This window comes from uncultured Pontibacter sp. (assembly GCF_947502515.1).
GTDB lineage: Bacteria > Bacteroidota > Bacteroidia > Cytophagales > Hymenobacteraceae > Pontibacter.
In genome coordinates, this window is sequence record NZ_CANNAI010000001.1 from 1 (window position 1) to 115343 (window position 115343).

Sequence of the window (115343 nt, forward strand, 5' to 3'; positions counted from 1 at the left end):
GTATGCGAGACCCGCTTGTACAGTGGTGTGAGAGGCGCACCCCGTCAGCTAACGCTGACGGGGCCGTCTACTCGATTGGGAGATGAAATTTTGTATCAACTTCTAATCTTTAAATCTCCACAATCTACGAATTCCGTCCTCGTTGGAAGTTACTAAAGAATCTTTGTCAGCTTTTATTACCCTTGTTTTAAAAAAGGGAACATTATCATCAAAGTATATCAGAGTATCATTTCTGAATTCGTATTTTAAGTATTCAAATGTGTCTACAAACAATATCGAGTCTTCTTCAATATTAAAGCTGGCATTTTCAGATTCTCCTGAAGTCCATATACCTTTTATATCTTCGTTAGTGAATAAAGACTGTGCACCTGAGTGCTGTGATTCAACTGCTGGAGAAGATGTGTTAGCTTGATGTTGGATAACAGATTCTTGTTCGGTCTCTTTTACACTACAGCTTATCAAAAGCAACACAAAGAAGATCGTGTATATTTTCTTCATTTATTAATTCTTATACCTCCCAACTTCTAGCTAAACGGAATAGACATACGGTTATTTGTCGATTTCGACAGACAACCGTAACCGGATTACCGAATATATTATATAATAATTAAGAGCTATACCCTTATCCATTGGCATGGCTAAAGGTATAGCTCTTAAAATTTGGTACTGCTTACAAAGCTGCAATACAGGAAATCTCCACATTCACATCTTTAGGCAGGCGGCTCACCTCTACCGTCTCACGGGCAGGCGGGTTAGAGCTGAAGTAGCTGCCGTATACCTCGTTTATTTTGGCGAAGTTGCCCAGGTCTTTTACGAAGATGGAGCACTTAAGCACATTGTCGAAGCCCATGCCGGCCTCCTGCAGAATGGCGGATAGGTTTTTCATCACCTGGTGCGTTTCCTCCTCAATAGTGCCGCTTACTAGCTCGCCGCTTTGCGGGTCTAATGGGATTTGGCCCGAAACGTACATGATCCCGTTGTGAAGTGTGGCTTGGCTGTAAGGCCCAATGGCGGCTGGCGCATTGGCCGACTTGATAATGGTATGGTTCATAGTCCGATTAGTTTTAATGTGTATCTTTACCCATCAAAAGTACAGAAATATGCACATACTTGTTTTGTCTGGCGATGAAATGGCCGCTGAGTTTAAACAGAAATTTCCGGAAGGAGCCAACGGCAATACCTATACCTTTCTGCATAGCCGTCACCTGACCGATGATCAGCTCAAGCCTGGCGATGTTGTTTTTGACTTCCTGCTGCATAAAGAACCGGAGCGCCTGAGCGATTATGGCCCAGATCAAATCGTGTTCTGCCAGGCCGTGACGAAGCAGTTGGCTTCGCTGGTGCGTGAATCAGGTTTAGAAAGGATCTGCACCTTATTCGGTTTCAATGGACTGCCAACTCTCTTTAACCGTCCGGTGCTGGAGGTAAGCCTATATGAGCAAAAGGATGCCGAGAAACTGAAACAGGTATGCGAACAACTTGGCACGGAGTATCAGTTAGTAGAAGACCGTGCAGGTATGGCCACACCGCGCATCCTGTGCATGATCATTAACGAAGCCTGCTATACCTTGCAGGAAGGCACTGCCTCTATTCAGGATATCGATTTGGGTATGAAACTGGGTACCAACTATCCGCACGGACCTTTTGAATGGGCGAATGCGATAGGTATAGATAATGTATACCAAGTGTTGGAGGCGATGTACGAAGACACCAGAGAAGAGCGCTACAAGATTTGCCCGCTGCTCAAGACAAAGTATTTGAGAGGAGAGAAGTTTAGTTTCTAAGATAGTTCATCATAAAGCAAAAGGGCCAGCAACTGATTAGTCGCTGGCCCTTTTTTATAACTATTAATCGATTACTCTACTGTCACAGACTTCGCCAAGTTACGAGGCTGGTCTACATTGCAACCGCGCATTACCGCGATGTGGTAAGACAGTAATTGCAGCGGAATAACCGACAGCAACGGCACCAGGTGCTCGCTCGTCTCTGGAATCTCGATCACGTGATCCGCCATGGCAGGTATAGTCGTGTCACCTTCGGTTACAACAGCGATGATCTTACCTTTGCGGGCCTTCACCTCCTGTATGTTCGATACGATCTTCTCATAAGAGCTGTCCTTGGTAGCGATTACTACCACCGGCATCTGCTCATCGATCAAGGCGATAGGACCGTGCTTCATCTCAGCGGCAGGGTAGCCTTCGGCATGGATGTAAGAGATTTCTTTCAGCTTCAGGGCGCCTTCCAGTGCAACCGGGAAGTTATAGCCGCGACCCAGGTATAGGAAGTTTGTAGCGTCTTTGTACTGCTCCGAAATCTTGATGATCTGGTCGTTTAGCTCCAGTGCTTTCTCTACTTTGGCCGGAATGCTCTCCAGCTCCACCATCAACTGATGCAGTTTGGTTGTTTCCAGCGTGCCACGCTTGCTGCCAATGATCATGGCAATCAGCGAAAGCACCGTTACCTGTGCGGTAAAGGCCTTTGTAGAAGCAACACCGATCTCAGGACCAGCGTGGGTATAAGCACCCGCATCCGTAGCACGGGCGATAGAAGAACCTACCACGTTGCAGATACCGAATATTGTAGCACCTTTTGACTTGGCCAGCTCCAGTGCGGCCAGTGTGTCAGCTGTTTCGCCAGACTGTGAAATAGCTACTACAATGTCACGCTCGCTGATAATTGGGTTGCGGTAACGAAATTCTGAAGCATACTCTACCTCCACAGGTATGCGAGCAAGGTCTTCGATCAGGTACTCGGCCACCAGACCGGCATGCCAAGACGTGCCGCAAGCCACGATCAGGATACGGTCTGCATTCACAAATTTGTTCTCAAACTCACGGATGCCACCCATCATCAGGTGATTGCTCTCTGCGATCATACGACCACGCATGCTGTCCAGGATAGAGCGAGGTTGCTCAAATATCTCCTTCAGCATGAAGTGCGGGTAGCCGCCTTTCTCAATCGACTCCAGGGCCATTTCAAGGCGCTGAACGTATGGTGTTTGCACCACGTCCTCTTTGGTACGGATCTCCAACTCACCGTTTTTGATCACGACCAGTTCGTAGTCGTTCACATACACCACATCGTTGGTATACTCAATAATTGGAGTAGCGTCAGAAGCAAGGAAGTACTCGCCTTCGCCTATACCTACTACCAATGGACTACCCTTACGGGCAGCGATAAGTTGGTTCTGGTCTTCCTTAGAGAGCACCACAATAGCATAAGCTCCTACTACTTCGTGCAGCGCCAGGCGCACCGCCTCTGCCAGTGAGCAGTTGCTGTTTTGCTTGATGTCTTCAATTAAGTTGATGAAAACCTCCGAATCCGTTTCGGACTGGAAGGTATGGCCTTTTTGGATCAGGAGCTGCTTCAGGGAAGCGTAGTTCTCGATGATGCCGTTGTGGATGATGGCAATGTTCTTGGAGCTAGAGTAGTGTGGGTGTGCATTGACATCGTTTGGCTCACCGTGGGTAGCCCAACGAGTATGGCCCATGCCGATGCTGCCGTGCACATCTTTATCTGCAATAAACTCCTCAAGGTCGCTTACCTTGCCTTTTCTTTTGAAGACGTTCAGTCCTCCGTTCATCAGGGCTATGCCTGCGCTGTCATAGCCTCTGTATTCAAGTCGTTTCAAGCCCTTAAGGACAATAGGGCAAGCATCTCTATGCCCTACGTACGCTACAATTCCGCACATATAGTATTAAGTTTCAGTAAAAAAAATAAAGGTACCTGCAAAGGTACCTTTTTCTTTATAATGTATAAAGTATCTGCTTAATATTTGCGCGATACTATTGTAGCTTCGAATAGTATATCAGGAGCCTTACTGGGTTTGCTTCATTGTTTGTCACAATGGCACGGTAAGGACGCGTTTCCGGACGAATAGTTACGGTTCCGTCTGACTGCGAAGCAGCCGAGACAGCGCCCAGCATCAGTCCGTTGTTTTGCTTCAGGCCCATCATCACACCCTGCAGGTAACTGGTCACATTCAGGGTATAATAATCTACGCCATTCTTGCGGCTACTAGCCACCAAAGCTGGCACTCGGGTATCCAGTGGATTGACACCATCCTGCTGCACTGCACGTACAGTACCTGTTATGTCTCGCAAAAACTGGTTTGCATTGTTGGTTTCATACAAAGCCAATTGAGGCGGTCTCGGCAGGTTGTTCTCCGAAGAAGCCGCTTTAACAGGTATGATCAGCTCGGCCCGGTTGATGATCAATGTGCCTGGGATATCCTTGAATTTTTCCAGGTGAGGGATCGTGATCTTACTAAGCAGTTGCGTGCCCGCCTGTATATAAGAATCTCCGCCTGTTTCGCTGGCAGGTACAAAGTCCCCATTCGACTGCAGCTCAGCAACGGCAGTGCCTGTGCGGTCAGATGATATCTGGGTAAAGTAATTGCCTGCGCCCAACAAAAAGTTATGCTGTCTGGCAGTGCCTTCGGCTGTGGTATAGTGCAGTGTCAGGCTCGTGTTAGTGCTACCCAGTGTCAGACCTACTATGCTTGCATTCTCGCCTTCAGGCACTGTCAATGCAAGGCCTTTGAAAAAGTTAGAGAAACCGGCCTGGTCTGCTAAACCCGCCTGGCCTGACTGGGCCATAAACTCGTTTGCCAACTCGCTACTCAGTTTTATCTTCAGCAGTCTCGTCTTCTTTGTCGTCACATTCTCCGCCCTTTCTGTATCTATGCGAGGCAGAAAAGCTTTCGAACCAACAGGGTTAGAGTCGTAAGCAAAAGGAGTGTTGGTGAAGTAAGAGGTTCTCTCGTCAAATGCACCTGTCACACGATGCACATTTACCTGCATCGTCTTCAGGGTGTCCGCATACTTAAACGAATAGTCAAGTGTAAGCACCAGCGAGTCTGCTCTGGCACCTGCGCCGAAGTTTAAGCCGGCACCGTTGATTGCCACCTCCGTGATTGTGCTGGCACGCACCTTACCCAGCACCGGATCCACATACTGGCCTAGCAAAGGCGGCTGTGAGCGGAACGAAAGGATCGAGTCCCCCTGAAACACAGTTCCGGTCCGGATGGTAAGGGTATCAGTAAACTCGGTACCTATCAGGTTTTCGTCCTGTAGTTCGAGTCCGATGTCTTTTGGGTCTTCGCAGGCTGTAAGAGCGGCAAATGAAAAGAAGAATAAGAGTAATCTCCTAACGGCTGAGTTCATTATATAGGTTGAAGTATGAATCACACAGGTTGTCGTCGGCACTGATGGTATTGATGTTCTTGTTTGTCTCAACAAATTCATTGAACAGGGCGCTGATGTTTTCGCCGAAGTTCTCATTTGTCTTGATCACAGAGTCAGCGTACTCCATGCCAACCTTGATAAAGCTGTCCAGGTCCGCTTCCTGCAAAGAGACCAGCATGCTGTCATCGATATCAAGCATTTTTACTTTCTCGAGCAGGTCGCCGTTAAACTTGTGCTTGTACTCGTGGTTGTAAACCGTAAAGATAGACTTCGAATCCTTAAAGATCGGGTCTTTCTTATAAGTAGTTTTCAGGTACATTGGAATCAGACCGGTCATCCAGTCGTTGCAATGTACGATATCCGGCTGCCAGCCCAGTTTCTTCACTGTTTCGAGTACACCCTTGCAGAAGAAGATGGCACGCTCGTCATTGTCCTGGTGGAAGTTGTTGTTCTTATCCACAAAAACGGACTTGCGCTGGAAATAGTCTTCGTTATCGATAAAATATACCTGCAGCTTGGCATTTGGGATAGAGGCTACCTTAATAACAAGCGGCTTTTCGTCATCACCCACGGCGATGTTGATGCCTGACAGGCGAACTACCTCATGCAAACGGTTTTTACGCTCGTTTATTATACCGAACTTGGGTACAAAGATGCGGATCTCCATACCTCTCTCCTGCATACTCTGCGGTAGCGTGTTCAGAAATTCTGCTACTTTAGTGGTTTGAAGGAAAGGAAGGATTTCGGTGGCGGCGTACAGGATTCGCAATTTAGACATGAGTATGTAATTAAAATTTAATAAGCAACAGTAATGGGACGTGCAAAATTAGTATTTTTTATTCTAATTTTCAATTTAATGTTCTATAACCTACTTTTGACGGCTTTCAGCAATTGCATCATTTATACCTATTAATATGGAAGTTATAGAGCAGGTGGCAGCCCTTAAGGCCATTGTGGCAGCGCTGCGTTGCGGCGGCAAGCGCATTGGTTTTGTGCCTACCATGGGCGCCCTGCACGAAGGGCACCTGCAGCTGTTGCGCGCCTCGGCCCGCGAGAATGACGTGACGATCTGTAGTGTGTTTGTGAATCCGACTCAATTCAATAACGCCTCTGATTATAAGCTATACCCCCGCACACTCGAGCAGGACATCAGCCTGCTGCAAAGCGTTGGCTGCGACTACCTGTTCGCCCCCAGTGCGGAGGAGATATATCCACAACAGTCTGTGCTGCAGTTTAGTTTCGGACTGCTCGAAGCGGTGATGGAGGGCGCACATCGCCCGGGGCATTTCAACGGAGTGGCGACTGTGGTGAGCAAACTTTTCCATATCGTGCAGCCACACAAGGCCTATTTTGGGCAAAAGGATTTGCAGCAGGTGGCCATTGTGCGCCAGCTGGTGCACGCCCTGAGCTTTGACCTGGAGCTGGTGTGCTATCCGACCGTGCGCGAAGCCGACGGACTGGCCATGTCCTCACGCAACAAGCGCCTGAGCGACACCCAACGCCAACAGGCACCGCAGCTTTACAAAGCATTGCAAATGGCCGCAGCCAATCTGAAGCAGAAGCCAGTGGCAGTCATCAGGGGCGAGGTGGCACAACAGCTGCAGCAGGTAGAAGAGCTCGAGCTGGAGTACTTCGAAATAGTGGACAGTCTTACCCTGCAGCCGCTCCAGGACATAAGCGGTCAAGAAGAAGTGGCGCTTTGCATTGCCGCTTTTGTGGGGGAGGTGCGGCTGATCGACAACATGCTCGTGAATCTAAAGGAGGGCTGATTTGTTCGGGATTGTAAAGGCTTAAGAAGATGCTGAGACGCTGGTAGTTTATCTGCAGCTAAATGCATAACTTTGCGGCCTATTACAAAAATAAACCATGTATATTGAGGTTTTAAAATCCAAAATTCACCGTTGCCGGGTTACACAGGCTGAGTTGCACTATGTGGGAAGCATCACCATTGATGAAGACCTGATGGATGCCGCCAACGTGGTGGAGAATGAGAAAGTACAGATCGTCAACATCAACAACGGAGAGCGCTTCGAGACTTATGTAATTAAGGGTGAGCGTGGTACCGGCACGGTGTGTCTGAACGGTCCGGCCGCTCGCAAAGTGCAGGTAGGTGACATCGTGATCGTGATCTCTTACTGCTCCATCAAGTTCGAAGACGCAAAGAACCACCAGCCGACGCTCGTGTTCCCGGATCAGCACAACCGACTGGTGTAACGCCATTGCATGAGAAAACTGCTCTCTTTACTGAAGTACAGCCTGCTTCTGGGGCTTTCTGCATTTCTGATGTGGTATGCCCTTAAAGAGCTTGACTTCGAAAAACTATGGGCAGAGTTGCAGAATATCAGTTATGGGTGGCTGGTGCTGTCAGTCCTGATGGGCATCGCAGCTTACCTGAGCCGGGCATACCGCTGGCACATGCAAATACGGCCGACAGGCTATACCCCTTCTTTTAAGAACACCTACAATGCCATGATGGTAGGTTACCTGGCTAACCTCGTGCTGCCCCGCATGGGAGAGGTAGTGCGCTGCAGCATGCTCCGTCGCAGCAATGGCATCCCTGTCAATACAGCCTTTGGCACAGTCATCGCAGAGCGCATCATCGACATGGTCATGCTGCTTCTGTTTCTGGGGCTCACCTTTATGCTGGAGGTAAACCGCCTCCGCGATTTTCTTTTTGGTCTTTTCACAGATAAGTACGCCAGCCTGGAGCAAAGCTTCGGGTCGCTATACCTGCTGGTTGTGCTGTTAATGGTAGTTGGCGCCGTGTTTCTGGTGCTGGGGTTGCTATACCTGAACAAGCTGCGTCAGAACGCCTTTTTCAAAAAAGCGGTGACCTTCGTGCGTGGGATGCTGCAGGGCGTGTTCAGCATCACTAAAATTGAAAACCAGGCCGCCTTCTGGGGGCATACCCTCTTTGTATGGGCCATGTACTATGGCATGAGCCTTGTCGTGTTCTATGCTATACCTGCCACGTCCGGCCTGACGCCAGTAGCCGGCCTATCGGTGCTCGTGATCGGTACTTTAGGTATGGCGGCGCCTGTGCAGGGGGGAGTAGGGGTGTACCACCTGCTGGTGCAGACTGTGCTACTGCTCTACGGTATACCCAAAGAGGCTGGGATGGCCTACGCCTTAGTGGCCCATACTTCGCAAACGCTTTTGGTAGTTGCCATGGGAGTGTTTAGCTTTATAGCAGGAATGTTGCATAAGCCTGCCGCAGTGGAAGAGCACACGCAGGCAAACCCACCTATACATGAATTCGAAAGATAAAATCCTATCCTTGCCTGACCTGCAGGAGCTTGTGCAGGCATGGCGCAGTGAGGGACAGCAGATCGTTTTTACCAACGGCTGCTTCGATATCCTGCACCTCGGCCACGTCGACTACCTCGAAAAAGCACGACAACTTGGCGATAAATTGGTACTTGGCCTTAACACAGATGCGTCAATAAGCCGTATAAAAGGTCCGAGCCGCCCACTTCAGGACGAAATGTCACGTGCACGCGTCATGGCATCCCTTTTGTTTGTGGATGCCGTAGTATTCTTCGATGAAGATACACCGCTCGAACTGATCAAGGCTGTGCAGCCGGACATACTGGTGAAGGGCGATGATTACATCATCGAAAATATTGTGGGGCAGGATGTCGTTACAGCACGTGGGGGCGAGGTGAAAACCGTGCCGCTCGTGAAAGGCTACTCCACCACAAACATTGTTAGAAAAATAGAAAACCAACAAAGTTCATAAAGTTAAAATAGACCAATGGGAATATATGTGATTGTTATTCTCTTCATGGGCCTCAGCATGTGGGTAAGCTGGAGACTGAAGAGCAAGTTTAAGAAGTACTCCGAAATTCCGTTGCAGTCGGGCTACACCGGCCGTGAGATTGCCGAGATGATGCTGGCCGATAACGGCATTCATGATGTAAAAGTAATATCGGTAGCTGGCCGCCTGACGGACCACTACAACCCAGCTGACAAGACCGTAAACCTGAGCGAGTATGTGTACGAGGCACGCAGCGCGGCTGCTGCAGCTGTGGCAGCGCACGAATGCGGCCACGCCGTGCAGCACGCCAGAGCGTATAGCTTCCTGAAGTTCCGCTCGGCCATGGTGCCGGCGCTGAGCATCGCCTCACGCTACATGCAGTGGATCATCCTGATCGGTATTTTCATGCTGCAGACTACTCCTGTGCCGTTGGCTATTGGTGTGGCGCTGTTTGGCTTGACCACCATTTTCAGTTTTGTAACACTGCCTGTTGAGTTTGATGCGAGTAAGCGGGCGCTGGCCTGGATTAGCTCCAACAATATTGTAACACAGCAGGAGCTGGCCATGTCGAAGGACGCGCTGAAGTGGGCTGCCATGACTTATGTGGTCGCAGCGCTTGGCTCTTTGGCTACACTGCTTTACTATGTGTCACTGCTTATGGGCCGTCGGGACTAAGCTGATCATGATGCAACTTCGATAGCAGACAACACGCCATCCGTTCTTTCAGAGCGGATGGCGTTTCTGTTTTATTGCACTGAATTTATCCACTGCCTAACAAATATTAGTTAGGAGAGTTATACAAATATTACCAAATTTCATAGTTTTGTACTATAATCCATTAATTACAGTCCTTTTATATATAAAAGCATGAATTTTCAATTAACTGAAGAACATTTGGCAGTGCAGGCTGCCGCCCGTGAGTTTGCACAAGCAGAGTTACTGCCCGGTGTAATTGAGCGCGATGAGCACCAGAAGTTCCCGGCTGAGCAGATCAAGAAAATGGGAGAGCTTGGCTTCCTGGGTATGATGGTTGATCCGAAGTACAACGGTGGTGGTATGGATACCATCTCTTATGTGTTGGCTATGGAAGAGATCTCTAAAGTGGATGCTTCTGCTTCCGTAGTGATGTCGGTGAACAACTCACTTGTATGCTGGGGCCTTGAGAAATATGGTAACGAAGAGCAAAAGCAGAAATACCTGACGAAGCTTGCTACTGGCGAGATCATAGGCGCTTTCTGCCTTTCTGAGCCAGAGGCTGGTTCTGACGCCACGTCACAGCGCACCACCGCTGAAGACAAAGGCGACTATTACCTGCTGAATGGTACTAAAAACTGGATCACAAACGGCAGCACAGCCTCCGTATACCTGGTGATTGCCCAGACAGATCCTGAGAAGAAGCACCGTGGTATCAACGCATTTATTGTTGAGCGTGGCATGGAAGGTTTCCAGATTGGTCCGAAAGAGAACAAGCTGGGTATCCGTGGCTCTGATACACACTCTTTGATGTTCACTGACGTAAAAGTACCTAAGGAGAACCGCATCGGTGAAGACGGCTTCGGCTTTAAGTTTGCGATGTCTACACTGGCAGGCGGCCGTATAGGTATAGCTGCACAGGCGTTAGGTATAGCCTCTGGCGCATACGAGCTAGCAGTGAAGTACTCTAAGGAGCGTAAGGCATTTGGTGTGGAGATTGCGAAGCACCAGGCAATCCAGTTCAAACTGGCTGACATGGCTACGAACATCGAAGCTGCCCGCATGCTGTGTTTGAAGGCCGCTTACCACAAAGACACGCATCAGGATTATGGCATGTCCGGTGCAATGGCGAAGCTTTTCGCTTCTAAAGTAGCCATGGACACAACGGTAGAAGCAGTGCAAGTACATGGCGGTTACGGTTTCGTGAAAGAGTACCATGTAGAGCGTTTGATGCGCGATGCCAAAATCACACAAATCTACGAAGGCACTTCTGAGATCCAGAAAATAGTAATTTCAAGAGAATTGTTAAAGTAATTTGGCACTTAAACCTTTGTTATTGTGTTATTTAGGCTAAGGATAGGGTTTATTGAATTAAAATTAAATATTTAAAATATTTTGAATTTTATAAAGATTAGCCTAGCTTTAGGACAAAATAAAAGGGTTTATAGTATAAAAGTTAGTTGGTAACACACATGGAAGATTACAATAAGATTATTGAGTCGCTTGGGGTGCGGTTCATTAAAGCGAAAAATCTGGTGTTGCAGCAGCCGTTCTCGGTACGCAACTACTACGACGTAGGCAACAACCTGATTCTGCTTCATAAAGGTACAATTTTCTTTGGTGAGGAGGAACAGATGGTAGAAGAGGGCGAACTGCTCTTTATACCGGGTGGACGTAGCACAAAGGTAACCTATGGTTCCGGCGATGGCAGATCCATTACAAACGATGACCTGATCACCAACAGAGAGAAGTTCTTTAAGAGCAACAACGACCTCGACCTGATCGGCGACGCGGAAGAGAGCCACAGCTATGTGAGCTTCGAAGCGAAAGTGTTCGATTCAGTTAACTTCTTTGCATCACTTGACCTGCCTGCCTTCCTGATCTCAGGAAACAACAAGCTGGCTAACCTGGTGATCAAGGTAGTGGAAGAAAGCATGCAGGACCTGCCAGGCAAGGAGCGTCTGATCAGCATCTACACCGAGAACATCGTGGTAGAGATCGTGCGTCACATCCTGCGCAACAAGATGTTTGTGGAGCAGCTTGCTACGAACAGCACCTACTTCAAAGACCCTCGCCTCATCGACCTGTTCAACTACATCAAGGAGAACCTGGGCGGCGACTTGTCTAACAAAGTGCTTTCTAACGTGGCCAACGTATCTGAAGATTATGTAGGCCAGTATTTCAAAATGCTGACAGGCATTAACCCTCAGGATTACATTGAGTACCAGCGCATGGAGCGTGCTGTGTTCCTGCTTCGCACGACGAAGAAGAGCATTCGCGAAATCGGTAAGGATGTGGGCTACAAAGATACAGCTTACTTCTGCCGTCGCTTCAAGATGATGTTTGGTATACCTGCCGGTAAGATGCGCCGTCGCGAATCAGCGATGAACATCTAAGGCTAGATTATAAGAAGCAATAGTGTGAGAAACCTCGGCCAAAAAGCCGGGGTTTTTTTCTATGTGGTTACCTACCACAATGACGTCGGCGCCAGCCTCCAGTGCTGCTTTTGCCTTAGCTGCCGTGTTGATGCCTCCGCCTACAATAACAGGTACATCCACTGACTGACGCACTGCCTTAATCATGTCTGCGCTGATGGGTTGCATAGCGCCGCTGCCTCCGTCGAGGTAGATGTAGCGTAGGCCCAGCAACTCGCCGGCCATGGCAGTGCAGGCGGCAATAGCTGGCTTATCATAAGGTATAGGTGTGGTGCCACTCATGTAAGAAGCAGTGGTTTGACGGCCAGTGTCTACGAGCATGTAGCCGGTTGGGTATACCTGTAGCTCGCTGGCTTTGAGAATGGGAGCCGAAAGCACATGCTGGCCGATCAAAAAGTCTGGGTTGCGACCGGAAATAAGAGACAGTAGCAAAATGCCGTCGGCCTGTTTGTCGATGTGCAGGCTGTTGCTCGGGAAGAGAATAACAGGTATAGAACTGTTCTCTTTGATAAGTTTGATGATGGCGGCCTGGTTATCGGTGGTGATGAGGCTGCCGCCTACAAAGAAAAAATCTACCTGGTGGGTTTCGCTCAGAGAGAGCAGGTTCAGGCAGGAAGCTTCGTCCAGGTTATCGGGGTCGATCAGGACGGCAAAGTGCTTTCTGCCTGGCTCATGCTGCTGTCTGTTACAAAGGTTGTTGAATGGCATCCTCTTCTGGAATGGTATAAGCAATGGTTTCTACTTCAGTCACCTCAATGGGTGCTGCTGCAATATCGCTATTTTTAGAAACAGTGCTTAAGTATTCCTCCACCTTTTTAGTAAGGTATACAAGGAGCAGGGCCATAACCTGTTGGCTGATCACCTGCATCAGTTCAGAGTTCACAAAGCTTTTAGATACGCCGGTTTGTTGCTGCGGTGTATGTGGCATGCGCTCTGATGACAAGGTATAGTCGTCCTCTTGTTCATGTACAAAGGAGTTGTAACCCGCCACATCTGCATTTCTTGCGGTGTAGCTATCCTCCTGGTCGTACGCATACTTGTTGAAGCCAAGCGCATCCGTCTCCTTGCTGTGGGACTTTGAACTCTTTAGAGCCTTCTTGTTCTTCAGCTTTTTAATTTTTTTTTTACCGCCGCTGAACATACTCTTCAGCAGGAGCCCTGCTACCAGCACACCGCCTGCAATGGCGACTTTTTTGCCCATCTGCTGGCCCTGTGTCTTTATCTGATCCACATCACCCATAAGCGCGTTTTTGTATTCTTCTTTTTGACGCTCCAGAAGTTCACGCTCGTTATCGAACAGGGGGTTGTTAGTCTCGCTCATACTTGTTTCTCTCTTTTGTCTGTTTTGTATATCGTATTATCAAAGGCTTTGTCAGCCATACCTTGAAACACTTTCTTGTCGAGACCAACAAGCAGCACCACCAGCACGATCACATAGAATAGTGCGATAATGCCGAAGCCCCAGAAAGAGCTGTCAAGCAGGTGGTTGAGCAGAAGGCCCAGAAAGATGCTAACAAAAAGGAAGCTCATCAGGCCAAAAAAGGCCAGCAAGGCACCATGTACCGCGCTTACAAAAGCAGCTTTTAGCTTTTCCTGTATTTCCAGACGTATAATGTCTATGCGGGTATCAATATACCCCATTAAGTTATCAATGAGGTTATTACTTTTCTCTCTTGTGCCGTTGTCATTCATAGTGCCCAGCTTTTTTAGTGCTTTTTCTGTATACGCTATTAGATTAAAAAATTTGCGGAAGATATAACCAGTTAAAGTTGTAGTACGGAATTTGCTGTATCTTGTCCGTGTTTACTTAACTTAAGTATCACTTTTTTGTTACATTAGTCTCTTTGGAGCATAACCTATATAGCACATTAGGCGTGAGTCCTACGGCCTCGGCGCAGGAGATCAAGTTGGCTTACAAGCGGCTGGCTTTGAAGTATCATCCTGACCGTAACCCAGGCGATGCGCGAGCGGAGGAATTGTTCAAGGTCGTTAACGCTGCTTATCAGACCCTGTCCGATCCCCAAAAGCGCGTGCGCTATGATTTGCGTCTGCAGTACCTGCGCGAACAGCGGCAGGCCATACGGCAGCATCAGCCACACCATAATCCCCGCTACCGGCAAACCCGGCCACCGGCCCCGGTTTCAGAGCGTCACTACCAAAATATACCTCGGCGTGAGGGTCGCCGCTTTGTGCGCAAGGACCTGTACATCACACTCGGATTTTTCGCTTTCATGTTCGTATTCAGCGTGCTGCTGAAGTCTACCATGGACTATATCACAGGCGAAGACAGGTATAAGACCGCACTCAGCTACATTGAACACGGCAAGTATAGCAGTGCCCACAGTTTGCTCACCGATGCAATCTATTTTCGGCCAAAGCACTCTGACGCCTATCTCACAAGAGCGAGTATCTCGATGAACGTGTATGAGAATTACCGCTCGGCTGTGGAGGACCTGAATCAGGTGATTGCTTTGCAGGACAGACCTTCTGGAGAAGTGTTTATGTTGCGGGGCAAGTGCCTGGCCAAGTTGGAGAAGTACCAGGAGGCCGAAAGGGATTTTGGTATAGCGCTCACGCTTGACAGCACACTGCACACCGCACAGTTAGACAGGGGAGAGGTGCGACTGTTTTACCTGCAGAAATTTGAGCCTGCCATAGCCGATTTTACCAGCTTTCTGCGTCATACATCCAAAGGTGAGTCCTGGGCAAATGCCTTGACCTTCCGGGGCTTCGGGTACTACAAAACAGGTGAATACGCCGCCTCGGAGGCAGACTACCGGCAGGTGCTGCAAGCTGATAACGCCAATGGCCGGGTATATTACCTGCTCGGCCGCACGGAGCTCGAACAGGCACAGCCTGACTCTGCCTGTGCTCACTTCAGAGAAGCTTACCGTCTGGGCTACTCAGCTGCGGTGCTGGAGTTGCGGGCCAACTGTCGCTAAAAGTATTTGAGCAAGCGCTTCTGCATGCGATCACTGTCCCAAGACTGAGCACCCAGGTAAATTTCCTTCACATCGCCGCTCGGGTTCAGCACATAAGTAGTAGGGTATACTGTCAGTTGCTGGTTAGCAAGTGGGGTATTGGCCTTGAGGTAAGTGAAGCTATAAGGCTGGCGGCTTCTGAATTTCAGGATTTTCTCCAACTCCTCGTCCGATATCGTAACGACGGCTATCTTATCAGGGTGTAGCTGTTGCAGGCGATCCATGGCGGGCATCTCCTCGATGCAGGGCTTGCACCAGGTAGCCCACACATTTAGCACGACTACTCTTCCTTTATACTTGTCAATGGAGATGGGCTCGCCCTGCAGGCTTGTAAGTTGAAGTGCCTGCCAGTTCACATGTTGCGGAACCGTTTGGTTGAGCATATAAAAGGCAAACACGGCAATAACGCCCGCTACGGCAAAACCAACGGCATAAGCAGTCCAGAATATTTTTCGTCGGGTCATATGCTAAAACTGTATGTTTTGGATGAAAAACATATAGATAAGAGCCAATACAAGCACAGTACCGATACCGGCAGCCATGCCCGCAAAAATAGCGCTCCAGAAAATTCTTTTCATGATGGCAATAAGTGTTGTAACAGCTAAGGTACTAAAATGCAGGAAGAATTATAACCTGAAAATAATTTAGACAACCAGCGGCTTATTATGAAGTATAGTAGGGCAGCAGAAAGGAGAAGGGTATAAAAACAAAAAACCCTTACCGGTTAGGGTAAGGGTTTAAGCTGGTGGTGATGATTGGAATCGAACCAACGACACATGGATTTTCAGTCCATTGCTCTACCAACTGAGCTACATCACCAGCTCCATTGTGCCCCCCTCTTCCGAAAGGGTATGCAAAAGTAGTAACCAAAATCGAAGACGCAAACTTTCCGGCAAAAATATTTTAAAAAAGTGGCCTTGTATACGTTTATTCTCACTATTCTGCTATCTTTATCTACGAATTGGTATGTATAACGAATAATTCACCGTGATTCAACTCGAGAACATTATCTTCCTGATTGTAGCAGGCCTGGGCATTGGCCTGTTTGTGTGGCAGATCCGCAAGATTCGCAAGAACATTCTGATGGGCCGTGACGTCGATCTGACGGATAACCCATCGGAGCGTATCAACAAAACCTTACTGGTAGCCTTCGGGCAGCAGAAGATGTTCAAGCGTATGCTACCGGCCGTGCTGCACCTGTTCGTGTATGTGGGCTTTCTGGTGATCAACATTGAGGTGATCGAGATCCTGATCGATGGAGTGTTTGCCACGCACCGCGTACTGGCTTTCCTCGGACCTGTTTACAGCGCCTTGATGTTCATTAATGAAATACTGGCTGCGCTGGTGATCATCGCCTGCGTGATCTTCCTCTGGAGACGTAACGTGACTAAGGTGCCGCGCCTGGCAAGTGGTGTAGAGATGCGCGCTTGGCCAAAGCTGGATGCAAACTTTATCCTGATTACCGAGATCGTGCTGATGTTTGCCTTGTTTGCCTTCAACATTGCTGGTTTGAAGCTGGTACAGATGGAAGGCGGCGAAGTGGCAGGCAGCTACCCGGTCAGCCAAATGTTCGTGAATATCTTTGGCGACAACCCGACCAGCCTGCACATCATTGAGCGCGTAGGCTGGTGGTTCCATATCATCGGTATTCTGGCCTTCATGAACTACCTGCCGAGCTCGAAGCACTTCCATATCATCATGGCCTTCCCGAACGTGTATTACTCTAAGCTACTGCCGAAGGGTAAGTTCACGACAAACCCGGCCATCACGCATGAGATCAAAGCCATGCTGGATCCAAGCTACCAGCCGCCAGCGCCGGAAATGGACGCTGAAGGTAACCCGATCGTGCAGCGCTTCGGTGCCAAAGATGTGGAAGACCTGACCTGGAAACAGCTGATGGATTCCTATACCTGTACCGAGTGCGGTCGCTGTACCTCTGTGTGCCCGGCCAACATCACAGGCAAGCTCCTGTCGCCACGTAAGATCGTGATGGACACCCGCGACCGCATGGAGGAGAAAGGGGAGCATCCGGCCATCTTTGCACCGAATCATTACAAAGAGTTGGGTGTGGAGCGTGTGCAAACAACTGACGAAAAAACCTTGCTGCGGGGTTACATTACACCGGAGGAATTGTGGGCGTGTACTACTTGCAACGCCTGTGTGGAGTCCTGCCCTGTGAACATCGACCAGTTGTCTACGATCATGGACCTGCGCCGCTACCTGGTGCTCGAAGAGTCTGCAGCACCAGCCTCGGTAAACGCCATGTTCACCAACATTGAAAACAACGGCGCACCATGGGCCTTCTCGCCGTCCGACCGCTTCAACTGGGCGGAGGACCTGTATGTGCCGAGTAAAAATTAATAAAGTAGCATTAGCTACACTTTACAAGCCCTAGAATTACCTTACCAGATGGAAGAGAATAAAAGACTAGTGAAAGTGCCAACCATGGCGGAAATGGCAGCGAACGGAGAGGAGCCAGAAGTGCTGTTTTGGGTTGGCTGTGCCGGGTCGTTTGACGACCGATACAAGCGTGTAACCCGTTCCTTTGTGCAGATACTTGAGCATGTGGGCGTGAAATATGCCGTGCTGGGCACAGAAGAAAGCTGCACCGGCGAGCCTGCCAAGCGTGCTGGTAATGAGTTTCTGTTCCAGATGCAGGCCATTACCAACATCGAAGTGCTGAATGCCTATAACATCAAGAAGATCGTGACGGCCTGTCCGCACTGCTTCAATACGCTTAAGAATGAATACCCGGACCTGGGCGGTAACTACGAAGTAATTCACCACTCCACGTTCCTGCAGCAGCTCATCAATGAGGGCAAAGTAAAGGTGCAAGGCGGTGAGGCCTTCAAAGGGCAGCGTATCACGTTCCACGACTCCTGCTACCTGGGCCGCGCCAACGACATCTACGAAGCTCCGCGCGACGTGCTGGCCGCTCTGGATGCCGACCTGGTAGAGATGAAGCGCAGCCGCGCCAACGGACTTTGCTGTGGTGCCGGTGGTGCCCAGATGTTCAAAGAGCCAGAGCCAGGCAACAAAGACATCAACATCGAACGTACGGAAGAAGCATTGGCCACATTGGGTACCGGCAGTGGCGTGATCGCAACAGCCTGCCCGTTCTGCATGGTGATGATGAGCGACGGCGTGAAGAACAAGGAGCAGGAAGAAAGCGTAAAAGTTTTTGACATCGCCGAGCTGATCGCACAAGCGGAGGGGTTGAGTAAGTAATACCTGATTGTTGATTGATAATTGCTGCTTATTGTTTACTCCCGGATTAACTCCGGTATAGCTGTTTTGCTAAGTAGTAAGGTTAAAACAGGTATAGCTTTCTTAGTGTTTAAATCGTCAGCGAACTACTCTTTAAGAGATCAATCAACAATCAACAATTCAACAATTAAGAAATGTACATTCCTTTTGACCAATTGCCACCGCATGCCCGGCTCTGGATCTACCAGGCTGACAGGGCTTTGACGGCGGCTGAACAGGAAGAAATAAAACCAATGCTGGAGCGTTTTGCTACTGACTGGAGTAGTCATGGCAAGGGGCTGCAGGCATCGGCCAGCTTATTGCACGACCGCTTTTTGGTGCTGGCCAACAACGAAACTGTTACTTCAGCCAGTGGCTGTTCTATTGATAAGTCTGTGGCCTTTGTGCGGGAACTGGAGCAGCACTTCGGTGTTTCGTTTTTCGACCGTACCCGACTGGCTTTTTTGAAGGACGGAGAGATGCAGGTGGTGGGTATGAACGAGTTAAAAAATAAAGTGGCAGCCGGCGAAATTGACGGACAGACCTTATATTTTGATACATTGGTAAATAATTACGGAGAGTTGCAGGATGCCTGGCCCCGGCCAGCGCAGCAGAGTTGGCTTTCCAGGTATTTTTAGATCCGCTAATCCAAAACCTACCCTCATGCAGCAGACGCTATCGACCAAGTCAGTGGCCCATTACCTGAAGTTTACAGCAGCCATTCTGCTGCTGGCAGTGGTGCTTAGCTCCTGTGGGGCGGGCATGTACCTCAGCAAGGCCGACAAGCGCTTCGGAGAAGAGCAGTATGAGCGGGCCATCGAGTACTACAAGCAGGCGCTGAAAGGGGCGAATAATGTTGGCGAGATCAACTACCGCATAGCCGAGTCATACCGCCTATCTAACCGCCTGGCGGAGGCTGAGACTTACTACAAAGCTGCACTTGACAACAACTACCGCAAGGAGGAAGGATTTTTCTACTACGGTATGGCGCTGAAAGCCAATGGCAAATACGAAGCCGCTTTAGGTCAGATGCAGGATTACGCCCGCATCGGCAGCAAGCAGGAACTTAAAACCCTAGCTCTGCGTGAAGTAGAGACTTTGAGCCAGCTGAGCGGTATCCTCAAGAAGAACACCGGTTTCGAGATCTATAACCTGGAAGCGCTCAATACAGAAGGCTCTGACTTTGCACCTTCTGTGCGCGGCAACGAACTTGTTTTCTCGTCTACACGCGGACCGGGCAAAACCTACTTGGGTAACGGCGAAGGTTTCATCAATCTATACGCTACTACACTGGATGCCGACTCAGCCAACCTGGGAGCTGCCGTGCGCAAACTGGAAGGTATAAACACCGACGACCTGCACGAGGCACTGGCTACCTTTGCTGACGAGGGCAACACGATGGTATTTGCACGTGGCAACGAGGGCACTAAGAAAGGCCGCCGCAACGTGGACCTGTTTATCTCGTTCTACCGCTCCAACGCCTGGACCGAGCCGAAATTGCTCAGCATAAGTGACCCGCGCGCCTGGGATTCTTCTCCGGCTTTCGCCCCTGATGGCAGAACACTTTACTTCTCGTCTGACCGCCGTGGCGGACTGGGAGGGAATGACATTTACAAAACTACTATTGACGACAATGGCCGCTTCTCGGCACCTGAGAACCTGGGGCCGGACATCAACACTCCGGGCAACGAAAGCTACGTGTATGTAGGGCCTGACGGCACCCTCTACATTGCCTCTGATGGTCTGCCAGGTTTGGGTGGGCTCGATGTGTTTAAAATAGAAGAGGGCAAGCCTGTAAACATGGGCATACCGGTAAACTCGAGTGGTGACGATTTTGGTATCTTCTTCCAGGATGCCTTTTCTGGTTATATCTCCTCGAACCGCGAAGGCGGCAAAGGCGGCGATGACATCTACGCCATTGCCCGTTCGGCACGCAAGCTGGTGAACTTCTTTGTAGATGGAACAGTGTACCAGCGTCGCGAGAAAGACAAGCAACAGGCGGTAGTGCCGAATATACCAGTGGTGTTGCAGGATAACCGTGGACAGAAAATAGCGGAAACCACTGCCGATGAAGAGGGTAAGTTCTCCTTTGCGCTTGATAGTGCCTCTACTTACTCGCTGCTGGCCGAAAAAGCCGGTTTCTTCGCGGCCCGCCAGCGTGTGAGCACTGTGGGTAAAATGCCGCCGCAGAACCAGCTGCCAAACGAAGTAAACGAGGTACGCCTCACCGCTGACCTGCTGCTGACGGAGATTGTGAAAGAGAAAGCCATCGTGCTCGAGAATATTTTCTACGACTTCGATAAAGCTGACATCAGACCAGACGCTGCTGAGGAGCTGGACAAGCTAGTGCAGATACTCGAAGACAATCCGCGCATCTCCATCGAGTTGAGCTCGCACACGGATTCGCGTGGTAATGACGCTTACAACGAGGATCTATCCCAGCGACGTGCCCAGTCTGCCGTGAACTACATCATCTCGAAAGGTATAGACAAGTCGCGCATCACAGCCCGTGGTTATGGCGAGAGCCGCCCGGTAGTGCGCAATGCCAAGACAGAAGACGAGCACCAGCGCAACCGTCGCACCGAGTTTAAAGTAGTGCGTATTCAAGAATAACAGGTATAAGGTATAGTGCTATACCTTACAGATAAAAAGAACCGGCGATTATAGCTTAATGCTATAATCGCCGGTTCTTTTTATCTGTGTTAGAACTAACGGAAGGTATACTTCATTCCAACCCCGATATTGCTGACCTGACTCCTATTGTTATACTGTGGTGCATGAAGCCCGGTGCTGAAAAGTTGGGTTCGATAGTCCACTGAAAGGGCTATTGGCAGCTTTTTGAATTGGTACTCTATACCGACCGTGCCAAAAGCAATTGGACTAGTATAGGTTCTATCTACTCGGGCATAAGGTGTACTTGTATGTCGCAGCACACCAGCTCCTACACCTGCATAGGGCCGGAAGCGGTCTGAGAAAGCCAATTTCGGTTGCCAGACATAGCTGAGGGAAGCCAGATAATCACGAGAACTAGAAGGTAACATGACATAGGCCTCAAAGGCCGATTGGTCGGTAACAAAGTATTTGGCAGTTATGCCAAAGTCTGAATAGATTGCGCCTGCTACGGTGTAACGAAATCCGACAGCTGCTTTATAAGGTGCTGAAGCCTGTGGCTTTGCATTAGGCAAATCCTGCGTCTGAGCAGTTAGTAGGCTGCAAGCGCCGAGTAGGGTAAGCATTGTTTTCTTAATCATGCGTGAAGTTTTTGAGATGATAGATTCGGAAAGATGAAGAGACAAAGAGCTCGGAGCTATACCTAGCGGAAAGTATATTTCAAGCCTATACCTAAATTACTGGCCCTATAGTGGTTTACATAGGCAGGCGTTGAGCGCCCGTAGCGCAGAAAGGTGGATCGGTAATCGAGTGAGATAGCCAAGGGTAATTTTTTGAAAGCGTATTCAGCGCCGAAAGAAAAGACCCCTACAGGGTTGGTGTAAGAGGAGGGGCCGTCGAAATACATTGGTGCAGGGTTTTTGGTGTGGAGCAAGCCAACGCCTACACCGGCATAAGGCCTAAGTCGACTGGATGTAGTGAGCTTAGGCTGCCAGACATAGCTAATCGAGGAAAGAAACTGGCGAGCCTCAGGATTCAGGTCAGAATAAGCTTCCAGGGCAGCCTGTTCCCGTATAAAATACTTCGCTGTGATGCCCAACGCTAAGCCCGCTGGGCCGGTTGCATAACGCATCCCAACAGCAAGTTTATAAGGAGCCGATACATACGGCTTAACGTGCAACGAGTCCTGCTGCGCCTGTGCTGCACCAGCAAGGCACAAGCTGAAGGGTAAAATCAAGAGTATCTTTTTCATAAGTTTTAAGTTTGTTTATATAGAGGAGTCAATATATTCTGGAATGGTTGCAAGGTATAGCGTCTGTTTTCTTTGATGGACTATAGCGCATACCTGTTGTGTAAGGCTTGACGAGGAACTCAATCTTCCAGTATTTTGCCGCAACAACCTTTTTTAAAGCACTGCTTTTGCCGTATATACAAAGGCCTTTTCTTACATTTGTAAGAGCAAGTAAGACCAAGCACTATGGAAAATAGATACCTCCGGCGTGGCGTGTCCGCCTCTAAGGAAGACGTACACAACGCCATCAAGAACATCGACAAAGGGCTTTTCCCGAAAGCATTCTGCAAGATCATCCCCGACATCCTCACCGGCGATCAGGAGTACTGCGCCATCATGCATGCTGATGGTGCGGGTACTAAGTCGGCCCTAGCCTACATGTACTGGAAAGAGACCGGCGACCTGAGCGTATGGAAAGGTATAGCACAGGACGCCGTGGTAATGAATACCGACGACCTGCTGTGCGTGGGTGCCACCGATAACATCCTGCTTTCTTCCACCATCGGCCGCAACAAAAATCTTATACCTGGCGAAGTGATTGGTGCTATCATCAATGGCACTGAAGAAGTGCTGCAGATGCTCCGCGACAACGGTATCGGCATCTATAGCACCGGCGGTGAAACAGCCGACGTTGGCGACCTGGTGCGCACCATCATTGTAGACAGCACGGTGACCGCCCGCATGCGTCGCGACGAGGTAATTTCGAACGACAACATACAAGCTGGTGACGTGATCGTGGGCTTTGCCTCGCATGGGCAGGCCACGTATGAAACGGAGTATAACGGCGGCATGGGCAGCAACGGCCTTACCTCCGCCCGCCACGATGTGTTCCATTCTTATCTCTCGGCCTCTTACCCGGAGAGCTATGACCCGGAACTGCCAAAGGACCTGGTATACTCTGGCAACTACCGCCTCACCGATGTAGAGCCAGAAACAGGTATGGAAGTAGGCAAGCTGGTACTTTCGCCAACGCGTACCTATGCGCCTATCGTGAAAGCCATACTGGAGCAGCACCGTCCGCACATACACGGCATGGTGCACTGCAGCGGTGGTGCCCAGACCAAAGTGCTGCACTTCACCGACAAGGTGCATATCATCAAAGACAACCTCTTCCCGGTGCCGCCGCTGTTCCGTATCATTCAGGAGCAGAGCCACACCGACTGGAAAGAGATGTACAAGGTCTTCAACATGGGCCACCGCCTCGAGATCTACCTGCCGGAACAACACGCCCAAAGCCTGATCGATATCTCCAAGTCATTCGGCGTGGAAGCGCAGATTGTAGGTCGTGTTGAAGCCAGCGAGCGAAATGAACTCACCATTAAGAGCGACAAGGGAACATTTTATTACGAAGGGTAGAAAATCAGATAAGCTTTATAAAGAGAAACCACAGGTGTAGCGCCTGTGGTTTTCTGTTTTATAAGGGCAAAGATTAGCTTTTCTTTAAATAGGCTAAAATAAAATTTGGAGATAGACTAATTTGTTTAAAATATAGTTATATATTAAGAATATGATTCTTGCGCTATACCTATATGAAAACATGCTTTACTCTTCCATGGATCTGCTTACTTACCCCTTTCTTTGCCTTTGCCAACATCGAGGATACAGCTAAAGTCAAGTATGACAGACTCTATGCAGGTATAAGTTTTAGCACGGTATCGCATCACATCTATTACAAAGATTCGAAAGCCCAGGATATTATCAGTTCTGGCTACTTTGCTCCGCTTTCTTTATACCTGGGCTACAATTTCGGCAGGAACATGCGGGTACAAGCAGGTTTGGCTTATGGTGGCAGCTCAGAAAAATTCAGCTGGACACCTGACAATAAAGTGTTCCACACAGCCTCCTCTCGCACAAATGTTGTCGCACTGCCCGTAACGCTACAGCATGTCATGTTCAAAGCTTTTAGGCGGTTCCCGGTGTATGCTACCGGTACACTGATGCCTGCCTACGGTATATCGCAGACAGAATATTCTCAGTCAGAGAACGGTGGCACAGCTGAGATAAGTAATATTACAGAGAAAGGAATCAACACTTTTGTGACGGCAGGGATAGGAATTAATTATAAAATAAGTCCGCGCCTTTACGGGCAGGTAGAGTATCATGCCCTAAAGCATAACCTGACTGGCAGAAACTCTTTCTTTCACGATTGGGATCAGGGATTTACAGGGCTTTTGCACTTTTATAAGTCAGTAGGTATAGGTTTGAATTATAAACTTGGTATGGAATAAACATCAACTTCTGATGAAAGCATGCTTCACCTTATTAGCACTATACCTGACTCTTCCATTTCCGGCCATAGCCAGTGAAGGGGATACAGCCAAAGCGCGCGAAAGCAGATTTTACACAGGTATGGGACTCACCACCATCACCTATCATATCTATTACAAAAATCCGACAGTACAATATGGCTCGACAGGCTACTTCACGCCGGTTTTCTTGAATGTGGGTTATAAGGCGAGCCGTACGGTAAGGCTCCAAAGTGGTATAGCTTATGGAGGTAGTAAAAGCGATGTACACTGGTCGCTGAATGATCATGATGATGATACCTTGCAGATTCGAGCAGATACACGTACCCATGTGCTAGCGGTGCCTGTTACTATACAGGTAGATTTATTCAGGCGCTACACCCGGATTCCCTTCTACGGTACGGTTTCCGCTATAACAGCCTTTGGGAGAACAAATGGAAGTGTAACCGAGATCTTGCATGGCGTACCAACAACAGAGCATGTGCAGGACAAGGGAATCAATATTTTCCTGATGGCTGGTTTAGGCGTTAACTACAAAATCAGCAAACGCTTCAGGGGTTATACCGAACTGTTCCTTTTTAAGAAAAACCTGATCGGCGACAACTCTTTTGATTATGACTGGGAAGCCTATTCTCCTTGGGGACGTCGCCTTTTCAGATCGTTCGCTTTTGGGGTAAATTATCAGTTGTAGTCAAGGAGTGGGCTTTGTCAATAACCACAGGTATATCACCAGTGGTTTTGTTTGAGATATAACCATGGTCTATCCTGTGTTAAAATTCTTGGAGGTAATTTTTATTGAGTTGGATTTTACTATATATTGTACCGATTATATGAAACTCAAAACCTCTTTATGAAAACAAAATCTTTGACCTCTCCCAGTCGGTGTGGGGTTCTAAGCCGGCCACTCTTTTCGTTTATCTTATCTCTTATAATAGCACTTCCTGTTTTTGGGCAAAGCTCTGAAGGTGAGACCTCAGCATCTAAATCCTTCATAGGAGTTGGATTGAGTACCACGGGTTATTACTTAATCGGCAAGCCAAAGTATGAGTATATAGCGGGAGTTACTCCATTCTTAACCATACATTATGGATATACCTTAAGCAGGAGAGCGACCCTACAAGCTGGGGTAGGGTATGGTGCGAATGCATCAACATTGTCCACCACAAGGTATGTTTCGGCTGATGAGATTTACGAAGTGCAGAAAACCCAAAATATGAAGGCACTGGTTGTTCCCGTCACATTAAAGTTTACACCTTTTAACCCTCACAGGAAGTTACAGCTTTATGCCAATGCGACTCTTGCTCCAACTTTTGGTCGCATTAAAGCAAGCGCTACTGAGAGTATTGAGGGAAATTCATCAGAACTATATAATGAAGAAACATCGGCGTTTAATGTAGTGGCAACAGGTGGCCTAACATTAAATTATAAGATGAGCTCCCGGCTTGATGGTTTTGTGGATGGAATGATATTCTATAAAAATCTTCATACCCGAGGAACATTACATAATCAAAGACCTATGTCAGTAGGTATAGGCCTAAACTATAAACTCAAGTAGTCGCATTAGAACATCTAGAAAAAAACCACAGGCACGACACCTGTGGTTTTTTCTTATACCTAGACCTGCATTCAACAAATCCCCGCAGACAAACCTCACCCCGCTTTAGTTCCACAAACTGGCACAATAATTGGCTTGGCGAAAGTATACGCTAAAACCTATAAGCCATGAAAAAGCTTCTACTTCCGCTTCTGTTTGTGCTGCTGGCGCTGCCGGCTTTCGCACAACCCACCGTCGTGACGTTTACCACCCACCGGGGCGAACTTTTCCAGATGGCACTGGACGGGCGCGTGATTAACCGTACGGCTTCCAACTTTGTGCGCATTACGCACCTGCGGCCCGGCAACCATTATGTGGAGTTCAGGATAAGAGGCCGTCATGGCATTTATAGAACAGGTATAAACGTGCTGGCCCGCGCTGGTTTCGAAACAAACTATGCCGTGCGGGTGTCTGGCCGAAAAGTCAGTCTGCGTGTAATCAGCGAAATACCACTGGGTCCGCCGCCCGTAGTGGTCGTGCCACCGCCACCGCGCTATCCCGATCGATATGAACCTGTGCCGCCACGCTACGAGCCGGTACCACCCCGCTACGAAGAGCCTGCTGGTGCCTGCCGAAACCTGCTGGATCGCTATGATGTGGACCGGTTGATCGACGCCATGAAAGGGCGCGACTTCGAGAGCACCCGCCTCACCATCGCCCGCGAGGCTGTGCGCAACGGCAGCATCCTGTCAGAGGACCTGCGCAATGTGCTGTTAGCTTTTGAGTTTGAGAGCACCCGTCTGGAGTTTGCTAAGTTCGCCTACGACAATGTGTGCGACAAAGAGCGCTTCTACTACATCTACGACATCTTCAAGTTCGACCACCATGTGCGGGAACTGGAGGAGTATACCAGCCGGAGAAGGTGAAGCAAGTTTAGGAGTTAGCGATTTTAAGAGTTAGAGAGTTTAAAGTTTATGCGTGTTGTGAGAGCAGTGTGGGCAATGCCTACGCTGCTCTTTTTCTGTTAAGGTATAGCTAGGGCAAAACAAGTGACACACTTACTGAATGTATAGCAGAGATTCTCAATTTAGGACAAACGAAAACGCGAGTTTGCGAGCGAAGCTTTCAGAGGGGTTTTCATAATGGCAGGTATAGCCAAAGCCAGATTAGCTTTTGAGCTGCTGTGGGAGATAACCGAAGTGCTTTTTAAATGCCGATGTGAAGTGCGCAGCATATTTATACCCCAGCATAGTCGCAATATCCCCAATCTTAAGGTCGCCTTGCAAGATCAGCTGCTTCGCCTGCTCCATTCTATAGTCATTCAGGTACCCGAATACAGTAGTGCCAAACACCTGCTTGAAGTGTTTTTTGAGGTAATACTCGTTAGTGCCCACCAAGTGCGCCAGCTCTACCAGCGAGTGTGGATTTTCGAGGTTCTGCAGCAGAATGTCGCGGGCATGGTACATCTTTTCTACATCCGCTTCCTTCATTTTCAACTGTGCCGGAGTAGTACCCACCTGATCACACTGCTCCAGTTGCAGCATCAGCAGCTCTACAACTTTCGCTTCTAAGAACATGCGTTTATAGTGACCAGCGTAAGGGCAGTTGATCAATTCGTAAAGCAGTGTTCTAACTCTGGGGGTAATAGAGAGGTTCGTCTGGCATAGCTTTCCGGGGCTGAGGGCTGTGAGGCACTCGCGCAGCTGCAATGCGGCAGGGGAACTGTCTTTGAGGTAACGCAACAGGAAAACTTTGGAGAGGTTAATAATAATGACCTCTAACTCCTTTTCCGGTGCTATCTTTTTCTGCACAGGCCTGTCACCGAAGTAAAGCAGGTTGTGCTGCTGATGATCAAAGCGGGCAAAGATCCTGTTGTCGTTCAGGGAAGTAACGGCACAGCGGCAGCGCAGCGAAAAGTGCATCTGCACAAAGTCCTGGCAGTTTTGATAGGTGAGTACCTTTATACCTTTCAGTTCGCATTGGGTATAGCCGAAATAGATATCCTCAAAGTAAAATTCACGAAGCTGGCCGTTCCCTTCGCAACAGCTTCTATTAGAGAAAGCCTGCTCCTTTTCTATCAGAGTATCATCGGCACCACTAAATAGGGCATGATAGTAAGCCGCGTGCTCAGGTCCGGAAGTGCTTAAATCTTGCTCCATAATTTTCCCTTATATGATATAAGAATTCCCCCACTTGTAAGCGGAAGTGCTCGGCAGGTTATACTTTTGCGCAAGTTAAATTTATTTAGACTATTTCTAAATAGCAAACATCAAAATATTACGGCTGAACCGGAAGAAAGAAAAAGATCTTTCGCAGAGCCTGTAACAAAACGTTAACCTCAGCACAATAAGACATGTTAAGAAATTTACTGCTATGTATGCTCTTGCTAGCGACCACCATGGGAGCCAATGCCCAAGAGCTTCAGGTACTCGGGCAGGTAGTAGAACAAACCACAGGCACTGCGCTGCCAGGCGTGACAGTACGCGTAAAAGACACGAACCAGGCCACTACAACAAATAGTGAAGGCGAGTTTAAACTGAAGGCCGCCGAAGGGCAGGTGCTCGTGTTCTCATACATTGGCTTTGCTTCCCGTGAGCTGCCTGTGAACGGTGACGCGGGTTCGATGCAGGTGCAACTTCAGTCTGGCAACACCCAACTATCGGAGGTAGTGGTAACAGGTGCCCTGGGTATAAAGCGGCCCGCCCGTGAACTGGGCACGGCCAGTGCGCAAGTTAACTCCGCCGAACTGAACCAGGGCAAGATCGTGAACCCGATACTTGGATTGGCCAGTAAGGTGTCTGGTCTTCGCATCAACATGTTCGACAGCAAAGTAGACCCGGATGTGCAGGTGAACCTGCGCGGTATACGTTCCCACACCGGTAATAACGCACCGCTTTATGTTGTAGATGGTGTGCCTATACCTGACATCAACCGTCTGAACCCGAACGATATCGAGAGCATCAACGTGCTGAAGGGTGCAAACGCAGCCGCCGTGTACGGTTCCGATGGGGTGAATGGTGTACTGATGATCACCACTAAGAAGGGGCGTGCAGGCATGCAGCGCATCAACTTCTCCAATACCACCACTTTTGAGAAGATCTCCCGCCTGCCGGAGCAGCAGACAGAGTTCGGTCAGGGCCTGAACGGCATCTACGACCCACTGCAGTACCAGTCATGGGGGCCTCGTTTCGACGGGGAGATGCGACCAGTAGGACCCGTGCTGCCAGACGGTAGCCAGTGGCAACTGCCTTACAGCGCCAATTCGGATGGCAGAAAGGCCTTCTTCAACACCGGCACTACAACGCAGAACGACCTGTCCTTTTCTGGTGGCGACGACCGATCCACCTATTACTTCTCGCTGCAGGATGTACTGGTTAAAGGCATTATCGAAGGAGATAAGAACAGACGCTCAGGCGCCCGCTTTAACGGATCGCGCTCGTTCGGCAAGCTGAGCACCAGCTATAATGTTAACTATGTGTTCAACAAGAGCGACGTGACGCAGAGTGAACCATGGTCAACGGTATATCGCTTGCCGGCGAGCCTGCCTTTTGCCGACCTGAAGGACTGGGAAAACAACCTGTTTGTGAATCCGAACTACTGGTTCAGCACCAACCAGCCCAATCCGTTCTTCAATGCTGCCAACCAGCGTACTGTAAACGAGCAGCAGACCCTGACCGGAAACATCGAGCTCAACTACGAGATCGCTCCCTGGATCAACGCCATTTACCGTTTGGGCCTTTACAACCGCAACAACGATATCCGCACTACGGTGGGCAAGTTTACTTACACCACCCCGGGCCGCACAAACATACCGGGCAGCGTGAATGATGCTTCCCAGACGTTCAGAAGAATTAACAGCGATTTCATTCTTGACATGCACAAAGACTTCGGCAAGTTCAGCACTCGCTTGCTGTTGGGCAACAACGTGCGCACCGACGACAGCAAAGCCGTCAACCTGAGCGCCTCGGCGCTGGTAGTGCCTGGCCTGTTCAACCAGGACAACCGCTTAGGACAGCTTGGAGGCAAGTCCAGCATCAGCCAGAGAAGACAAGTGGCAGCCTTCGGAGAGTTTACGGCCGGCTACAACAACTACCTGTTCCTGACCTTTACAGGACGCCAGGAAGCTGTGTCGGTTTTGAGTCCTGAAAACCGCAGCTATTTCTACCCAGGTGTGAGCTCGTCATTCGTGTTCAGCGATGCGATCTCTTCCCTGAAAAACAACAACACCTTCTCATACGGCAAGGTATACGCTTCTTACAACAAGACCGGCAACGTAGTGGTAGACCCATACCAGCTGCAGAATGTGTATGCGCAAAGCAACGGTTTTCCTTACGGTAACCTGCCGGGCTTTAGCTTAGGTACCTCTGATGCCAACCCGAACCTAAAGCCGGAGTTTGTGACCTCCTTCGAGGTAGGTACGCAGCTGAGCTTCTTCCAGAACCGCCTGAACCTGGAAGCTGCCTATGTGGATGCTAAAACAACAGACGGTACCATTTTAGCTGATATTTCTGCCGGATCGGGCTTCACTTCAGCTTGGGTGAACGCCTTCAAGGCAAGCAACAAGATCATTGAGCTCAACCTAAACGGAGATGTGATTCAGCGCGACCACCTGGTGTGGAACGTGGGCGCTAACCTGACGCATATTAAGAGTGAAGTGCAGGAGATTTACGGCGGCATCGATCAGCTGTTCCACTTCCGTCAGAACTACCTGATTGTGGGCAAGCCATACAACAGCTACCTGTTCACTGATTACAAGCGTGATCCACAGGGAAGAGTGATCGTGGATCCGACCACAGGAAACCCAGTGAGTGGCTCAGAGCTTTACTACGGCGGCACCGGTACACCACCTTATCAGATCGGCCTCAATACCAACCTGCAGTACAAAAGCTTCCAGCTGGGTGCGCAGTTCGACTGGCGTATGGGTGCCGTGGTATACACCGAGGCTGCCGCCCGCATGATATCAGACGGTACCAGCCCACTCACCACACAGTATGGCCGCGAACCATTCGTGATTCCGAACTCTGTGATTGAGACCTCGCCGGGCGTGTTCACACCAAACACTGAGATTCAGACCAAAGGTGACCGCAACTACTGGGCAAACCACTATGCGACGGTGCAGTCGAACTATGCCGTAAGTGCCGACTTCTTTAAAATGAGAGAGTTGAGCCTGAGCTATACCTTGCCAATTAACTGGCTGGACGGTCAGAACCTGGTGAAAGAAGCAATGATCGGTTTTGTGGGTCGCAACCTGTTCTCTATCTGGGCAAAAGACAACATCTACAACGATCCGGAGTTTGTCTACGCCGGCGGAAGCAGCGAAGGCTACATGAGCTGGCGACACCTGCCACCGGCCAGATCATTCGGCTTCAATGTAAATGTGGTATTCTAAAATAACATCATCCTTCATACTTAGTGATATGAAAAAAGTATTATCTCTACTCCTGATAGCATTGGCAGGTACAAGCTTCACCGCCTGCGATAGCTTCCTGGATACGAATGTGAACCCCAATGCGCCGGTCGACGTGCCGGTAGAGCAGAAGCTGCCTAATGCACTTGTGAAGACAGTAAACCTCGAGACAGGTGCCCTGAACCAGTTAGGCGCCGTGTGGGTGGGCTACTGGGCCAAAGCTACTGACGGACCCAGCAACACTTCTTTGTTCAGGCTAGAGGAAACCTATGGTGTGGAAGCCATGTCGTTTGACCGCGATGGTCGTCCGATCTGGGAAGACAGCTACACCACGCTGGTGAACTACAAAGACATCGAAAACAGCGCAGCGGCCACTGGCGATCTGGCCTATGTAGGTATAGCGAAGATCATGCAAGGCTGGCATTTTATGCGCCTTGTGGATCTCTACAACAATGTGCCGTTCTCTGACGCACTGCAGGGCAGCACCAACGTGACGCCTAAGTACGAAGAAGGGCAGGTGGTTTATGATGGAGCCATCAACCTGATCACAGCAGGTATACAGGATATAAAAGCAGCAACGGCTTTGTCTAAAAAGCCGGTTACCGACGACGTTATCTTCAAAGGCAACCTGACACTTTGGGTGAAGTTTGCCAATACGATCAAGCTAAGAGCCCTGCTTCGTCAGTCTGAAGCCGGTAGAGAAGGCTACATTAACGATGAACTGGCCAAGATCAGGCAGGAGGGAAGCGGCTTCCTAGGCGTCGGCGAGAGTGCGCTGGTGAACCCCGGCTACCAGATCACGGCAGGTATGCAGAACCCTTTCTGGGACGCTTACTACAGAAACCAGGCCGGAGCCCTTACGACAGGCTACAATACCCTGCGCCCAACAGCCTACCTGGTGCAGCAGTACAAAGAGCGCAACGACCCGCGTTTGCCGAAACTCTACCGCAGCGTAGCAGGCGACTATGTAGGAGTGCCGCTGGGAGCAACCAGTGCCGACTTTACCATGGCGAAGACCTCCGCTTTGCTGGGGCCAAACGAAAACGGAAACCAGCCAGCGGGTTTGCTGAAGAGCGCCCAGCAGCCGTCTGTGCTTCTGTCTTCTTTTGAGAGCTTGTTCCTGCAGGCCGAAGCGGCCGAGAGAGGGTGGCTGACCGGTGCGCAGATGCTCTATGAAGAAGCCATCAAAGAGTCTTTCAAGTACATGAATGTGCCTGCCTCCGAATTTACTGTTTACAATGCGCAGCCATCTGTTAACTTTGCTTTGGCATCGAATAAAATAGAGCGCATCATGGAGCAGAAGTGGCTGGCACTGAACAGTATCAGCAGCATCGAAACCTGGAACGATTACAGAAGGCTGAATTACCTGAGCCGGTTGCCGCAGTCGTTGCAGAGCCCGTCAGCTGACACGGATTTCAGGCCGCGCAGATTGACCTACCGCCAGTCGGAGGTATACACCAACAGTGAGGAAATAGCGAAGCAGGGCGCCATCGATCCTTTCCGCTCAAGAGTGTTTTGGAATAAGTAAGTAGATTGAAAATAGAATTAGTACCTACCCTCCTTCGCTCCAGAAGCGGAGGAGGTTTTTAGCTAAACTCTCATCATGAAAAAGAATCAACAACCATCGACCTGGCAAAAGGTGCGCAAGCTGTTCAATGACCTCCACCTGTGGATGGGTATAGCGAGCGGTATTATTCTATTTGTAGTCTGCTTAAGCGGCACGATCTATACCTTCAGCACAGAGATACAGGAAATGCTGGAGCCCGAAAAATTTACGGTACAGGCAGCGGAAGGCGCAACGCCCCTAGCCGCTGAAGCGATCATTGCAAAAGTGGCTGCCGAAACAGGCGGGAAGGTAAGCGCTATTACCATACCTGCCGATGCCAGCCGTAGCTATACCTTGAATGTGAAGAAAGAGGAAAAGAAAGAAGGCGAAGGCAGAGGTCGTGGTGAAGGAAAAGGTGGGGATAAAGCCAAAAGCGATAAAGCTGCCGAAGGCAAAAAGGGCCCTGAAGGCGCTGTAGCGAAAGGCGGTCCTGCTGGTGGCGGACCCGGTGGCAAGGGTGGACCCGGAGGCGGGCGTGGTACCAACTACTTAGTAAACCCCTATACTGGTGCGGTGCTGGGCACAACTGACGGTCCTGCCTCAGAGTTTTTCATGTCGATGTTCCGCCTGCACCGCTGGTTGCTACTCGACACTGAAGTTGGTCGTCCGATCGTAGGCTGGGCAACGGTTATCTTCACGCTGATCATCATCAGCGGTCTGGTGATCTGGTTCCCACAGAAAGTGAAGAACTGGCGTCAGGGGCTTAAGATCAAGTGGAGTGGCAACTGGAAGCGCATCAACCATGACCTGCACAACTCGCTTGGTTTCTACTCATCTTTCCTGCTATTGATCATGTCTCTCACAGGCCTTACCTGGTCATTTGAGTGGTACAAAGAAGGCTTCTTCAAAGTATTGGGTGTAGAGCAGCCGAAAGACCGCAAAGAGGAGCCACTCTTCTCAAAAGTGCCAGCTGACCTGTCGCAGGCTGCTACCCTGACGATTACGGATTACATAAAGTCCGCCGATCAGGTGCTGCCTTACGAAGGCGACTACCGCATTTCGTTGTCAACTGACTCAGCCGCTACAGTTTCGGTTAGCAAGAACAAAGTAGGTTTCTTCGCACCGGCGGCGTCAGACAGACTGCAGCTTGACCAGTACAGCGGCGAAGTGCTCAAGGCCGATGTATTTGCGGACAAAGCCTTCAACGAAAAGATCACATCGTCTATCAAGCCACTGCATGTAGGCAACGTATACGGTACCTTCTCGAAGATCCTCTACTTCATCGCTTGCCTGGTTGCTACCAGTTTGCCTGTAACCGGCACGATCATCTGGATCAACAAACTGCGCAAGAAGTCGAAGCGTGGCACTGTGCCTGTTGCGAAGAGAGCAGCGGCCTAGTAAAGGATTAGCTTTGAGGATATATTTCCCTGTCATTTCGAACGCTAGTGAGAAATCTGAGTTATGTAATGGTTTCCAGGCTATTCCAGATTTCTCATTGCATTCGAAATGACAATGGGTGTTACTACTTCATTCTTAGCCTAAAAACAAAAGAAGGCTTCTCCGTTTGGGAGAAGCCTTCTTTTGTTTTGGTTGCTATACCTTAGCGTAATCTATCTACAGAGCGAACCAGGTCCTCGTCCTTCTTAATGAAGCGGTTGGCTAGGGCATTGAGGAGCAGCGCCAGCACCGGCATGTAGAAGCCAGCTTCGTAGTTGCCTTCGTTACCAGAAACCATAACGTTGCCTACGTAGTTGGCATAGTAAAATGACGTACCAAACAGCGCCACCAGCACCAGCGTGTTGATCAGGCCGAACTTCATCTGGGTGATGCGGCTCTTGTACTGGAAGATCTCATAAAGCGCTACACCTGCCGCCACGATGGCCAATATACCAATAGCGATTGTGCTCGTACCAGTCTGTGCACCGGCTTGCACGGCTTCACCTTGCTCGTTCACTGACTGGAAAAACAGGTTCCAGGCGGTCAATACTACTTCTTCGCCAGATACGGCATCTACTTTAGACCAGAGCGGCAAAAACAGCAAAGAGATCATGGCAATCACGATGAGCGCCAGAAATACGGTTTGAATTCTTTGTATCATAAAGGGGTTAATTTAACTTGCAAAGAGATGCAAAATTAGACAAAGACCTGTAAAACAAAAATTGATGAGCACAGCTTATATAATTGATATAGTCAGAACACCCGTTGGCAAGTTTACCGGAGCACTCAGCAGCGTGCGTCCCGATGACATGGCTGCCTTTATTCTGAAGGAGTTAATGGCCCGCAATCCGCAGGTGGACCCGAGCCTGATTGAGGACGTGGTGATGGGCGCAGCTAACCAGGCCGGCGAAGACAACCGCAACGTGGCCCGCATGGCGCTTCTGTTAGCAGGCCTTCCGGCTGAGATTGGCGGCGTGACCGTGAACCGTCTTTGCGCTTCAGGGTTGCAGTCCATCATGGATGCAAGCCGTGCCATTAAGAGTGGCGACGGTGCTGTATACCTGGCGGGCGGCGTTGAAAGCATGACCCGTGCCCCTTTTGTAATGGCCAAAGCCGAGACTGCCTTCGCCCGCACTCCTGAAATTTATGACACGACTATTGGCTGGCGCTTTGTGAATAACCAGCTTTCTTCATTGCACTACCCTTACAGTATGGGCGAAACGGCCGAGAATGTGGCCGAGCGTTACGGTGTTTCACGTGAAGCGCAGGATGAGTTTGCCCACAGCTCGCAGCTCAAGTATAAGGCCGCAGCTGAGGCCGGCAAGTTTAAAGACGAGATCATTCCTATACCTGTTCCACAGCGCAAAGGCGATCCGATTATCTTCGACACCGACGAGCACCCGCGTCTTTCTTCCGTGGAGAAATTAGGCACACTGGGCGCAGCCTTCAAAAAAGGTGGCACCGTTACGGCGGGCAACGCATCAGGTATAAACGACGGGGCGGCTGCTTCGCTGGTCGTGAGTGAGGAGATGGTGAAACGCTTCAACCTGAAGCCAATGGCACGCATTGTATCAGCGGCAGTGGCAGGGGTAGAGCCTGCTTACATGGGCATGGGTCCTGTGCCCGCTACTCAAAAAGCGCTGAAAAGAGCCGGACTTACCATCAACGATATCGGCTTAGCCGAGATAAACGAGGCTTTTGCGGCACAAGCTATACCTTGCGTGCAGGAGCTGGGCATTAATCCGGACATCGTGAACGTGAACGGCGGCTCAATCGCTATTGGTCATCCGCTTGGAGCCAGTGGTACCCGCATTTCAGCTACCTTGTTGCACGAAATGCAGCGCCGCGACAATGTGCGCTACGGTCTGGCTACGATGTGCGTAGGTGTAGGGCAAGGCGCGGCTATTATTTACGAAAAGCTTTAAAAATAATATTCCTGATAGCCTTGCTAATCTATTGGTGGTTAGTAAGGTATAGTAAATCAATAATTGTGTAGGCCGATAGCCTCCACATTATGCAAAGCAGCTGGAACGGTTAAGCACCTTGAAGGGTTGTAGTCTTACGCATTGCGTGCGCATAGACATTGACGAGAAAATTATGAAAAACACCTTCATTGGGGTGAACCTGATTCCTCAGAACGAAGAGGAAAGACTGCTGAAATTGCAGGAGTACGAAATATTGGACACGCCACCCGAGGGTGCTTTTAATCACATTGCAGCTATGGCTGCCCGCATGTTCAATGTGCCCATCGCCCTGGTTGCTTTGGTTGATTCAGAGCGTGTATGGTTTAAAGCCAACGTGGGTATGGAAGATGTGGAGAATGTGAGTCGAGGAGTTAGCTTGTGTTCACTTGCGATTCTGAATGATGGCCCTACCGTATTTCCAGATGCCGTTAATGAGCCTTGTTTACTCGCAAATCCATTGGTGACGGGAAACTTCGGCCTTCGCTTTTATGCCGGTGCTCCGCTAAGGACATCCGACGGGCATAATCTGGGCACGCTTTGCATCGTAGACAAACAGCCGCGTGAGTTTTCGGAAGCCGACCAGAAAGTGCTTGGCCAACTGGCCTCCATTGTGATGGACGAAATAGAACTGCGCTACCTGAAACGTAACGCGCAGGTAGAGGCTGCAGCGAAAGACTAGCTAAGAGTTACCTATTGAAACCCGCAAGTACTACAGTGCTTGCGGGTTTATTTTTTTACCTTTGTTTCATGCGCTACTTTCTGGAAATCGCTTACGACGGCACCCGTTTTCATGGCTGGCAAATACAGCCCAACGCACTCTCCGTACAGGAAGTGCTCGAAGATTGTCTGAGCAAAGTGCTGCGGCAGCCTATCAGCACGACAGGCAGCGGCCGCACCGATACGGGGGTGCATGCGAGTCAGCAGTTCGTGCATTTTGACGTGGAGCAGGAACTGGACTTAGAGCACATGGTCTATCGCTTCAACCGCCTCTTACCCGACGACATCGTAGCAAAGAGCTTATACCTGGTCACCGGCGAGGCCCACGCCCGCTTCGACGCATTTGAGCGCACCTATCACTACCACATCACCTTAGCCAAAGACCCTTTCAGACGATACTACGCCACTTACCTGCCGCGTTCCGTGGATGTGGAGAAGATGAATGAGGCGGCCACGGTTTTGCTTCGTTACGAGGATTTTACGACCTTTAGCAAAGTGAAAGGCGACACCAAGCACTACCGCTGCAACATCTACGAAGCTGCGTGGCAACAGCAAGGCGACGAGCTGATATTCACGATCCGGTCAAACCGCTTCCTGAGAGGTATGGTGCGACTGGTGGTAGGAACCTTACTAGATGTAGGTCGCGGCAAGCTTTCCGTGGCAGATTTTGAGCGGATTATCGCCAGTCAGGACCGCAGCAAGGCGAGTGGAGCGGCTCCCTCGGAGGGGCTATACCTGGCCAAGGTGACGTATCCGGAGCATATTTTCAAGACATCACCCAAAACAAACCCTTTATAGCATGCAATTACCAGAAGACCAGAACGGTCCCCATCTAAACGGCAAGCACCTTCGCCCTGAAAGCTTAATGATGAGCTACGGGTACAACCCGGAGTGGTCAGAAATGGCCGTGAAGGCGCCTATTTACCAAACCTCTACCTTCGTTTTTAAAAACGCAGAAGAAGGTAAGGCCTTTTTTGAACTAGCGTATGGCCTGCGTGAGAAGCACGCGGAAGAGCAGCTGGGCCTCATCTACAGCCGCCTGAACAACCCTGACCTTGAAATCCTCGAGAACCGCCTCCGCTTCTGGGACGGCGCTGAAGAAGCAGCTGTGTTTGCCAGCGGTATGGCCGCTATCAGCACCACACTTTTGGCTCTACTCAAGCCGGGCGACCTGATTCTGCACAGCGAGCCCATCTACGGAGGCTCAGACTACTATATCAAAAACATCCTGCCGAAGTTTGGCGTGAAGAGCATGGGCTTCCGTGCCAATACCCCAATCGAGGAAGTAGAGCAAATGCTAGAGGAATCAGGTATGGCCGACAAACTGGCGATGGTTTACATCGAAACCCCGGCTAACCCGACCAACCACCTGGTAGACATTGAGGCATGCTCTGCCATGGCCAAGAAGCACTCAACTGCTGACAAAAAAGTAGTCGTAGCTGTAGACAATACCTTCTTAGGCCCCGTGTTCTCGCACCCACTCAAGCACGGTGCTGACCTGGTTTTATACTCTGCGACCAAATACATCGGTGGTCACTCCGACCTGATTGCAGGTGCCTGTGCCGGTCCAGCTGACCTGATGAAGCAAGTAAAAGGCATGCGTACATTCATGGGCTCCATGGCGAGTCCGTGGACTGGCTGGATGCTGATGCGCAGCTTAGAGACATTGAAAATACGCATGGAGTGCCAAGCTCGTGGCGCCGAAGTAGTAGCGGCATACCTGCAAGAGCATCCGAAAGTAGATAAGATTTACTTCCTGGGCTACCTGCAGGACAACCCGCAGCAACAGGCCATCTATGACAAGCAGTGCAAAGCGGCTGGCTCCATGATTTCCTTCGACATCAAAGGCGGTGAAAAAGAAGCCTTCACGTTCCTGAATAACCTGAAGCTGATCAAACTGGCGGTAAGTCTGGGTGGCACCGAGTCGCTCGCTGAGCATCCAGCCTCCATGACGCACTCTGACATTTGCCTGGCCGACCGAGCCGTGATGGGTATAGGCGAAGGCATGATTCGCATTTCAGTAGGTGTGGAGCATCCGGAAGATATCATCTCTGATATTGCGCAGGCGCTGGAGAAAGTAGCTATACCTGTGGAAGCGGAAGTATAGATATTAAGTATAACTTTTATTTAAGTCCTTCTCTGGTTTTCAGGGAAGGACTTTTTTGTAACATTGCTTCTACCTTGTTTTGACAATAGTGCGTGAGAAATCCCGAAAATCCTGATGCAAAAACCATTAACTTTGCAAGCGGTTACGATTAGGATTCGTAAGGTTATAGCTGGAGAATGTAATGGCTAGCGTGCGTAAGGCGTGAGTGTCTTCGCTTGTGTCTATTATAGAAGGGCCTCTGGCCTAGGTATAGCAATTGCTTGCGCAGGTATAGCAACTGTGCTTTCGGATATAGAGGTTTTGTTTCATAGCATGGCTTAGCCAGCCGGGCACCATTTCGCCTGTGCGGCGGGCACTCACTTTTTTCCTTGATGAAAAAAGTAAGCAAAAAAATCAAGACTCCCCAAACTCGCTGAACGCTCAAACAGTGGGTAGTCATTTGGGCGCACCGGGCACAGTTGATTATTGCATTGTGAGCGTGCAAGTTACTTGGGAATGCGTGCCAAGGGTATGTTACAGAAATTACAAAACTTCTACCTGTGAATTGGTAGCGGCAATAACCCCCTCTCGGGAGGGGAAGGGGTGGTTCAATAAGGTATAGCAAATTAAAAAAGATGAAGCCATACTTGTGAACTGGTAGCAACAAAAACCTCTCTTAAGAGGGGCAGGGTGTATAAATCGTGCATAGAAATCCTGTGGATCATTTATAATCCCCGTAATCCTGATTCAGACAAAAGGATGGTCTTAGAGGGAGGTAACAATCCTGTAAATCCGTGGGGGTAGGGGCCCTCTCTAATCCTGAAAATCCTGATTCAGACAAACTAAACCTGAAAAAACAAACTTGGAAGATAAACCAAAAGATACAGGCAAGGTATTCGATGCGGACGTCATACGGCGGCTTTTCACGTTTGTGAAGCCCTACCTGAAGACGTTCTATTTCATCGTGTTCCTCACGTTCGCCTCGGCTATACTGGCCGCCTTGCGGCCGTTCCTGATTCAGTATACTGTCGATAATGAGATTCTGCAGAACGACTGGGAGGGCCTGAACAAGATGTTCGTGATACTCGCGGTGCTTCTTGTGGGACACGCTATTGTGCAGTACCTCCATACCTATTTCGCGGGTTGGCTGGGGCAGCACGTCGTGCGCGATATCCGGGTGCAGCTCTACCGCCACATCCTCAACCTGCGCCTTAAGTTTTTCGACCGCACGCCGATCGGTACGCTCGTGACCCGCAACGTGTCGGACGTGGAAACGCTATCGGATGTGTTCAGCGAGGGATTGGCCGCTATGATTGGGGATATCCTGCAGCTGGTGTTCATTCTTGGCTTCATGTTTTACATCGACTGGGAGTTGGCGCTTGTCAGCTTGTCCACTTTCCCGATTATGCTTATCAGTACTTACATCTTCAAGGAGAAGATTAAAGATACGTTCCAGGACGTTCGTACTGCCGTGGCGCGGCTCAACTCGTTTGTGCAAGAGCATATCACAGGTATGAGCATCGTGCAGATCTTCAACAACGAGAAGCGCGAGATGGAGAAGTTCAAGGAGATCAACAAGGAGCACACCCGCGCCAACGTACGCTCCGTGCTTTACTACTCGGTCTACTTCCCGGTAGCGGAGATTATCGGTGCGGCGGGTCTTGGTTTGCTGGTGTGGTATGGTGCACACGGCGTGATCGACAATGACGTATCACTGGGTACGCTGATGGCCTTCATCCTCTACATTCAAATGTTCTTCCGCCCCATCCGCATGATTGCCGACCGCTTCAATACCCTGCAGCTGGGTGTAGTGAGTACCGAGCGTCTCATGCGCTTGCTCGATAGCAAAGAGATGATTCCGGACAACGGTAGCTATGCACCGGAGAAGATCAAGGGTAATGTGAATTTCAAGGACGTTTGGTTTGCCTACAAAGACGAGGACTGGGTGCTGCGCAATATCTCATTGGATGTGAAGGCCGGCGAGTCAGTGGCTTTTGTGGGTGCAACGGGTGCGGGCAAGACCTCGGTTATCAACTTGCTCAACCGTTTTTACGAGATCAACAGCGGCCAGATTCTGATTGATGGGCACGATATTAAAGAATATAACCTGGATGTCTTACGTCATCACATAGGCGTGGTACTGCAGGATGTGTTCCTGTTCTCAGGCACCATCGCCGACAATATCAGCCTGGGTAACAAAGCTATCACCGAAGAGCAGATGTGGCACGCCGCCGACCTGGTGGGCGCCCGTAAGTTCATTGAGCGTTTGCCAGGCGGGCTGCACTACCAGGTGATGGAACGCGGAGCCACATTATCAGTAGGCCAGCGCCAGCTCATTTCCTTTGTGCGGGCCATGGTCTATAATCCGGAAATTATCATTCTGGACGAGGCCACTTCCAGCGTCGACTCCGAAACTGAAGAACTGATCCAGTACGCCATCGACCAGTTGATGCATGGCCGTACGTCCATCGTCATCGCTCACCGTCTGTCTACCATTCAAAAGGCGGACAAGATCATCGTGATGGACCGGGGCGAGATAAAAGAAATGGGCAACCACGAGGAACTGCTGCGCCACGAGGGTTACTATGCCCAACTCTACCACATGCAGTATAAAAACATGATCGATCTATGAACAAGAAATTCTTGTTAGTAATGGCGGTGCTAGCCATCATTGTGGGGGCTTTCTACGCCTATCTGGGAGGTTTCAGCTCAGCACAGGTGTCAGAAGTTAGCTCGGAGCAGCTCTACATGGCAGGCCGCTCTTTCAAAGGCTCTGTAAACGACAATGCAATCAATGACGCTTTCAGGAGAGCTGCCGAGGTGCTTGATAAGAAAGAGCTGGAAGGTATGCTGGGTAACATCTACTACAACAATCCGGAAGGCCGAGCTGATAGTGTGGATGCATTTATTGGAGTGGTTATACCTGACAGCTCGGTACAGTTGCCAGCTGATTACGAACTGCGGGTAGTACCGGGTGGCCGCCGTGCCTTGCGCGGCGAAGTAAACGCCCATTATATGCTTTCACCTAACAAACTCTACGAAGCCATTTTTAACTACGCCGAGGAAAAGAGTCTGGAGCTGGAGACCTTCTATGTAGAGTGGTTTCCGGAGGACCACCAAGGTATAGTGGAGGTGCCTGTAAAGGAGTAGCTTGCAAGTATAGATTATCTCTATATCTTTGGTGATAGGGGAGCGGCTATACCTTTCCCCGTGGAACGATAGCAACAAAACAAATTGGGCAAAAAGGCAGAGGCAAAGAAAGAGCTGATACTAGAGGCAGCCAAGTCGGTGTTCGGCAAGCTGGGCTACAGCAAAGCCACATTGGACGATATCGCCCATGCCATCGGGCTCAAGAAACCGACACTCTACTACTATTACAAGAGCAAAGAGGTCCTCTTTATCGAAGCTTTTTCGCAGGAGTGGAAGGATAGCCTGTATCGCATCAAGAAAATAGCAGAGCAGGAGAAAGATCCCCGTGAACGCCTGTTGCGCTACATCCGTTCTTCGCTGCGCTATTATCAGGAGATCGTAACACAACACACCATCTCCATCAAGGTGCTCATCGAGACCCGCACCATGTTCCAGGAGCTATTCAGGGAATCGCGGGCCAAGGAGTCAAACTTTTACGCCACGGTCATCAAAGAAGGTATAGCCAACGGCACTTTCATAGACTGCGAAGCCGATCGGGTCGCTTATTCTATCATGGTGGTCAAAGACCTGATTCAATTTGAAGAATTCCAACGGGCTCAGTTTCATAACCTCCCCTCCATTGATTTTGAGAAGATAGAGCGAGAAGTACTGTACACCGTCAATCTGATTATGGAAGGTATACGGGTGAAGGTGTAAGAGTCAGGAGATACAAGCATTAAAGTAACAATGCCCCAACTTAAGCAAGCATCTTAGGTTGGGGCATTGTTATAGCAGCCCTGTCAGAGCTTGAAGGTTCCGTGGAAAGGAATGCTGGGTTTGGGTAGCCGGTTTCCCCTAAATGCGGGGGCTACTCCTGCGGGTGATTGGATTTATATTCTTCCAACTTGGCCTTCAGTGCGTCCACATCGGCGTGATGACCTTTGGCTACTTCAGCTGCATCGAGTTCGATGAGCATGTTTTGCATTTGTTTCAGGTAGGCGGCTTTGTCCTTTTTGAGACACCCCTTGTGATTGTCTTTGCAGGTGCCATTCTCATCCATAGGTTTGAACATACTGCCCTCACCGTAGATGAGCCACTGCGAATTTAGGTCATGGAAGTGCTTTACGATGCCCACCAACTCGTCTAAAAGATAATTCTTGCCAGATATGATATTGGCAAGCACTGTTTCGTCGCTGCCCGTCATCTCTAAGAGTTGGGGCATTTCCAATTCTTTGATGTTCGTATAGAAACGGAACCTTTTGCCAATTTGCTGTAAGTCAATAGCCATAGATAGAGAGTGTTAGAAGGTCATATAAAATTGCTATACGTACCTATAACAGTTTCTGTATCAAAAAATTCCCGGGCTATTAATTTCAGTTCGGCTAAGTTTTTGATTTTCAATGCGAAAGTGCTGGTGGCTAATGAGAGTCTTCAGCCTGCAACTGCCGCTCGTAGAGCACTTTGTAGAGCCCCTGCTGTTGTATCAGCTCATCGTGTGTGCCATGCTGCACAATCTCCCCATCATCAAGCACCAGAATCTTATCGGCCAGCTTCACTGACGATACCCGGTGTGAAATGATAATCGAGGTACGGTTAGCCATGATACGACGCAGGCTGTTGAGGATGGCGTTTTCTGTCTTGGTATCCACAGCCGAAAGCGAGTCGTCGAGGATCAGGATGCTTGGCTCCCGCACCAGTGCCCGTGCTATAGAGACACGCTGCTTCTGACCGCCTGAAAGGGTAATGCCCCGCTCGCCCAGCTTGGTGTCGAACTGCTCCGGGAAGCGCATGATGTTTTCGTACACATCAGCGTCTTTGGCCGACTGCACCATTTGCTCCTCTGTGATGCTTGGCAAACCGAAACCGATGTTGTTGCGGATGGAGTCGGAGAAGAGGAATACGTCCTGCGGCACGTAGCCAATCTGGCTGCGCAGGCTCTCCAGGTTATAATCGCGCACATCAATGCCATCGATCAGAATTCGGCCGCCCGTTATGTCATACATACGCGGGAGCAGGTTGGCGATGGTACTTTTGCCTGAGCCGGTGTTGCCGATCACGGCGAGGGTTTCGCCATGCTTGATGTCAAACGATACGTTTTTTAGGGCATGTATACCTGTGTCAGGGTATACAAAGTCCACATTCTCAAATACGATGTCGCCCTCGATCGGCTTCCGGATGTTCTCACGCGACACAATATCATTCTTCGTATTCAGGAATTCGTTGATGCGGGCCTGTGAGGCGGCGGCTCGCTGCACAAGGCTGGCCGTCCAGCCCAGCGAGGTAACAGGCCAGGTGAGCATGTTCACATAGATGATAAACTCAGCGATGTTTCCTGTCGTGATGCTGCCGTTCATTACTTCCTGTCCGCCAATGTATACGGTGATGATGGTGCTCAGGCCTACCAGAAACAGCACAAGTGGAAAGAAAAGTGAGTTTACGAAGTTCAGTTCCAGCGACTTGTCTTTGTAGTTGTTGCTGGCTTTGGTGAAGTTATTATGCGAGTCGTCTTCCCGCACAAAGGACTTAAGCACTCTTATACCTGAAAAAGCCTCCTGCACAAAAGTGGTTATACCTGAGAGGCTGCGCTGTATCTCGTCGGACTTGCGCTCAATAATATTGTTGACGTAGTAAATGCTGATAGCCAGAACAGGAAGTGGAATCAAGGTATAGAGCGTGAGCTTCACGTTCACCGACAGCATGTAGGGAATCACCATCAGGAAAAGAATCACGAGGTTGATGCCGTACATAATCGCCGGCCCAAGGTACATGCGCACGCGACTCACATCCTCGGAGATGCGCGACATCAGGTCCCCTGTGTTGTTTTTGCGGTAGAAGCTCAGCGGGAGGCTTTGGTAGTGCTCGTAAATTTCGTTTTTGAGGTCGTTCTCGATCAGGCGACTCATCACAATGATCGTCTGCCGCACAAAAAACAGGAAAAGCCCCCTTAGCAAAGCCATCACCAGAATGATCACCCCATACACCAGTATGCTACTGGCGAAGGTGTCATACACTGTTTCCTGCTGCGCCATTCCCTCAAAAAGGTTGTGCAGGTTGATCCCCTCCTTGATCAGGTTGAAGGCATGACGCACCACCTGGGCAGGCAGAATCTGGAAAAAGTTGGATATGATGATGAATACCAGGCCCCACAGGAGACGGTATTTATACTTGAGGAGATATTTATTGAGATAACGGAGTGATTTCACAGCAAGAATATGAAGCTCAGAGGCTTTTACGTAGACTTAGTAGGTTCAAATTGAATTAATCAAAAAAAGAATTAATTTTGCAGCACGAAAAACGGGGTATCTGTTGCCTCGCTTCTACAAAGATAGAATAACCCTTAATCAAATTCATAAATGGTCGAACTAAAAGAAGTTGAACTGAAGAAAGACAAGTCGGTCTTCGGTCAGATATCAGAGTATAACCATGAGAAAGTAGTTTTCTGCCACGACAAAGAAACTGGTCTGAAAGCTATCATTGGTATCCACAACACAGTACTTGGCCCTGCCCTGGGTGGTACCCGTATGTGGTCATATGCTTCTGAAGCTGAAGCGCTTGATGATGTGTTGCGTCTTTCGAGAGGTATGACTTACAAAGCCGCTATCTCTGGCCTGAACCTGGGTGGTGGTAAAGCCGTGATCATCGGCGACGCCAAAAAAGACAAGAACGAGGCCCTGCTTCGTCGTTTCGGCCGTTTTGTTAAGAACCTGAACGGTGCTTATATCACTGCTGAGGACGTGGGAATGACCACTAAGGACATGGAGTACATCCGTATGGAAACGGAGCACGTGTCTGGTCTGCCTGAGTCGATGGGCGGTGGCGGTGACCCGTCTCCAGTTACGGCTTACGGTACTTACATGGGTATGAAAGCCGCTGCCAAGAAGGCTTACGGCTCTGACTCACTGAGCGGCAAAAAGATCTCTGTACAGGGTGTTGGTCACGTAGGTGGCTACCTGGTGGAGCTACTTGCCAAAGAAAAGGCTCAGATCTTCATCACAGACATCTACGAAGACCGTCTGCGCGAAGTATCGTCTAAGTTCAACGCCCAGATCGTAGGTATGGACGAGATCTATGACCTGGACGTGGATATCTACTCGCCATGTGCGCTGGGTGGTACTATCAACGACAACACACTGGGTCGCCTGAAGTGCCAGGTAATTGCGGGTTGCGCAAACAACCAGCTGCGCGACGAGGCCGTGCACGGTCCTGCGCTGGTAGAGAAAGGCATCGTATACGCGCCAGACTTCCTAATCAACGCAGGTGGTTTGATCAACGTGTATTCTGAGCTGCAGGGCTACAACCGCGAGAGCGCCTATGCCCAGACTGAGCGTATCTACGGCTATACCCTGGATATCTTCGAGCTGGCCGAGAAAGAAGGCATCTATACGCAACTGGCCGCCACTAAAATGGCTGAGAAGCGTATCAACAGCATCAGCAAAGTAAGATCTACTTTCTAAGGTCCTTCTATTGAAAAGATGATAAAACAGAAGTGCTGCATTAACCTGTGGCACTTTTGTTTTACACTTGTTCTGTTTTTAGCGAATTGGCTTACCTTTTCGTATAAAATTACCATAGCAATAAGCTGCTATACCTGATGCTCCTGCATTAATTAAGAGTACTAATACATTTCAACCAACACGTTCTTTAAAATACCATTATGCTCAACCGCAGAACACTTCGAATCAAGGCTATGCAAGCCATCTATGCCTACAAACAGGCCGAAGGTTCGGATTACCAGCTGGCACTTGACCAGATAGCAGACGATTTCGCTCCAGACCTGAACTCCATGGAAGTGCAGGACCGTAAGCTGCTTGAAGGCCGTAAACAAATTGCACAGCTGCTCTTCAAAGAGTGGCACGAAACCGGCCAGTTCGAAACAGAAGAGACCGACAAGGAGATCATTGACGCGGTAAACAGAGCGATCGTCTACTACCAGAATACCCTCAAGAAGGACTACAAGCATTACAGCAACCAGATGATGGGCGCTGTGGAGCGTATCTACGACCACTACCTGGGCACCTTGCAAATACTGCAACTGCTGAACGAGTTGGTAGAAGACGAAGAGGAAAAGAAAGAAAAGCGTTTCACGGAGGCTAAAGGCCCGGACGTAAAGCGTTTCCTGAACAACCGCGTGGCACAGCGCATCCTCAGTAACAAGTCTTATCAGGAAAACATCATCCGCCGCAACATCAGCTGGGGTTCTGACATCAGCGAAATTCGTGCGGTTTATAAGAACATCCTCAAGCAGGATGAGGTCTTTCTGAACTACCTCGCACTACCTGAACCTACCCTTGAAGAGGACCTGGAGGTGGTGAAACATATTTTCAAAAACATTATTTTTAAAGAAAAAAACTTACAATCTTTGTTTGAGGAGCAGGATTTGAACTGGGTGGAGAATAAATCCATCGTGAAAAGCCTGGTCAACAAGACTGTCAAGATGTTTGGCGAAGAGACCGAAGAGGAGCCCGTGCTACTGGACCTCTCGGCTAACTGGGAAGACGACAAAGCCTTCTTTGAGGAGCTCTACCACCAGACACTGCAGGATGACGAAAAGTACGAGGCCATGATAGCCGAAAGCGTGAAGAACTGGGATGTGGAGCGTGTGGCCCTGCTTGACAAGATCATCCTGAAAATGGCGCTTTGCGAAATGCACATCTTCCGAAGCATACCCGTTAAAGTGACCATCAACGAATACATTGAGATTTCGAAGCTGTACAGCACACCTAAGAGCAAGCAGTTTGTGAACGGTGTACTGGACAAGATGGCGCAGGAACTGACCTCGAAAGGAGACATTCGTAAGTCAGGCCGCGGTTTGATCGATAACAAATAAGGTATAGTGCGTCTTTAAGCCCCGATATACCGTAATAGGGGAAAACGACATACCTAATATATAAGTATAGAGATAATCCTATGAGCAAAACGAGCAATATACTGTTTTTCGTTTCTGGAGCCGCTGTGGGAGCTGCAGCTGGTATCCTGTTTGCCCCTGAAAAAGGGAGAGAGACACGCAGCTGGCTGAGTTACCGCCTTGAAAAGTATCGCGATACCCTTTCAGACCTGCTGGAAGAATTGGTAGAGGATCGTAATCTGGTGCCTACTACTGCCAAGTCAGAAGGACAGCGCGTGATACAGGATGCCAAAGACAAAGCCGAGAAGCTACTGGGCGATGTCGATTCACTTATCAACGAGATTAACAGCAGGAAAGAAATATAAACATGAGAGAGATTACACTGATTCCCGGCGACGGGATTGGACCAGAGATCACAGAAGCCGTTAAAGCCGTTTTTAGCGCTGCAAACGTGCCTGTAACCTGGGAAGAGGAAAATGCAGGACAGACCACCTTCGACTCGATCGGTGAACTGATTCCTTCTACGCTGATAGCTTCGCTTAAGAAGAATAAAGTGGCCCTGAAAGGCCCTATCACAACGCCGGTTGGTAAAGGTTTCAAAAGCATCAATGTGCAGTTGCGCCAGATGTTTGACCTGTACTCAAACGTACGACCTGCCAAGACTACACCCGGTGTAAACACCCGCTTCGAGAATGTAAACCTGGTGCTATTCCGTGAGAATACCGAAGGTCTGTACTCTGGCCTGGAGATGTTCGACGAGCGCCTGCAGATCTCTGACTCCGTGGCCCGTCTGACACGTGTGGGTTGCCGCAAGATCATCCGTGCTGCCTTTGAATACGCCAACAAGCACAACTGCAAGAAAGTAACAGCAGTGCACAAGGCCAACATCCTGAAGAGCGCAGGAGCCCTGTTTCTGAGCGAGGCAAGCGAGATCTCAAAAGAATATCCGCACATCCAGTACGACGACAAGATCATCGACAACATGTGTATGCAGCTGGTGATCAAGCCAGAGCAGTTCGACGTGATCGTGACTACTAACCTGTTCGGTGACATCCTGTCTGACCTGTGCGCGGGTCTGGTAGGCGGTCTGGGCGTAGTGTCCGGTGCTAACATCGGCAATGACATGGCTATCTTTGAAGCGGTGCACGGCTCTGCTCCAGATATTGCAGGTCAAGGCAAGGCTAACCCAACTGCCCTGTTGCGTTCTGCCATCATGATGCTGCATCACATCGACCTGAAGGACGAGGCAAACCGCATCGAGACGGCCCTTGACGCTACGCTTGCTAACCGCGAGCAGTGCACAGGCGACCTGGGTGGCAATGCCAGCACCATAGAATTTGCACAGCACATCATTTCGAAACTATAATCAACTCAAAAGCTGTTTAACTGATATGAAAAAGAATTTCTTATTAGCCCTAGCACTTGGCGCTGCCATGACAGTGACCAGCTGCGATCAGAACAACACAACGGAAGCAGAGGCAACAGCCGCTGAGACAACTGCTACAGCCGAACAGCCACAGCAGATCGATAACCCAAATGTAGTGCCGACCAGCCAAACGACAAGCACTGAAAATGCAGCTGTGATGACGTTTGAGGAGTCTGAGTACGACTTCGGTACGATCAAGCAGGGCGAGGTGGTAGAGCATACCTTTACATTCACTAACACAGGCAAAACGCCATTGGTGATCGAGAGCGCTTCTGCATCCTGCGGTTGTACAGCTCCTGACTGGACCAAGGCTCCGGTAGCTCCAGGCGAAAAAGGCGAAGTGAAAGTGCGCTTTGACAGTAACAACAAGGCTGGCCAGCAGGCACCTACCGTTACGATCCGTGCCAACACAGAGCCTAACATTGTTCGCATTGCGATGAAAGGCAATGTGGCTACATCAAACATTCCGACTGCAGGCGCTGACGGCCCTGTAAGACTCAACTAATAATCACTCTTAAACAGAGCGTACAACCTTTTTATGCAAACGATATTCCTCCAAGCCGCACCAGATGGTGGCATGCTGCCACAACTCCTGATGTTCGGCGCTATTATCCTTGTTTTCTATTTTTTCATGATCCGTCCGCAGCAGAAAAAAGCAAAGGATCAGAAAAAATTTCGTGAAGAGCTGACGAAAGGCATGCAGGTCGTGACAATAGGCGGACTGCATGGTCGTTTAACAGCAGTAAACGATGACACCGTAGAGATAGAAGTAGATAAAGGCGTACGCCTTGTTTTTGAAAAATCTGCTATCTCACTGGAAGCCACTGCAAAAGTGAAATAAGGATAAGAAACCTTGTCGTTTGAGAAAGCCCGAAATATCATTTTATGGTTTGTAAGGCCATTTAAGCCCCAAACAGAGCACTACTGGCGAATTGTAGTGCTCTGTTTTGTGGCGGCCTCTACTTTCTGGCTGCTCAATGCCCTCAACAAAAGCTACTCTACCCAAACCACCTATCCGGTGCGTTTTGTATTCAATGATCAGCGCCTGGTGCCGATCAACCCCCTGCCTGAAGAAGTAGCGGTTAACGTTACCGGACGGGGATGGAAACTCCTTCGCAAAGCACTTCGGGTAGAGGTACAGCCTGCCGAGATCTACATCCGTAATCTGCCCCGCAACAATTATCTGCTTGGCTCTGCCTTGCGTCCCGCTCTGGTGAATGCCATGGATGGTCTGCAGCTTAACTTTGTAGTGACGGACACCCTTTTCTTCAACTTCAACGAGAAGGTGACGCGTCGTATCGCATTGCAGCTCGACCCTACTCAGAAAGTAACAGGCGAACGCCACGCGATGCTGCGCCCTGTTCGCATTGATCCAGACACCGTTACCTTCCGAGGACCGTCTTCCATGGTCGACAGTTTACCGAGCCCTTTCGTGTTGCGACTGCCGATTACCAATATGACTGAGTCCGCCAAGATCGTGGTACCCATCGAATATGATAATAAGTCGCTGGTAAAGTCAGATATAACAGAAGCCACAGTGTCGGTCAGGATTAGACCCCTGCAGCAGCGGGAACTCCAGGTAACGCCGGAGATGGTGAATGTGCCTTTAAATACAGATGTGACCTTGCGACCGCAGGTGGTATTGATTCGTTACCTCGCCCTCGAAGATTCGGGAGCTGTCATCAATTCAGACGCATTTAAAGCCATTGTAGACTTTTCAAGGTATAACCGCCAGGACTCAACGGTGGTGCCTGAGCTAGTACAGAAGCCCGCCGGAGCCCGCAACATCACGCTCTGGCCTGAGCGTATCAAAGCTGTCTTACAGAAATAATCTTATGCTCAGGATAGGTGTAACTGGAGGTATAGGAGTTGGCAAAACAATAGTGTGCCGCCTGTTTCAGGTATTGGGTATACCTGTGTATGACGCTGACACCCGCGCCAAGTGGGTAATGCAACATGACCCAGCGCTAAAGCAAGAGTTACAGGAGGCCTTTGGGCAGGAAACCTATACCTCAGAGGGACAATTAAATCGCGCTTATCTGGCGTCGGTGGTTTTCAATAACCAAGAGCGACTGGAGAAGCTGAATGCCATGGTGCATCCACATGTAGGCACCGACTTTGAGCGTTGGGCAGCGTCGAATGCTAAAGCCCCCTATCTGATCAAGGAAGCCGCGCTGATGTTCGAGTCAGGGTCTTGGCGGCAGATGGATGAAATTATTGTTGTGACTTCCCCGTTGGAGGTGCGTCTCAAGCGCCTGCTCAAACGAGACGCGCACCGGACAGAAGCTGATATAAAGGCAATCATCAGTAAACAGCTAAGCGAAGAAGAGAAAATTGCCCGGGCACAGCACATTGTCTACAACGATGATCAGCAGTTGATCATCCCGCAGGTGCTTAGCCTGCACCAGCAGTTTTTGGATAAGGTATAAGCAACAGTTGAAGCGAAACAGAGATGTAGGCCAGCCGGTAACAGGTATGGCCTTTTTTATTTTAACGACTTCGAGCCAGGTGCTTGGCATACCAATACACAGGGATAGGCGTTAAGGTATAGAGGGTGAATTGGTGACCAGTAGGTACAGCCCTGAAAATCAGGCAAAACAGAAAAGTATAGACATAAAAAAAGGACAACTTTTAAGTTGTCCTTTTGTGGGGCGTACTGGATTCGAACCAGTGACCCCCTGCTTGTAAGGCAGGTGCTCTGAACCAGCTGAGCTAACACCCCGTTTTATCGTTTCGTTGACCTGTTGTCCCCGTTTGATGATGCAAATATGGGGCGTTTTTTTGGAACTGCAAAACATTTGGAAAAAAAATCTTAAAATTTTTTTTCGTGCCCTTAGGCCTATTGTGCACGTGTGAATACTGCAGTACCTTTAGCTTTTGTAAGATGCTTAAAATCTGAACTTTCTCTTGGGACGAAATCGTGTTGTGAAAAAAGTGCTATTTTATATCGCCCTGGCAGCAGTGGCGATTACAGGCATTTCGGCGGGTTTGGTATATGCGTATCAGGATAAAATAATTGGCCTCTTTGTTGCCGAAGCCAACAAGCACATTACAACAAAGGTAGAAGTCGGTAAGATTTCACTCTCCCTCTTCGATAAGTTTCCGCAGGTGGCTGTGGCGCTTGACCAGGTAAACGTGCACGAGGGTATAGCCGACAGTGATTCGTCGCTGGCTCGAGCCGAGAAGCTGTATTTCACATTCAGCATATTTGATATCATCCGTGGTAAGTATGATGTGAAACAGCTATACCTGGAGAATGGCTCCATCCATGTGCGCGTGCTGAAAAACGGACAGGCTAACTACCACATCATTGCAACTGATTCCAGCGATTCCTCCGGTAATTTCGCCTTCAATCTGGAAAAGATTAACCTGAGCCAGGTGGCGGTGCGCTACACTGACCTGCAGCTAAACCACTACATCGAAGCCGATGCATCGCAATTGGTTGCCGCTATGACCATCACAAATGATGAGGTAGCGCTGGAAACGAAAGGAAATGCTACGATAGCGACTATACGGATAGGAGAGAGCGAGTACTTTAAAGAGAAGTCGGTTGCGCTACACACCGCCCTTACCATAAACCGCACGGCACAGACCATTGCCCTGCAGCCATCAGTTGTGCAGGTGGAGGGGGCCGCTTATGAAGTCGGTGGACAGATCGCCTATGGTGGTACTACAGAGTTGGATTTGCAACTGCAGGGAAAAGACACCAACATACAGTCGTTGCTGTCACTGTTGCCGCAGCAAATTACGCGTGAGTATAACCAATACCGCAGTGAAGGCGATGTGTTCTTTAAAGGCACTGTACGGGGCAAAGTATCCGCTAAGCACAACCCGGAGGTGGCCTTTGAGTTTGGCGCCCGTAATGCATCTTTCTTTCACCCCGATACGAAGCAGAAGGTTGATGGCCTGCACCTGGACGGCTACTTTACAAACGGCAGTGGAAAGAGCGCTGCAACCTCATTACTGGAATTGAAGAATTTGAAAGGCGTGCTGAACAAGCGCCCGTTTGAAGGAAGCCTGACTTATCGCAACTTTGATGACCCCTACCTGGCCTTTAGCGCCAAAGGTATGCTGGATGTAGGCTATGTTGTGAGCCTGCTGCAGCTGGATGAGGTGCGCGGTGGAAGTGGTCTGGCAGATGTACGCATTGCCTTTGCAGGAAATTTAAAAGAGTTTAAGGCCAAGCCGGGCAACAGCACCCTGAACACAAGCGGCGACATTACGCTGCACAACGTAATGCTGAACCTCAAGGAAATGCCGATGCCACTGAAGAGTCTGAATGGCAATTTCATTTTCAAGAAGAATGATGTGGCGGTGTCGGACTTCAAAGGGCAGCTAGGCGACTCAGATTTTGTGCTGAATGGTATGTTTCGCAATGTCATGGCCTGGTTGCTGCTTGACAGGCAGCGTCTGCTCGTGGAAGCGGATTTCAGTAGCCAGTACCTCAACTTCGACCAGTTGCTTAGCGAAGAACTGAATACCCCGGCCGATGCCAGACAAACCAGTAGTAGCGCCTATAAATTTAACATTTCACCGGATATTGCCTTTGACCTGAGCGCCACCATCCGTCAGGCGAAGTTCAGGCGCTTCAGAGGAGAGCATATCAAAGGAGAGGTAAAGCTGCGTAACCAGATCGTATCGAGTCCCAATATCTCATTCAATGCCATTGGCGGCAACTTTGCCGTGCGCGGCAACCTGGATGCCCGTAACCGCGACCACATCAAGGTGAGCACAGCCACCAAACTAAGCAACATGAGTGTCGACAGCCTGTTCTATGTTTTCGAGAACTTTGGGCAGAGCTTTGTCTCCGATAAGCACCTGCGGGGTAAGCTCACAGCCAATATTGTATCAGATGTGTACTTCGACAGCCATCTCAATGCCAAAACTGACCTGATGCAGGCCGAGATAGCCGCTACAGTGCGCGACGGGCAGCTGATCAATTTTGCTCCGATGCAGAAGATGTCCGCCTTCGTGAAGCGTTCAGAGCTGGCGAATATGAAGTTTGCTGAGCTAAGCAACAATTTCTGGATACAGCAGCGCACCATCTTCATTCCTGAGATGGACATTCGTTCCAACTTGTCAGCTATACCTTCAGTGTCCATCTCGGGCACCCATACCTTTGACCAGGACATGGACTACCGCATCAAGCTACCGCTGTCCAAAGGGAGCCGCCCTGACCGTGATAGTGTATATGGGGTAGTGGCAGATGATCCGGATGCAGGGAACAGTTCACTTTTCCTGACCCTGCGTGGCAAGGAGAGCGACTTTAAGCTTGCTTATGACAACGAGCGGGTGCGTGAGAAAATCAAAACAGACCTGAAGCAAGAAGGGCAGGAGCTCAAGGACCTGCTGCGTGGCAAAAAGCCAGTAAAGCAAGAGAAGAAAGTGGAGCTGCAGGAAGGAGAGTATTTCGACTTTGACTAAGGCTACAGCACAGCGGTTATACCTGGTCAGTATTTGTGCGGATTGGGTTAACTCAAATAGGTATAGGTGGGATGTTATAATAGGTATAAATGCAGTATTGTAAAAATTATATTTTACTTACATCCTTTGTTAATGATCGTTTACCTTGTTAAAGTGGTTCTTTGTTAAAAAAATACTGTTGATTGTATAACCTGACGGGCATTCGGTCGTTAGATAAAACAAAATTACAATAATGATTTGCGTTGATTTTTTGGAATAGATGTGAAACTACTGTAAGCTCCCTTGGTAAGGTCCAATAATGGTGAAGGAGATGCTGCAGTTTGAAAATATAAGGGTGAAAAAAAAGCCGGAGTTTCTCCGGCTTTTTTATTTATAGCTGTGCAAGTATTTCTACTTAGTGCAGATCAGAAGGAGGGAAATGAGCTGTTTCGGGTGCCTGCGGAGTGTCCCGCTTATTTTCCTTATAAACATGCAATGTCTGCGTAGGGAAAGCAAAGTCGGCGCCGTGCTTTTCTACTACTTCCACGATCTTGTAAGCCACTTCTTCTTTAATATTGATGTACTCGTTCCAATCCAGAGTTTCCACAAAGTAGAGCACCATGACGTCCTTAGAGCTCGCTCCAAGGTTCTGAAAGCGGATGCGGCCATCCTGGTTTGTCTGTGGATGGCTGTCGATGTACTCCTGCAATTCGCTGGTGATGGCCTTGATCTGAGCTGACGTCGTGTCATAAGTAAGGTTCACGTCAAACTGAACTCTGCGGAAAGTGCGCAGGCTCAGGTTATTGAGCGGTTTGTCGATCATGCTCTTGTTGGGTACGGTCACGAAGGTCTTCTCCAGTGTGCGTATGCGCGTGCTTCGAAATCCGATTTTTTCAATCACACCTGTTACGCCGCCTACTTCCACTAGGTCACCAACTACAAATGGATGATCCAGGAAGATCGTAAAAGAGGCGAGCAGGTTTTCCAGGCTTTCCTTGGCAGCGAAGGCAATGGCCAGGCCACCTACACCCAAACTGGCAACAATGGCCGCTACGTTTACTCCGAAAACCGAACCCAGCACCACCAAGAAGGCAAATATGTAGATGATGACTTTGGAAAAATCCTTAAAGAACGGTACAAGTTGATCGTCGAGCTTGGATGTGGTGCGGCTGGCTCTGCGCTGAAACACAAGCCCAAAGAAATCGATGAAGCGTGTAATAACCCAGGTAATGGCTGCAATGATGAAGATTTGGTAGATGCGAAATAAAGCTATCTGCAGCATAGGGCTGCCGATATATTCCATCCCGGATGGAAACTTCAGCACGTTAACAGCCAGAAAAAGAAAGACCAGAAACACCACCATCTCCAGCGGCTGTATCAGAAACCGCTTCAGACTAGCCTGGCCCTCCTCGTCTGCAAAGCGCTTCACCACCCTGAAAATGATACCGGTGATCAGCCTCGACAGCAGGGTTTTAAAGATATAACCGATTAGCAGGATAGTGGCGAACCAAAGATAAGCCGCTACTGTATTGCCTAAAAACTCATAGGAAAGATACGCTCTTATATCATCCATGCTCATTGTATTATAGCAGTTGGCTCAGTGCTATTTCAAAAGAAGTTTTGGCGATCTCGGTTTTTGCCTGGTTCTTGGTATGGGTTCTCTCTAATGCCTCCCGGATGACACTGGAAATGTCATGGAAAATAGCGTCATCGGTGATTTCCACTTCATTCTCCATCAGGTAAGCAAACACACGCGCCATGCCGCAGTTTGCGATAAAGTCAGGTATAACGGATATGTTGCGATCGGCAAACTCGCCGGTAGGGCCAAAGAAAATCTCCGGATCCTGGAACGGTACGTTGGCACCGCATGAGATTACTTCCAGGCCGCTGGCGATCATTTGCTCCAGCTGTCCGCGCGTAACAAGGCGCGACGCAGCGGCAGGTATAAAGATCTCGGCAGGAAGTAACCAGATGCGGTTGTTCATCTCCTCAAACGGGATCAAATTTTCGGTATAGAGTGCATTGCCCTGTCGGCCCAGGAACAGTTCCCTGATTTCTTCAAAAGTGAAGCCTTCTTCATTGATCAGACCACCGGCCCGATCGATAATGCCAACAATTTTAACGCCCTTGCCTGCCAAGTAAAAGGCAGCAGCGGCCCCTACATTGCCCCAGCCCTGTATGATGGCACGCTTACCCTCAAACGAACCACCCCAGATAGTATAGTAATGGCAAACAGCCTCGGCCACGCCATACCCTGTAATCATATCAGCCACGGTATACTTGCGGGCAGCAGCCGGAGTATAAGCCGGGTCCTCAATCACTTTGATCACACCTTGACGGAGCTGACCTATCTTGTTTATCTTCTGAGGCTCGGTTGCATTGAAATGGCCGTTTACTACCCCTTCCTGCGGGTGCCACAGGCCGTAGTCCTCTGTAATTGGAATCACCTCGTGTATCTCGTCCACATTAAGGTCGCCACCTGTTCCGTAATAGCTCTTCAGAAGCGGAATAACGGCCTTGTACCAGCGCTCCAGCACACCTCGCTTGCGCGGGTCGGCCGGATCGAAGTTGATGCCAGACTTGGCTCCGCCGATAGCAGGACCGGATACGGTGAACTTCACTTCCATGGTTTTGGCTAATGACTCTACCTCGCGCTTGTCCAGGCCTTTGCGCATGCGGGTGCCACCACCGGCCGCACCACCCCGCAGCGAGTTGATCACAACCCAGCCTTCGGCTTCGGTTTCAGCATCTTTCCACTCAAATACTATCTCAGGGCGTTTATTCTCAAATTTTTCGAGAAGCTCTTTCATGGGTTTGTTTGTAGTTAAGGGTTTACAGACCGCAAAGGTACAAAAATACATCGGAGCGTACAGACCCGCGAAATCTTAAGGAACCTTGGAGGAGAGGATTGTACTGTACTGGGAATACGCGTTACGACACTGGATTTTTGGTAAAAGGAAGTCAGGTTGGACAATTCGCGGAGGGAGTCAATCGGGCAAGGGCCATATAGTAATCTATTAACATTAAGTATTTTATATATCCAATTTTAATTTTTATACGTACATCTACTCAATTCAGCATTCAGGATGTGTCTGACAAGGAGTGTGTTGTGTTATGGGAGCCTTCAGAAGAAAATTTTAAAAATCCTTTGAAGCTACATCAGCCAAATGTCGCTGTTGCCGTATATATCTTAATATGAATTGTATTGTTTAAATGTATGTAGAAACTGTTAGGTATAATTATTAATTATGAAAAGTTTGTTGTCTAGAATTGAATCTAAAAAAATAGATAAGGCGGCCGCCATGCTGAAAGTACTGGCGCACCCGAAAAGACTGGCGATAGTGGACTTGCTCGGCAAGGAAGATAAAATGACTGTTACGGAAATTTATAAGTATCTGGACCTGCCACAGGCTATTGCTTCCCAGCACTTGATTACGCTGAAAGATAAAGGTGTGCTCTCTTCTTTTAAAGTAGGCACCAAGATTTACTACTCCCTTGCCATACCAAAGCTAATCGACGTGATCGATTGCCTGGAAGAGTGTTGCATTGATATTTAGTGATTCGCCCTGGTGCTTTGGCACCGAATATTGCATCAATAGAAAAGCCAAAGGTCTCCGTTCCCTTCGTTTAAAGAAGCTGGCGGGGACCTTTGGCTTTTCTATTGACTAAATAAAACAGACAGTTAACAAAGTTTTGCGGTGAAGCAAATGCTGCTGCCTGGGGCTTATAGTAGAATTTTGTCGCCTGACTCTTTTTGCTTTTTCACTTTTACCTTTTTGGGGGTAGGGGCAGGCTTGTCTTTTTTCATAGCCTTCTCAACTTCACGCTTCAGTATCTCGTGGCCTTCGTGCGTAGTGGCAGCAGAGAGCGCTACGGCATCGGTCCGACGCACGACACGGGAGGAGGTACTAACAACATGTGGCTTTGAGGTTGCAATCCATTTGGCATCTGCGTCTGCATAAGCGTCAGCGGGCTTATCAGCTACCATTCTATAGTCCGACTTCTGTATGGGAGCTATACCGTCGTTGGCAATATCACGCTCAGTCAGCATAAACGAATGGCTTGTGCAAGAGCTAAATAGCAGAACAACAGTAATAAAGGATAGGATGGTCGAGATGTTTTTCATTTTTACTGCACTAAGGGTAATAGGTTAGATTTTGTTTGCTGCTGTTCTCTTAGCTTGGATCGGTATTTTCTGCGGTTTAAGTAAATATCTTATTTGAATATTTATATGTACAAAGATATGTATAAATAATTATATAACGCAAGTGCAAACACAAAAAAAGCTGACTTTTTCGAGTCAGCTTTCTATTAATGATGTTTAACAATGCTAATGTGAGTCTGCGGGTTGCTTCTCCAGATCAAACAGATCATTGAGCAAGTCAATCAGTGTTTCAGCTTCACCGCGTTTGCAGGCAGCTTTCAGTTGCAGCACCGGCAATTTTATTACTTTCTGCATCATCGATTTAGTAATGCTGTCAACCAGCTTGGCTTCTTTCGGGCCGAGCTTTTTCATATAGCGGGCCATTTCCTCCTGGCGAATCGTCTCGAGCGCATTCTTCAGCTTGTTGATAGTAGGCGATACCATCATCTCTTTCGACCAGTCGTTAAACTGCTCTTTTGACTCTTCTATTATAGTACGTACCTGCGGCACAGAGTTGATACGCTGCTGGAGTGCGGCAGATGCTTTGTTCTGTATAGTGTCGATGTTGTAAACCAACACCCCTGGTACGGCTTCCACCTCGGCTTCTACACTACGAGGTACGGATAAGTCTATGAAGAACTTAAACGTGAGCACGTTCAGGCGCTGGATCATTTCTTTGGTGAAGAAAGGCGTTTCGCGGGCTACAGAAGAGATAATCACATCTGCTTCTTTCAAGCCTTGCACGATATCTTCGAATGGGAGCACAGCCATGCCGCACTCGTCAGCTAACGTCTGTGCTTTAGCCATCGTACGGTTGGTAATGGTCACATGCTGGTAACCTTTGTCTTTGAGGTGACGACACACATCGGCACCGATTTCACCCACACCTACTACCAGTATCTTTGGCTCAGCCACCACATCGGCAGTCAGCTCCTCGATCAGCTCAATGGCAGCATAAGAAGTAGAGGCGGCGCCGTCGCGGAAGGCAGTCTCCTGTACCACACGCTTGTTAGTGAAGAAGATGGTATGCATCAGACGGTGCAGAAACGGACCGGCAGTCTCGTTGTCGGCAGCCCATTGGTAGGACTGTTTCACCTGATTGGTGATCTGCATATCGCCTACCACCTGCGACTCCAGGCCCATACTCACCTCAAATAAATGCTGCACAGCATCGTTGTGCTCGTTGAGGATGGTAAAATAGTCGAGGTATTGGGTGATGTTGTCGATGCCTTTCGTGATACCGAGCAGCTTTACGATTTCGGTGCTATAGTCCACATCGGAGTTATAGTACACTTCGGTGCGGTTGCAGGTAGAGAGCACCAGAATGTCAGAAGCCTGAATAAAGCTCTTCAGCGTCTGAATAAATTGCCTGCATGAGTTCTCATCTAAGGCAATCAGCTCCCTGATATCCAGCGGTGCTTTCTTATATGACAGGCTGATTGCTTTAAAGTTCTGAAGCATAACTTACGTTCGGAATACTAAAGTGCAAAATTACTGTATTGATGATTAAAATGAAACTTCCTTGCCCTTATTAATTAATTTATACTAATTTCAGATAATTTTCGCGCCACCGCATGATTCCCATTTACGCCCAGAAAAACAGAATAAAGTTTCTTGTCGTCATTGTCGCACTCATTATTGGGGCGGTTACCATTACGTACACTAACGTATTAGTGAGCAAATTGTCTGAAAGAGAGCAAGAATTGGTGCAGCTCTACGCCAAAGGCCTGCGCTATATGATCAATGCTCCCAGCGACGATAATATCGTATTCATTGAAGAAGAGATCCTGTCCTCTAACCATACCATACCTGTTATTCTTACTGACGAGCACGAAAATATTCTCGATTTTAAGAACATCGATCTTCCCGAAAACATTTCAGAAAACCGCAAAAATGAGCTGCTGCAGCGCGAAATTGCCCGCATGAAGGCACAGCACGCTCCGATCATAGTGCCCTGGGCAGAGGGTTCTGAAAATTACGTTTTCTACAAAGACTCGGCCCTGCTATCGCAGCTGCGCTACTATCCTTATGTGCAGTTGATGGTCATTGCCTGTTTTGCCTTGATGGCCTACTTTGCTTTCAGTTACTCCCGTAAGGCTGAGCAGAACAGGGTATGGGTAGGTCTGGCCAAAGAAACTGCGCACCAGTTGGGTACACCACTTTCGTCCCTGATGGCTTGGTACGAATATATGAAAGCCAGCCCTAAGTTCGAAAATGAGCCGATCACAGCCGAGCTTTGGAAAGATATTCGCCGTCTGGAGATTATAACGGAGCGTTTCTCTAATATTGGGTCGGTGCCGTTGTTACGTGACGAGAATGTCCTGCAGGTGACAGAGAATGCCATCAACTACCTGCAGAACCGCATCTCAAGTAAAGTCGAATTCAGCGTAATCTCTAATTTTGCACCCGATATTACGGCTAAGGTAAACGTGCCGCTCTTTGATTGGGTGATCGAAAACATCTGCAAAAATGCTGTGGATGCAATGGAGGGCCGCGGCAGCATCAAGCTACAGCTCTCGCTACTCGGAAAAAGCCAGGTTGCACTCGACATAAGTGATACAGGCAAAGGTATACCAAAGAGTAAAATGGACTCGGTCTTCCTTCCTGGTTTTACCACTAAAAAGAGGGGGTGGGGACTGGGACTGGCGTTAGCGAAGCGCATCATTGACAACTACCATGCAGGCAGACTCTATGTCAAGTCCTCTGAAATCGGAAAAGGTACCACTTTTAGGATCGTGCTGAATAGGTAGAGTTAAGTTTGAGAGGTAGAAAGTCTGGAGTTAAAAACTAAAAGGTGCCTATAGGCGCGAGCATTTGTCAGGGGGTAGGTTGAGGGCTGGTTTATGCTGGAGAATCGTGCTGCTTAATAGTGTGTCGTGATACGCTTTTAGTTTTTGTGAAGAAATGGTTACAGTCGTCAGGTATAGCGCTAGGTATAAGTCGGAGTGGGATGCTTTTATAAAGGCGTCCAAAAACGGCACGTTCCTGTTTATGCGCGATTACATGGAATATCATGCTGACCGCTTCGAGGATCATTCGCTCCTTTTCTATTATAAAGACAAACTGGTGGCAGTGCTGCCGGCTAATACCACAAACAATGAACTGCACTCACATGCCGGCTTAAGTTACGGGGGTGTGACAAGTGGCCATAAGATGAAGGCCTCACTGATGTTGCAGGTGTTCGATGCTTTGATCAGGTATAGCCGGGAACAGCATTTCAAGTCACTTTATTATAAAGTCACCCCACACATCTACCACCAACTGCCAGCCGAGGAAGATCTGTATGCCCTGTTTAGGTATGGCGCTGTTCTATATCGCCGGGATGTAAACTCTGTTGTTGACTTAGGGCAGCCTGTCAGGTATAGCAAAGACCGGCGTTGGCGCCTGTCACAGTGCAAAAGCCATGAATGGGAGGTGAAGCGCTCAGGAGACTATGCGGATTTTATGCAGTTGGTAACTATACAGCTTGAAAGCAGGCACAAGCTGCAACCTGTGCATACAGCAGCTGAGGTAGAGAAACTAGCGCAATTTTTCCCTGAGAACATCAGCCTTTACATCATAAAGCAGGAGAGTGAACTCCTGGCCGGAGCTTTGGTATACGAAACTGCTGGCGTGGCCCACTGCCAATACATTGGTGCAAGCGAACGAGCCCAGGAACAAGGTGCTGCTCACGTGCTGATTGACCACCTGATAAATAAGGTATACTCGCACAAAAAGTATTTCAGTTTCGGCATCTCTACAGAGCAGCAGGGGCTATACCTGAACGAGGGTTTGGCGAGTTACAAAGAAAGTTACGGCGCCCGCACTGTGGTGCATGACTTTTACCGATTGGACTTCTGATCTCAGGTAAGAAAGGTACTACCTTCAACCTACTCCAGATCCAGTTGTCGACCTTCAGCCTTGGCCTGCTCATCCAGCTTAGTGCCAACACCTATACCTATGCCCATTCCAATTGGCATGCCCAGTCCAAGGAAAGCAAAGTTTTTCAGCATCAAGGCAAACACGACACCGAAAGGAAGTCCTAGCGCTGTCATACCCAGAGCCATCCATAACTTTTGATGATGCTTTTGAGGCACCAGCTTCAATTGCTTTTCCACGAGCTTGAGGATGGAACTGCGGGTTTCCTTTAGTCTTGCCGTATACTGTTCCGCTGGAATACCTTGGCTGTTGAGCGGCTCTAGCTGTTGTGTAATGGCGGTAGCTATACCTTCAGGTATCTCTTTGCTGTTTAAGGCATCTATCAACCTTTGCATGTCATCAAACTCCCTTGTCAGTTTCTCAGACTGCACTACATGCGCTCGTGGTTGCAACTTTGGAATCATGGGCTCTCTATTTTTTTAGACTCAAACTGGTACCTCCGCTGCGATGGGTTCATACTCGTTTTTCTTGCCAAACAGCTTGATAATACCCCAAAGTATAACGGCTCCTATGATGTATACCAGGAACCAATGCACTCCCCAGCTAGAGAGCGAGGTGCAAACCAAGTTAGCTACCAGTGCCACCGTAACGGCATAAGGCAACTGGGTTTTTACGTGGTCTATGTGGTTGCAGCCAGAGGCAAGTGAGCTTAGAATGGTGGTGTCCGAGATAGGGGAGCAGTGGTCACCGAATACGGCACCAGCCAACACCACCGAAATCACATTATACATGATCGGCATGGTTTCCTCTACGCTCATGCCATGCTGCTGGCTCACGTACCAGGCAGCGGGCAGCATCAGGGGATATAGAATCGCCATGGTGCCCCAGCTCGATCCGGTTGAAAATGCGATGATGGCAGCCAGGAAGAAGGTGATCTCAGGTAACCAGCGCGGCGACACGTTACCCGAAAAGAGCGAGGTCAGGTACTCGGCGGTGTAAAGCTCCTTGGTAACCTGCGCCAGTGACCAGGCTAGCACCAGTATGAGCATGGCCGGTAGCATCGTCTTAAAGCCCGTCACCAGCGACTCCATAGTTTCATACAGACTCATGATACGCTGACTCACCGTAAGCGCTATCGCCACGACCACACCCGATAGTGAGGCCCAGATCAGTGCAGTATATGAGTTGGAGTCACCTATGGTCATGGAGAGCTTGCGGAAGAAACCGATGCTTTGGTCCGCCCAGGTATCAGGGTTGTAGCCGGTATAGAGCAGACCGATCACGGTACCGAAAATAACTACCAGCACAGGTATAAGTGCATTGAAAGCGCGGCTGCGATCGGGGTCAATAGCTTCGAACTCGGCCATTTCCTGCTGTTGGCGGGCTTCGCTGCGGCTGTCGGGGCGGTGGTTACTCACAGCGCCGGTGGTGCGGGCTCGCTCTTCAGCTTTGTGCATCAATCCATAGTCGCGGTTCATCCAGATCAGCATAAACATAAACACCAGTGTCAGCACCGGATAGTAGGCGTACTCCAGCGAGTGGAAGAACAGTGAATAAGCACCCTCCTCTATACCTAAGGTGGTGGCGGCATCTTTAATATAGCCAAGCTCAGCCCCAACCCAGGTCGTTACGAAAGCGATGGCAGCCACAGGGGCGGCGGTACTATCTACAATATAGGCTAGTTTTTCGCGGGAGATGCGGTGCTTGTCAGTAACCGGACGCATGGTGTTGCCGACAATCAAAGTGTTGGCGTAGTCATCGAAAAAAATAGCAATACCCAATACCCAGGTCACCAACTGTGAACTCCGGGCCGAGCGTGCGTAGCGGGATAATTTGTTCACGACTCCCGCCATACCTCCATTTTTGGAGATAATAGCTACCATGCCACCGATCAGCATCGAGAACAGGATTACGGCAATGTGGTCCGTATCGGTCATGGCACTGACCAGGTAGGTATCGGCTACAGCGAGCAGACCTGTAAAAAAAGCCTTAACGGACATGCCGTAGATCACAAAGCCTCCCACCCATATACCTGCAAAAAGAGCGAGTAGCACCTCTCTGAAAATAAGGGCCAGAATAATGGCAATAAGTGGTGGTAGAATAGAGAGCCACATCGGGAAGCGGTGCACCCCGTGCTCGGCTTCGGCATCGAGGCGGTAAAGGCGGGCGATGGTGTGGGTACCCACATTGGCACTAACCTGTATCAGATTGGCCTTTTGGGGCAGTGAGAAGCGGGCCTCACCTTCGGTGAAGCTGATTTCCTGCAGGTTGCCGTTGATGCGCACAGGCAGCGGTCCGCTATACTTGACCAGGTTGCCCGCCTCGTTGGTGGTGCGCAGGGTAAAAGCCGTATCGTTGACGGCCTGCAGTCTGAATTCTTCTATGGCTAACTCTGTGCTGTCTTCCTGCGCCATCGTCTGAAAGGAGAGAAGCATCAGCAGCGCAAGACTCAAAAGGGTCTGTAATAACCTCATGTGGTTGTAGGGTCGGTTCTTGTAAACCCTTAAGTAAGTAAATTATTGAGAGATTAGAAAATTCTGATATTGGCGGAAGGCGGCTTTAGAAAAGAAAACAGCCCATGCACCGGTGGCACAGGGGCTGTCAGTATCAGGTATGGCGTAGATTTACCGAGCTCTGTTCACAATAAACACGCCCGCCAGGATCACCACCATGCCGAGGTAGTGCCATAAGTGAATCACCTCACCATCGAGGACGCCCCACATAAGGGCCACCACAGGTATAAGATAAGTGGTAGAACTGGCAAACAGCGTAGTGGAGATATGAATCAGCTTGTTGAAGAGCACCAGCGCGATGGCGGTGCTGAAAACAGCTAGTATGGCAATGTACATCAGCGCCTCCCAGGCACCCGGAACATGCTGCAGCTTGTAGAAAAAATCAGTGGTGAGCAGGTATACCAGTGCAACCGGGCCTACCGTAAGCAGGGCCAGGCTGGAAATGGCAACAGCCTTCATGCCGTGCAGACGGTGCTTGATGATGTTGGCGCTGATGCCGTAGAAGACGGTGGCTAGCACGATGTACAGACCATAGTACATGTTGTCGAGCTCAGCGTTGCCATTGCCTGTGAAGATCAGGATGGCCGTGCCCGCAATACCGATCACGATGCCAAGCATACGCATCCAGGTGATGGACTGGCCAAACAGTGCAGCGCCTACGAGCAAGGTGAACAGCGCAGTAAGTGAGTTCAGCACACCGGCTAGTCCGCTGGCCAGGCGCGTTTCGGCAATCGCAAATAGAAAGGCAGGGAAGAAGTTGCCCAGCAGACCGCTGCCAAGCAGAAATTTCCAACGGCTTGGCTCTACTTTGCGCAGGTTCTTGATGGCAAAGGGCAGCAGGGCGGCGCAGGCAATGACCATGCGCAGAGCTCCCAGTTCGTCGGAAGAGTAAACGACGAGTCCCTTCTTGATAAGTATAAACGAAGTGCCCCAGATAAGAGCAAGTATAACAACCAGTACCCAGGCGATAGCCGGAGTGCCTGTCTGCTCCTGTTTGGGCGTAGTAACAGTTCTGATAAGTTTGAGAATTTAAGAGTTAAAGGGTTTGAGAGATCCATCGCTTTCAAACCATTTGCAAAGATAAAGGAGTTAATGTCTCAGCATGCATGCCGGACACCAACTCCTTTAATTTTATCTGAAGCGTTGATTACTAAACGCTCTCAGTCCTATACTTCTTCATACGCCATCGTCTGGGTTATCTCGTCCAGCGTGTCGTAGATTTCCTGGATGTCTTCGGACTGCACCAGTTTCATGCGCAATGGCTTGAAGTGCGGCAGGCCACGGAAGTAGTTAGTGTAGTGGCGGCGCATCTCAAAGATGCCCAGCTTATCACCTTTCCACTCCAGCGAGTGCGTGAAGTGCTGGCGGCATACTTCCACGCGCTCTTCCAGTGTAGGCGGTGCTAGTACTTCGCCGGTGGCCATATAGTGTTTGATCTCGTTGAAGATCCAGGGGTGACCGATGCTGGCGCGACCGATCATGATGCCATCTACGCCATATCTGTTTTTGTACTCAAGCGCCTTCTGCGGCGAGTCGATGTCACCGTTTCCGAAGATCGGGATATGCATGCGCGGGTTATTCTTCACCTCTGCGATCAGGCTCCAGTCAGCTTCGCCTTTGTACATCTGCACGCGGGTACGGCCGTGTATACTCAGGGCTTTTATACCGATATCCTGAAGCCTTTCAGCAGTCTCTACAATGTATTTTGTATTATCGTCCCAGCCCAGGCGTGTCTTCACCGTCACGGGCAGGTGAGTGGCCTTCACGATTTCCTCGGTCATCTTCACCATTTTGGGCACGTCACGCAGCAAAGCGGCACCGGCACCCTTACAGGCTACATTCTTTACAGGGCAGCCGTAGTTGATGTCAATCAGGTCAGGACCGGCCTGCGACGACACAATGGCGGCTTCACGCATCGAGTCAATGTCAGAGCCGAATATCTGAATACCGATCGGGCGCTCGTAGTCAAAAATGTCGAGTTTTTGCACACTTTTGGCGGCATCACGTATCAAACCCTCAGAAGAGATGAACTCGGTATACATCAGGTCTGCACCGTTGGCCTTGCACACTTTTCGGAAAGGCGGATCGCTCACGTCTTCCATCGGCGCCAGCAGCAGCGGAAACTCGCCCAGTTCTATGTTCGCTATCTTTACCAAAGCAAAAGTTAAATTTTCACGTAAATTTACGTCAATTAAACCTAATCTTCTCTATGAAAGGTTTCATCTCCGAAGACCGACACCCACTTTTAGTTCTGCTACTGTTGCTGGCATTCATGCTGGGCGGCTATTTTGTGGCCAGTTTCCTATACCTGGTGCTGGTAAATGCGGTGCTCGGAATAGAGGTGATGGACCTGACTAATTTGCTGGCTAATCCGACGGAACATCCGGAAGCAGCCGACGCGCTTTTGCTCTTTCAGGGCCTGGTGCAGTTCTGTTCTTTCGTACTCGGGCCACTCTTAATGCTGCGTTTGGCTGGTGTGAACATCGATCACTACCTGAACTGGAAAAAGCTTCCTTTGCCAACTTTGCTGCTTTTGGCGGGCTTTCTGGTTGTTTTTATCATGCCAGCCAACTCACTTATCATCAACTGGAACGCCGAGCTCTCCCTGCCGGACTTCATGAAAGGCTTTGAGGAGTGGGCCCGTGCTAAAGAAGATGAACTGGCCGAGCTCACGAAACTGATTGCCAACTTCGGAACCTTCCCGCGCCTGCTGATGGGCCTGCTCGTGATCGCGGTTATACCTGCCATAGGCGAAGAGCTGGTGTTCAGAGGCATCCTGCAGCGACAGGTGCACCGCTGGTCCGGCAACGCGCATGTGGCGGTGTGGGTAGCAGCAATCATTTTCTCAGCTATACACGTGCAGTTCTTCGGCTTTGTGCCGCGTGTGTTGCTGGGAGCCTTATTCGGTTACCTATACCTATGGTCGGGCAACATCTGGGTGCCAATTGTGGCGCACTTCTTCAACAACGGTTTCACCGTGTTTTTGCTATACCTGCAGCAGACGGGCGCTATCGATTTTAATGTAGAGTCGACGGAGCCGATGCCGATCATGACCATTTTGATATCGGCGGTGCTGAGTGCAGCCTTAATCTATTACCTTTACAAGCAGTTTATGCTGACGCCCACTCGCCCCGAAAGTATAGCCGAGGCTGCAGATGAGCGCCGGAACCAATAATTCAAGACGAACCACCCGGCTGATGCTGCCGGTAACCTGTAACGCATGAGCACCAAGCTATCTGCCCTTAGTAATTTACAGCAACGCCTGATTGTAGGAGTATTAGGGGCGGCACTCTTTATCGGAGGTATAATTTTCAGCGAGTGGACCTTTTTCATCCTGTTTCTGGGGCTCACCGTGCTGGGCACATTGGAGTTTTATAAACTGTCAGAGGTAGCTGGCATCAAGCCCAACAAGGTGTATGGCACGCTGTTGGCGGCCGGAGTTTTCATCGCTGTATTTCTGATCGACAAAGAGTACATGCCAGCCGAGCTGCTATACCTGATACTGCCTGCCCTGTTCCTTATATTTGTGCTGGAACTGTACCGCAAAGAGCCGCAGCCGTTTACCAACATTTCTTTTACCATACTGGGCGTACTCTACATCGCTGTACCATTTTCGCTGCTACAGTTGCTGGGTTATCTGGAGGGTGAATACCGCTGGCAGCCTATCCTGGGGCTCATGCTGCTGATCTGGTCATCTGACACGGGGGCTTACATCGCCGGCAAAAACTTTGGCAGAAACAAGCTCTTCGAGCGCATTTCTCCGGGCAAAACCTGGGAAGGCTGGGCGGGCGGCGCTATATTGACCGTGCTGGTTGGCTGGCTGCTGTCCATGTTCTTTCATGATTTGGAACTATACCAGTGGATAGGCGTAGCTATTATAGTATCGGTTTTTGGCGTGTTGGGCGATTTAGTGGAGTCCCTGCTCAAGCGCAGCCTGGGTGTTAAGGATTCGGGTACGCTGTTGCCTGGCCACGGAGGCATTTTGGACCGCTTCGACAGCCTGATCCTGGCCGTTCCATTCATCGTCGCATTCCTCAAAACTTTCTAAATTATTGTTGATTAAGGTGTAGGTATGTGTAAATAATATTTACATAACTTTACCGCCATAATTGTTAATCACTGATTAATTCAAAAGCTTAAAATGATGTTATACAAAGAGCCTGCACCGATCAAGGATAGAGAAAATCCTTTCGAATCGATGATGTCGCGTTTTAATATCGCGGCAGAGGTACTTGGGCTGGATGAGGAGGTTTACAATGTCCTTAAGACTCCAACGCGTCAGGTAATCGTGAACGTACCTGTCACAATGGATGACGGCAAAGTGCGAGTGTTTGAAGGTTACCGCGTTATTCACTCTACTATCCTGGGTCCATCAAAAGGTGGTATCCGTTTCGCGCCGGATGTGTTCCTGGACGAGGTGAAGGCCCTGGCTGCCTGGATGACCTGGAAGTGTGCCGTGGTAGACATCCCTTACGGTGGTGCCAAAGGCGGTATCATCTGCGACCCTTACGCAATGTCGGCAGGTGAGATGGAACGTCTGACAAGAGCCTATACCCAGGCTTTGATTGACATCTTCGGCCCTGACCAGGATATACCTGCTCCGGACATGGGCACTGGCCCGCGCGAGATGGCCTGGTTGATGGACGAATACTCCAAAACCAAAGGCTCAACCGTACACGCTGTGGTAACAGGCAAGCCGCTTGTGCTGGGTGGTTCACTCGGCCGCGTAGAGGCGACTGGCCGCGGTGTGATGGTGTCGGCTATGGCGGCCATGGATAAACTGGGCATGGATCCGGCCAAATCAACGGCAGTGATTCAGGGCTTCGGTAACGTAGGTGCCTGGGCAGCTAAGCTGATGGCTGAGCGTGGTGTGAAGATACTGGGTGTGAGCGACGTGAGCGGTGCTTACTGGAACGACAACGGTATTGACATCGAAGAGGCTATCGAGTATAAGAACAACAACAACGGCCGTCTGGAAGGTTATAAGAACGCTGAGAAGATCAGCAACGACGACCTGCTGATTGCTAAAGTAGACGTGCTGGTGCCAGCTGCTGTGGAAGATGTGATCACGATCAAGAACGTGGACCAGATTCAGGCCCGCCTGATCGTGGAGGGTGCCAACGGACCTACTTCATACAAAGCAGACAACATCATCAACGAAAAAGGCATCATGGTAGTGCCGGATATCCTGGCTAACTCAGGTGGTGTAACCGTATCTTACTTTGAGTGGGTACAGAACCGCATGGGCTTTAAGTGGACGCTTGACCGTGTGAACACACGTGCTGAGCGCATCATGAACGAGTCATTTGAGCGTGTGTATGCTGCCTCTCAGAAGTACAACGTGCCGATGCGTATTGCGGCTTACATCGTGGCAATCGACAAAGTAGCGATGACTTATAAGTATCGCGGCGGTTTCTAAGAGAAGATTTTTATTAAAATAAACGAAAGTTTATATATTTTTGAAGCAGATAATAGCCCATCTACGAAACTGGATGGGCTATTATAAGTTATATAAGACCTGTAGCATTTAGTTTTCACGGATGAAAATTCATAAGGAAGGAAGAAGGATTCTATTTTTTACATTGCTGATTTTGTTAGTGCTCAACCTGTTGCTCTACAATTTCAACGCCGACAACAATACCTTCAACAAGATTTTCTCCGGTGTTTCAGCTGTTCTGTTTCTGCTTATCCTGCAGTTTTTCCGCAGTCCTTACCGCAACCTGTTATTGCACGAAGATCTGATCGTAGCGCCTGCCGACGGCAAGGTGGTAGTGATCGAGGAGGTAGAGGAGACAGAGTATTTCAAAGACAAGCGCAAGCAAATCTCGATCTTCATGTCACCGATTAACGTGCACATCACACGTAACCCGGTATCAGGTATTGTGAGCTATTTCAAGTATCACCCGGGTAACTACTTTGTAGCCTGGCACCCGAAGTCGAGCACGCAGAATGAGCGTACGACTGTGGTGGTAGAGTCCACTGCCGGTCCTGAAGTGCTGTTCCGTCAGATTGCCGGTGCCATGGCCCGCCGCATTGTGTGGTATGTGAACGAAGGCGACGAAGTAAGTCAGGGTGAGGAGTTTGGTTTCATCAAATTTGGTTCGCGCGTGGATATTTTCCTGCCACTGGACACAGAGGTGAAAGTGGAACTCGGTCAGAAAACCAAAGGCGGTCAAACTGTGATTGCTCAGCTCAAGACTGAAACTCCGACCTTCTTCGGATAAGATTCTAAAGTATAGGTATACCTTACAGGAGGTAAAAAAAGGCCGGCCCAGGATAATCCCAGGGCCGGCCTTTTGCTTATTAAGCACATTGTAAAGAGCTTCAGGTCAGTTGCTTTTGTTCTATGTATTAAACAGGGCAGCTGTATAAGCAGAATCAGGATATTGTATGTTGATCACCGCACATTAACATTCTCCTTTATATAGCGTTAGCAGATAGGAGAATAACTGTGTCGCCTGAGGCAACTATGAAACAAATCTGCTACCTGTTACTGACACTGAGCCTGGCTTTGCTTTCGTCCTGTGAAGAGCTGTTTGAGTACCACCCGAACCAGATCAAACTAAACGACGACGAGCGCAACCTCACCGCCCGCAACCTGGCGCGGCTACAAAACCAGCAGCCCGGCGATACGCTGCACCTGCTCGTGATGGGCGATACGCAGCGCTTTTATGACGCCGCCAGCGCCTTTGTTGACGCCGCCAATACCTTCCCCCATATCGACTTCGTCATTCATCAGGGTGATATCTCTGACTTTGGCATGTCACAGGAGTTCCGGTGGGTGCACGACATCATGAAACGGCTGAAGTGGCCATACCTGACCGTGATCGGCAACCACGACATGCTGGGCAATGGCCGCAAGGTATACCAGCAGATGTACGGTGACTTTAACTATGCCTTTGACTACGGGCATACCCGCTTTGTATTCATTGATACAAACAGTCTGGAGTACAATTACAATGGACAAGTACCCGATATCGACTGGCTGAGTAAACAACTGCTTCACCAGGAAGGCGATAGTTGGGAGCAGGCCATCGCAGTGTCTCACATACCTCCTTATGACGATGACTTTGATACGGCTTTGGAAAGAGCTTTCCATAGAACACTAAAGGAGAGTGAGCGGGTGCAATTGAGTCTACACGGCCATATCCATGGCTTCAGGGCCGATTTTCGCTATGATGAGGAGGTGCTATACCTGGCTACCTCCACTGTAAAGAAGCGTGAATTTACATACCTGAAAGTATGGGCCGGTGGGTACAGTTTTGATAGAATTGCCTACTGATATGGAGCGGTTCTTTATCACATATCTCGTCGCTTTGCTATTCCTGTTGAGTCCTTACGAGGGACATGGCCAGGAGCGGTCGTTTTCACCCTATCATGTCAAGGTACAGTATGCGGGTAGCATTGGGTTTGCTTCGGTTGGTGTCGGGCGGAGCTTTTTTCGTGAAAAGCTGGAGACAGACCTGTTTCTGGGCTATCTGCCCGAGCGCATAGGAGGAGATCGCATCTGGACGGCCGCCCTGAAGACTACTTTTGCACCTTTCAGGCCCGTGCCCCTGAAGTCGCTGGACTGGCAGCCATTGCGCACCGGGTTTCAAGTGAGCCATACCTTCGGGGAGGAGTATTTTATCTTTGAGCATCACGACAAGTATAGCCGAGGCTACTATGGTTTCCCGACGGCAGTACGCCTATACCTATACCTGGGTGGGCAGATGGACTTCACTCGTGTAGAGAAACTGCAACGGTTTGGGCTGTACTACGAAGTGGGCACCAGCGCCGAGTATTTGATTTCATATATCCAGAACCCGCGATACCTGGGGCCAGGCAAGATATTTAACCTAGCACTAGGCATGCGGGTGAGGCTGTAGTAGAGTAAATTTATTGGGAGCAACCTCAAAAAAGAATGGCCTTACCCCGAAGCAGGGATAAGGCCATTCTTTTTAGCGAAAGCAGAGCTTAATACCAGCTTTCTACGAGCTTCATCAGTTGCTCGAGGTACTTCTGGTCAACTTCGTCAAAATCGTCTAATTTGTCACTGTCCACGTCCAGCACCAGTTTCACCTCACCGTCTTTTATGACCGGTATCACGATCTCCGATTTAGAGTCGCTGCTGCAGGCGATGTGTCCCGGAAAGGCTTCTACGTCAGGCACCAGGATCGTCTCCTGGCGGGTGAAGCAGGCGCCACATACGCCTTTGTGATAGGGAATACGGGTGCAAGCCACCGGCCCTTGAAAGGGACCCAGCACCAGTTGGCCCTCTTTGTTGAAGTACACGCCTACCCAAAAGAAGCCCATTCCCTGGCGCAGGGCGGCCATCATGTTGGAGAGGTTAGCGATCAAATCGCTCTCGCCGGTAACCAGCGCCTCGATCTGAGGCACTAAGGCTTTATATTTTTCTTCTTTCGTTAGATTCTGGTCTACTATAAGTGATTCAGCCATAATGGATAAGGTATAAGCATAAGTGCGCATCGAGGAAATCTATACCTGATAAGAGGTACAACGCTCCGGCGCGGGATTTATAAATTAAGTTTTGATATACTGTTTCGGTAATGCAACAGCCTGTCGGAGCCAGCTGCCTGCACTTCAAGCAACTGGCTGTGCACCATACCTGGAGCCGGTGTGCCATCGCGCAGTACACAAGTCTGGCTCTTGAAACAGATTGCTTCGTCCCACAGGTTTTCCTTCAACAGGCTTTTGAGTAGGTAAGTGCCGCCTTCCACGAGCAGCGACAATACCTGGCGCTGGTGCAGGTCCTGCATCAGCTGCGGCAGCAGCGGTTCGTTTTCGCGGAGCTGCACATAAGCTAGGTTCTCGTGCTGCTGTTCCCTTTGCTGGTAGGTATACACCACGGTTAGCAGGCTCTTGTCAAACAGGTGCAGGTGGTCGGGCAGTTGCAGTTTGCGGTCGATGACCACCCGCAGCGGACTGTGCCCGGGCCAGAAGCGGGTGTCGAGGCGTGGGTTGTCACACGCTGCCGTGTGGCTGCCCACCATGATCGCCTGCTCTTCGGAGCGCCACTTATGCACCAGCCTGCGCGACAACGGACCGCTGATCTGCACCTGCTGGTTGTTTTGTCCGCTGATAAACCCGTCTGCCGACTCTGCCCATTTCAGCAGGATGTAAGGCCGCTTTTGGGTATGAAACGTAAAGAAGCGCTTGTTCAACTCCAGTCCTTCGTTTTCCAGCAGGCCTACTTTCACCTGTGCACCCGCATCAAACAGCTTCTTGATGCCGCGCCCTGCCACTTTAGGGTTCGGGTCAGTATTGCAAATCACCACATCACGTACGCCACTGCTGATCAGCAGATCGACGCAAGGAGGAGTTTTGCCAAAGTGCGAGCAAGGTTCCAGCGTTACGTATACTCGGCTTTTAGGTAACAGGCTTTTGTCCTGCACACTTGCGATGGCGTTAACCTCAGCATGAGAACCACCAAACTTGCGGTGCCAGCCCTCGCCGATTATGCGTCCCTCATGCACCACCACACAGCCCACCATGGGGTTCGGGTAGGTATAGCCGCTACCCAGTCTGGCCAGTTCCAGCGCACGCCGCATGTAGAGTTCGTCAGTCAAGTTCAGGAGCTTAGGAGTTAAAGGGTTTAAGATCAAGTAAAAACCAAGTCAATAATAGAAAACAAGTTGATTTTACACTTGTGACTTATACGCGATAAAACTTTACTTTTGCAAAGTTACCTAAAATCAAACAAAACCTATACCTGTGGCCACCATACTGCAAACAGCTCGATACATCCGCGAAAGCATACAACATGCCTATCCTGAACCTGAGGCCGGGGCCATTGCGCAGCTGGTACTGGAGCATGTGCTACAGAAAAACCGTATGCAGCTCAGCCTGGGGCAACAGGAGGAAGTCAATGAAGAGCAGGAGACGCAGATAAAGCAGGCTGTGGAACGGCTGCAAAAGCAGGAGCCAGTGCAGTACGTACTTGGCACCGCCCACTTTTACGGCCTCGACCTACAGGTAGATGAGCGTGTACTGATACCCCGCCCCGAAACGGAGGAACTGGTGGATCTGGTCGTGCGTGAGCACCAAGGTCACAGTAATCTTCAAGTACTTGACATCTGCACGGGCAGCGGCTGTATACCTTTGGCACTGGCTGCCAATTTGCAGGTCCGTCAGGTATACGGGCTGGAACTATCAGAGGGCGCATTGAAGGTGGCCCGAGCGAATGCCCGCCAATTGAAATTGCCGGTTGCCTGGCTTCAGCAGGACGTATTTGAACCGCTCCTTGGTATAGCATCTCATTCTTTGGATATCATTACCAGCAACCCGCCCTATGTCAAGGAGCAGGAGAAAGCGCTGATGCGCACCAATGTGCTGGAGTTCGAGCCCCATCTGGCCCTGTTCGTGCCAGATGAAGACCCACTGAAGTACTATCGGCGCATTACAGAAATAGGGGCAGAGTTGCTCAAAACAGGCGGACGGCTATACTTTGAAATAAATGAACAGTATGGCGAAGAAGTACGGGCTTTGCTGTTGCAGGCGGGTTTCAAGCAGGCGCAAGTGGTGCAGGACTTGTTTGGCAAAGACAGGATCGTGAGAGGAGAGCTGTAGAGTATTGTACGCATTAATAAAGCAGCACTTAATCTGCCAGGGCTACGTCTGGTCTGCCTATACCAATAAATACAGTTTAATATTATATTTTTGTGATGCCTCCTGTTGTAGCAAAGCCTGTCATCTGAACCCGGTACTCTAATAATACAGTACAAGTGCTTTGATGAAATATACTAGCACCAGAAGACTCCTAGGAAGTGATTGCTGATCTGTTGGCGATCAACCAGAATATACAAGTTGTTAAACAGTAGTCGGTCATAAGCGGCTGCACAACATGAAAGCTTTTTGCAAGCTTGAAAACAAATTATATGAAGAAAATATTAGTGACAGGTGGGGCAGGGTACATCGGCTCCCATACCGTGGTGGAACTAGTGGAGGCAGGTTACGAGCCCATTATCATCGACAATTTCTCAAATACCGAGGAGCGCTCCTTGCAAGGTATAGCCGATATACTGGGTCGCGAAATCACTTGCCACCGCATCGACTGTACGGATGGCGCAGCGCTGCGCAGTGTCTTTGAAAAGGAAACAGGTATAGCCGGCGTGATTCACTTTGCCGCTTACAAAGCCGTTGGTGAGTCAGTGGCCGAGCCGCTCAAGTACTACCACAACAACGTGGGATCATTGGTGGCTCTGCTGCAGGTGATGGAGGAGTTTAAAGTAAATAAACTGGTTTTCTCCTCATCCTGCACTGTATACGGTATACCTGACAAGCTGCCTGTAACAGAACAAACGCCGGTGCAGAAAGCCAACTCACCTTACGGCAACACCAAGAAAATCTGTGAAGAGATACTAACCGACCTGGCGACCAGTGGCAGCGACATGCATACTATTGCACTGCGCTATTTTAATCCGATTGGAGCACATCCATCTGCCAAGATCGGCGAACTGCCGCTCGGAGTTCCAAACAATCTGGTGCCGTTCATTACGCAGACCGCCGCAGGTATACGCAAAGAGCTTACGATTTTCGGCAACGATTACGACACTCCAGATGGCACCTGCATCCGCGACTATGTGCATGTGGTGGATCTGGCGAAGGCACATGTGGTCGCCATTGACAGACTGCTGTCTGATAAGGCGGAGCATATCGAGTTCTTCAACGTGGGCACTGGCACTGGCAACACAGTGATGGAGGCGGTACAGGCTTTTGAGCAGGCTACTGGCGAGAAATTAAATTATAAAATTGGCCCACGCCGTCCGGGAGACGTGCCGAAAATATACGCCGACGTAACCAAGGCTACTGAGGAGTTAGGTTTTAAGACCACCAGCACCTTGGAAGAGGCCATGAAGAGCGCCTGGGACTGGCAAATGCATTTACAAAAATCAACAGTACAGCACTAACATATGAACTTACTTATTACCGGCGGTGCCGGCTTCATCGGCTCGCACGTGGTGCGGCTGTTTGTGGAGGCCTACCCGCACTATAACGTCTTCAACCTCGACGCGCTGACCTACGCGGGCAACCTGCAGAACCTTTCGGACATCGAGGGGCGGGAGAACTACACCTTCCTCCGCGGCGACATCACGGACGCCGCGTACCTGGAGGAAATCTTCGCTGAGCACCAGTTCGAGGCGGTGGTGCACCTGGCGGCCGAGTCGCACGTGGACCGCTCGATCGCGGGGCCCATGGCCTTCGTCCAGACCAACGTGATGGGCACGGTCAACCTCTTGGAGGCCTGCCGCTGCAGCTGGGCGGGGGACTACGCCGGCAAGCTCTTCTACCACGTCTCCACCGACGAGGTGTACGGCTCGCTGGGTGAGGAGGGCCTGTTCACCGAAAGCACCCCTTATGACCCGCGCTCGCCCTACTCGGCCTCCAAGGCGGCCTCGGACCACTTTGTGCGGGCCTGGTTCCATACCTACGGGCTGCCGGTGAAACTCAGTAACTGCTCCAACAACTACGGCCCCAACCACTTTCCCGAGAAGCTCATCCCGCTGGCCATCCACAACATCAAGGCTTTAAAGCCCGTGCCTGTGTACGGCAGGGGCGAGAACGTGCGCGACTGGCTCTACGTGAAAGACCACGCGAGGGCCATCGAGGCCATCTTTCACCGCGGCAGGGTGGGGGAGACCTACAACGTGGGGGGCGTGAACGAGTGGCGCAACATCGACCTGATCGAGCTGCTCTGCGACGTGATGGACGAGAAGCTGGGACGGGAGAGCGGTGAATCGAGAAAGCTGATCACCTTCGTCAAGGACCGCGCCGGCCACGACGCCCGCTACGCCATCGACTCCTCCAAGCTGATGGAGGAGCTGGGCTGGGCGCCCTCGGTGACCTTCGAGCAGGGGCTGAGAAAGACCGTGGACTGGTACCTGCAAAACGAGGCCTGGCTGGAGGAGGTCACCACAGGCCACTACCAGCAGTACTACGCGCAGCAGTACGAGGGCAGATAAGGAAAGGAACAAGCACACAGATGAAAGTAATAGAGACATTTCTGGGGGACTGCCTGCTGCTTGAGCCGGCGGTCTTCTCAGACGAGCGGGGCCACTTCTATGAGAGCTTCAACGAGGACAGGTTCAACGCCCTGGCGGGAGAAGAGGTGCGCTTCGTGCAGGACAACCAGTCCTACTCCACCCGCGGCGTGCTGCGGGGACTGCACTTCCAGCGCGGCGATCACGCGCAGGCAAAGTTGATGCGGGTGCTTAAGGGGGAGGTGCTGGACGTGGCCGTGGATATCCGACCCGGGTCCGAGACCTTCGGGCAGCACTTCTCGGTGGTGCTCAGCGCCGAAAACAAGCTGCAGCTCTTCATCCCGCGCGGTTTCGCCCACGGCTTCGTGGTGCTCAGCCCGGAGGCCGAGTTCTTCTACAAGTGCGATAACTACTACCACAAGGAGAGTGAGGGCAGCATCCACTACGCCGACCCGGAGCTTGGCATCGACTGGGGCCTGAAGGCGTCCGAGCTGGTCGTCTCCGGCAAGGACCGCGAGAGCCCCTCCTTCGCCGCGTTCAGGCAGGGCCTGTGAGTACTGCCAGGCAGCGCTGGGAGGCGATTGCCGAAGACATGACTATCTTTGCCGAAGTGGCGCGTCAGACGGGGACGCTCCGAGCATCAACCATAAAAATCGAATAGAAGACAAATGAAAGGCATCATCCTGGCCGGGGGCTCCGGCACCCGCCTCCACCCCCTGACGCTGGCCGTGAGCAAGCAGCTCATGCCCGTCTACGACAAGCCCATGATCTACTACCCGCTCTCCACCCTGATGCTGGCCGGCATACGCGAGATCCTGATCATCTCCACGCCGCACGATTTGCCCATGTTCGAGCGCCTGCTGGGCGACGGCTCGCAGATCGGTTGCAAGTTCAGTTATGCCATTCAGCAGACACCGAACGGGCTGGCGCAGGCCTTCGTGATCGGGGAGGAGTTCATCGGGGGGGACAAAGTGGCCCTTGTGCTGGGCGACAACATCTTCTACGGGGCCGGCATGGGCGCGGTGCTGCGCCAGAACGCGGACCCCGAGGGGGGCGTGGTGTACGCCTACCACGTCACGGACCCGGAGCGCTACGGGGTGGTCGAGTTCGACGCAGAGGGGAGGGCCGTCTCCATCGAGGAGAAGCCGAGTGAGCCGAAGTCAAAATACGCTGTGCCGGGCCTCTACTTCTACGACAATGAGGTGGTGGAGATCGCCAAGAACCTGGAGCCCAGCCCGCGGGGCGAGTACGAGATCACGGACGTGAACCGCGAGTACCTCAAAAGGGGCAAATTGAAGGTGGGGGTGCTCAACCGCGGGACGGCCTGGCTCGACACGGGCACCATCCAGTCGCTGATGCAGGCGGCCACGTTCGTGCAGGTGATCGAGGAGCGGCAGGGGCTCAAGATCGGCTGCATCGAGGAGGTGGCCTGGCGCATGGGCTACATCTCAGACCAGCAGCTTAGAGAAGCCGCAGAGCCGCTCCGCAAAAGCGGGTATGGCGAGTACCTGCTCCGCATCATGAAAGAAAAGACATTTAGGTAAGTAGATACGAAGCCCAGCCTAAGTCATAAAGCTGCCTGTGCTAATGCATGGGCAGCTTTTTATTTGAACAGAGCCTGAGATTAGGTATAGCGCGGCTAGAAAATAAAGCCAAGAGCAAAACCCACTAAAATGAGGATTGGCGCAGGTATACGGGTAAAGAGGAGCAGACAAAAGGTGGCGACTACTATGCCAAAATTAAGTGGTGTATTATCGATTGGGCGATAGAGCATAACGGCTGCGGCTACTACCATGCCTGAACTTACGGCACTTATACCTTCCAGCGATGCCCGCACGACCCTGTATTTTTTCAGGTCATCCCAAAAGCGGATCACAAAGAAGATCAGGAAAGTGCCGGGTAGGAAGATGCCAACTGTGGCTACCAGTGAGCCGAGTAGTTGCCCCCACACACCGTGTTCGCGCATAGCCAGATTGCCGATAAAAGAGCAGAAAGAGAAGACCGGTCCGGGAAGGGCTTGTACAATGGCAAACCCTGATAGAAACTCTTCAGCTGATAAGTATTCCTTAAAGTCAACAAACTCAGTGAACATGAGGGGAATCAGCACCTGTCCACCGCCAAATACCAGGCTCCCGTTTCGGTAGAAATTCTCAAATAGCCTGATGGGGAGTGACGATGTAGCTCCACCCAACACAGCTGCCGTGATCAACACGCCTACATAAAGTATAAAATTGGCCCACTGAATGTTTAGTTTCTTGTCTTTTTCCTGCGGGTGCTGCCTGAAACGGAGTGCCGTAATGGCTCCTCCAGCCAGCAATAGCAGCGGGTATACCCAAGGCGAATGAAAAAAGTAGGCCAGTATACCTGAAACCACCATAATACCAATAGCCAGCTTGGTATTTACTACTTTGGAGCTGATTGCGTAGGCTGCATAAGACACAAAGCCTACCGCCATGGGTTGTATGAAGCGCAGGAATTGGAGTGATATGTTGTTTTCCTGGAGGTAAGAAATACCTATTGCGGCTGCAGCCATGATGCTGGAGGCTGGTAGCAACCATACCAACAATGTCAGGTAGGCCAGATTGGGGCCGCCAATGCGATAGCCTATAGCTGTCAGAGTTTGGGTAGAGGTAGGGCCAGGGAGGATTTGGCACAGGGCATTGAGTTCAATCAGTTCCTGCTCTGTCAGGTAGCGACGCTTGTTCACCAGCAACCGGAACATCATGGCAACATGTGCCTGCGGACCGCCAAAGGCGGTCAGGGCGAGCAACAGTACGTCTTTCAGGAAGATGTAGTAGCGCAGACTCATGCCGTAGGTTCAAAAAAAGAGAGACAGTGCGGACACTATCTCTCTTCTTACTGGTTTCAGTTCAGTTAAGCTTTCTTGAGCCCAAGCTCCACCAGGCGCTCGTTCAGGTATTCACCTGCAGTAGCATCAGGATAGGCTTTCGGGTTCTGCTCGTCTATGCAGCTCTCCAGGCAAGTCAGGTCCATTTCTGAACGCGGGTGCATGAAGAATGGAATAGAATAGCGGGAAGTATGCATCAGCTCACGCGGCGGGTTTACCACACGGTGAATAGTCGACTTCAGCTTGTTGTTGGTCAGGCGGGCGAGCATGTCGCCTACGTTTACAACTACCTGCTCTGGCAGGGCCGTGATCGGGATCCACTTGCCATCGCGGCGCAACACTTGCAGACCGTCGGCGCTGGCACCCATCAGCAAAGTGATCAGGTTGATGTCACCGTGCTCAGCAGCACGAACTGCGTCAGCCGGTACCTGGTCAGGGTTTTCGATCGGGAAATAGTGGATTGGGCGCAGAATACTGTTGCCGTACTTCACTTTCTCGTCGAAGTAAGTTTCTTCCAGACCCAGGTGCAGAGCGATGGCGCGCAACACCTGTTTGCCGGCTGCTTCCAGTTTTCTGTAAGCTTCCAGCGTTACCTCCTCAAGTTCTGGTACTTCCGATGGCCAGATATTAGCCGGATATTCTGCCTTGATCGGATCACTGTCCGGAATACCGCTCAGTTCCTGACCTACGTGATAGAATTCTTTCAGGTCACCGGTATTGAAACCTTTGGCTTTTTCCTTGCCCTTGCCCACATAGCCACGCTGGCCGGCAAGTTCCGGATTTTCATATTTTTGCTTTACCTCATCGGGCAAGGCAAAAAATTTCTTAACGGCTGCATAGAGTCTTTCCGTCAGGTCATCGCTCAGGCCGTGGTTTTTCAGGGCAATAAAGCCAATGTTCTGATAAGCGTTTCCCAATTGCTGCACAAACCGCGCTCTGCGTCCTTCATCTCCCGATGTAAAATCAGCTAAGTCCAATGAAGGAACTTCATCAAACAAAATCTCGCTCATATAGTCTTTTTTGTATACTTTTACGTTAATATTACGTAGTGCGCAATATACAAATAAAATCAGTATATTGGCTATTTGCTAATTCAAACCCTCTTTCGATGAAAAAAACCTACTTACTCTTTGCTTCGGCCCTTATGCTGGCATTTGCTTCCTGCGATACAACACGCCAGATGCAGGATGACGAAACGCGTACCCCTGTGATGGCTACTACTACAGGGCCAACACCTACCGGAGCTGTTATGAGCAAGGGCGGATTGCGTGTATTCGCTTTCGACGATTCACAGAAATACCCGGAGTCACAGCTTCGCCTGAATACTCCTCCAGCTAACGGTGTAGTGCAGCCAGGGCCGGTAGAGTTTTCGTATGAACTATCTAACTTCCAGTTGACCCGTATGACGCCACACTCCAATTCGGAGTTTATGGCCAACTCGCAGGAAGGACAGCACATCCATAACATCGTAGACAACGAGCCTTACACCGCGCATTATGAGACTTCATTTACAAAAGAGATGGAGGAAGGCGAGCACGTGGTACTTTCATTCATATCGCGTTCTTACCATGAAAGTCTGAAGCACAGAGGTGCTTACGACCTACGCATGGTGACAGTAGGCAGACCACAGCAACGTATGGAGTTCGATATGAAGGGCCAGCACATGTTCTACAGCCGTCCGAAGGGCGAGTACGTAGGTAGCGACACCCGCCGCATCATGCTTGATTTCTACTTGGTGAACACCGACCTGTCAACTACTGGCAACAAGGTGCGTGCTACGATCAACGGCAACGAGTTTGTGTTAGACAAGTGGATGCCACATATCATTGAAGGTTTGCCAATGGGCGAAACAACCATCAAGCTGGAGCTGATCAACAATGCTGGTGCTGTTATACCTGGTCCTTACAACTCGGTAACACGCACAATCACTTTGAAAGAAAGCTAAGATTTAAGTTATCTTATAATCCATTAAAAAAAGCCCGCGACCTCCATCGCGGGCTTTTTTGGTATAATTTTGGCTATATAGTTTATAACTAATGTTTAGCAAGCCTGTACATCGGATTTGCTAAAACCTTCAAACACTTAACCACTTCCTATTACATGAGAAAACAACTACTTGCTGCCGTTACAGCACTGGCTCTCTTTGCTTCCTGTAAAAAAGATGATCCCGTTGCTATACCTACACCTGAGTTTACTATTCCGGAAGAGTTTTATACCATATGGGAGGGTATTACTTTTAAAGATATAAGCGAGGCTGATGCTTATAAGTGGGACTTAGGGAACGGTGAGACATCTGAATACCGGGTGCCAGATACGTTTAGGTATACACAGCCTGGGAGCTACACTGTAAAGCTTACAACGTATATCAACGGCCATGCCAGTACTGTAGAGAAAGAGGTAAAGGTGGCTCAGTTGTATGCCTACGAGGTAGAGCTGCGCAGTTATGTTGAAAACTATGCCCTGGAAGGTGGCGATTTGGCCGCTCCTTCAGAAGGTAAACCTAATGTATACCTACAAGTCTTCACTTATGATAATAATTTAGCAGAGCAGGCCATATACAGGAGTGATACACGGTATGAAGTTTCAAGAGAAGAACTGCCATTAACCTTTCCAGTAGATCGAGTACCAATCGGTAGTGAATACTGGTCATACATTTATCCATACTTCAGGTTTTATGACCAGAATGATGACAAGTCAGACAGGCTTATAGCCCATAACAGAGTGGGAGAAGGTAGTTCTAGGTTCCATCTCGATAAAGCATCCAGAGAAGGGTACTATACATACCAGCGTGGTACAGACGACTGGGGGTCGCATTTAGTAGTAAAGTTCAAGGCGGAGCTTCCATAAAAAAGCGAGGGCCACCAGTACTGGTGGCCCTCGCTTTTTTATGGAAGCTTGCTTCTACTCCTTCGGCTTATTTTGCCCTCCCTGGTTCGGGTTGGCAATCGAGTTGCGCATGTCGGTATCGCTTTGGATGTTCTGCATCTTGTAGTAGTCCATGATGCCGAGGTTGCCGCTCCGGAAAGCAGCTGAGATGGCCTGCGGAATCTCTACTTCGGCTGCAATTACAGAGGCACGGGCTTCCTGGGCTTTGGCCTTCATTTCCTGCTCCACAGCAACGGCCATGGCACGGCGCTCTTCGGCTTTCGCTTCAGCTACTTTCAAGTCAGCGCCTGCCTGGTCAATCTGCAGTTTCGCTCCAATGTTCTCACCCACGTCAATATCAGCAATATCAATCGAGAGAATTTCATAAGCTGTACCGGCATCCAGGCCTTTTTGGAGTACCAGTTTCGAGATGATATCCGGGTTTTCAAGTACACTTTTGTGGGAGCTGGAGGAGCCGATAGACGTTACAATACCCTCACCTACACGGGCCAGGATAGTCTCTTCACCGGCGCCACCTACCAGTTGCATGATGTTGGCTCGCACCGTAACACGGGCTTTGGCGATGAGTTGGATGCCGTCCTGCGCTACAGCGGCTACATTTGGTGTATTGATCACTTTCGGGTTTACGGAAGTCGTCACAGCCTCAAACACATCACGACCTGCCAGGTCGATGGCGGTAGCCTGCTTGAAGGATAGCGGAATATTCGCCTTGTCTGCCGAAATAAGGGCTTTGATTACATTTGGCACGTTACCGCCAGCCAGGTAGTGGGTTTCGAGCTCAGTGGTCGTTACATCTATACCTGCCTTGGTAGCATTGATCATAGAGTTTACGATGAGGCTTGGCGGTACCTTACGAATACGCATGAACACCAGCTCCAGCAGGCCTACCTTAACACCCGAGAACAGGGCTGTGATCCAGAGGCTGATCGGCACAAAATAAAGAAAGATAAGCAGCAGGATAATGCCACCCGCAATCAGGAATAAGACTGAAAAATTTTCCATTGAGTTGTTTTAGGTAATTGCTTCTACTGTGATTTTATTCGCTACTATTTTGATAATGCGCACGGGTGTGTTTGGCGCCAGAAAAGCGCCAGTGGTCTGTACCTCATGGTGTCGCTCCTTAAAAAGGGCAGTTCCCTGCGGACGCAGCGCCGAAACAGTCTTGCCTTCTTCGCCAACCTCAAGTAAGTGAGGGCTTTCCTCGTTCACCCGACTTTTAATACTGTCTTTGAGCGCAAACCGCGACCAGGCATCCGACCTGAAACTGTAGAAAAGAGCCACTCCGCCGGCCAGGACGGACCCTGCCAGCACCAAATGTCCGGTTTCCGTTCCCAGGGCGGCATAGCTGATCCAGACGCCCACGGCAACGAGTATAAAGCCCAGAATACCGACAATGGTAACGCCCGGCACAAATATGAGCTCTACCACGATCAGAACAAGACCGATGCCAATGAGCAGCACTACTGTAAGCCAGTCTAAGAGCATAGTTTGGGAGTAGGTTTAGGTAAATATAGCGATTTTGCGATTCAATTACCCTGATCGCTTCATTTAATTTATACTGTGCGTAAAACAAAAAAGCCATCTCCCGCAGGAAATGGCTCTCTTTTTATAAATTTTGATTAATCCTCAGGTATAGCCGAAGCTTAGTAAGCCTTTGCAAAATATACACGCTGCTTCGATGACTTGCCTGTGATCATATCCACGCCGTCTTCTTCAGGCGTATTGAGGGCGATACAACGTATGGTTGCTTTTGTTTCTTCCTTGATGCGCTCTTCCGTTTCTGGTGTACCATCCCAATGTGCCAGCACGAAGCCGCCTTTGGTTTCCAGTACCTGCTTGAACTCCTCGTAGCTGTCTACCTTCGTCGTGTTTTCTTCACGGAAGGTATAGGCACGGTTGTAAATGTTCTCCTGAATCTCGTCAAGCAAGGCAGGGATGTAAGTAGCCAGGCTGTCGAATTGCTGTGTGCTCTTCTCCTTGGTATCGCGGCGGGCCACTTCGGCGGTACCGTTTTCCAGGTCGCGTGCACCGATGGCCAGACGAACCGGAACCCCTTTAAGCTCCCACTCGGCAAACTTAAAACCAGGACGTTCAGTATCGCGGTTGTCAAACTTCACGCTGATCCCTTTAGCTTCGAGCTCTTTCTTCAGCTGCAGCACTTTCTCGCTGATCTGCGCCAGTTGCTCTTCGCCTTTGTAAATCGGTACGATCACCACTTGGATAGGTGCCAGTTTTGGAGGCAGTACCAGGCCTTCGTCATCGGAGTGGGCCATTACAAGTGCACCCATCAGGCGCGTGCTCACACCCCATGAAGTTCCCCATACGTGCTCCAGTCCGCCTTCTTTGGTGGCAAACTTCACATCAAATGCCTTGGCAAAGTTCTGGCCCAGGAAGTGCGAAGTACCTGCCTGTAGCGCCTTGCCGTCCTGCATCAAGCCTTCGATGCAATAGGTATCCAAAGCACCAGCAAAGCGCTCGTTTGGCGTTTTCACACCACGGATTACCGGCAGGGCAATGTATTGTTCAGCAAAGGTGGCGTATACCTCCAGCATCTGCTTTGTTTCGGCAATGGCTTCCTCAGCGGTAGCATGGGCCGTGTGGCCTTCCTGCCACAGGAACTCTGCGGTGCGCAGGAACAGGCGGGTACGCATTTCCCAGCGTACTACGTTGGCCCACTGGTTCACCAGGATAGGCAGATCGCGGTAGCTTTGGATCCAGCCTTTGTACGTGTTCCAGATCACAGCTTCCGATGTTGGGCGTACGATCAGTTCTTCTTCCAGTCGGGCATTCGGGTCAACGCGCAGCTTGCCTGGCTTATCAGGGTCGGCTTGCAAACGGTAGTGCGTTACTACGGCGCATTCCTTGGCAAAGCCTTCGGCATTCTGCTCTTCGGCTTCAAACAAGCTCTTGGGTACAAACAGCGGGAAATAGGCATTTTCGTGGCCAGTGGCCTTAAACATGTCATCCAGCTGACGCTGCATTTTTTCCCAGATGGCGTAACCGTAAGGTTTGATCACCATGCAGCCACGCACAGCGGAATTTTCCGCTAAACCGGCCTTTTTCACCAGCTCGTTATACCACTGCGAATAGTCTTCGCTTCTTTTTGGCAGCCCTTTGCTCATTATTTGAAAAAATTTATTTAATATCAGTAATTGTTAATCTTTTTGGAATGAATATTGCTTTCCACATAGTGAAGATTTAATATCATTCTCGCCCAAAATTACGTTAATATATTATACTATTGATAAGGTTTTGCGCTATTGTGTTTATATCTTTGATATAGAAGCATTTTTAGACACAGAAGGCCATGAAAAAATTAAACATATACACCGCACTAGCCCCTGTGATTGCACTTTTCGCGGTTGGTTGCAGTAGCCCGGTAGCTATGCAGTCGACCGAGTATGATGATATGTACTACAGCTCATCAGATCATACCGAGTATGTGCAGCCCCAGGCTCAGGCTTCCCAACAGCAGCAGTATGCTTCAGCTGAAGACAATCAGCAGGCCGCTACTGGTGATGTAACTCAAAACTATACTGCCGACGAGTACTATGACGGACGTACCTATCGTCCGCAGGCAACCTGGAACACCACTAACTATGCCTACGTGGATCCATACTGGACAACTGCTTACGTGCATCGTCGCGTTAGTCCATTCTACGACCCGTTCTTTTATGACCCATTCTACGATCCATTCATGTATGACCCGTTCTTTCACAGAGGCGGCATGCGTGTGAACATTGGCTTGAGCATGGGTTGGGGATCCGGCTGGAACCGCTGGGGACATCCCTGGGGACGCCCTTATGGTATGTATGATCCATTCTGGGGTGGCGGATACTGGCCACACAATAACTATTATGCCGGCTTCTACCACGGATATAACCGAGGGTTCTATGGCAGTAACCGCTATATCTATGACCGCCCGGGTGTCGTGCAGCAGCGTCAGGTGCAGTACGGGCCACGTGGTGAGCGCAGCGTAGTGCCAGCCTCAGGTAACCCAGAGCGAGTAGCCGGACGTCCGAACAGATCGGAGTCTGTAAGAGATGAACAGCGTTCTACGCAAGGTGTAGACTATGCCCGCCCTGGCAGAACAGAGCGTGCCACAGGCAACACAAACGTAAGAGGCCAGGAAATCAACGCAGGAGAGAATACTAGACGTACTCTGCCAGCCAGACCGGCCACTACAAACCGTGGTTATGATCCGCAGAGCGGTCAGGTAAGACCATCGCGTCAGCAGCCGGAAGGCCAGCAGCCAGTACAGCGACTCAATCAGTCAAGAGAAGGCAATGTGTCGCCGGCAACGCAGCCACGACCAGTGGAGCGCCAGCAACGTATACAGCAGCCTACGCAGCGTCAGGAAAGAATTCAGCAACCTGTGCAGCGTCAGCAGATTCAGCGCCAGCCAGTACAGCGTTCTCAGCCAAGCTATCAGCGCAGCCAGCCAGTACAGCGTTCGCAGCCAAGCTACCAGCGTAGCCAACCGGTGCAGCGCTCGCAGCCTAGCTACTCACCACCAACCAGAAGTTCCGGTACATCTAGTCCTCCGGTACGAACTAACTCCAGCGGCGGTGGCCGTGGAAATAGAGGAGGAAACTAATCACAAACCCCTGATCCATGAAAATAACTAAGATTGTTTCCGCCAGCCTGGCACTAATGCTGGGCTGGGGCGGAACCGCTTTTGCCCAAGACGAGGTAGACGCACTGCGCTACACCCGTTACGGACTCACTGGCTCCGCACGCATCCAAGGTATAGGCGGAGCGCAAACGGCACTCGGTGCAGACGTTTCCACCATGGCATCTAACCCAGCAGGCTTGGGCATGTTCAGACGTTCAGAGTTTAGTATTACACCCGGCCTTGGCTTCTCCACTTCAACCGGACGTGTCGGCGGAATTTCCACAAACGACGAACGCAACAGCGTAGCAGTACCTCACATTGGTTTTGTGTTCGCTGACCGCCAAAGTGATGAGAATAGCGACTGGCGCGGTGCTACCTTCGGTATAAGCTTCAGCAGGCTCAATAATTTCAACAACAGAACCTCATACCGCAACACAGCCGGCGGACAGGATCCAACTATTGTCGAATACTTTACAGAGCTGGCAAACCTGCGTGGCCGCACGCAAACAGACCTGGACAACGAGTTCGATAATGGATTCACTACTATGGAAGGCTTAGCCTATGGGACTTTTCTTTTTGACTTTGACGAAGACGGCTTTGCTATACCTACTGATCGGATAGGAAATGTTAACCAATCAGAGGAGATTATCAGAAGAGGTTCTCAGAATCAGATTGATATAGCTGGTGGTACCAGCTATCGCGACAAAATATACCTGGGAGCGTCGCTTGGTGTGATTACGTCAGATTTCAGGCAGGAGCGCATCTTTAGGGAGACAGAAGAAAATGCCAGTACCGATTTTACCAGTCTGGAGCTGCGTGATGAGTACAGAACACGCGGAACAGGCGTTAACCTGAAACTGGGTATCATCGTTCGGCCGTCTGATGTCATCCGACTGGGAGCATCCATCCAAACGCCGACCCTGTATAACTTCAACGAAACGTACCAGCGCTCTATGTATTCCCAGTTTTTGCCGGGTGAAAATTACAGTGCCGTGGAACTACCTGGTGAGTTCTCCTATAAGCTTACAACGCCTTTCCGTGCATCGGGTGGTGTGGCCTTTTTCCTTCAGAAGTACGGTTTCATAGCCGCAGACATTGAGTACGTGGACTATGCAAATGCCCGTTTTTCTGAAAGTGATGATTTTGGAGGCAACAGCACTTACTTTAATAGCGTGAATGACCGCATTTCAGGTACGTATCAGTCGGCCCTCAATTTCAGGTTGGGAGCGGAGGCGCGTTACGAGGTGTTCCGCTTCAGAGCAGGTTACGCTATAACTGGTGACCCCTACCGCAATGCCGATTTTGATGGCAAGATAAATACCTTCACGCTGGGCACAGGTATACGCCTGAACAGATATTATGCTGATGTTGCCTTTACGAGCTCGACGTCCAATAGCCTGTACAGCCCATACAACTTCAACGATCCTACTGTATTCGTTCCAGTAGTAGACATTGAAGATAAGCTGAACACCGTGATGCTGACCTTCGGGTATAATTTCTAAAGATTTTTTCCTGTTTTCAGAAAGGCGGCAGATTCCGAAAGGGATGCCGCTTTTTTGTGTCTATACCTGTGCGCGGTATGGTTTTGGCGGTAAGGTATGGCAATACCATATTATTCTGATAAATTAGCAAACTAAACGTTAACAACACCTAAACACATGCATATCAACCTTAAAACTAATTTTCTGGCTGTCGTGCTTTTGTGCTTTGCCTTTGTAGCGCAGGCGCAGCAGAAAAAAGAAGTCACGCTGGAGGACATCTACCGCAATGGCACCTTCTCGGCCAAGTCGGTGTACGGCGTGAACTGGATGAACGACGGCCGCTACTACAGCTCGCAGGTAGCGGACGAGAAGAACGGCGTAAACGACATTGTGCGCTACGACGTGACTACAGGCCAGCCGGTGAACACCATCATCGAAGGCGAAGACCTGAAGCCGGAGGGCAGTGACAAGCCAATTAAGTTTGATGGCTATACCTTCAGCTCAGACGAGAAAAAGGTATTGTTCGCTACTGAAAGAGAGCAGATCTACCGTCGCTCTTCAAAGGCTGATTTTTATGTGTACGACATCGCCTCGAAGAAACTAACCAAACTGAGCAACGGTGGCAAGCAGTTGTATGCGACCTTCTCGCCGGATGCGAAGCGTGTCGCTTTTGCGCGTGAGGGAAATATGTTTTTTGTGGACCTGAGCAACATGCAGGAGACGCAGATCACCAACACTGGTAAGTTCAACTCCATCATCAATGGCTATGCGGATTGGGTATACGAGGAGGAATTTTCGTTTGCACAGGGTTTCCACTGGTCACCGGACGGCTCTAAGATCGCTTTCTATACCTTCGATGAGACCAACGTGCCGGAGTTTAACATGCAGATGTGGGGTGAGCTATACCCACAGGATTACAAGTTCAAGTACCCGAAGGCTGGTGAGGCCAACTCTATCGTAACGGTATCGGTGTACAATTTGGGCAATGGCCAAACAGTGAAGATGGATACCGGCAACGAAGCCGATATTTACATCCCGCGCATCAAGTGGACAAACGACAGCAACCTGCTATCTATCCAGAAGATGAACCGTCTGCAGAACACACTGGAGCTGCTGCACGCCAACGCGACAACTGGTAAGGCCAACGTGGTGCTGAAGGAGACAGACAAAGCCTACATCGACATCACTGACGACCTGACTTACCTGAAAGATGGCAAGCACTTCATCCACTCTTCTGAGAAAGACGGCTTTAACCACCTGTACCTGCACAACATGAACGGCAAACTGGTGCGTCAGATCACAAAGGGTAACTGGGAAGTGAGCAACTACATCGGATACGATGAGAAGAACGACCGCCTGTATTACATGTCCACGGAGGTATCGCCACTGGAGCGCCACCTGTACAGCATCAACAGTAAAGGCAGCAAGAAAAACCGCCTTACTGAGAAAGCTGGTACACACCGCGTGAACATGAGCAACGACTTCAAATATTTCCTGGACTACCAGTCTGCTGCTAACGAGGTGCCTACTGTAAGCCTGCACACGGCTAAAGACGGTAAGTCAATTAAGGTGCTGGAGGATAACCAGAAGCTGAAAAACACACTGGCCCAGTATGATATCGCCAAGCAGGAGTTTTTCACCATGAAAACCCCGGATGGCACGCAACTGAACGGCTGGATGATCAAGCCAACTGATTTCGATCCGAAGAAAAAATACCCGGTATTGATGTTCGTGTACGGTGGTCCTGGATCACAGACGGTGAACAACAGCTGGGGCGGTGCCAACTACCTGTGGTACCAGGTGCTGGCCAGCAAAGGAGCCATTGTCGTGAGCGTGGACAACCGTGGTACTGGTGCCCGTGGCGCTGACTTCAAGAAAGTGACTTATGCGAACCTCGGCAAGTATGAGATTGAAGACCAGATCGAAGCAGCCAAGTGGTTGGGCAACCAGCCGTACGTGGACAAGGACCGCATCGGTATCTGGGGTCACAGCTACGGTGGTTACATGACATTGCTTGGCCTGACCAAAGGCAATGGTGTGTTCCGTGCAGGTATATCGGTAGCCCCGGTGACGAACTGGCGCTTCTACGACACTATTTATACAGAGCGTTACCTGAAAACGCCGCAGGAAAATGCTGCTGGCTACGACGATAACTCGCCGTTATTCTTTGCCGACAAACTGCAGGGTGAGCTGTTGCTGATCCACGGTACCGGTGATGACAACGTGCATTTCCAGAATGCGGTGGCTATGCAGGACGCCCTGATCAGCGCCAACAAGCAGTTCGAAAGCTTCTACTACCCGAACCGTAACCACGGCGTGGGTGGCGGCATCACGAGCCTGCACCGCTTCAAAATGATGACCGACTTCCTGGAGCGCAACCTGATCAACCCGACTACAGAGCAAAACCAATAAGGTATAGCTAGTACTAAGGACTTTCAGGAGACGGACAAAAGTCCTTCCAGGTATAACATGTTACTATACCTGGAGCGAAGTTTGAAAACTGAAGTTTATACCTGAGCAACAAGGCTCGCCAGCAATGGCGGGCCTTATTGCTTTTAGGGCCTAGCTGTTTTTCCGTTGCAGGGCATTGAGGTGCAGGTATAGCCGCTGCTTTTCTGTGTCAGGTATAGCAAACTGGTTTATCTGAGTGTGTAGTTGTGCCCGTTCCTTCTCGGTAACCGGGGTATGGCCATGCAGCTTCTCCAGCACCGTTTTGATGAAAGAGGCTAGTTGGTCGGCCTGGCCTGTGAAGTGGTTGAGCAGGTTAAGCAGGTCCCGCACAAAAGCATTGCAGCTGTGGTCAGGGTAACGCACCTTATGGTCTATTTCGCTCCAGCCTTCCTCGAAAAGCGTGCGCAGCTGTATCTCTGCAAAGTAGCGCTGTCGTTTAGGCTGGGTGCTCACTACAAAGTGCACCGCCCGGTAGCCGTGGTCGTGCAGACGGATGTTTACACCGGCTTTTTCAAATTCTTGAATAGTAGTTGTAGCTGTGCCAGGGGAGATATAGGCGAAAGGAGGGCGCTTCAGTTCCCAGGTGGCTTGTATGTGTTTTCCCAGAGCATGCCAGGTAGTCTTGTGTAGGTATAGCACCCGCACCCCAGCCAGGTCATTGATCCAGTCGACGTAATTATGCTCGTCAATGTGGCGGTCAGGATATTCTGATTTCTTGCGGATCACCTTGCGCAACAGGTGCAGCGGGTCCTTTACCCGATAGCGCACAGCATGCACTTCGGGTAGGTGCTGCAGGCTTTGGGCTGTCTGCGCTGCAATCTCCAGTAACTCTGGCTTACGCCGTAGAAAGTCATGGTAAATGCCCACCAGCGTCTGGGGTGCTATACCTTGCGCACGCCATTCTGACTCGCCCAGGCCAAGCGAGTTGAGTAACCTGGAAGCAGATTGTCCCGAACTTGTGTTTTTATTCAAGCCTCTAAGTCGCTGTTTTTAAATACTTACGTGATAAACCGTTGAAGGCAAATGGATGCCTGAAAGTATTTAGGGATAGACTATTCTTTTACCCCAAGCTGTGCATTAATCAGTGGCGTTTTGGGAGCCAAAAAGAACCCTGTGAGACTTGCAAACATGATCGGGATAAAGTGCTGGAAGCCGGTGAGTGTCGCGAGTAAAATAATGGTGCTGATAGGAGTGCGGGTAACGCAGGCATTGATAGCTGCCATACAGCTAATAAGTATAAGCGGTAGGTTCTGTCCGGGGAAAGCCTGATTGACGATCATTCCTACAGTAGCTCCCACAAAGAAGAGCGGAATGATAAATCCACCCCGCCAGCCCGAGGTTACGGTAAAACTGATGGCCAGAATCTTGGCTACCAGAAGCAGAAGTAAAAAACCTAGTGTGAATTCCTCCGCTAGGAGCACATTGAGTTCGTCGTGGCTGAAGTAACGCGAAAGCGGAACATAATAGGCAATGATGCCGATCAGTAATCCTCCCACGGCCATTTTCACATAGATCGGTACCCTGAATTTTTTGAAGAGAGCCCTGCACTGGCGCACAGTGAAAATAAAAAGCCAGCCTGCCGCAGTACCTGCTAGCGCATAGAGCATAGCGTAGAAGAAGTCGTTTAGCTCAGGGGTAGAGTACACGGGGAAGTTCCAGGTAGGGCCTATGCCGATGTGTGTGATCAGGATAAAAACAACATAGCTGGAGCAACTGGCGACAAAGGCAGGTATAAGCGCCTGGTAGTATTCTACTACATGCTTGTGATGCAGGATTTCCAAAGCAAACAGAGTGCCGCCGAGCGGCGCACCAAAGAGGGCAGTAAAAGCAGAGGCCATACCTGCTATTGTCAGAGATCGGAGGTCTTCCCCTCTTATTTTGAGCTGTTTTGCGATCCAGGTACCGGTGGAGCCAACTACTTGTACCAAAGGCGCCTCAGGACCGGCACTACCGCCACTTGCAATACACAGCCACGACGACAAAATCATGGAAGGATTATTCTTCGGCTCCAAGTGCCCTCCTTTAAAGCGGATATTATTGACAATAAGATCCATCTCGCCAGGGTCGCCAAGATAGTGGATGATAAGTCCGGCGAGTAAGCCGGCCCCGGCCATTAACGGTATAACATACAGACCCTGTACAGGTGCCAGAAAGTGAAGCAACCCCTCCAGAATCATCCAGTAAATCCCTGCGATGATACCCCCAATTATGCCAATAGCTACCCACAGCAGGAATATCTTGCTGAATACAAATGGGTTAAACTGTAAAGGATAGTTAATCTGGTTCCGCAATGTAACGGCCAGTCTTCTTCTTTTAAAGTCCATCCTGCAAAGGTACGGAGAAATGGAGGGATGGGTAAAGGAGGAGCCGGATTACGAGGCTTCTACATTCCTTTCTGTCCTTTCGGGAATGCAAGGAATTTGGGTTATTTCGTAGCTTCCGTCTACCTGCAGTTTAGCCGGCTTTCTCCTGCTCTTGTCACAAGAGTATTCAGTCGAAAGGGTTTCCTACAACTTTACACAAATATTCTGCGGCTCCGTAAAGAAACGCAGCGCCTCAAAACCACCTTCCCGTCCTACACCCGAATTCTTCATGCCACCGAAAGGTGTCCTTAAATCACGCAGGAGCCACGTGTTTACCCAGATGATGCCGGAGTGTACCTGATGCGCGACACGGTGTGCGCGATTCAAATTCTGCGTCCAGATGGTGGCAGAGAGGCCATAGTCGGTGCAGTTGGCGTATTGGATCACCTCTTCTTCGGTGTCGAAAGGGGTGAGCGTGACAACCGGGCCGAAGATTTCCTCGGTATTGGTGCGGCAGTTGTAGGGTAGTCCCTCAATGATGGTCGGGGCGATGAACCAGCCGTTCTGGCAACGACCCTCGACCTGCACCTGGTGACCACCCGTGAGGATGGTGCCCCCCTCTTGTTTGGCCAGTTCTATGTAAGAGAGCACCTTTTGCATGTGCTGTTCCGACACCACGGCACCCATTTTCGAACCTTCTTCCATAGGGTCGCCTACTTGCATTCCTTTAACCTTCTCCACAAAAGCATCGCGGAATTTCTCGTATAGTGGTCGCTCTATGAAAATGCGGGAACCGCAGAGGCAAATCTGCCCTTGGTTGGCAAAAGAGGAGTGGATGGAGGTATGCAGGGCGTTGTTGAAGTCGCAATCCGCAAAGATGATGTTCGGGTTTTTACCTCCCAGCTCCAACGACAGCTTTTTGAACATCGGAGCCGCCGTAGCTGCAATAGTGCGTCCGGTGGCGGTACCGCCTGTGAAAGAGATAACCGGCACTTTCGGATGCGCCGTCATGGCGGCGCCTACCTTGTGGCCGTAGCCATACACGATGTTAAGCACACCCGCAGGCAAGCCTGCCTCTATGCAGATTTCTGACAACATGTAAGCCGTCATGGGTGTGACTTCAGACGGTTTCGCTACCACGCAGTTGCCAGCGGCAAGGGCAGGAGCTATTTTCCACGTAAACAGGTATAGGGGCAGATTCCAGGGAGAAATGCAGCCCACCACGCCATGCGGATGGCGCACGGTATAGTTAATGGCGTCGGTTCCTTCCATGTAATGCGCTTCCGAAGCGAAATGCTGAATGGCCGTGCCGTAAAAGCGCATGTTGCTACTCGCCCTGGGTATATCCACCGATTTTGCCAGCTTCAACGGCTTGCCATTGTCTATCGATTCGGCCTCAGCCAGCTTGTCTAGATTCTGGTCGATGAGGTCGGCAATGCGCATCATAATCTGCCCACGCTTCTCGGCAGGTGTGTTCGACCAGGCCGGGAAGGCCTTCAAAGCCGCCTGCACCGCCTGTTCCACATCCTGTTCGTCGGAGTCAGGTATAAGCGAGTACACTTCTCCCAAAGCCGGGTTATAGTTGTCGATGTACTGCCCCGCCACAGGCATTACCAGTTGGCCGTCGATGTAGTTATGGATGTGCTGCATGTTACCTCCCCCCAACCCCCTCCTAAAAACAGGAGGAGGAGCTTTGGGATTTTTAATTTGATAGATTAAGTATTCTTAAGCTCTCGCTCTCGTCTCGTAAGTGTGCGTTATTCAGTGGTGTCCCAACATTTGTGTTATTAGGCACAAACAAAACGGCCCGAGTCCAACAGATAGCTCTCAATAATTTACAACTCCCTCCCCTGTTTTTAGGGGAGGGCTGTGGTGGGATTACAAACTCCCCGTTCTGCCCCCATCAACCGGCACATTTATGCCGTTGATATAAGCTGCTGCTGGCGTCGCCAGAAACGCTGCCGCTGCGGCAACTTCTTCAGGTTCGGCGAAGCGGCGGGCTGGGATTTCGGCCATCATCTCTTCTTCTACTTTATTTACTTCACTGTCAGTTTTCTTCGCTTTGTTCTCGATGATAGATTCCAGACGTCCCGTGCGGGTAGCACCAGGGAGCACGTTGTTCACCGTAATTCCGAATTGACCGAGTTCGTTCGCCATGGTTTTGGCCCAGCTGGCTACAGCACCACGTATAGTGTTCGACACGCCCAAGCCTTGCAAAGGCTGTTTCACCGATGTACTGATGATGTTGATGATGCGGCCATAGCCTGCTTTTTTCATCAATGGAATCACCGCCTGCGCCAAATTGTGGTTGTTGATCAGGTGCATGTTGAAAGCGCTCAGGAACTCTTCTGGCTTGGCGTTCACAATCGGTCCGCCCGCTGGTCCGCCTGTGTTGTTCACAAGGATGTGTACCTGATCGTGTTGCTGCAGGTATACCTGTAGTTGCTGCACCAACTCGTCGGGCTTGCTGAAATCTGCTACCAGATAATCGTGTTGCTGGCCTTTGCTATTGTCCAGTTCCTGGGCTACCTCTTGCAGCTTGGCTTCGTTGCGGGCCACCAGTGTTACGCTGGCACCCAGTTGCGCCAGTTCCACGGCGATGGCTTTGCCTATACCTTGCGTGCTGCCGCACACGATGGCTCTTTTATCAGTCAGGTCTAAGTTCATAACTTAAAAGTACGCAAAAGGCTTTAAACTTGCACGGCGGTCTGAGCAGGAGTTATACCTGATTTACCATTTATGCTTACTTTTTCGTACATTCAAGCTACAAACCTAACCCGATAAAACGATGGCCATACAGCGACCTTTCAATTTCAAACAGTGGATAGAGGAACACCGCCATTTGCTGAAACCACCTGTAGGGAACCAACAGGTATACAAAGGCAACGACGACTTCATTGTGATGGTGGTCGGCGGCCCCAACGCCCGTAAAGACTACCACTACGACGAAGGCGAGGAGTTTTTCTACCAGGTGGAAGGCGATATTGTGCTGAAAATCATAGAGGATGGTAAGCCAGTGGATATTCCAATCAAGGAAGGAGAGATCTTTCTGTTACCGCCCAAAGTGCCGCACTCCCCACAGCGACCTGCCAACACGGTGGGTCTTGTGATTGAGCGTTACCGCCGCGAAGGGGAGAAAGACGGTTTCATGTGGTTCTGCGAGAACTGCGGTAACAAGCTGCACGAAGACTTCACAGAAGTGACGGACATTGTGAAGCAACTACCGGTTATTATGGGTAATTTTTGGGACAGCGAAGATCTGCGTACCTGCGATAAATGCGGAGAGGTGCTGCAGCCTCCTGTAAAACCTGCATAACGGAAGTTGTCATTGAGAAATCTGGATTAACTTTTGGCTGTCGGTTGTTATTGTAGGGACGGGTCGCGACCTGTCCGAATAGTGCATGAGTTTTTCCAGCTATTTTGGTAAAGTCAATGGGAGATCTTCACAATTCCTTATCCCAAGCCAAATGTAAAACTGATAAAATGCGTATCTTGTTGGATTGCCTGATTTGGCCGTACACTTTATAGCCGTTTTTCGCCCGATTACAAACATGCAAAACCAGAAGCCTATAACCCCCATACCTGCCACAGACAATCTTTTTAAGATTGACATTCACACGCATATCCTGCCCGCTACTTGGCCCGATCTGCGTGAGCGCTACGGCTATGGCGGCTTCGTACGGTTGGAGCACCACAAGCCGTGTTGCGCCCGCATGATGATGGACGACAAGTTCTTCCGCGAGATTCAGGACAACTGCTGGGACCCTAAAGTGCGCATGCACGAATGCAGTCACCACCAGGTGGGCGTACAGGTGCTGAGCACAGTGCCGGTTATGTTCAACTACTGGGCGAAGCCCGAGCATACCTACGATCTGTCGCGCATGCTCAATGACCATATCGCAGGTATCGTAGCAGACTATCCCGACCGCTTCATTGGCCTCGGTACTATACCTATGCAGGACCCCGATTTGGCCATTAAAGAGCTGGGGCGGTGCATGAAAGAGCTGGGTATGGCAGGTATACAGATCGGATCGCACATCAACGACTGGAATCTCGACGCACCCGAACTGTTTCCGATTTTTCAGGCTGCTGAAGAGTTGGGGGCGGCAGTATTTGTGCACCCCTGGGACATGTACGGCAAGGAGAAGATGAGCAAATACTGGCTGCCCTGGCTCGTGGGTATGCCTGCCGAAACCAGTCTGGCCATTTGCTCTATGATATTTGGCGGCGTATTGGAGCGTCTGCCGAAACTGCGTGTCGCTTTTGCCCATGGTGGAGGTTCTTTTCCTGCTACCATTGGCCGCATCGTACACGGCTTCGAAGTGCGCCCCGACCTATGCGCAGTCGACAACAATGTGAACCCTCGCGAGTACCTCGGCAAGTTCTATTTCGACTCCCTCGTGCACGACCCACAGGCACTCGACTACCTCGTAAACCTGGTAGGCGCCAACAGCATTGCCCTCGGTACCGACTATCCTTTCCCGCTAGGCGAACTCGAGCCCGGCAAACTGATTGAATCCATGCCCTACGACCGCGCCACCAAAGACCGTATGCTGCACGGCACCGCTTTGGAGTGGCTGAATCTGGAGAAGAGCCGGTTTGTGAAGGAATCTTCCAATGGTTTGAAAGCGAAGGTATAGGGGTTGACTATACGCTATTTAGAAACAACAAATAATGAATTACGCGCCTGCAGCAAGCTCAATCCTTTCACCAACTTATCTGGCAGAATTTGTTGTCAACCGTTATGATTTCGATGAAACTACAACGTGCCGGATATTAAAAACAGGTATCAACCACACTTATCTGATAACGACCTCTAATCAAAAGTTTGTACTGAGAGTGTACTTCTACAACTGGAGAAGCGAGGATGAGATACGCGAGGAATTGCGGCTGTTAGATTATTTAAAAGAGAATGACATTTCGGTGTCTTATCCCATAAAGGATTGTGATGGGAATTATATCAATCGAATAGCAGCTTTTGAGGGAGAGCGTTTTGCTGTGTTGTTTTCATTTGCCGAAGGCGACTCTGTCAGGGTTCCATTGGAGAGTGTAAGCTACAGCCTGGGTGTGACTATGGCAAAGATGCATCAACTCACCCTTAACAGAACTGTTAAGCGAAAGTATTACGACGCGAGCACGCTTGTTACGTGGGCACTTCAAGCTGCAAAGCGCCACTTTACAGAGCCTTCCTTTGAAATGGATTACTTTGAGCAAGCCAGTGCTGTAATTTCAGCTGTATTCGAAAAAGCTGACACCAGTAGCTTAAGATATGGTATCGTCCACCTTGACCTGTGGTATGAGAATATGAAGGTTAAAGATGAATCTCAAATCACTTTTTTTGACTTCGACAATTGCGGTAATGGATGGCTGTTCTTAGACATGGCCTACAGCCTGATGATACTGTTCAGAAACGAACCAGACCAGGCAAAATTCGAATCAAAAAAGGAGAGCTTCTATCGAGGTTATGAGTCAGTTGCTTCCATTTCAGATGAGGAAAAAAGGCTGATTCCGTATGGTAGTTTAGCCATTTGGCTGCATTACACAGGCATTCATGTGCAACGGTTCGATGATTTTTCCAACCAGTTCTTAAGCCCCGATTTCTTGAAATATTGGATTCGGACTGTTAATCAGTGGATAGAATACAATGGAATAAAAATACACAGTCTATAAACCTGCGTGGTCTTTACGTAAAGCGCTACTGAATCTGTAGTCTGATTTAATCAGTGCCCCTCCCCATTCCCCAATTTCCTGTTCATTTTCTTATCTTGCAGGATATAAGCGCAGGTCCTTTAAGGTACAGCGCCTGAATTTTACCCGCATCAGAAAAATGAACTATCAAAATAGCCTTGCCTTCGCGCAGGAACAAGATAACCTTGATCCACTCAAGCATTTCAAAGACCGCTTTTATTTTCCGCAGGTAAATGGCCGTGACGCTATTTATTTCTGTGGCAACTCGCTCGGTTTACAGCCTAAGTCAGCGCAGATGTACATCGACAATGAGATGTACAAGTGGGCCAACTACGCCGTAGAGGGTCATTTTAAAGGCGAAGAGCCTTGGTTCAACTACCATAAGTTGCTCGCTGACGGCGCTGCCCGTGTGGTGGGAGCCAAGCCACAGGAAGTGGTGATCATGAACCAACTCACCGTAAACCTGCACCTCATGCTGGTGTCGTTTTACCGACCGGAAGGCAAGCGTATCAAAATCATCATGGAAGGCGGGGCTTTCCCGTCGGACCAGTATGCGCTCGAGACACAGGTGAAGTTTCATGGCTATACCCCGGAGGAGGCCATCGTGGAGCTGTTTCCAAGAAAAGGCGAGCATACCCTGCGTACAGAAGATATTTTGCAGAGCATTCGCGAACACGGCGACGAACTGGCGCTTGTGCTGATGGGAGGCATCAACTACTACACAGGGCAGGTATATGATATGCAGGCCATCACAAAAGTGGGTCACGAAGTGGGTGCTGTGGTGGGCTTCGACTTGGCGCATGCTGCCGGCAACGTGCCTATGCAGCTGCACGACTGGGATGTGGACTTTGCTGTGTGGTGTACCTACAAGTACTTAAACTCCGGGCCGGGTGGCACTGCAGGAGCGTTTGTGCACGAGCGCCATGCCAACAACCCAGACCTGCCGCGCTTTGCGGGTTGGTGGGGCCACGACGCCAGCGTACGTTTTCAGATGAAGAAAGGCTTTATACCAATGGCGGGTGCTGAAGGCTGGCAACTGAGCAATGCCCAGATTCTGCCGATGGCCTTGCACCGTGCTTCGCTGGAACTGTTCGACGAGGCGGGCATGGCTAACCTGCGTGCCAAGAGCGAGAAGCTGACGGGCTATCTGGAGTACCTGATCAACGATGTGCACGTAGGTAAGGAAGTGCTTGAGATGATCACGCCGCGTGACCCGCAAGCCCGCGGTAGTCAGATATCTATACTGGTGAAACAAAATGCCCGTGAGTTGTTCGATAAGCTGATGGAAGCCGGTATCATCGTGGACTTCCGCGAACCGAGCGTGATTCGGGTAGCACCTACGCCGCTTTACAACAGCTTCGAGGAGGTGTATCGCTTCTCCGAGATACTGCACGCATGTTTGGAAGGACATAGTTAACACACCTGAATATTGTAGCTTATTAGTAGGCTTGTAACCCCTGTCTTTTGCACAGAGTAATAGTTTAGTCAAGAGCACGTACTGTTTTGAAAGTATTGTGCGATAGGTAATTACTCACAGCTAAGGGTCTGTAGGTGGTCCATAGTGAGGGTGAGACGGGAGGGGAACAGGTAAGATAGATTAAAATAAAATTTTGGCGCTTTAAGGTAATAAATGGCCGTTACGTTCGAAGATATACTGCTGGTCTCCTCTATCCTGCTCTTCATCAGTATTCTGATCAGTAAGAGCCTTGGACGGTTCGGGGTACCAGCCTTAATCCTGTTCTTGGGAGTAGGTATGCTGGCAGGTTCTGAGGGATTGGGGAAAATTTATTTCAATGACGCACAAACTGCACAGTCGCTTGGTACAGTCGCCCTGGCATTTATCCTGTTCTCCGGTGGTTTGGATACCCGCTGGGAAAGTACGAAGCCCATTCTGTGGCGGGGCGTTATTCTGGCTACGGTAGGGGTATTCATCACAGCCATTTCCCTTGGAGCCTTTGTATACTTTGTTACAGACTTCACCTTACTGGAGAGCCTGCTCCTGGGTTCTATCGTGTCGTCTACCGATGCGGCGGCTGTATTCTCCATTCTCCGCTCCAAGAACATTGGGCTCAAGAACAACCTGCGGCCTACACTGGAGTTGGAGTCGGGCTCTAACGACCCGATGGCCTATTTCCTGACTGTCAGCTTCACATTCCTAATCATGAATCAGGAGGCGAGCATCTGGCAGCTTGTTCCCATGTTCTTTATGCAGATGAGCATTGGTGCCGTGGCAGGAATAGCGATGGGCCGGGCCATGGTGTGGGTCATCAACCGGATCAAACTGGAGCAGGAGGGACTTTACCCGGCATTGACCATGGCGATGGTGATCTTTACCTATGCCTTCACGAATGTCATCAACGGCAATGGCTTTTTGGCAGTGTATGTGGCGGCGGTTATACTCGGTAACCGCAACTTCATCCATAAGCGAAGTCTTACCAAGTTCTATGATGGCATAGCCTGGCTTATGCAAATTCTGATGTTCTTAACACTTGGCTTGCTTGTATTCCCATCACACATGCTACCGGTAGTGGGCACAGGTCTGCTGATTTCGATGTTCCTGATATTTGTGGCTCGTCCGGTGAGTGTGTTTTTAAGCATGGCTTTCTTCAAAAACACGATACAGGACAAGCTCTATGTATCATGGGTTGGCTTGCGTGGCGCAGTGCCTATTGTGTTTGCCACCTATCCGATGCTGGCAGGAGTAGAGAAATCGGATATGATCTTCAACATCGTGTTCTTTATCGTACTCACCTCCGTTATGCTGCAAGGCACTACGCTCAGCCCGGTTGCAAAATGGCTTAACCTCAGCGAAAAAGACAAGAAGCTGAAAAAGCACCAGTTCGATCTGGAAATGGAGTATGACCTCAAAAATGAGCTCACCGAAATAGAGGTTCCGGACAGTAGCCCTGCAGTTGGCAAAACGCTGGTAGATCTGCAATTCCCAAAAGGAGCGCTTATCGTGTTGATCAACAGGAACAGAAAGTTTGTAACTCCTAACGGTGCCACCATGCTGGAGCCCAAAGACAAACTCTTCGTGATGACCGATAACGACGAGGAACTAACAAAGGTGAATGAGCTGCTTGGCTACGAGGTGGAGTAGGATAAACGATCAATCGGCTAATGTTTAAACGGCATCTTAAAAGCAAAAGCCCTACTTTTGCAGGGCAATGGCTTTTACCAAGAACATAAAGCGCTACCTTACCTACCCGCTCATGTGGGTGATGCTGCTTTGGGCTGTCACGCTGCCGGGCCACGAACTGGCTGTGTACAGTTACTTAGTGAAAGGCTCTGCTGATGAAGTAGCTCAAAGCCTCAGGTCAGCTACCAGCGAACAAGATGATTTTTCGGTAAAGCAGCAGACTGTGCAAGTCTTTCTGGACGCTAATACTGCTTCGGTCATCGTGCTGAGTCCACAGCAGCTCATCAAATGCGTGTTCCAGGCACTCACGTTTGCTCCTGCCATTGATGACATACCCTCTTACTCACCCCATGCGGCAGGAGCTGAACTCATCACCCAGCTTTTCCCCATCACCATACAACCCAACGCCCCCTAGGCAATCTCAGTTCTGCACTAATAAGTTTTCCTCTGATGCATGCCAATATTCAGCGCAGGCTCAGGGCATCTCCTTCTTTTTCATATAGAGCAAGTCAGCCTTATGCTGCTTTAAAGCCTGTTATGCTTATCAACCAGTAGGTATAGGACAGCTCTACATACTCATATTTCGCATGACTGATTTTGCAATAGTCATATCGTGGGTATCCATTTTCGGGTTACTCATCGGTATAGTCTTCCCTCAATGGAGTCTCTTTTGGTATGCAGGCGAGAAAAGCCGGATTAACTCCTTCATTATTTATAGCTCCCTGCTGATAATTTCATTTCTGCTGTTCGCTGTTTCAGCCTAAGATCACAGGAGCATATCATATAGCCAAAGTTATTTTAAAACCCTTTCATATATCATGAACACTACTTATTCGAATGATCAAATCAGTAGCTGGACATCTGACCAATTACTAAACCTGGGTGTACCCGAGCAAGCAGCTATGCACATCAATATGCTGGTCCTGATTTTGGCAACGGCCATATTGGTATACCTGGCTGACTTCTTTTCCAGGAAGATCCTGGTGGGTACCCTGCATAAGTTTGCGGCTAAGTCCAGCACGAAGTTGATAGAGTATCTGGTGCGCAATAAGGTGATCGTATACCTGGCCCGGATTGCGCCGCTCATTATAGTGGTGCAGGCTATACCTGTTGTGTTTGCCGATTTTACGAGCCTGATTTCGCCGCTCATCAAGTTAACAGACATCTACCTGATCATGCTGTGGGTGTGGGTGGCCAGAGCGCTTCTGCGCACCTTCAAAGATTTCCTTAAGACAACTGAAACCTTCAGAGACAAGCCCGTAGAAAGCTTCCTACAAGTGCTTACTATTTTTCTGTACTTCGTGGGCGGCTTGCTTATTTTCTCCACCCTCACAGGCAAAGATGCCTGGACATTCGTAACGGCTATGGGTGCGGCTTCGGCGATACTGATGCTGGTGTTCAAAGACACGATCATGGGCTTTGTGGCCAGCATACAGGTGTCGACCAACGATATGGTGCGCATAGGCGACTGGGTAACCATGGAAAAGTACGGGGCAGATGGCGATGTGATTGAGATAAACCTGAACACCGTCAAGGTGCAGAACTTCGACAAGACCATCACCACGATACCGACCTACTACCTGATCTCGGACTCGTTTAAAAACTGGCGGGGGATGCAGCGCTCGGGCGGGCGGCGCATCAAGCGCTCTGTGTACATCAAAATATCCAGCATCCGTTACCTGTCTGACGAGGAGGTGAGCCGCCTGAGCAAGATCCAGCTGCTGAAAGGCTACCTGGAAGAGCGTCAGCAGGAAATCAGGCAGTTTAACGCAGCCAACGAGGTCGATAAGAGCCTTTTGATCAACGGGCGCAGCTTAACCAATGTAGGTGTGTTCCGGCAATACGTAGACGCCTACCTGAAGGCACACCCGAAAACACACAAAGGCATGACCATGATGGTGCGCCAGCTCGAGCCGACCACCACTGGTATGCCGATTGAGCTATACCTGTTTGCCAACAGCATTGTGTGGACGGAATACGAGGCAATTATGGCTGATATTTTTGACCATCTGCTGGCTGCTGTGAAGTACTTTGACCTGGAGGTATTCGAAATGCCAGCGGCGGATGATGTGCGGAGCCTGCAGTTCAACCCGGTTGCGACAGCCAATATGCGTTATCCCATGACGGAGCCCATGCAGAACTAAAGCGCCCGTAACCAGTTCGTTAAACATCGGGCCGGCTGTGAATCAGGTATAACAGGGAAGTCCCGTATCATTAAAAATCAAGGGACTTATACCTGTGGGCGGATAAATTTTGATGTATATTGTAAGATTGGCAACCTGTTGCTGTATTGTTTTTACACTACTTATTTCAGTATAACGCGATTATATGACACACCTTCCCCATTTAGTAATGGACCTGGGGCTGATACTCGGGGCTGCGGGTATCACAACACTGATTTTCAAAAAGCTCAAGCAACCACTCGTGCTGGGCTATATCATAGCGGGCTTGCTGGTAGGGCCGCACTTCAACCTTTTCCCGACCATCATCGAGATTGAGAACATCAACGTGTGGGCCGAGATCGGCGTGATTTTCCTGCTGTTCAGCCTCGGGCTGGAGTTCAGTTTCAAGAAGCTGGTAAAAGTAGGCGGCGCATCCTCCATCATGGCGGGCGTGGAAGTGATTGTGATGCTCTTGCTGGGCTACCTCACAGGCAAAATGCTGGGCTGGAGCACGATGGACAGCGTGTTCCTGGGCGGTATACTCTCCATCTCCTCCACCACCATCATCATCCGGGCTTTCGATGAGCTGGGTGTGAAATCGCAGCGTTTCGCAGGGCTGGTGTTTGGCGTGCTGATCGTGGAGGATCTGGTGGCGATCCTGCTCCTGGTGCTGCTCTCCACTCTGGCCGTGAGCCAGCAGTTTGCAGGCACCGAAATGCTTCAGGCAGTGCTCAAGCTGGCTTTCTTCCTGGTGGTCTGGTTTCTGGCGGGTATCTTTCTTATACCTACTTTCCTGCGCAAGGCCAGCAAACTGATGAACGACGAGACCTTGCTGATCGTCTCCATCGCTCTATGTTTCATCATGGTGATACTGGCGGCGCAGGTAGGCTTCTCGCCAGCGCTTGGGGCGTTCATCATGGGCTCTATACTGGCAGAAACTACCAAGGCTGAGAAGATCGAGCACCTGGTCACCTCTGTGAAGGACCTTTTTGGGGCTATCTTCTTCGTCTCGGTAGGTATACTGATCAACCCGGCCATGATTGTGGAGTATGCCGGGCCGATCGCCTTGATCACAGTGGTGACGATTGTTGGCAAAATGGTGAGTATCACGGGCGGTGGTCTGATGGCCGGACAGGGGCTCAGGACTTCCATCCAGTCAGGTATGAGCGTGTCGCAGATCGGGGAGTTTTCGTTCATCATCGCCACTCTGGGACTCACCCTCAACGTAACCAGCGACTTTTTGTACCCGGTAGCGGTGGCGGTTTCGGCCATCACAACGTTCACCACACCTTACATGATCAAGCTGGCCGACCCGCTGCACCGCTCCGTAGAAGGTATGCTGCCAGAGCGATGGAAAACATCGCTTAACGAGTACAGTTCGGGCGCGGAGACAATCAGCACCGTTAGCGACTGGAAAATAGTATTGCGGTCCTATGTCATCAACCTGGTTGTCTATTCAGTCATCCTGATTGCGATTGTCCTGGCGTCCGGCAACTTTCTATACCCGTTCATCACAGAGAACTTCATCAACGGTGTGTGGGGTGGTGTCGCGACGGTGGCGATTGCGCTGGTGTTTATGGCGCCCTTTCTGTGGGCGATGGCCGTATACCATCCGCAAAAAGAAGCCCAGGGCCGCATCTGGGCTAACCGCAACTACCGCAGCCTGATCATCGTCCTGGAGTTTACGCGGGTAGGTATAGCCATCCTGTTCATCGGATTTTTGCTTAACCAGGTGCTATCGGTGCAGGTGGCCATTGTAGGTAGCTTATTCATTATCGGTTTGCTGGTTGTTTTCTCGCGGCGTATCCAGAACTTCTATACCCGCATCGAAGACCGGTTTATGTCGAACCTGAATGCCCGTGAGATCAAGGCGGCCAGCAAAATGACGCATACACTGGTGCCCTGGGATGCTCACCTGACCAGCTTTGAAGTATTGCCTAACGCGGTGGTCGTAGGCAAGAGCATGATTGAACTGCAGATCCGTGAGAAGTATGGCGTGAATGTCGCCGTAATCGAGCGGGAAGGCCGCAACATTATGGCACCGACCCGTAACGAACGCATCTTCCCCGGCGATAAAATTTATGTATTCGGCACAGATGAGCAAATCGAGGACTTCAGCGAGTTTATTAACGAAGAGTTTATACCTAGTTCGAACGGCGAGACAACGCGGGAAGAAATAAGCCTGCAGAAACTGGTAGTGTCGCCTGCCTCCAAGCTGCTTGGAAAGACTGTGCGAGAATCGGGGGTGCGGGAGAAAACGAAAGGGCTGATTGTAGGTATAGAAAAGAATGGCGAGCGCATGCTCAACCCGGACTCAGAGCTGGTAATAGGGGAAGGTGATATTCTATGGATTGTGGGCAGTCCGTGGCGTATAAAACAACTGGAAGCCGCCCGTCAGGAAGCTTGAGAAAGAACATCCTTTTTACGACTTTAGCTTGACAAAGAAGCATTATGCGCAAAATTGAATACTGGATAGAGGAGAACCTCAACCTGTCGGCTGCCATACAGGAGAACATAGTGAAGTCACTTGTGGCTTTACTGGTGCTTTGGATCGTGAGCCGGGTGCTGCTACGGCTGGCATCGCGGCAACAGACCGACTCCCGTAAGCTGTACCAATGGAGAAAGACAACCAACTACGTCGTGACGGGGCTGGGAATTATTTTTCTGGCCAATATCTGGTTCGACGGCTTTAGGTCCATCACCACGTTCCTAGGTATCTTCTCGGTCGGTCTGGTGGTGGTGCTTCGCGACCCGATACTGAACATGATGGGCTGGGTATTCCTTATCTGGAAGCGCCCATTCAAAGTAGGCGACCGTATTAAGATAGGCCTCTATACCGGCGACGTCATCGACATCGGCTTCTTCCAGTTCACCATCAACGAACTGGGGGAATGGGTGGATTCTGAGCAGGCGACGGGCCGCGTGGTGCACATCCCCAACAGCCAGGTATTCACGCAGGGGCAAATCAACTACAACTACGGCTTCCCGTTTCTGTGGCACGAGGTGCAGGTACGGGTTACTTTTGAAAGCAATTGGCAGAAGGCGAAAACCATTTTGCAGGAGATCGGGAGTCGGCATACCGAAAAACTGACAGGGGAGGTGGAGCAACGCGTGCGCATAGAGGCGCAGCAGCATCTGATCTTCTATCGAAGCTTCGAGCCGCGGGTGTTTACCAAAGTCAGAGAGAACGGTATACAGCTTACCTTACGCTACCTCTGCAACCTGAATGGCCGTCGGGAGAGCGAAAACAAGATATGGGAAGACGTGCTGTCTGAGTTTCTGGCTACATCGGATATTCGCTTCGCTTACCCAACCACCCGCTTCTACAGCGCTGCCGAAGGGCAGGAGAGCGAAACAGAACTACAGCGGATTGTGTCGTCGCGAAAGAGCTTGGAGTAGAATAAAAAAGGAGCCTGTTTTTTATAGAACAGGCTCCTTTTTCTTATGCTAGAGATATGAAATTATACTGCTTTGCGAACCGCTCAGCTTTGATTTTTATACTCCCTTTGCCTCCTTTTCTTTAGTCTCTTCCCGGAACTCCTTCATCCTTGTAAAATAATCCCGCGCGGCAGCCATCACCTTTGGCGAAAGCAACAGGGCCGATACCATGGTAGGAATCGCCATCATAGCATACATGCCGTCGATAAGGGCGATTACGGCTGTGATGGTGGCGGTGGCGCCAAACACGATAGTGGCTACATAAAAGTAGTTGTAGTAGTGCTTATACTTCGCACCGAAGAGGTAGCTGAAGCATTTGGTGCCATAGTAAGAGTAGGAAAACAACGAAGTGAAGGCGAAGATCGTCACACATACCACCAGTACATAGCTGCCAAAGCCAGGCATGGCATTGTTGAAGGCAGTGGCCGTCATAGTCACGCCGCTGGCATCGGTATCCTGCCACGTACCCGTCAGGATGATGGCCAGACCGGTGAGCGTACAAACCACGATGGTGTCAATGAAAGGTCCTAGCATGGCAACCAGTCCCTCGCGAATAGGCTCGTCGGTTTTGGCGGCGCCATGCATCATAGAGGCCGTGCCTATACCTGCCTCATTCGAGAAGGCCGCCCTGCGTGCACCCGCAATAATGATCGCACCTACAGCACCTCCCAGCACAGTTTGAGCCGAGAAAGCGTCTTTGAAGATCAAGGCGAATGCATCAGGTATAGCAGTGTAGTTCACGAACATGATGTAGAACACAGCCAGCATGTAGAGCACCACCATGCCCGGCACCATCTTGCCCGCCACATGGCCAATGCGCTGTATACCTCCGAAAATCACCAGAGATGTAATGAACACCAGCACCAGTCCGATAGTAAGGTTGGTGTAGAATAAGTCAGTGGTCGTGAATCCATTAGGCTCGAGCACAACCTCCCGGATAACCTGCGTGAGCTGGTTGGCCTGGAAGATAGGCAGCGTACCAAACAGACCCGCAATAGCGAAGAAGGCCGCCAGCGGTTTCCATTTCTTGCCAAGGCCTGTCTCAATCACGTACATCGGTCCGCCCTCCAGGTGGCCTACGCTGTCATGGCCACGGTACATCACCGACAGGGAACAGGTAAAAAACTTGGTGGCCATACCTACAAAGGCACTCACCCACATCCAGAACAGCACACCCGGCCCGCCAATGGCGATGGCCACGGCCACACCGCTGATGTTGCCCATGCCTACCGTAGCTGCCAGCGCAGCCGACAGCGCCTCAAAGTGGTTGATGTCCCCCGGGTCGTCGGGGTCGTCGTATTTGCCACGCAGCACGTTGATGGCATGGCGCAGGTAGCGGAAGGGCAGGAAGCCTGAGTAAAACATAAAGTAAAAACCGCCGCCCATCAGGAGGATCAACAAAGGCATACCCCATGCGGCGTCACTAAACCATACTAAAAACTCTTCTAATGCTTTCAATAGAAAATAGGTTGCTTAAATAGAAAGCTACAAAGATACGCTTAGAATGGCAACCAATGGCACTATACAATTGCCGTATTTTTTCGTAGCTTACAGATATAGGTGCCAGTACTGGTACAGGTATACTGCTAAACCCCCTGCCGATGAAAACCAGGTTTATAGTATTGATCGACTTTTCTTCCTACTCTAAATTTGAGCTGCAGCTGGCTAAGCACTGGGCTGACAGCATGGCCGCTGACGTGTTGCTTCTGCACGAGCCCATTGTTATGGCACCAGCCCTCACTGATGTCAGCACTCGCAATGAAATAATCGGTTATGAGACCGATAAAGCCCTGAACAAACTCAAAGCGTTTGCGATGCAGCACCTGCCTGATACACGCCACATCAGCTATCGTGTAGCCGAGGACAGCCTGATTATATCGCTGCAGCGTCTGTTAAGTGAGTACTATTATAATATAATCTTTGTAGGGCTGAAAGGGACTGGCTTCCTGAAGCGGATCTTTATGGGCAGCATGGCCATTAGTGTAATTGACGAAACAAACGATGTAATAGTGGCCGTGCCCCGGCACTCTTTCAACATGGCGCCTGACACGCTTTATGTAAGTGTGTACTACAAATACAGACTCAACACGGCAGCGCTTGATAAGGTGCTTCAGCTGTTCGGTGATAAGATAAAGCACATCCGTTTTCTGTCTGTAGTGGCGAAGAAGGACAGCATGAAGCAAACGATGGGCTACCTGAAAGAGTTGCGGGAGATGTACCATGGTGAGCGTGATGCTTACATAGAGGCTTTTGAGGGAGAAGATGCTTTCTATACCTTAAAGCAATACATGAACGCCCACGCCGATGGTATGCTGGTCGTGCAGAAAGGCTCCCGCTCATTCACCAACCAGGTCTTCCGCCGCTTCCTGATCAACGAGTTGGTCTACGACGCCTCTGTTCCGCTGATTGTGTTGCCGGAGGTAGAGCAGGAACAGGTATAGCACATCTAGGTATAGAATCAAGTCTTAAAACTAAAAGCCCCTGTGCCCTGTATTAAGTCGGGAGCGCTTTTTTTAGTGCGCACGCCACACCCTAATCTACTACTATGAACCTAAGTGAGCTGATCAACAACCAATTTTACGAGTTCGCCCTCATTATCTTTCTGGCTACTTTGGCTGGAGCCATTGGCCGCGTGCTGCGGCAGCCACTTATCGTGTCCTTTATCGCAGTAGGCATACTGGTAGGGCCCTCGGTGCTCAACATCCTCAATTCCGAACATGAGATTGATCTGCTCGCCGAGATGGGTATCGCCATTCTGCTCTTCGTGGTAGGCCTCAAACTGGATATCAACCTGATTAAATCGACGGGAAAAGTAGCTTTGATGACAGGCCTCGGGCAGGTAATTTTCACCTCGGTCTTTGGTTTTGGCATTGCCATGGCGCTGGGTTTTGAGTGGCTGGAGTCGCTGTATGTGGCGGTGGCACTCACGTTTTCGAGTACCATCATCATTGTAAAGCTGCTCTCCGACAAAAAGGAGATCGACATGCTGCACGGGCAGATCGCACTTGGCTTCCTGATTGTGCAGGACATTGTGGTGGTCGTAGTAATGATCGTGCTGTCGGCGCTGGGTGCCGAGTCGGATCGCTCCGTCGGAATGGACCTGCTCTTTGTGTTCGGCAAGGGCATTGCCATGTTTGCGGTGGTGGCCGTGCTTATGAAGTATGTGATTCCGAGAGTGACCAAGCAACTGGCCGACTCGCAGGAATTACTGGTGCTCTTCTCCATTGGCTGGGCGATCCTGCTGGCCGCGCTAGGCGATTTTCTGGGCTTCAGCAAAGAGGTGGGTGCTTTTCTGGCAGGTATATCGCTGGCCTCTACGCAGTACAGGGAGGTCATTAGCGGGCGCCTGACTAGCGTGCGCGACTTCCTGCTGTTGTTCTTTTTCCTTGATCTGGGTTCGCAACTCAACCTGGGGCTGATGGGCGAACAGATCGTGCCGTCCATTATATTCTCGGTGTTTGTGCTGGTCGGCAACCCGATCATCGTGCTCATCATCATGGGTATTATGGGCTACCACAAGCGCACCTCATTTAAGGCAGGCCTAACCGTGGCGCAGATCAGTGAGTTCTCGCTTATCCTCATCAACATGGGCATGGGCGTGGGTCACATCGACGAAGAAACGTTAGGACTGGTGACGCTGGTTGGCCTTATCACCATCACGCTCTCCACCTACATGATCATGTTCTCAGACCAGCTCTTTGATTGGCTATCACCGATGCTGAGCATCTTTGAAAAGAAAAAGCCGACGCAGGCCAAGGAACTGGAGGATGATACTGAGAAGCTGGACGTGCTCATATTCGGACTCGGGCGTTATGGCAAGCGCATAGCCACAGCCCTGGAAGAGTGCAACCTCAAATACATTGGCGCCGACATAGACCCTGCCTTAGTAAACAACTGGACGGAGCACGATTTGAATGCCGTGTACTGTGATGCGGAAGATCCTGATCTGGGGGAGGTATTACCTGTGAAGAAGGTGTCGAACGTCATCAGTACCATATCGGATGTAAAGGTGAACATTGCCCTGATGAAGCTACTCAGGCACCAGAATTTTGATGGCCGCATTGCTGTAACTGCCAACAATGATGACACCGTGCAGATGCTAAAAGAGGCAGGAGCGGAATATATTCTGGAGCCTTACAAAGACTCTGCAAAAAAGGTGGCCGAAATGTTTAGCCATAAGGTGGAGAAAGACGAAAGAGAGGAAGAGCAGCAAGAGAAAGATAACGAAGAAGCTAAGTCTAGAAAAGAAGATGATGCAGCATAGCGAAAGCTTCACAAAGCTCGAGATGCCCCAGGCGGAGGTATACTATGCCCCGCATTTTTTCACGAAAGAAGAAAGCGACCTATACCTGCAGCGCCTGACAGAGGAAGTGGCCTGGCAGCAGGAGGAAATCAAAATGTTTGGTAAACAACTGCCGCTACCGCGGCTTACCGCCTGGTACGGCGACAAAGGCTATACCTACTCGGGGCTCTATAATGCGCCTCAGCCCTGGCTGCCGGTATTGCTGGAGCTGAAGGAGCGGATAGAGGCAGCCTCCGGCGACAGGTATAACAGTGTGCTGCTCAACTACTACCGTCACGGGCAGGATAGCATGGGCTGGCACTCCGACGATGAGAAATCCCTTGCGCCAGGTATAGCTTCTGTCAGTTTTGGAGGGGAGCGAGGCTTTGCCTTCCGGCACCGCAAGCGCAAAGACCTGCCTGCTTTGAAGCTTACACTGCAGCACGGCAGCCTCCTGCTCATGCAGGGAACTACCCAACAGCACTGGCAGCACCAACTGCCTAAAACAAGTCGTCCTATCGCGCCCCGCATTAACCTGACTTTCCGTACAATCATTGGCTAAGGTATAATGCCGCCGTAGTATTGCCTTTCCCGATTGGAAAACGTTTCTTTACAGAACAAGAAGCCCTGAACCTCACACTATGACTGAGAGAAAGAACATCACCATCATGGGAGCCGGACTGGTTGGTTCGCTGCTGTCGCTATACCTGGCCAAGCGCGGTCACAAAGTGGACATCTACGAGCGCCGACCCGACATGCGCAAGATCCTGCTTGATGGTGGCCGTTCGATCAACCTCGCCCTGAGCGACCGCGGCTTCAAAGCGCTTAGAGGTATAGGTATAGAAGAGGCTGTGCGCAAAGTGGCTATACCGATGCATGGCCGCATGATGCACGATGAACAGGGCAAGCTCACGTTTCAGCCGTACGGTAAAGAGGGGCAGTCGATCTATTCGGTTTCCCGTACAGGGCTGAACGCTGCTTTGATGAATTTGTCGGAGCCAAATCCCGATATCACCTACCACTTCAATCGCCAACTGCTAGACCTGGACCTGCGCCAAAGCAAAGCCACACTGCGCAATCACGAAACAGGCGAGCTGGAAGAGCTGCAAACCGAAATGCTGTTCGGAGCCGACGGGGCTTTTTCGATGGTGCGCAACGCCATGCAGAAAACAGAACGTTACAACTACTCACAAAGCTACCTGGAGTACGGCTACAAGGAGCTGACCATACCGCCAGCCGCAGACGGTGGCTGGGCACTGGAGAAGAACGCCCTGCACATCTGGCCACGCGGCAACTACATGATGATCGCCCTGCCCAATATCGACGGCAGCTTCACCTGTACCTTGTTTTTCCCTTACGAGGGTGAGCTTTCCTTTGAGAGCATCAAAACCGACGACGACCTGCTCAACTTTTTCCTGCAGACTTTCCCTGACGCCATACCTTTGATGCCTGACCTAGCCGAGGACTACTTCTCTAACCCGATCGGTTCGCTGGTGACGGTCAAGTGCTTCCCCTGGTCTTTCGAAGACAAAGCTCTACTGATAGGCGACGCCTGCCATGCGGTGGTGCCGTTTTACGGGCAAGGGATGAATGCTGGCTTTGAGGATATCACCGTG

General features: G+C 50.1%; 104 protein-coding genes and 2 tRNA genes (1 of these 106 running past the window's edge). 69 read left to right on the top strand and 37 right to left on the bottom strand.

The features are described 5' to 3' along the window. Nucleotides 1-102: 102 nt before the first annotated feature. Together Q1A54_RS00005 and Q1A54_RS00010 are read right to left on the bottom strand one after the other, a co-directional pair. Entirely contained in the window at nucleotides 103-498 is a 396-nt protein-coding gene (locus Q1A54_RS00005) for a hypothetical protein (RefSeq protein WP_299984053.1), read from the bottom strand. A 172-nt stretch (nucleotides 499-670) separates the two neighbouring features. Next, complete coding sequence (locus Q1A54_RS00010) at nucleotides 671-1051, bottom strand: RidA family protein (protein ID WP_076421295.1); 381 nt, start codon at nucleotides 1049-1051, stop codon at nucleotides 671-673. 49 nt (nucleotides 1052-1100) lie between these two features. On the opposite strand from Q1A54_RS00010, the gene Q1A54_RS00015 reads away from it, so the two are divergent. Continuing rightward, nucleotides 1101-1784 (top strand): 3-hydroxyacyl-CoA dehydrogenase family protein, encoded by a 684-nt coding sequence (locus tag Q1A54_RS00015; protein WP_299984059.1) that lies wholly within the window; start codon nucleotides 1101-1103, stop codon nucleotides 1782-1784. Nucleotides 1785-1855: 71 nt separating this feature from the next. On the opposite strand, the gene glmS is transcribed toward Q1A54_RS00015, so the two are convergent. From glmS to Q1A54_RS00030, 3 genes are all read right to left on the bottom strand, one after another. Then, nucleotides 1856-3691 carry a glutamine--fructose-6-phosphate transaminase (isomerizing) gene (gene glmS, locus Q1A54_RS00020; RefSeq protein ID WP_196116379.1) on the bottom strand — a complete coding sequence of 612 codons (1836 nt, stop codon included), beginning with the start codon at nucleotides 3689-3691 and terminating at the stop codon, nucleotides 1856-1858. Nucleotides 3692-3785: 94 nt separating this feature from the next. Continuing rightward, the gene (locus Q1A54_RS00025) at nucleotides 3786-5165 is read right to left on the bottom strand and encodes a DUF4270 domain-containing protein (protein ID WP_299984067.1); all 1380 of its coding nucleotides are present in this window, start codon (nucleotides 5163-5165) and stop codon (nucleotides 3786-3788) included. Then, nucleotides 5149-5964 carry a glycogen/starch synthase gene (locus tag Q1A54_RS00030; RefSeq protein WP_299984070.1) on the bottom strand — a complete coding sequence of 272 codons (816 nt, stop codon included), beginning with the start codon at nucleotides 5962-5964 and terminating at the stop codon, nucleotides 5149-5151. The genes Q1A54_RS00025 and Q1A54_RS00030 overlap by 17 nt, the downstream gene beginning before the upstream one ends. Before the next feature lie 136 nt (nucleotides 5965-6100). Here Q1A54_RS00030 and panC point away from each other — a divergent pair, with 136 nt between their 5' ends. From panC to Q1A54_RS00065, 7 genes are all read left to right on the top strand, one after another. Then, nucleotides 6101-6955 carry a pantoate--beta-alanine ligase gene (panC, locus tag Q1A54_RS00035; RefSeq protein ID WP_299984073.1) on the top strand — a complete coding sequence of 285 codons (855 nt, stop codon included), beginning with the start codon at nucleotides 6101-6103 and terminating at the stop codon, nucleotides 6953-6955. Between the two features lie 97 nt (nucleotides 6956-7052). After that, nucleotides 7053-7400 carry an aspartate 1-decarboxylase gene (gene panD / locus Q1A54_RS00040; protein ID WP_007655433.1) on the top strand — a complete coding sequence of 116 codons (348 nt, stop codon included), beginning with the start codon at nucleotides 7053-7055 and terminating at the stop codon, nucleotides 7398-7400. A 9-nt stretch (nucleotides 7401-7409) separates the two neighbouring features. Further along, a complete protein-coding gene (locus tag Q1A54_RS00045) occupies nucleotides 7410-8453 on the top strand; it encodes a lysylphosphatidylglycerol synthase transmembrane domain-containing protein (RefSeq protein WP_299984075.1) in 1044 nt (347 codons plus the stop codon). Continuing rightward, nucleotides 8437-8925, top strand: a complete 489-nt coding sequence (gene rfaE2 / locus Q1A54_RS00050) for a D-glycero-beta-D-manno-heptose 1-phosphate adenylyltransferase (protein ID WP_299984077.1) — start codon at nucleotides 8437-8439, stop codon at nucleotides 8923-8925. The genes Q1A54_RS00045 and rfaE2 overlap by 17 nt, the downstream gene beginning before the upstream one ends. Before the next feature lie 15 nt (nucleotides 8926-8940). Further along, complete coding sequence (locus Q1A54_RS00055; RefSeq protein WP_007655427.1) at nucleotides 8941-9618, top strand: zinc metallopeptidase; 678 nt, start codon at nucleotides 8941-8943, stop codon at nucleotides 9616-9618. A 192-nt stretch (nucleotides 9619-9810) separates the two neighbouring features. Next, the gene (locus tag Q1A54_RS00060; protein WP_299984080.1) at nucleotides 9811-10950 is read left to right on the top strand and encodes an acyl-CoA dehydrogenase; all 1140 of its coding nucleotides are present in this window, start codon (nucleotides 9811-9813) and stop codon (nucleotides 10948-10950) included. 158 nt (nucleotides 10951-11108) lie between these two features. Further along, on the top strand, nucleotides 11109-12032 hold the full coding sequence (locus Q1A54_RS00065) for a helix-turn-helix domain-containing protein (protein ID WP_076421288.1): 924 nt from the start codon (nucleotides 11109-11111) through the stop codon (nucleotides 12030-12032). Here Q1A54_RS00065 and Q1A54_RS00070 read toward each other — a convergent pair. The 3 genes from Q1A54_RS00070 to Q1A54_RS00080 are packed head-to-tail and all read right to left on the bottom strand — an operon-like array spanning nucleotide 12015 to nucleotide 13763. Further along, on the bottom strand, nucleotides 12015-12779 hold the full coding sequence (locus Q1A54_RS00070) for a geranylgeranylglyceryl/heptaprenylglyceryl phosphate synthase (protein ID WP_299984083.1): 765 nt from the start codon (nucleotides 12777-12779) through the stop codon (nucleotides 12015-12017). The genes Q1A54_RS00065 and Q1A54_RS00070 overlap by 18 nt on opposite strands. Then, nucleotides 12757-13392 (bottom strand): hypothetical protein, encoded by a 636-nt coding sequence (locus tag Q1A54_RS00075; RefSeq protein ID WP_299984085.1) that lies wholly within the window; start codon nucleotides 13390-13392, stop codon nucleotides 12757-12759. The genes Q1A54_RS00070 and Q1A54_RS00075 overlap by 23 nt, the downstream gene beginning before the upstream one ends. Next, nucleotides 13389-13763, bottom strand: coding sequence for a phage holin family protein (locus Q1A54_RS00080; protein WP_007653047.1), 375 nt, complete (start codon nucleotides 13761-13763; stop codon nucleotides 13389-13391). Before Q1A54_RS00080 ends, Q1A54_RS00075 begins: the two co-directional genes overlap by 4 nt. 152 nt (nucleotides 13764-13915) lie before the next feature. On the opposite strand from Q1A54_RS00080, the gene Q1A54_RS00085 reads away from it, so the two are divergent. Then, nucleotides 13916-15013 (top strand): DnaJ domain-containing protein, encoded by a 1098-nt coding sequence (locus Q1A54_RS00085; RefSeq protein ID WP_196116352.1) that lies wholly within the window; start codon nucleotides 13916-13918, stop codon nucleotides 15011-15013. On the opposite strand, the gene Q1A54_RS00090 is transcribed toward Q1A54_RS00085, so the two are convergent. Continuing rightward, nucleotides 15010-15516, bottom strand: coding sequence for a TlpA disulfide reductase family protein (locus Q1A54_RS00090; protein ID WP_299984089.1), 507 nt, complete (start codon nucleotides 15514-15516; stop codon nucleotides 15010-15012). The two genes, Q1A54_RS00085 and Q1A54_RS00090, sit on opposite strands and share 4 nt — an antisense overlap. Nucleotides 15517-15795: 279 nt before the next feature. Then, a tRNA-Phe gene (locus tag Q1A54_RS00095) sits at nucleotides 15796-15871 on the bottom strand. A gap of 168 nt (nucleotides 15872-16039) precedes the next feature. On the opposite strand from Q1A54_RS00095, the gene Q1A54_RS00100 reads away from it, so the two are divergent. The 4 genes from Q1A54_RS00100 (at nucleotide 16040) to Q1A54_RS00115 (ending at nucleotide 20911) form a co-directional block, all read left to right on the top strand. Then, nucleotides 16040-17413 (top strand): (Fe-S)-binding protein, encoded by a 1374-nt coding sequence (locus Q1A54_RS00100; RefSeq protein ID WP_299984091.1) that lies wholly within the window; start codon nucleotides 16040-16042, stop codon nucleotides 17411-17413. A 48-nt stretch (nucleotides 17414-17461) separates the two neighbouring features. Beyond that, nucleotides 17462-18280, top strand: a complete 819-nt coding sequence (locus Q1A54_RS00105; RefSeq protein WP_299984094.1) for a (Fe-S)-binding protein — start codon at nucleotides 17462-17464, stop codon at nucleotides 18278-18280. Nucleotides 18281-18453: 173 nt separating this feature from the next. Beyond that, the gene (locus tag Q1A54_RS00110) at nucleotides 18454-18936 is read left to right on the top strand and encodes a hypothetical protein (RefSeq protein WP_299984095.1); all 483 of its coding nucleotides are present in this window, start codon (nucleotides 18454-18456) and stop codon (nucleotides 18934-18936) included. 25 nt (nucleotides 18937-18961) lie between these two features. Next, nucleotides 18962-20911, top strand: coding sequence for an OmpA family protein (locus Q1A54_RS00115; protein WP_299984097.1), 1950 nt, complete (start codon nucleotides 18962-18964; stop codon nucleotides 20909-20911). Between the two features lie 95 nt (nucleotides 20912-21006). Here Q1A54_RS00115 and Q1A54_RS00120 read toward each other — a convergent pair whose 3' ends face one another. After that, entirely contained in the window at nucleotides 21007-21549 is a 543-nt protein-coding gene (locus tag Q1A54_RS00120; protein ID WP_299984099.1) for an outer membrane beta-barrel protein, read from the bottom strand. A 62-nt stretch (nucleotides 21550-21611) separates the two neighbouring features. Next, on the bottom strand, nucleotides 21612-22160 hold the full coding sequence (locus Q1A54_RS00125; protein WP_299984101.1) for an outer membrane beta-barrel protein: 549 nt from the start codon (nucleotides 22158-22160) through the stop codon (nucleotides 21612-21614). Between the two features lie 225 nt (nucleotides 22161-22385). Here Q1A54_RS00125 and Q1A54_RS00130 point away from each other — a divergent pair, with 225 nt between their 5' ends. The 5 genes from Q1A54_RS00130 to Q1A54_RS00150 all read left to right on the top strand — a co-directional run bounded on the left by Q1A54_RS00130 (nucleotide 22386) and on the right by Q1A54_RS00150 (nucleotide 26905). Then, on the top strand, nucleotides 22386-23555 hold the full coding sequence (locus Q1A54_RS00130; protein WP_299984103.1) for an AIR synthase related protein: 1170 nt from the start codon (nucleotides 22386-22388) through the stop codon (nucleotides 23553-23555). Nucleotides 23556-23728: 173 nt separating this feature from the next. Then, nucleotides 23729-24427 carry an outer membrane beta-barrel protein gene (locus Q1A54_RS00135; RefSeq protein ID WP_299984105.1) on the top strand — a complete coding sequence of 233 codons (699 nt, stop codon included), beginning with the start codon at nucleotides 23729-23731 and terminating at the stop codon, nucleotides 24425-24427. 13 nt (nucleotides 24428-24440) lie between these two features. Continuing rightward, nucleotides 24441-25136, top strand: a complete 696-nt coding sequence (locus Q1A54_RS00140; RefSeq protein ID WP_299984107.1) for a hypothetical protein — start codon at nucleotides 24441-24443, stop codon at nucleotides 25134-25136. A 159-nt stretch (nucleotides 25137-25295) separates the two neighbouring features. Next, entirely contained in the window at nucleotides 25296-26000 is a 705-nt protein-coding gene (locus Q1A54_RS00145; RefSeq protein WP_299984109.1) for a hypothetical protein, read from the top strand. A 167-nt stretch (nucleotides 26001-26167) separates the two neighbouring features. Next, on the top strand, nucleotides 26168-26905 hold the full coding sequence (locus tag Q1A54_RS00150) for a DUF4476 domain-containing protein (RefSeq protein ID WP_299984111.1): 738 nt from the start codon (nucleotides 26168-26170) through the stop codon (nucleotides 26903-26905). 240 nt (nucleotides 26906-27145) lie between these two features. Here Q1A54_RS00150 and Q1A54_RS00155 read toward each other — a convergent pair whose 3' ends face one another. Beyond that, nucleotides 27146-28138 (bottom strand): AraC family transcriptional regulator, encoded by a 993-nt coding sequence (locus Q1A54_RS00155; RefSeq protein ID WP_299984112.1) that lies wholly within the window; start codon nucleotides 28136-28138, stop codon nucleotides 27146-27148. Nucleotides 28139-28332: 194 nt separating this feature from the next. Between Q1A54_RS00155 and Q1A54_RS00160 the strand changes: the two genes are divergently transcribed. The 3 genes from Q1A54_RS00160 (at nucleotide 28333) to Q1A54_RS00170 (ending at nucleotide 34330) form a co-directional block, all read left to right on the top strand. Then, nucleotides 28333-31368: a SusC/RagA family TonB-linked outer membrane protein gene (locus Q1A54_RS00160; RefSeq protein WP_299984113.1), complete on the top strand. Its 3036-nt coding sequence runs from the start codon at nucleotides 28333-28335 to the stop codon at nucleotides 31366-31368. A 28-nt stretch (nucleotides 31369-31396) separates the two neighbouring features. Continuing rightward, nucleotides 31397-32914, top strand: coding sequence for a SusD/RagB family nutrient-binding outer membrane lipoprotein (locus Q1A54_RS00165; RefSeq protein ID WP_299984114.1), 1518 nt, complete (start codon nucleotides 31397-31399; stop codon nucleotides 32912-32914). 75 nt (nucleotides 32915-32989) lie between these two features. After that, nucleotides 32990-34330: a PepSY-associated TM helix domain-containing protein gene (locus tag Q1A54_RS00170; RefSeq protein ID WP_299984115.1), complete on the top strand. Its 1341-nt coding sequence runs from the start codon at nucleotides 32990-32992 to the stop codon at nucleotides 34328-34330. Between the two features lie 202 nt (nucleotides 34331-34532). On the opposite strand, the gene Q1A54_RS00175 is transcribed toward Q1A54_RS00170, so the two are convergent. Continuing rightward, nucleotides 34533-35030: a DUF4293 domain-containing protein gene (locus tag Q1A54_RS00175; RefSeq protein WP_196116325.1), complete on the bottom strand. Its 498-nt coding sequence runs from the start codon at nucleotides 35028-35030 to the stop codon at nucleotides 34533-34535. A 64-nt stretch (nucleotides 35031-35094) separates the two neighbouring features. Here Q1A54_RS00175 and Q1A54_RS00180 point away from each other — a divergent pair, with 64 nt between their 5' ends. The 7 genes from Q1A54_RS00180 to Q1A54_RS00210 all read left to right on the top strand — a co-directional run bounded on the left by Q1A54_RS00180 (nucleotide 35095) and on the right by Q1A54_RS00210 (nucleotide 42982). Next, nucleotides 35095-36294, top strand: coding sequence for an acetyl-CoA C-acyltransferase (locus Q1A54_RS00180; RefSeq protein WP_299984119.1), 1200 nt, complete (start codon nucleotides 35095-35097; stop codon nucleotides 36292-36294). A 172-nt stretch (nucleotides 36295-36466) separates the two neighbouring features. Further along, on the top strand, nucleotides 36467-37012 hold the full coding sequence (locus Q1A54_RS00185) for a GAF domain-containing protein (protein WP_299984121.1): 546 nt from the start codon (nucleotides 36467-36469) through the stop codon (nucleotides 37010-37012). 68 nt (nucleotides 37013-37080) lie between these two features. Then, the gene (gene truA / locus Q1A54_RS00190; protein WP_299984123.1) at nucleotides 37081-37848 is read left to right on the top strand and encodes a tRNA pseudouridine(38-40) synthase TruA; all 768 of its coding nucleotides are present in this window, start codon (nucleotides 37081-37083) and stop codon (nucleotides 37846-37848) included. A 1-nt stretch (nucleotide 37849) separates the two neighbouring features. After that, on the top strand, nucleotides 37850-39157 hold the full coding sequence (locus tag Q1A54_RS00195; RefSeq protein WP_196116316.1) for a cystathionine gamma-synthase family protein: 1308 nt from the start codon (nucleotides 37850-37852) through the stop codon (nucleotides 39155-39157). A gap of 841 nt (nucleotides 39158-39998) precedes the next feature. Next, nucleotides 39999-41768, top strand: coding sequence for an ABC transporter ATP-binding protein (locus Q1A54_RS00200; RefSeq protein WP_299984127.1), 1770 nt, complete (start codon nucleotides 39999-40001; stop codon nucleotides 41766-41768). Further along, complete coding sequence (locus Q1A54_RS00205) at nucleotides 41765-42286, top strand: GyrI-like domain-containing protein (protein WP_299984129.1); 522 nt, start codon at nucleotides 41765-41767, stop codon at nucleotides 42284-42286. The genes Q1A54_RS00200 and Q1A54_RS00205 overlap by 4 nt, the downstream gene beginning before the upstream one ends. A gap of 84 nt (nucleotides 42287-42370) precedes the next feature. Next, nucleotides 42371-42982, top strand: a complete 612-nt coding sequence (locus Q1A54_RS00210) for a TetR/AcrR family transcriptional regulator (protein ID WP_196119337.1) — start codon at nucleotides 42371-42373, stop codon at nucleotides 42980-42982. A 151-nt stretch (nucleotides 42983-43133) separates the two neighbouring features. Here Q1A54_RS00210 and Q1A54_RS00215 read toward each other — a convergent pair whose 3' ends face one another. Both Q1A54_RS00215 and Q1A54_RS00220 read right to left on the bottom strand, forming a co-directional pair. After that, on the bottom strand, nucleotides 43134-43553 hold the full coding sequence (locus Q1A54_RS00215) for a hypothetical protein (protein WP_196119335.1): 420 nt from the start codon (nucleotides 43551-43553) through the stop codon (nucleotides 43134-43136). 130 nt (nucleotides 43554-43683) lie between these two features. Beyond that, nucleotides 43684-45468 carry an ABC transporter ATP-binding protein gene (locus tag Q1A54_RS00220; protein WP_299984134.1) on the bottom strand — a complete coding sequence of 595 codons (1785 nt, stop codon included), beginning with the start codon at nucleotides 45466-45468 and terminating at the stop codon, nucleotides 43684-43686. A gap of 150 nt (nucleotides 45469-45618) precedes the next feature. Here Q1A54_RS00220 and Q1A54_RS00225 point away from each other — a divergent pair, with 150 nt between their 5' ends. The 8 genes from Q1A54_RS00225 (at nucleotide 45619) to coaE (ending at nucleotide 51965) form a co-directional block, all read left to right on the top strand. Further along, entirely contained in the window at nucleotides 45619-46719 is a 1101-nt protein-coding gene (locus Q1A54_RS00225; protein ID WP_007655033.1) for a Glu/Leu/Phe/Val dehydrogenase, read from the top strand. A gap of 200 nt (nucleotides 46720-46919) precedes the next feature. Next, nucleotides 46920-48092 carry a transcription antitermination factor NusB gene (nusB, locus tag Q1A54_RS00230; RefSeq protein WP_196119329.1) on the top strand — a complete coding sequence of 391 codons (1173 nt, stop codon included), beginning with the start codon at nucleotides 46920-46922 and terminating at the stop codon, nucleotides 48090-48092. Nucleotides 48093-48172: 80 nt separating this feature from the next. Next, on the top strand, nucleotides 48173-48475 hold the full coding sequence (locus tag Q1A54_RS00235) for a YtxH domain-containing protein (protein ID WP_007655029.1): 303 nt from the start codon (nucleotides 48173-48175) through the stop codon (nucleotides 48473-48475). A gap of 2 nt (nucleotides 48476-48477) precedes the next feature. Next, complete coding sequence (locus Q1A54_RS00240) at nucleotides 48478-49476, top strand: isocitrate/isopropylmalate family dehydrogenase (RefSeq protein ID WP_299984139.1); 999 nt, start codon at nucleotides 48478-48480, stop codon at nucleotides 49474-49476. A 25-nt stretch (nucleotides 49477-49501) separates the two neighbouring features. Then, nucleotides 49502-50041, top strand: coding sequence for a DUF1573 domain-containing protein (locus Q1A54_RS00245; protein ID WP_299984141.1), 540 nt, complete (start codon nucleotides 49502-49504; stop codon nucleotides 50039-50041). A 33-nt stretch (nucleotides 50042-50074) separates the two neighbouring features. Then, nucleotides 50075-50377, top strand: a complete 303-nt coding sequence (yajC, locus tag Q1A54_RS00250) for a preprotein translocase subunit YajC (RefSeq protein ID WP_007655023.1) — start codon at nucleotides 50075-50077, stop codon at nucleotides 50375-50377. A 12-nt stretch (nucleotides 50378-50389) separates the two neighbouring features. Beyond that, the gene (locus Q1A54_RS00255; RefSeq protein ID WP_196119323.1) at nucleotides 50390-51367 is read left to right on the top strand and encodes a hypothetical protein; all 978 of its coding nucleotides are present in this window, start codon (nucleotides 50390-50392) and stop codon (nucleotides 51365-51367) included. 4 nt (nucleotides 51368-51371) lie between these two features. Then, nucleotides 51372-51965 (top strand): dephospho-CoA kinase, encoded by a 594-nt coding sequence (coaE, locus tag Q1A54_RS00260; protein ID WP_299984143.1) that lies wholly within the window; start codon nucleotides 51372-51374, stop codon nucleotides 51963-51965. A 218-nt stretch (nucleotides 51966-52183) separates the two neighbouring features. Here coaE and Q1A54_RS00265 read toward each other — a convergent pair. Beyond that, nucleotides 52184-52258: transfer RNA gene (locus Q1A54_RS00265), tRNA-Val, on the bottom strand. 203 nt (nucleotides 52259-52461) lie between these two features. Here Q1A54_RS00265 and Q1A54_RS00270 point away from each other — a divergent pair. Beyond that, nucleotides 52462-54960 carry an AsmA-like C-terminal region-containing protein gene (locus Q1A54_RS00270; RefSeq protein ID WP_299984145.1) on the top strand — a complete coding sequence of 833 codons (2499 nt, stop codon included), beginning with the start codon at nucleotides 52462-52464 and terminating at the stop codon, nucleotides 54958-54960. A 394-nt stretch (nucleotides 54961-55354) separates the two neighbouring features. Here the strand turns inward: Q1A54_RS00270 and Q1A54_RS00275 are convergent, their stop codons facing one another. Then, nucleotides 55355-56512, bottom strand: coding sequence for a mechanosensitive ion channel family protein (locus Q1A54_RS00275; RefSeq protein ID WP_299984147.1), 1158 nt, complete (start codon nucleotides 56510-56512; stop codon nucleotides 55355-55357). Between the two features lie 10 nt (nucleotides 56513-56522). Beyond that, complete coding sequence (locus Q1A54_RS00280) at nucleotides 56523-57749, bottom strand: Glu/Leu/Phe/Val dehydrogenase dimerization domain-containing protein (RefSeq protein ID WP_299984149.1); 1227 nt, start codon at nucleotides 57747-57749, stop codon at nucleotides 56523-56525. Between the two features lie 438 nt (nucleotides 57750-58187). Between Q1A54_RS00280 and Q1A54_RS00285 the strand changes: the two genes are divergently transcribed. Next, on the top strand, nucleotides 58188-58496 hold the full coding sequence (locus Q1A54_RS00285; protein WP_076421268.1) for a metalloregulator ArsR/SmtB family transcription factor: 309 nt from the start codon (nucleotides 58188-58190) through the stop codon (nucleotides 58494-58496). Nucleotides 58497-58663: 167 nt separating this feature from the next. On the opposite strand, the gene Q1A54_RS00290 is transcribed toward Q1A54_RS00285, so the two are convergent. Continuing rightward, nucleotides 58664-58990 carry a hypothetical protein gene (locus Q1A54_RS00290; RefSeq protein WP_299984151.1) on the bottom strand — a complete coding sequence of 109 codons (327 nt, stop codon included), beginning with the start codon at nucleotides 58988-58990 and terminating at the stop codon, nucleotides 58664-58666. 279 nt (nucleotides 58991-59269) lie between these two features. Then, on the bottom strand, nucleotides 59270-60544 hold the full coding sequence (gene hemA / locus Q1A54_RS00295) for a glutamyl-tRNA reductase (RefSeq protein WP_196119311.1): 1275 nt from the start codon (nucleotides 60542-60544) through the stop codon (nucleotides 59270-59272). A gap of 113 nt (nucleotides 60545-60657) precedes the next feature. On the opposite strand from hemA, the gene Q1A54_RS00300 reads away from it, so the two are divergent. Then, the gene (locus tag Q1A54_RS00300) at nucleotides 60658-61833 is read left to right on the top strand and encodes an ATP-binding protein (protein WP_299984154.1); all 1176 of its coding nucleotides are present in this window, start codon (nucleotides 60658-60660) and stop codon (nucleotides 61831-61833) included. A gap of 154 nt (nucleotides 61834-61987) precedes the next feature. Next, a complete protein-coding gene (locus Q1A54_RS00305) occupies nucleotides 61988-62923 on the top strand; it encodes a GNAT family N-acetyltransferase (protein ID WP_299984156.1) in 936 nt (311 codons plus the stop codon). 29 nt (nucleotides 62924-62952) lie between these two features. Here Q1A54_RS00305 and Q1A54_RS00310 read toward each other — a convergent pair whose 3' ends face one another. The 4 genes from Q1A54_RS00310 to dusB all read right to left on the bottom strand — a co-directional run bounded on the left by Q1A54_RS00310 (nucleotide 62953) and on the right by dusB (nucleotide 67610). Next, nucleotides 62953-63405 (bottom strand): hypothetical protein, encoded by a 453-nt coding sequence (locus Q1A54_RS00310; RefSeq protein ID WP_299984158.1) that lies wholly within the window; start codon nucleotides 63403-63405, stop codon nucleotides 62953-62955. Nucleotides 63406-63426: 21 nt separating this feature from the next. Then, a complete protein-coding gene (locus tag Q1A54_RS00315) occupies nucleotides 63427-65415 on the bottom strand; it encodes a Na+/H+ antiporter NhaC family protein (protein ID WP_299984160.1) in 1989 nt (662 codons plus the stop codon). Between the two features lie 150 nt (nucleotides 65416-65565). Then, complete coding sequence (locus tag Q1A54_RS00320; RefSeq protein WP_366915785.1) at nucleotides 65566-66483, bottom strand: DMT family transporter; 918 nt, start codon at nucleotides 66481-66483, stop codon at nucleotides 65566-65568. Between the two features lie 137 nt (nucleotides 66484-66620). Continuing rightward, nucleotides 66621-67610 carry a tRNA dihydrouridine synthase DusB gene (gene dusB / locus Q1A54_RS00325; protein ID WP_299984162.1) on the bottom strand — a complete coding sequence of 330 codons (990 nt, stop codon included), beginning with the start codon at nucleotides 67608-67610 and terminating at the stop codon, nucleotides 66621-66623. 53 nt (nucleotides 67611-67663) lie between these two features. Between dusB and Q1A54_RS00330 the strand changes: the two genes are divergently transcribed. From Q1A54_RS00330 to Q1A54_RS00355, 6 genes are all read left to right on the top strand, one after another. Further along, entirely contained in the window at nucleotides 67664-68629 is a 966-nt protein-coding gene (locus tag Q1A54_RS00330; RefSeq protein ID WP_299984164.1) for a CPBP family intramembrane glutamic endopeptidase, read from the top strand. A 45-nt stretch (nucleotides 68630-68674) separates the two neighbouring features. After that, nucleotides 68675-69502: a phosphatidate cytidylyltransferase gene (locus tag Q1A54_RS00335; RefSeq protein WP_299984166.1), complete on the top strand. Its 828-nt coding sequence runs from the start codon at nucleotides 68675-68677 to the stop codon at nucleotides 69500-69502. A gap of 96 nt (nucleotides 69503-69598) precedes the next feature. Continuing rightward, nucleotides 69599-70873: a Glu/Leu/Phe/Val dehydrogenase gene (locus Q1A54_RS00340; protein WP_196119389.1), complete on the top strand. Its 1275-nt coding sequence runs from the start codon at nucleotides 69599-69601 to the stop codon at nucleotides 70871-70873. Nucleotides 70874-70994: 121 nt separating this feature from the next. Further along, complete coding sequence (locus Q1A54_RS00345) at nucleotides 70995-71678, top strand: phosphatidylserine decarboxylase family protein (protein WP_196119301.1); 684 nt, start codon at nucleotides 70995-70997, stop codon at nucleotides 71676-71678. Between the two features lie 245 nt (nucleotides 71679-71923). Beyond that, nucleotides 71924-72736, top strand: a complete 813-nt coding sequence (locus Q1A54_RS00350; RefSeq protein WP_299984170.1) for a metallophosphoesterase — start codon at nucleotides 71924-71926, stop codon at nucleotides 72734-72736. A gap of 1 nt (nucleotide 72737) precedes the next feature. Next, the gene (locus Q1A54_RS00355) at nucleotides 72738-73322 is read left to right on the top strand and encodes a hypothetical protein (RefSeq protein ID WP_299984172.1); all 585 of its coding nucleotides are present in this window, start codon (nucleotides 72738-72740) and stop codon (nucleotides 73320-73322) included. A gap of 88 nt (nucleotides 73323-73410) precedes the next feature. Here the strand turns inward: Q1A54_RS00355 and Q1A54_RS00360 are convergent, their stop codons facing one another. Both Q1A54_RS00360 and ribD read right to left on the bottom strand, forming a co-directional pair. Then, a complete protein-coding gene (locus Q1A54_RS00360; RefSeq protein ID WP_196119295.1) occupies nucleotides 73411-73893 on the bottom strand; it encodes a GAF domain-containing protein in 483 nt (160 codons plus the stop codon). 77 nt (nucleotides 73894-73970) lie between these two features. Continuing rightward, nucleotides 73971-75023 carry a bifunctional diaminohydroxyphosphoribosylaminopyrimidine deaminase/5-amino-6-(5-phosphoribosylamino)uracil reductase RibD gene (gene ribD, locus Q1A54_RS00365; protein ID WP_299984175.1) on the bottom strand — a complete coding sequence of 351 codons (1053 nt, stop codon included), beginning with the start codon at nucleotides 75021-75023 and terminating at the stop codon, nucleotides 73971-73973. Nucleotides 75024-75168: 145 nt separating this feature from the next. On the opposite strand from ribD, the gene prmC reads away from it, so the two are divergent. The 5 genes from prmC to rfbA all read left to right on the top strand — a co-directional run bounded on the left by prmC (nucleotide 75169) and on the right by rfbA (nucleotide 79978). Beyond that, entirely contained in the window at nucleotides 75169-76023 is an 855-nt protein-coding gene (gene prmC / locus Q1A54_RS00370) for a peptide chain release factor N(5)-glutamine methyltransferase (RefSeq protein WP_299984177.1), read from the top strand. 308 nt (nucleotides 76024-76331) lie between these two features. Then, nucleotides 76332-77363: a UDP-glucose 4-epimerase GalE gene (galE, locus tag Q1A54_RS00375; protein ID WP_299984179.1), complete on the top strand. Its 1032-nt coding sequence runs from the start codon at nucleotides 76332-76334 to the stop codon at nucleotides 77361-77363. Nucleotides 77364-77366: 3 nt separating this feature from the next. Next, nucleotides 77367-78416, top strand: coding sequence for a dTDP-glucose 4,6-dehydratase (gene rfbB / locus Q1A54_RS00380; RefSeq protein WP_299984181.1), 1050 nt, complete (start codon nucleotides 77367-77369; stop codon nucleotides 78414-78416). Between the two features lie 20 nt (nucleotides 78417-78436). Next, nucleotides 78437-78988 carry a dTDP-4-dehydrorhamnose 3,5-epimerase gene (gene rfbC, locus Q1A54_RS00385; RefSeq protein WP_299984182.1) on the top strand — a complete coding sequence of 184 codons (552 nt, stop codon included), beginning with the start codon at nucleotides 78437-78439 and terminating at the stop codon, nucleotides 78986-78988. 114 nt (nucleotides 78989-79102) lie between these two features. Next, the gene (rfbA, locus tag Q1A54_RS00390) at nucleotides 79103-79978 is read left to right on the top strand and encodes a glucose-1-phosphate thymidylyltransferase RfbA (RefSeq protein WP_299984183.1); all 876 of its coding nucleotides are present in this window, start codon (nucleotides 79103-79105) and stop codon (nucleotides 79976-79978) included. A gap of 95 nt (nucleotides 79979-80073) precedes the next feature. On the opposite strand, the gene chrA is transcribed toward rfbA, so the two are convergent. Continuing rightward, nucleotides 80074-81243, bottom strand: a complete 1170-nt coding sequence (gene chrA / locus Q1A54_RS00395; RefSeq protein ID WP_196119279.1) for a chromate efflux transporter — start codon at nucleotides 81241-81243, stop codon at nucleotides 80074-80076. Nucleotides 81244-81308: 65 nt separating this feature from the next. Continuing rightward, nucleotides 81309-82292, bottom strand: a complete 984-nt coding sequence (locus Q1A54_RS00400; protein ID WP_007654196.1) for a 2-oxoglutarate and iron-dependent oxygenase domain-containing protein — start codon at nucleotides 82290-82292, stop codon at nucleotides 81309-81311. 98 nt (nucleotides 82293-82390) lie between these two features. Between Q1A54_RS00400 and Q1A54_RS00405 the strand changes: the two genes are divergently transcribed. Further along, complete coding sequence (locus Q1A54_RS00405) at nucleotides 82391-83227, top strand: hypothetical protein (protein WP_196119277.1); 837 nt, start codon at nucleotides 82391-82393, stop codon at nucleotides 83225-83227. Between the two features lie 155 nt (nucleotides 83228-83382). Continuing rightward, nucleotides 83383-84129 carry a PKD domain-containing protein gene (locus Q1A54_RS00410; RefSeq protein WP_299984184.1) on the top strand — a complete coding sequence of 249 codons (747 nt, stop codon included), beginning with the start codon at nucleotides 83383-83385 and terminating at the stop codon, nucleotides 84127-84129. A 54-nt stretch (nucleotides 84130-84183) separates the two neighbouring features. On the opposite strand, the gene floA is transcribed toward Q1A54_RS00410, so the two are convergent. From floA to proS, 3 genes are all read right to left on the bottom strand, one after another. Further along, complete coding sequence (floA, locus tag Q1A54_RS00415) at nucleotides 84184-85170, bottom strand: flotillin-like protein FloA (RefSeq protein ID WP_007654193.1); 987 nt, start codon at nucleotides 85168-85170, stop codon at nucleotides 84184-84186. A 9-nt stretch (nucleotides 85171-85179) separates the two neighbouring features. Continuing rightward, nucleotides 85180-85653, bottom strand: a complete 474-nt coding sequence (locus tag Q1A54_RS00420; RefSeq protein WP_299984186.1) for an NfeD family protein — start codon at nucleotides 85651-85653, stop codon at nucleotides 85180-85182. Nucleotides 85654-85811: 158 nt separating this feature from the next. Beyond that, on the bottom strand, nucleotides 85812-87290 hold the full coding sequence (gene proS, locus Q1A54_RS00425; RefSeq protein ID WP_196119273.1) for a proline--tRNA ligase: 1479 nt from the start codon (nucleotides 87288-87290) through the stop codon (nucleotides 85812-85814). 185 nt (nucleotides 87291-87475) lie between these two features. Here proS and Q1A54_RS00430 point away from each other — a divergent pair, with 185 nt between their 5' ends. The 3 genes from Q1A54_RS00430 to Q1A54_RS00440 all read left to right on the top strand — a co-directional run bounded on the left by Q1A54_RS00430 (nucleotide 87476) and on the right by Q1A54_RS00440 (nucleotide 92676). Then, the gene (locus tag Q1A54_RS00430; protein ID WP_299984188.1) at nucleotides 87476-88765 is read left to right on the top strand and encodes a hypothetical protein; all 1290 of its coding nucleotides are present in this window, start codon (nucleotides 87476-87478) and stop codon (nucleotides 88763-88765) included. Nucleotides 88766-88782: 17 nt separating this feature from the next. Beyond that, complete coding sequence (locus Q1A54_RS00435; RefSeq protein ID WP_299984190.1) at nucleotides 88783-90285, top strand: hypothetical protein; 1503 nt, start codon at nucleotides 88783-88785, stop codon at nucleotides 90283-90285. 156 nt (nucleotides 90286-90441) lie between these two features. Next, nucleotides 90442-92676 (top strand): S9 family peptidase, encoded by a 2235-nt coding sequence (locus Q1A54_RS00440; protein ID WP_299984192.1) that lies wholly within the window; start codon nucleotides 90442-90444, stop codon nucleotides 92674-92676. 150 nt (nucleotides 92677-92826) lie between these two features. Here Q1A54_RS00440 and Q1A54_RS00445 read toward each other — a convergent pair whose 3' ends face one another. From Q1A54_RS00445 to Q1A54_RS00460, 4 genes are all read right to left on the bottom strand, one after another. Further along, nucleotides 92827-93687 carry a RelA/SpoT domain-containing protein gene (locus Q1A54_RS00445; RefSeq protein ID WP_299984193.1) on the bottom strand — a complete coding sequence of 287 codons (861 nt, stop codon included), beginning with the start codon at nucleotides 93685-93687 and terminating at the stop codon, nucleotides 92827-92829. A gap of 80 nt (nucleotides 93688-93767) precedes the next feature. Then, nucleotides 93768-95039, bottom strand: coding sequence for a chloride channel protein (locus Q1A54_RS00450; RefSeq protein ID WP_299984195.1), 1272 nt, complete (start codon nucleotides 95037-95039; stop codon nucleotides 93768-93770). A gap of 183 nt (nucleotides 95040-95222) precedes the next feature. After that, nucleotides 95223-96668, bottom strand: coding sequence for an aldehyde dehydrogenase (locus tag Q1A54_RS00455; RefSeq protein WP_299984197.1), 1446 nt, complete (start codon nucleotides 96666-96668; stop codon nucleotides 95223-95225). 228 nt (nucleotides 96669-96896) lie between these two features. Next, complete coding sequence (locus Q1A54_RS00460; protein ID WP_299984199.1) at nucleotides 96897-97685, bottom strand: SDR family oxidoreductase; 789 nt, start codon at nucleotides 97683-97685, stop codon at nucleotides 96897-96899. Nucleotides 97686-97806: 121 nt separating this feature from the next. Here Q1A54_RS00460 and Q1A54_RS00465 point away from each other — a divergent pair, with 121 nt between their 5' ends. From Q1A54_RS00465 to Q1A54_RS00505, 9 genes are all read left to right on the top strand, one after another. Then, the gene (locus Q1A54_RS00465; protein WP_299984200.1) at nucleotides 97807-98334 is read left to right on the top strand and encodes a 3-hydroxyanthranilate 3,4-dioxygenase; all 528 of its coding nucleotides are present in this window, start codon (nucleotides 97807-97809) and stop codon (nucleotides 98332-98334) included. Nucleotides 98335-98569: 235 nt separating this feature from the next. After that, nucleotides 98570-99658, top strand: a complete 1089-nt coding sequence (locus Q1A54_RS00470) for an amidohydrolase family protein (RefSeq protein WP_299984202.1) — start codon at nucleotides 98570-98572, stop codon at nucleotides 99656-99658. A 34-nt stretch (nucleotides 99659-99692) separates the two neighbouring features. Further along, nucleotides 99693-100688 (top strand): phosphotransferase, encoded by a 996-nt coding sequence (locus tag Q1A54_RS00475; protein WP_299984204.1) that lies wholly within the window; start codon nucleotides 99693-99695, stop codon nucleotides 100686-100688. A 157-nt stretch (nucleotides 100689-100845) separates the two neighbouring features. After that, nucleotides 100846-102123 (top strand): kynureninase, encoded by a 1278-nt coding sequence (gene kynU / locus Q1A54_RS00480; protein WP_299984205.1) that lies wholly within the window; start codon nucleotides 100846-100848, stop codon nucleotides 102121-102123. Nucleotides 102124-102336: 213 nt separating this feature from the next. Beyond that, the gene (locus Q1A54_RS00485; RefSeq protein WP_196119250.1) at nucleotides 102337-103806 is read left to right on the top strand and encodes a potassium/proton antiporter; all 1470 of its coding nucleotides are present in this window, start codon (nucleotides 102337-102339) and stop codon (nucleotides 103804-103806) included. Between the two features lie 67 nt (nucleotides 103807-103873). Beyond that, nucleotides 103874-104260 (top strand): hypothetical protein, encoded by a 387-nt coding sequence (locus Q1A54_RS00490; RefSeq protein WP_299984208.1) that lies wholly within the window; start codon nucleotides 103874-103876, stop codon nucleotides 104258-104260. 403 nt (nucleotides 104261-104663) lie between these two features. Beyond that, entirely contained in the window at nucleotides 104664-105989 is a 1326-nt protein-coding gene (locus Q1A54_RS00495; RefSeq protein WP_299984210.1) for a mechanosensitive ion channel domain-containing protein, read from the top strand. A gap of 184 nt (nucleotides 105990-106173) precedes the next feature. After that, nucleotides 106174-108414, top strand: coding sequence for a cation:proton antiporter (locus tag Q1A54_RS00500; protein WP_299984212.1), 2241 nt, complete (start codon nucleotides 106174-106176; stop codon nucleotides 108412-108414). A gap of 44 nt (nucleotides 108415-108458) precedes the next feature. Next, the gene (locus Q1A54_RS00505) at nucleotides 108459-109406 is read left to right on the top strand and encodes a mechanosensitive ion channel family protein (protein ID WP_299984213.1); all 948 of its coding nucleotides are present in this window, start codon (nucleotides 108459-108461) and stop codon (nucleotides 109404-109406) included. 96 nt (nucleotides 109407-109502) lie between these two features. Here Q1A54_RS00505 and Q1A54_RS00510 read toward each other — a convergent pair whose 3' ends face one another. After that, the gene (locus tag Q1A54_RS00510) at nucleotides 109503-110903 is read right to left on the bottom strand and encodes an alanine/glycine:cation symporter family protein (protein ID WP_299984215.1); all 1401 of its coding nucleotides are present in this window, start codon (nucleotides 110901-110903) and stop codon (nucleotides 109503-109505) included. Between the two features lie 143 nt (nucleotides 110904-111046). Here Q1A54_RS00510 and Q1A54_RS00515 point away from each other — a divergent pair, with 143 nt between their 5' ends. From Q1A54_RS00515 to Q1A54_RS00530, 4 genes are all read left to right on the top strand, one after another. Next, nucleotides 111047-111886 carry a universal stress protein gene (locus Q1A54_RS00515; protein WP_299984217.1) on the top strand — a complete coding sequence of 280 codons (840 nt, stop codon included), beginning with the start codon at nucleotides 111047-111049 and terminating at the stop codon, nucleotides 111884-111886. A gap of 104 nt (nucleotides 111887-111990) precedes the next feature. Beyond that, a complete protein-coding gene (locus Q1A54_RS00520) occupies nucleotides 111991-113709 on the top strand; it encodes a cation:proton antiporter (protein ID WP_299984219.1) in 1719 nt (572 codons plus the stop codon). Beyond that, nucleotides 113696-114289, top strand: a complete 594-nt coding sequence (locus Q1A54_RS00525; RefSeq protein ID WP_299984220.1) for an alpha-ketoglutarate-dependent dioxygenase AlkB — start codon at nucleotides 113696-113698, stop codon at nucleotides 114287-114289. Before Q1A54_RS00520 ends, Q1A54_RS00525 begins: the two co-directional genes overlap by 14 nt. 79 nt (nucleotides 114290-114368) lie before the next feature. Further along, on the top strand, nucleotides 114369-115343 hold the 5' portion of the coding sequence (locus tag Q1A54_RS00530) for an NAD(P)/FAD-dependent oxidoreductase (protein ID WP_299984222.1). Its footprint extends 411 nt past the window's final position; the window shows 975 of its 1386 coding nt (coding positions 1-975); its start codon is at nucleotides 114369-114371; the stop codon falls past the right edge of the window.

Coding starts and splice junctions, on each gene's coding strand:
- Q1A54_RS00030 (WP_299984070.1), bottom strand. CDS start 5,964: ATGTCTAAATTGCGAATCCTGTACGCCGCCACCGAAATCCTTCCTTTC.
- Q1A54_RS00310 (WP_299984158.1), bottom strand. CDS start 63,405: ATGATTCCAAAGTTGCAACCACGAGCGCATGTAGTGCAGTCTGAGAAA.
- Q1A54_RS00140 (WP_299984107.1), top strand. CDS start 24,441: ATGAAAGCATGCTTCACCTTATTAGCACTATACCTGACTCTTCCATTT.
- coaE (WP_299984143.1), top strand. CDS start 51,372: ATGCTCAGGATAGGTGTAACTGGAGGTATAGGAGTTGGCAAAACAATA.
- Q1A54_RS00475 (WP_299984204.1), top strand. CDS start 99,693: ATGAATTACGCGCCTGCAGCAAGCTCAATCCTTTCACCAACTTATCTG.
- kynU (WP_299984205.1), top strand. CDS start 100,846: ATGAACTATCAAAATAGCCTTGCCTTCGCGCAGGAACAAGATAACCTT.
- Q1A54_RS00350 (WP_299984170.1), top strand. CDS start 71,924: ATGAAACAAATCTGCTACCTGTTACTGACACTGAGCCTGGCTTTGCTT.
- panC (WP_299984073.1), top strand. CDS start 6,101: ATGGAAGTTATAGAGCAGGTGGCAGCCCTTAAGGCCATTGTGGCAGCG.
- Q1A54_RS00215 (WP_196119335.1), bottom strand. CDS start 43,553: ATGGCTATTGACTTACAGCAAATTGGCAAAAGGTTCCGTTTCTATACG.
- Q1A54_RS00300 (WP_299984154.1), top strand. CDS start 60,658: ATGATTCCCATTTACGCCCAGAAAAACAGAATAAAGTTTCTTGTCGTC.
- Q1A54_RS00120 (WP_299984099.1), bottom strand. CDS start 21,549: ATGATTAAGAAAACAATGCTTACCCTACTCGGCGCTTGCAGCCTACTA.
- Q1A54_RS00315 (WP_299984160.1), bottom strand. CDS start 65,415: ATGAGGTTATTACAGACCCTTTTGAGTCTTGCGCTGCTGATGCTTCTC.
- Q1A54_RS00005 (WP_299984053.1), bottom strand. CDS start 498: ATGAAGAAAATATACACGATCTTCTTTGTGTTGCTTTTGATAAGCTGT.
- Q1A54_RS00075 (WP_299984085.1), bottom strand. CDS start 13,392: ATGAGCGAGACTAACAACCCCCTGTTCGATAACGAGCGTGAACTTCTG.
- Q1A54_RS00305 (WP_299984156.1), top strand. CDS start 61,988: ATGGTTACAGTCGTCAGGTATAGCGCTAGGTATAAGTCGGAGTGGGAT.
- Q1A54_RS00285 (WP_076421268.1), top strand. CDS start 58,188: ATGAAAAGTTTGTTGTCTAGAATTGAATCTAAAAAAATAGATAAGGCG.
- Q1A54_RS00465 (WP_299984200.1), top strand. CDS start 97,807: ATGGCCATACAGCGACCTTTCAATTTCAAACAGTGGATAGAGGAACAC.
- Q1A54_RS00330 (WP_299984164.1), top strand. CDS start 67,664: ATGAAAGGTTTCATCTCCGAAGACCGACACCCACTTTTAGTTCTGCTA.
- Q1A54_RS00470 (WP_299984202.1), top strand. CDS start 98,570: ATGCAAAACCAGAAGCCTATAACCCCCATACCTGCCACAGACAATCTT.
- Q1A54_RS00515 (WP_299984217.1), top strand. CDS start 111,047: ATGAAAACCAGGTTTATAGTATTGATCGACTTTTCTTCCTACTCTAAA.
- rfbA (WP_299984183.1), top strand. CDS start 79,103: ATGAAAGGCATCATCCTGGCCGGGGGCTCCGGCACCCGCCTCCACCCC.
- Q1A54_RS00105 (WP_299984094.1), top strand. CDS start 17,462: ATGGAAGAGAATAAAAGACTAGTGAAAGTGCCAACCATGGCGGAAATG.
- Q1A54_RS00060 (WP_299984080.1), top strand. CDS start 9,811: ATGAATTTTCAATTAACTGAAGAACATTTGGCAGTGCAGGCTGCCGCC.
- Q1A54_RS00090 (WP_299984089.1), bottom strand. CDS start 15,516: ATGACCCGACGAAAAATATTCTGGACTGCTTATGCCGTTGGTTTTGCC.
- Q1A54_RS00045 (WP_299984075.1), top strand. CDS start 7,410: ATGAGAAAACTGCTCTCTTTACTGAAGTACAGCCTGCTTCTGGGGCTT.
- panD (WP_007655433.1), top strand. CDS start 7,053: ATGTATATTGAGGTTTTAAAATCCAAAATTCACCGTTGCCGGGTTACA.
- Q1A54_RS00490 (WP_299984208.1), top strand. CDS start 103,874: ATGGCTTTTACCAAGAACATAAAGCGCTACCTTACCTACCCGCTCATG.
- truA (WP_299984123.1), top strand. CDS start 37,081: ATGCGCTACTTTCTGGAAATCGCTTACGACGGCACCCGTTTTCATGGC.
- floA (WP_007654193.1), bottom strand. CDS start 85,170: ATGGAAAATTTTTCAGTCTTATTCCTGATTGCGGGTGGCATTATCCTG.
- Q1A54_RS00065 (WP_076421288.1), top strand. CDS start 11,109: ATGGAAGATTACAATAAGATTATTGAGTCGCTTGGGGTGCGGTTCATT.
- Q1A54_RS00435 (WP_299984190.1), top strand. CDS start 88,783: ATGAAAATAACTAAGATTGTTTCCGCCAGCCTGGCACTAATGCTGGGC.
- Q1A54_RS00495 (WP_299984210.1), top strand. CDS start 104,664: ATGAACACTACTTATTCGAATGATCAAATCAGTAGCTGGACATCTGAC.
- Q1A54_RS00125 (WP_299984101.1), bottom strand. CDS start 22,160: ATGAAAAAGATACTCTTGATTTTACCCTTCAGCTTGTGCCTTGCTGGT.
- Q1A54_RS00080 (WP_007653047.1), bottom strand. CDS start 13,763: ATGAATGACAACGGCACAAGAGAGAAAAGTAATAACCTCATTGATAAC.
- Q1A54_RS00450 (WP_299984195.1), bottom strand. CDS start 95,039: ATGGACTTTAAAAGAAGAAGACTGGCCGTTACATTGCGGAACCAGATT.
- Q1A54_RS00405 (WP_196119277.1), top strand. CDS start 82,391: ATGAAAAAAACCTACTTACTCTTTGCTTCGGCCCTTATGCTGGCATTT.
- Q1A54_RS00225 (WP_007655033.1), top strand. CDS start 45,619: ATGGTCGAACTAAAAGAAGTTGAACTGAAGAAAGACAAGTCGGTCTTC.
- Q1A54_RS00160 (WP_299984113.1), top strand. CDS start 28,333: ATGTTAAGAAATTTACTGCTATGTATGCTCTTGCTAGCGACCACCATG.
- Q1A54_RS00520 (WP_299984219.1), top strand. CDS start 111,991: ATGAACCTAAGTGAGCTGATCAACAACCAATTTTACGAGTTCGCCCTC.
- Q1A54_RS00400 (WP_007654196.1), bottom strand. CDS start 82,292: ATGAGCGAGATTTTGTTTGATGAAGTTCCTTCATTGGACTTAGCTGAT.
- Q1A54_RS00345 (WP_196119301.1), top strand. CDS start 70,995: ATGAAAATTCATAAGGAAGGAAGAAGGATTCTATTTTTTACATTGCTG.
- rfbC (WP_299984182.1), top strand. CDS start 78,437: ATGAAAGTAATAGAGACATTTCTGGGGGACTGCCTGCTGCTTGAGCCG.
- Q1A54_RS00245 (WP_299984141.1), top strand. CDS start 49,502: ATGAAAAAGAATTTCTTATTAGCCCTAGCACTTGGCGCTGCCATGACA.
- Q1A54_RS00290 (WP_299984151.1), bottom strand. CDS start 58,990: ATGCTGACTGAGCGTGATATTGCCAACGACGGTATAGCTCCCATACAG.
- Q1A54_RS00185 (WP_299984121.1), top strand. CDS start 36,467: ATGAAAAACACCTTCATTGGGGTGAACCTGATTCCTCAGAACGAAGAG.
- Q1A54_RS00410 (WP_299984184.1), top strand. CDS start 83,383: ATGAGAAAACAACTACTTGCTGCCGTTACAGCACTGGCTCTCTTTGCT.
- rfaE2 (WP_299984077.1), top strand. CDS start 8,437: ATGAATTCGAAAGATAAAATCCTATCCTTGCCTGACCTGCAGGAGCTT.
- Q1A54_RS00455 (WP_299984197.1), bottom strand. CDS start 96,668: ATGCAGCACATCCATAACTACATCGACGGCCAACTGGTAATGCCTGTG.
- proS (WP_196119273.1), bottom strand. CDS start 87,290: ATGAGCAAAGGGCTGCCAAAAAGAAGCGAAGACTATTCGCAGTGGTAT.
- Q1A54_RS00150 (WP_299984111.1), top strand. CDS start 26,168: ATGAAAAAGCTTCTACTTCCGCTTCTGTTTGTGCTGCTGGCGCTGCCG.
- hemA (WP_196119311.1), bottom strand. CDS start 60,544: ATGCTTCAGAACTTTAAAGCAATCAGCCTGTCATATAAGAAAGCACCG.
- Q1A54_RS00180 (WP_299984119.1), top strand. CDS start 35,095: ATGAGCACAGCTTATATAATTGATATAGTCAGAACACCCGTTGGCAAG.
- Q1A54_RS00115 (WP_299984097.1), top strand. CDS start 18,962: ATGCAGCAGACGCTATCGACCAAGTCAGTGGCCCATTACCTGAAGTTT.
- yajC (WP_007655023.1), top strand. CDS start 50,075: ATGCAAACGATATTCCTCCAAGCCGCACCAGATGGTGGCATGCTGCCA.
- Q1A54_RS00430 (WP_299984188.1), top strand. CDS start 87,476: ATGAAAAAATTAAACATATACACCGCACTAGCCCCTGTGATTGCACTT.
- Q1A54_RS00340 (WP_196119389.1), top strand. CDS start 69,599: ATGTTATACAAAGAGCCTGCACCGATCAAGGATAGAGAAAATCCTTTC.
- Q1A54_RS00500 (WP_299984212.1), top strand. CDS start 106,174: ATGACACACCTTCCCCATTTAGTAATGGACCTGGGGCTGATACTCGGG.
- Q1A54_RS00335 (WP_299984166.1), top strand. CDS start 68,675: ATGAGCACCAAGCTATCTGCCCTTAGTAATTTACAGCAACGCCTGATT.
- Q1A54_RS00015 (WP_299984059.1), top strand. CDS start 1,101: ATGCACATACTTGTTTTGTCTGGCGATGAAATGGCCGCTGAGTTTAAA.
- Q1A54_RS00275 (WP_299984147.1), bottom strand. CDS start 56,512: ATGGATGATATAAGAGCGTATCTTTCCTATGAGTTTTTAGGCAATACA.
- Q1A54_RS00155 (WP_299984112.1), bottom strand. CDS start 28,138: ATGGAGCAAGATTTAAGCACTTCCGGACCTGAGCACGCGGCTTACTAT.
- Q1A54_RS00130 (WP_299984103.1), top strand. CDS start 22,386: ATGGAAAATAGATACCTCCGGCGTGGCGTGTCCGCCTCTAAGGAAGAC.
- Q1A54_RS00505 (WP_299984213.1), top strand. CDS start 108,459: ATGCGCAAAATTGAATACTGGATAGAGGAGAACCTCAACCTGTCGGCT.
- galE (WP_299984179.1), top strand. CDS start 76,332: ATGAAGAAAATATTAGTGACAGGTGGGGCAGGGTACATCGGCTCCCAT.
- Q1A54_RS00355 (WP_299984172.1), top strand. CDS start 72,738: ATGGAGCGGTTCTTTATCACATATCTCGTCGCTTTGCTATTCCTGTTG.
- Q1A54_RS00195 (WP_196116316.1), top strand. CDS start 37,850: ATGCAATTACCAGAAGACCAGAACGGTCCCCATCTAAACGGCAAGCAC.
- Q1A54_RS00460 (WP_299984199.1), bottom strand. CDS start 97,685: ATGAACTTAGACCTGACTGATAAAAGAGCCATCGTGTGCGGCAGCACG.
- Q1A54_RS00025 (WP_299984067.1), bottom strand. CDS start 5,165: ATGAACTCAGCCGTTAGGAGATTACTCTTATTCTTCTTTTCATTTGCC.
- Q1A54_RS00440 (WP_299984192.1), top strand. CDS start 90,442: ATGCATATCAACCTTAAAACTAATTTTCTGGCTGTCGTGCTTTTGTGC.
- Q1A54_RS00110 (WP_299984095.1), top strand. CDS start 18,454: ATGTACATTCCTTTTGACCAATTGCCACCGCATGCCCGGCTCTGGATC.
- Q1A54_RS00485 (WP_196119250.1), top strand. CDS start 102,337: ATGGCCGTTACGTTCGAAGATATACTGCTGGTCTCCTCTATCCTGCTC.
- Q1A54_RS00525 (WP_299984220.1), top strand. CDS start 113,696: ATGATGCAGCATAGCGAAAGCTTCACAAAGCTCGAGATGCCCCAGGCG.
- glmS (WP_196116379.1), bottom strand. CDS start 3,691: ATGTGCGGAATTGTAGCGTACGTAGGGCATAGAGATGCTTGCCCTATT.
- nusB (WP_196119329.1), top strand. CDS start 46,920: ATGCTCAACCGCAGAACACTTCGAATCAAGGCTATGCAAGCCATCTAT.
- Q1A54_RS00240 (WP_299984139.1), top strand. CDS start 48,478: ATGAGAGAGATTACACTGATTCCCGGCGACGGGATTGGACCAGAGATC.
- Q1A54_RS00205 (WP_299984129.1), top strand. CDS start 41,765: ATGAACAAGAAATTCTTGTTAGTAATGGCGGTGCTAGCCATCATTGTG.
- Q1A54_RS00010 (WP_076421295.1), bottom strand. CDS start 1,051: ATGAACCATACCATTATCAAGTCGGCCAATGCGCCAGCCGCCATTGGG.
- chrA (WP_196119279.1), bottom strand. CDS start 81,243: ATGAGTCTGCGCTACTACATCTTCCTGAAAGACGTACTGTTGCTCGCC.
- Q1A54_RS00055 (WP_007655427.1), top strand. CDS start 8,941: ATGGGAATATATGTGATTGTTATTCTCTTCATGGGCCTCAGCATGTGG.
- Q1A54_RS00175 (WP_196116325.1), bottom strand. CDS start 35,030: ATGATACAAAGAATTCAAACCGTATTTCTGGCGCTCATCGTGATTGCC.
- Q1A54_RS00235 (WP_007655029.1), top strand. CDS start 48,173: ATGAGCAAAACGAGCAATATACTGTTTTTCGTTTCTGGAGCCGCTGTG.
- Q1A54_RS00165 (WP_299984114.1), top strand. CDS start 31,397: ATGAAAAAAGTATTATCTCTACTCCTGATAGCATTGGCAGGTACAAGC.
- rfbB (WP_299984181.1), top strand. CDS start 77,367: ATGAACTTACTTATTACCGGCGGTGCCGGCTTCATCGGCTCGCACGTG.
- Q1A54_RS00135 (WP_299984105.1), top strand. CDS start 23,729: ATGAAAACATGCTTTACTCTTCCATGGATCTGCTTACTTACCCCTTTC.
- Q1A54_RS00420 (WP_299984186.1), bottom strand. CDS start 85,653: ATGCTCTTAGACTGGCTTACAGTAGTGCTGCTCATTGGCATCGGTCTT.
- Q1A54_RS00170 (WP_299984115.1), top strand. CDS start 32,990: ATGAAAAAGAATCAACAACCATCGACCTGGCAAAAGGTGCGCAAGCTG.
- Q1A54_RS00070 (WP_299984083.1), bottom strand. CDS start 12,779: ATGCCATTCAACAACCTTTGTAACAGACAGCAGCATGAGCCAGGCAGA.
- Q1A54_RS00360 (WP_196119295.1), bottom strand. CDS start 73,893: ATGGCTGAATCACTTATAGTAGACCAGAATCTAACGAAAGAAGAAAAA.
- Q1A54_RS00280 (WP_299984149.1), bottom strand. CDS start 57,749: ATGAAAGAGCTTCTCGAAAAATTTGAGAATAAACGCCCTGAGATAGTA.
- Q1A54_RS00145 (WP_299984109.1), top strand. CDS start 25,296: ATGAAAACAAAATCTTTGACCTCTCCCAGTCGGTGTGGGGTTCTAAGC.